The organism is Salinivibrio sp. HTSP (genome assembly GCF_003390965.1).
Classification (GTDB): domain Bacteria; phylum Pseudomonadota; class Gammaproteobacteria; order Enterobacterales; family Vibrionaceae; genus Salinivibrio; species Salinivibrio kushneri.
In genome coordinates, this window is record NZ_PXUD01000049.1 from 1 (window position 1) to 90,977 (window position 90,977).

Sequence of the window (90,977 nt, forward strand, 5' to 3'; positions counted from 1 at the left end):
CTGCAGACACCGCGCCGGCCGCTGACGAGGCTAACGACAAAAAAGCGGCTGTCGCCGCCGCGGTTGCACGCGCCAAAGCGCGTAAAGCGGCCCAGCAAGGCGATGCCAAGGCACAACCCGAGACGGCTGCCAATATGTCATCCGATGACGCTGCAGACACCACGCCGGCAGCTGACGAGACTAACGACAAAAAAGCCGCTGTCGCCGCCGCGGTTGCGCGTGCCAAAGCGCGTAAAGCGGCCCAGCAAAGCGACACCAAGCCACAACCTGAGACGGCTGCCGATACGCCATCCGATGCTGCAGACACCGCGCCGGCCGCTGAGGAGGCTAACGACAAAAAAGCCGCTGTCGCCGCCGCGGTTGCCCGTGCCAAAGCACGTAAAGCGGCACAACAATCACAAGAAGATAAGGAATAACCCTCGTGGCGTTTTTCATCGCAAGTTCACCACACGCCCATAACAAACGTTCCACCAGCCATCTTATGCTGACGGTGCTCCTCTGTGCCCTACCCGGTTTGGCCGCACAGTGGTATTTCTTCGGCTGGGGCGTGCTGGTTCAATTAACCTTGGCAGTTATCACGGCATGGTCAACCGAAGCGCTGGTGATGCGGCTACGACGTCGCCCCGTAATGGCTTACCTGCGTGACAACAGTGCCCTCCTCACCGCGTTTTTGTTGGCGGTCGCGATCCCGCCGATGGCACCTTGGTGGGTGATCGTCATAGGTACCGCGTTTTCGATTATTGTTGCCAAGCATATCTACGGCGGATTAGGACAGAACCTCTTCAATCCTGCCATGGTTGGCTATGTGGTACTGCTCATCGCTTTTCCAGTGCAAATGACCACCTGGTTACCACCGGAGAGTCTCGCCACCCATAGCTTGACCATTACCGATACCCTCGCGGCAATTTTTGGCGGCTATACCTTAGATGGCTTTAGCGTCAACCAATTGCGTATGACCGTGGATGGCGCCACCATGGCAACGCCTCTGGATACCATAAAAACCGCACTGGCCGGCGGCCAAACTGTGAGTGAAGCCTTGCAGCAGCCCATTTTCTCAGCGCTAGGCGGTAAAGGTTGGGCGTGGGTCAACACACTTTATCTCCTCGGTGGTTTGGTGCTGATCCAACGTGGCATTATCAATTGGCATATTCCGGTCGCGGTACTCGCCGCCTTACTTGCATGCTCATTGCTCGGCCACCTAATCGCACCGGATCAACTCGCCTCGCCTCTGATCCATTTGTTATCCGGTGCCACCATGCTCGGGGCGTTTTTTATCGCCACCGATCCGGTTTCTGCTTCCACGACCGACCGGGGCCGCTTATGGTTTGGGGGCCTGATTGGCGTATTGGTCTATTTAATCCGTACGTGGGGCGGCTACCCTGATGGGATCGCATTTGCGGTGATCATTGCCAACTTGTGCGTCCCTTTGATTGATTATTACACCAAGCCAAGAACGTATGGACATGCCACAAACCGTGCAGAGAAGAAGTCAAAGTCATGATTGAGACCATAAAAAAACATGGGGGCATTCTCGCAATCGCTGCCCTCTTGTCGACAGCACTGGTTGCGGTCACTCACGCACTGACCGAAGACACCATTAAAGAGCAGCAGCAAATTCAATTATCAAAGGCGCTCAATCAGGTGATCCCTGAAGACAGGCACGATAATGCACTGCATCAAAGCTGTCGCCTTGTCGAAAATAAGGACGCCTTGGGGACCGATGACGCGCTGCCTTTTTATGTTGCCACCCTCAACGGTGAGGTCAGCGCCGTTGCCATCCAAGCCATCGCCCCTAATGGCTACAATGGTGCTATCAAGGTCTTGATCGGTATGGACGCGACTAGTCACCAGGTGCTGGGCGTAAGGGTTCTCGAGCATAACGAAACCCCGGGGCTGGGTGATAAAGTGAGCTTGCGGGTGTCAGATTGGATCCATAGCTTTAGCGGCAAAACCGTCACCAGTGAGGATGATGCGCGCTGGGCGGTGAAAAAAGACGGCGGGCAGTTTGATCAGTTTACCGGTGCCACCATTACCCCGCGCGCGGTTGTCGGCTCCGTCAAAAAGGCGGCTTGGTTTGTGAGTCAACGCCAAGAAGCGCTGATCAACCAACCAGTTAATTGCGGAGGAGCGTCATGAATAGCGCCCACAAAGAGCTAATGAAAAATGGCTTGTGGAGTAATAACCCAGCGTTTGTGCAGTTATTGGGGCTGTGTCCACTTTTGGCGGTATCCGCTACCGTCACCAATGCACTTGGCCTAGGGGTCGCCACCTTGGCCGTACTCGTTGGCTCTAATTTAATTGTGTCACTGATCCGAGACTGGGTACCTAAAGAGGTACGGATTCCTATTTTCGTGATGGTGATTGCTTCACTGGTGACCTGTGTGCAACTGGTCATGAATGCGTATGCTTACGGCCTTTATCAATCACTGGGGATTTTTATCCCCTTGATTGTCACCAACTGTATTATCATCGGCCGTGCCGAAGCCTTTGCCTCCAAAAATCCTGTTGGTTTGTCAGTGAGCGATGGTTTTTGGATGGGCACCGGCATGACAGCAGCCTTGGTGGTACTCGGCGCTATTCGCGAAATCATCGGCAATGGCACCTTGTTTGATGGCGCCGACCTCTTGCTCGGTGATTGGGCTGCCGCACTGCGGATTGAAATTTTTCAATTCGACACCAAGTTTCTACTAGCGATATTGCCACCAGGCGCGTTTCTCGCGGTCGGCTTTCTGATCGCGTTGAAGAACATCATTGATACACACCTTGCCAGTAAAACAGAAAAAGACGACAAGCCAGTGATTGAGCGCGCGCGTGTGACGGGTAATCAATGATCGACAGGATAGGATAAATGAATAAAGAAAAACGACGGCAAATTCTGGAACGCCTGCGCGATAACAACCCAAACCCGCAAACGGAACTCAATTGGTCAACCCCTTTCGAGTTGCTAATCGCGGTGTTACTGTCTGCGCAAGCAACCGATGTGAGTGTCAATAAAGCCACCGATAAGCTGTATCCAGTGGCCAATACGCCCGAAGGGCTACTGGCATTGGGCGTGGATGGGGTGAAGTCCTATATCAAAAATATTGGCCTGTTTAATTCCAAAGCCGAGAACGTGATTAAAACTTGCCGCGCCTTGATTGAACAACACCATGGCGAGGTACCAGAAAGTAGAGAGGCGCTAGAAGCCCTGCCCGGCGTGGGACGCAAAACCGCCAATGTGGTACTCAACACCGCGTTTGGTTGGCCCACCATCGCTGTCGATACCCACATTTTTCGCGTGTCCAATCGTACCAAGTTCGCGATGGGTAAAAACGTCAATGACGTAGAAGAAAAACTGATCAAGGTGGTGCCGAAAGAATTTAAGGTCGATGTGCACCACTGGCTAATTCTGCATGGACGCTACACCTGCCTCGCACGAAAACCTCGCTGTGGCAGTTGCATCATTGAAGATTTATGTGAGTACAAAGAAAAAGTTTATCCAGATAGCTAACGCCATCGAGGGCGAGCACTGGCAAGCAAAAAAGGAGCAACGTCATGTCAAACGGCAGAATTCTACACACTATGATCCGCGTCGGTGATCTAGACCGTGCTATCAAGTTTTACACCGAAGTAATGGGAATGCGTTTGTTACGCACCAATGAAAATGAGCAGTATAAATATAGCCTCGCGTTTGTCGGCTATAGCGACGAATCAGAAGGTGCCGTGATTGAGCTGACCTATAACTGGGGTGAAAGCGAGTACGATCACGGTAACGCCTTTGGCCATATCGCCATTGGGGTCGATGATGTTTACGCGACCTGTGATCAAATCCGCCAAGCGGGTGGCAACATCACCCGTGAGCCAGGCCCAGTCAAAGGCGGTAGCACTGAAATCGCGTTTGTTACTGACCCTGATGGTTACAAGCTCGAGCTGATCCAGAACAAAAGTGCTTCTGCGGGTCTGAACGGCTAACACAGCAAGACAGGTCAAAATGAAAAGCCCGGCGCACGAGATGCCGGGCTTTTTTGTGCTGTCTTTGTTTTATCGCCGCATGTGCTGTCTGTGATAACGTCTGCAGCTATCGTCTACAACAAAGTTCTTCCCAACGAAATCACCACACGGCGGTTTTTGCTGCGTCCAATCGGGTTATCGTTGTCGGCAATCGGGCGGCGTTCGCCATAGGCCTCAACGGTAATTCTATCTTCAGGCAAGCCCAGCGAGGTGAAGTAGTCGCGCAATTTCTTCGCCCGCCGCTCCGACATTTGCTGGTTGGCTTCACGGGTGCCTCGTGCATCTGAATAGGTCGCCACTAACACCAAATCGATATCGTCGCTGTAACGAACAAACTCGGCTATCTGCGTGAGTCGCTGGCGGCTGGCTTTGGTCAACTCATCGCTATTTTCTTGGTAGCGCAACACCGTAAAAGAAATATCCTCAAACGCATAAGGCAAAAGCTTATTCAGACACCGGCTGAATTCATTATATGGCGAGCCAAATGCCACCGCCGATAGCGCCACATCTACCTGCTGCCGCTGACGCCGCCAATCTTTAAAGCTAAACGTCGGGAAGCGACCTGCCTCTAACTCACTCAGCATCGCCCAAGCCGTTTGACCGCCCACAAAACCATTAAATTGCTTGAAAAATTTGAGCTGGTCCATATAACGTGCGGGTTCACCGGGCATCCAGTCAGCGGGCATGGAAAGCAATGATACCTGCGCGGTCTCACCCATGGGCCGCTGCATATCGAGTGAGAAATCGAGATTCATGTCTTTGCTCGCCCGCGACGTAAACGAGGCCTGCCCGTACCCTGGCACGTCATGCTCTAGCCGGCACTCGATTGGCGTATCAATCGTCACTGTCCAGTTTGACTCCCCCAAGGATGCCACGTACTGCTTGTTGGCAGACGCTTGGTTGGGCAGAAGCAGACCAACACATGACAACACCACCACAAAGCGCCATTTTATTAAATCAACAGGACAAAACGCCATTACAGACTCCGTACGTCGCGTGATTCTGTCTTCACGCACAGTTTACTGCTTGCAAGGTTGCGTACGTCACCGCTAGGACAGTGACCGAAACATGACTAAGACACAAACAAATGATTATAAAGTTATCGACGCGTGACACGCCGACTTTAGCTTAACGCCACTATTTGCGATAATCACGCTTTTCTTATTGTTAGTAAAGTGACATCAGCATGAGCCAAGCAAGTGATCCAAACAGTCTCAAAGCCCGATTCCGTGGTTATTTCCCTGTCGTTGTCGACGTTGAGACAGCCGGCTTCAATGCCCAAACCGATGCACTGCTAGAAATATGTGCCGTGACACTAAAAATGGATGAGCAGGGCTGGCTAATGCCAGACAAAAAGCTGCACTTTCATGTCACCCCTTTTGAAGGCGCTAACCTCGAGCCAGCCGCTCTAGAGTTCACCGGCATCCGTGACCCTTATAGCCCACTACGTGGCGCGGTTGATGAGGGCGAGGCCTTGCGGGAAATCTTTAAGCTGATCCGTAAAGAGCAAAAAGCAGCGGAATGCCAACGCACCATTATGGTCGCCCACAATGCCAATTTCGATCATAGCTTTGTAATGGCCGCCGCCGAGCGGGCAAAGCTCAAGCGTAACCCGTTCCACCCTTTCGCCACCTTTGATACCGCCGCCCTGAGCGGACTGGCGCTCGGGCAAACGGTATTGGCTAAAGCCTGCCAAACGGCGCAGATCCCGTTCGATAATAAAGAGGCGCATAGTGCACTCTATGATACCGAGCGCACCGCTGAGCTATTCTGTGAAATTGTCAATCGTTGGAAACGTTTAGGCGGTTGGCCACTTCCCTCCACCTCGGAGAGCACAGCGTCCCCCTCTACCTAATCACGCTGATAGAGAGATCACATACGCACAGTCAGGTCGGCAACAACGCAACCTTTGCGTTGCTACCGGCTCTGCATGATTGACGCCAAACGTGTTCACCAACCACAAAAAGTTCCGCTTAGACTTGTTAACAATTTGTTTGCGGTCACATTTTCGTGATCTTATTTTGGCCTTTATTTGGCGATCAGACTAACCATTATTAAACAGGCACATGAGGAGTGAGCGACAAAATATAAATGTAAAAATCACGTTAAATAGGGGCTGAACATAGTTATTACTCAAATAGAGTTTTTACTTAAAACAACCGATAGAAACAATGTCAGCCTAACCAGGTGAAATACCGTGTTACCCGTTTTGAAACCAACCTTTAACAAACGTGAAATTGGTGCCACTATTGAACCTGTAGAACATCCGACCACTTCTCTCGCCCACGTAAGATGGGCTTTGAAGAGGCGGCCCCAAAGAACAAGAAGCTAATTAACAAAGGAGTGAGGCGCGTTATGTCATCACTATTTAAGAAATCGCTAGTGGCAACCAGTTTATCTTTGTTAGCCGTACAAGCACACAGTGCTGGCTTTCAAGTATCAGAGACCTCGGTATCCGGTTTGGGGCGTGCTTTTGCCGGTGAAGCCGCTATCGCAGATAATGCCGCAGTAGGCGCACGCAACGCCGCTGCCCTAACTCGTTTTAACACCACCGCGTTCTCGGGCGGCTTAACCATTATTGATCCTGATGTTCACGCGGATATTGAAAGTGGTGGAGATGGCCTTCTCAATAAACAAGCACTACAGGCTGCAAATCTTTCAACCGAAGAAAAAGACCTTGCTCCGACTGAGTATGTGCCCAATTTCCACTTGATTAAGCCAATTGACGAACGGCTCGCCGTTGGTTTCTCTGCCTTCTCCAATTTTGGCCTATCAACTGAATATTCAAAAGATTTTGCCGCCGGCCCAGGGGCGGGTGATACAGCTCTAGTAACGATGAATTTTAATCCCAATATAGCCTACAAACTCAACGATCAATGGAGTATCGGCGCAGGGATAAGCGCTATTTATGCAGACGCGGAGTTGAATCGGTTTGCAGGGGCAGGCGCAATTGATTTCGACGGTCCTGGTCCAGGTTCTGCAACGCTATCATCATTTAATATAACCGATCCTAAAACCAGAATAGCTCACCTCAAAGGTGATGGCTGGGGCTTTGGCTGGAATTTGGGTGTTCTTTGGGAAATGGATGAGGACAACCGTTTTGGCCTTTCCTACCGCTCGCAAACGGATATAACGCTTGAGGGAGATTATGAGGGATTGTCAACTTATGGCACTGGGACTCCTGGTCAATTCGATAAGGTCAGTGGTGAACTAGAGCTTAATTTACCAGAGGTTATCGAGTTTTCTGGCTTCCACCAACTTAACCAACAAATTGCGGTGCACTACAGCGCGATGTATGTCGGCTGGGATAGCTTCCAAGAGCTTAAAGCTACTGGGGAACAATGTAATGATTTAGTAAATAACGTTGATAATCAATGCCTGCAAAAAGACGAAAACTGGAACGATAGCTGGCGCTACGCATTGGGTGCGACTTATACCATGGATGACCACTGGGCCTTCCGCGCGGGTTACGCCTATGATGAAAGCCCTGTTGACGCTGAAGACCGCACACTCAGTATCCCTGATTCTGACCGTCACTGGTGGAGCCTGGGTACGACCTACACTGCGAACGAGAACCTCTCTGTTGACGCGGGTTTCGCTTACCTAGACGGCGACCAAGTCGACGGCACTGAAGACGGGTTTGCGTTCTCAGCCGGTGGCGACGCGTACATCTATGGTTTGCAGCTGAACTACTTGTTCTAAGCCCTGCAACTTAGCCATCACCCAACAAGTCGGCCTACATAGGCCGGCTTTTTTCGATCTATGTTCTGCCCTGAATGACATTAGAAGCGATTGCTGGCCGCTAAGCAGGCCCTCCGCGCCAAGGACGGCGCGGCGGAGCCCCCAGGGATGGGTTAACGGCGTGCCTGCGTGTGGCCTGCGATTGCTTTCCCCCCCACACCACTGCTACTCACACCACCAGCATTTGCAGGCGCGCCTTCTTGCCTACTTTACTGGTCGCGACTTTCAGCAAGGCTGACAAGCATGAAAGAAAGTAACCAAAAAAAACCGATTACCCCTCGACACGGACAAAATTTTGCGCAAACTGGGTAGCTTAATTACAAAACCATAGATAATCCCTGCAGTGAAGCTGCAGTCACCACACCTATAGCAGGAATGTTTAATGAACCCGGTAGTCATTTCAGTCTGCGTCATGCTGGCATTGGCGCTTATGCGTGTAAATGTCGTTGTCGCGCTCACATTCAGCGCCGTCCTTGGTGGCTTGGTCGGTGGTCTTAGTATTTCCGACACCATTAGTGCCTTTGAGGGCGGACTGGGTGGCGGCGCCACCATTGCCCTGAGCTATGCGATGCTCGGCACCTTTGCGGTCGCTATCAGCCGTTCTGGGATCACGGATGTGCTTGCGCACTCGGTGATCCGCAAGTTAAACGCGCGTCCCACCGATGCCAATACCGCCACCTTTAAATACGTTGTTTTAGTCCTATTAGGCCTGTTAGCGATTTCGTCGCAAAACGCAATCCCGGTCCACATTGCCTTTATTCCCATTGTGATCCCCCCTCTATTGCATGTGTTCCAACGCTTAAAGCTCGACCGTCGATTGGTCGCCTGTGTACTCACCTTTGGCTTAATCATGCCGTATATGGTGTTACCGGTCGGTTTTGGCGGCATCTTTTTGAACAACATTTTGCTCAAAAATCTCAATGACAATGGTCTTGATGTGGTTGCGAGCCAGGTTCCTACCGCGATGCTGTTGCCTGCTGCGGGTATGGTCGTTGGCCTGTTGTTCGCCACCTTTATCAGCTACCGTCAGCCTCGCCAATACAGTGAAAAAGACGTACTCAGCGCTGAGCCGGAAAACCAAGGCATTCAATCGCGCAACTTGTGGGTCGCCGCGATTGCGATTGTTGCCGCGCTAAGTGTTCAGCTGATGGCCGGATCAATGATTGTGGGCTCGTTGGCTGGCTTTATGGTGTTTACCTTTGGTGGCGTGATCCGCTGGAAAGACACCCAAGATGTTTTTACCAAAGGCGTGCACATGATGGCGATGATTGGCTTTATCATGATCACCGCCGCGGGCTTTGCCGCCGTCATGAAAGCGACAGGGGGTGTCGAATCCTTGGTCGCGTCCCTGTCTGGCTCCATTGGTGAGAATAAGCCACTGGCGGCTTTTCTAATGTTGGTGGTGGGTCTACTGGTCACCATGGGGATTGGCTCGTCCTTCTCGACCATTCCCATTATCGCGACGATTTACGTGCCCCTCTCACTGGCATTTGGTTTTTCACCGATGGCAACAATTGCGTTGGTAGGCACGGCAGCCGCGTTGGGCGACGCAGGCTCGCCGGCGTCAGACTCCACCTTGGGCCCCACGTCCGGGCTCAATGCCGACGGTCAGCACGAACATATTTGGGATACGGTCGTCCCCACCTTTATTCATTACAATTTGCCATTAATTGCGTTTGGCTGGCTCGCGGCCATGGTGCTCTAAGCGGGGGCGCCAAACAAACGTAACGCGCGATTTCACGCACCGATGAATACAAAAAGCCACGTCCAAGACGTGGCTTTTTCAAGGCCTGTCACATCAGTAACCGCGTTATTCGTTTTCGCTCGCATCACGGCGCTCGGCCGCTTCTTTGACCAGTGGCTGTAGCTCACCTTTTTGGAACATTTCCAGAATGATGTCACAACCACCGACTAATTCACCATCAACCCAAAGTTGTGGAAAGGTTGGCCACTGCGCGTATACAGGCAGCTCTGCGCGAATATCTGGGTTTTGTAATACATCCACGTATGCAAACTTTTCACCACACGACATAAGCGCTTGAGAGGCTTGTGACGAAAAACCACAGCTTGGCAGTTTTGGCGACCCTTTCATGTAAAGCAGAATCGCATTTTCTTCGATTTGCTGCTTGATTTTGTCCGTTGTTTCCATTGCTTCCTCGAACACTGTCTGTGAATCTTGTCTTGATTCTACTGGTTAACAAGCCGGAAAAAAATGCCTAAATCTTTTGTGGGATTAGGCATAAAAATTTTACCGCGATCCTTTTAATAAAGTAAAAACTTGCTAAACTACACTGAGCAAAACGAAAATAGTAGCCACACCCGATGCTTAGGTGATGGGTGGTTCGTGTGATCATTGATGACAAACCACACGCTTGAGCGCCGGTGATGGACTACAGGAAGCACTCTCACGATAAAAACGGAGATATAAGCAATGTCATTCCAACTACCAGAACTCCCGTTCGCAAAAGATGCACTAGAACCACATATCTCAAAAGAAACCTTGGACTATCACTACGACAAGCACCACAACACCTATGTCGTGAAGCTTAATGGTCTGATTGAAGGGACTGATTTTGAAGGTAAGTCACTCGAAGAGATCATCAAAAACTCTTCAGGCGGCGTATTCAACAATGCCGCGCAAGTGTGGAACCACACCTTCTACTGGCACTGCCTAAGCCCTAACGGTGGCGGCGAGCCGACTGGTGACGTTGCAGACGCAATCACGAAAGCCTTTGGCTCTTTTGACGAGTTTAAAACGCAATTCACCAACGCAGCAGTCACCAACTTCGGCTCTGGCTGGACGTGGCTGGTGAAAAAAGCTGATGGTTCAGTGGCGATCGTCAACACATCAAACGCTGAAACCCCACTGACTCACGACGGTGAAACACCACTACTGACTGTGGACGTTTGGGAGCACGCTTACTACATCGATTATCGCAACGTGCGTCCAGACTATCTGGCTGCCTTCTGGAAGCTGGTTAACTGGGACTTCGTGGCGAAAAACTTCGCAGGCTAAGTCAGCTTACGAAAAAGCTTGAAGCTAAGGAGGCGTCTATCGCCTCCTTTTTTATGCGCGCTTGAAACGCTAGGACTAAGCGATACAGAACGCCGGACACAAAAAAACCGCCAACGACGTTGGCGGCTTGCGGTGGTTATCGCTCAGTGATTAGTCTTGCGCTTTTTCCGACAAGATAATACGCAATGTACGACGCAGAGGCTCTGCCGCGCCCCACAGCAGCTGGTCACCCACGGTAAAGGCATTGAGGAAATCATCACCCATTGCCAGTTTACGTAAACGACCCACAGGCACAGACATGGTGCCTGTCACTTTAGCCGGACTCAGATCCGTCATGGTCACATCGCGCTCATTAGGCACCACACTGACCCAGTCGTTATGTGATGCAATCATGTCTTCAATTTCATCCATTGGCACCGCTTTTTTCAGCTTAATGGTCAGTGCCTGACTGTGACAACGCATCGCCCCGACACGAACACACGTACCGTCGATAGGGATCGGATTGTGGTCTAACCCTAAGATCTTATTAGTCTCCACCGAAGCTTTCCACTCTTCTTTGCTTTGACCATTGTCGCGCTTCACATCAATCCAAGGGATCAGTGAGCCGGCAAGCGGCACGCCAAAGTTGTCACTTGGGAAATCACCCGAGCGTAGGGTTTGCGCCACTTTGCGGTCAATGTCCAGAATAGAGGTAGCAGGGCTGGCCAAATCGGTATTAACGGCATCGTTGATCACACCCATTTGGCTGATCAATTCGCGCATATGCTTGGCGCCTGAGCCAGACGCAGCTTGATACGTCTGGGCAGTCATCCACTCGACCAACCCGTTTTGGTACAAGCCGCCCAAGCCCATCAGCATTAAACTGACGGTACAGTTACCCCCCACAAAGGTACGCGTGCCTTGATGAATACCCGCTTGGATTTGTTTGAAGTTAATCGGATCCAAGGTGATGATACTATCATCTGCCATTCGTAGTGATGACGCCGCATCAATCCAATAGCCTTTCCAACCTGATTCACGCAGCTTTGCGTAAACATCGTTGGTGTAGTCTCCGCCTTGGCAGGTGATAATAGCATCGAGGGTTTTTAGCATCTCAATGTCGTAAGCATCTTTTAAGGTGCCCGCATCCTTACCGTAGTTCGGTGCGTCGATACCCACTTGAGAGGTACTAAAAAAGACAGGTTCGATATGGTCGAAATCTTTTTCTTCTACCATACGCTGCATCAGCACCGATCCCACCATGCCGCGCCAGCCAACTAAACCTACTCGCATCATAATTTTCACACTCCATGTTGTGTGACCGTCGTATAAAGTTCGACAGTCAGTGAAAAAACGTTTTTGATACTAACACGTCTTTTCTCAGTCGTCAGGTTAGCCCCTTTTTCTGCTCAATTATCCACCATTTTTTAAACATTCCGTCACTGATCCCTTACTTGGTTTAACGTACATACGTCGAAAAACACTGCCCTCATACACATAAAGATCATTAATAAAAAACACGCAGGTAACCTTTGAAAAACACAAGATAAACAACTCATAATGACAATTAACTCAGCTCGCGTTTGACTCACATAAGCGACAAAAATGTTTCCCATCTCATTGTTCTGTTAGCTAGAGTATGACGCCTCACAAATGGAAAAAAGGATACTGACACACGGACAGTGATGTGAGTTTGGTTGTTGCTAGTTGCATCGCTAAATCGCGCAGGGAGTAGTCGCGCAATCACAGACGATCCACCTTCCGATAATGATATTGATACGTTCGCCCTATCGGTTGTCACCGAGTGCGACGTGAAGAAGGTTCAGTTATGACAACACATCAAATTCGATTACCATCCATCGTTCAGGTCATCCTAGCGCTGGGTGCATTTTTGGCGCTCGCGTTTTCGTTTACCGCAAAACTCGATTTACCTATCCAACTAGCACTGTTTATTGGCTGGTTTGTGATCATGGGTTTGGGACTCAAATTAGGCCATCAATACAAAGATCTTGAGTCGGCAGCGACCAAAGGGATTTCCAACGGCCTTGGCGCGGTGTTAATCCTCCTTTCCGTGGGCGCACTCGTGGGCACCTGGATTGCCGGCGGCATTGTCCCCACTATTATTTACTATGGTCTGAAAGCTATCCATCCTTCTATCTTCCTTTTAGCGACCATGTTGATTTGCTCGTTAACCGCTTTGGCGACGGGGACCTCTTGGGGCGCGGCGGGTACCGCGGGGATTGCGATGATGGGGATTGGCCAAGGCCTTGGGATCCCCGCGCCAATGACCGCGGGTGCGGTGCTCTCTGGCTGTTATTTCGGCGACAAAATGTCCCCGCTGTCTGATTCGGTGATCCTGGCTTCATCCATGTCAGGCGTGGAAATTGTCGAGCATATTAAAGGGATGCTTCCGATTGCGCTTATTAGCTACATCATTACCGGCATTCTATTTACCCTTGTGGGTTGGCACTACGCTGGCAATGTCGATATGAGCCAGGTAGAAATGGTGAAACAGGCGATGCAGGATCAGTTTGTGATCACTCCGATGTCATTTATTCCTGTGCTCATCGTACTCGCGTTGCTCGCCATGCGCCTTCCATCGTTCCCAGTGATTAGCTTTGGCTCATTACTCGGGGTTGTTTGGGCAGTGATGTTACAAGACATGGCCCCTGTTGCGGCGATTAACACCGCCTGGGCCCCCTTCTCTGTCGCATCAGGGGTCGATTTTATTGATGCTATTCTCAATCGCGGCGGTATGTCGTCCATGCTTGGGTCTGTGGCAGTGATTGTATTTGGTCTCGGTTTTGGTGGCTTGCTGGAAAAAGTGGGCGTGCTGCACACCATTGCGAATCTCTTTGAACGTCGCGTTAAAAGCGCGGGTAGCTTGGCCACCTCCACCATTGGCACGGCCTTTATGGGTAACATTTTTGGCTCAGCGATGTACGTGTCACTGATACTGACCCCCAAAATTTGTGCGAAAAACTACGACCGCTTGGGTTATCAGCGTAAGAACTTGTCACGTAACGCCGAGTTCGGTGGTACCTTGACATCCGGGATGGTGCCTTGGAGTGACAACGGCATTTATATGGCAAGCATCTTAGGGGTCGCCACCTTGTCGTATGCGCCGTTTATGTGGCTAAGCTTTGTTTGTATCGCTGTGACTATCGTGACCAGCTATATGGGTTGGTTTGTTGATAAAGTCGATCCAGCACAAACCGTGCAGACTGATGACGCTGCGACCCTAGACGCTCAGCCCGATCGCGCATAAAAACGCCGATAAGGTTTTGTTGCGAACACGGCACGAGGCAAAGTAAAGAAACAAGCGGGACACCATCAGGTGTCCCGCTTTTTATCATCAAGATAAATCTGACCCAACCAAGGTTAGTGATTTAGACGCTAGTCGTCATCTCGGCTCGACAAGCGGCGCTGAAGCTGGTCGCGCAAGTTCGGCGGCGTGCCTTTTATGGTCAGCGTATCTGTCTCTGGATCATAAAACACACGTTCCCCCAACAGCATGGCATCAAAGTTTACCGACAAACCGCCACCGGCCCCGACAAACTTGGTGAGCTTTCGCATCGTGGTTCTGTCAGCCGGGAACTGCTCTTCAAGCTCATACCCTTGCTGGTTAGCATACTGATAAAAGTCAGTGCCTTCAGGCGTCGCTGGCAGTTCACCGGCCAGCTCTTTCACCACCACTTCATCGCCCGCTTTAAGCTGATCATTACAATAATCAAAAACTTGTTTGCGATAGTTATTCTTTTCTTCCTTGTCGAGGCGAGCATCGTCGCAGTAGTCTTCTACCGCTTGCATCAGCACCTGGTTTTGCTGCTTGCTATCCATTCCCACTTCCGCTTGTAGAAAGTCGAGGAAGAAATCAGCGACTTTGCGCCCCACGCGACCTTTGATAAAGGAAAGGTAACGGTTTGACTCGGCGTCCGTCTCCCACGTCGATAAGTCAATGCGCGCAGCGATATCCATCTTGCTCACATCGAGATACTCGGTGGCATTTACCTCCAATTCATCGGTGACGCGTAAACTGTGCTTGGACTCAAGCACGCCGATAAACAGATAATCCGTCGCGAGCGCTCGATAGTGCGCCATCACCAGGGTGCCGTTATCGGCAAAAGGGTATTTGGCTAGTTCAGCACGCAAGCGCTCCACCGCTTTTTCGGACAAGGCTTGAAAGTCGAGTCCACCGGTACGATAAGCCTTTAACCACTGCTGGAAGTCACTCTCGGTGTCAAACAAAGCAAACCCTTTGCCTGCTTTTGCATGATAAACCCGATGAATGTCTCCCATCAGGCTTTCTGTCTGCTCGGTCAGCGGCAACGGGCCGTCTCGAAGGTGAACGTTAAGCGAATCATCATCTTGCTTAACGATTTGATGCAATATTACGTTAGAAAGCGTGAGGGTCATGATTGAAAAGATTTTCAGTAAGACTAAAGTGTGAGTTATTATACGCTGCTTTGGTTTTAAGAAGAAAAGACGAATTTATGCCTGTAACTTCAAAATATGACGACGAGCAAGTGGAACGTATTATCAACGATGTTGTCAACGTGTTAGAGCAACACGATGCATCGACAGATTTATCGCTGATGGTGATCGGGAATGTCGCCACCAACATCCTCAATCACAATATCCCTGCCGCCCAACGCCAGGCATTTGCCGACAAGTTTGCCCAGGCATTAATGGCATCTATCGATAAGCAATAATGCATAAAGCAGCAGTCGCTAATAAGAGAAGAATAAATTTGTATGGTTGATAGCGGAACATCGTATCGTGACAAAGTATCCCAGCTCATCAGTTGGGGGCATTGGTTTAGCTTTTTTAACATCATTGCCGCTATGTTGCTGGGCACGCGCTACATCAGCCAATCGGGATGGCCTGAAACCCTATTAGGGCAAAGCTACTTGGTGTTCAACTGGGTTGGACACTTTGGCTTTCTGGTGTTTGCGCTTTATATTCTGATTATTTTCCCGGCCAGTTTTCTCATTCCCTCTCAGCGGTTAATGCGGCTGTTTGCCGTACTGGTTGCCACTGTTGGGATGATGGTGCTGCTGCTCGATATTTACGCTTACCAAACCCTGCACCTTCACCTTAACCCGCTGGTGTGGGAGCTGCTGTTAAGCGGCGAAAAAACCGATATGAATGCGCATTGGCAATACTTGTTTATTGCTGTGCCTGCTATTTTTATCTTAGAGTTGATTATTGCCGAATGGGTGTGGCGCAAACTGCGTAAACTGACGCGTAAACGGATTGGTATCCCCGTGGCTACCGTCTTTGCGCTTTGCTTTATCTCTAGCCATCTTATCCATATTTGGGCGGACGCTTTCATATATAGCCCGGTCACCGCACAGCGCTCTACCTTCCCGGTCTCCTATCCGATGACCGCGAAAACCTTTATGGAAAAGTACGGCTTGCTCGACAGGCAAGAGTACCAACGTTTGCGTGAACAACGTGGACAAGAAACCAGCGAAGTGATCCGGTACCCCCTTCAGCCGCTTGCCTTTGCACCGGATGCCAACAAATATCAGAAAAACTTACTGATGGTGATGGTAGAGGGACTGCGTGCGGATATGGTAAACCCAGTCACCATGCCTCACCTCCACCAGTTTGCTAATCAAAACCTGTGGTTTAAAAATCACTTTAGCAGCAGCAATGACGACATGGCGGGGTTGTTTGGCTTTTTCTACGGCTTGCCTGGCAGTTATGCGCAAAGCGCCCGTACCGAGGGGCTGCGTCCGGTACTGATAGAAACACTCAAACAGCGTGATTATCAACTGGGGTTGTTTAGTGGCGATCATTTTGCCAATCCCATTTATTATCAAAGTATTTTCAGCCAAGCGCTTGAACGCGATAGTCAATCGGACAAACCCGCTTGGCAAGCCGATGCCGAGGCCGTCAGCACGATGCAAAACTGGCTGGGAAGTCGCGAAACCGACAAGCCATGGTTTGGTTACCTAGAATTAGCAACCGTGAATGAATATGAGCAAGGTGGTGACTACCCACAGCCTTTTCAACCGGCACTGGATAGTGCCATGGCAGGGGTCGATACTCAGACAAGCTTGGTATTAAAAAACAGCTACAACAACGCCGCGCATTATGTCGATGACCAACTTGGCCGCTTGCTTGAGCACCTAGGCCAGTCAGGGCAATTGGACAATACCGTGGTGATGATCACCGCCAATCACGGGATGGAATTTAACGAAACCGGGCTCAACAGTTGGGGCTCAAACTCAAACTACAGCCGATATCAGTTACAAGTGCCCATGATTATGCATTGGCCCAACCAAAATGCGGAGCAAACTGCGCATTATAGTAGCCACCTAGATGTGGCCCCCACATTGATGGAATCCATGTTATCGGTCAGCTCTCCGGCGGAGACGTATAGCAGTGGAACCAACTTGTTCGAGCTTAAAAACCGTCCACGCAAGTGGGTGCTCGCCGGCGATAGCCGAGATATCGTGGTGGTACAACCGCAAAAAACCACCGTGGTGGATAAGTTTGGCAACTATAAGGTGTTTGATAAGCACTATACACCGTTGCCAGAGGGGAAACCGCAGTTGTCACTGCTGATGCAAGTGATGCATGAACTGAAACGCTTTTATTATCCCGAAGAGCCGTCGTCGTGATGAGCAAGAGGCAGAGTAAAATGTCACATCGCTACGGTGGGTTGACGCTTTAATAGCCAAACGGTTGAAAAACCGAAAAACAATGCCCCTTGGCAATTGACACCCACTAGGCCGATTCGTAATATAGCGCTTAGTCGGTCTGTAGCGCAGTCTGGTAGCGCACTGTCATGGGGTGTCAGGGGTCGCTGGTTCAAATCCAGTCAGACCGACCAATATTTAAGCCCGCCGTTCATCGAACGGTGGGTTTTTTCGTGTGTGCGCATTAAAGGCGGTTACTTCGCTTGCCGCCCGACAAATGCCGCAACCACGGTATCTTCGCCGCGTTGACGAGAAAATACATAGGCCCCCGCTTGGGGGATGACTTGGTGCGTACCTGCCCCAATCGCCGGATGATCTTGCCTAAACTGGCCCACTTTACGCCAATGGTTTAGCAAATCTGTTTGCATATCATTGCGCTGCCATATCATGTCTGAACGGGTACCTTGATGGAAATCGTCTCCGTAAGGGCCCAAGTCACGCCCAACTTCATCACCATAGAACACTTGTACCGCACCAGGCGCCAGCAACAGTGCGTTAGCGGCACCACGCTGCATGCTGGCGTCTTTAAAGCGACTGAAAAAAAGCTCAGTATCATGGGACGACATATAGCTTACCGGAATGAAATCGCCCTCTTTTGCCATGGTGTCAGCATACGCTTGATAAGTGTCTTGCATTTCACTGAGGCAATACGCTCCCTTGTCCATCTGCTTTTGCAAATCGAAATTAATCAAGGCATCAAAGCCTTGGTCAAAATAAGGGCTGCGATAAGCACGGTGGCCCCACACTTCTCCCATCATCCAAAACGGCTCTCCCGTTTTGCCATGCTGATGCCGCCACGTCTCTAACGCCGCAGAGGCTTGCGATTTCAATGCTCGCCATACTTCGCCATCAACATGCTTGACCGTATCCACCCGAAAGCCATCAATACCGAAACGCTCTACCCATTGGGTTTGCCATTCCAGTAAGTAATCACTCACGGTATAGTTATCGCGCGCTTCAACGCGGGTACCTGGGTTGTTGAGCAACCATTGCGGTGGCGTCACTGGCTGATCGGATTCCGTTTTAAAGTCGGGTAGCCCAGCCAGTGTCAGGGTTTTATCACTGCTGCCGGGCTGATCATAACCAGGTAACCCAGCTCGCACCCAGTCTTTGCCCCACCATTGGTGCCAGTGGGTGCTCTTGTAGTCAATGGCCTGATGGAAGTCATGCCAACTTTGCCCCTTATCGGGCTGCCAATCTTGCCATTTTTCTGGCAACTCAGCGTCATTGACGACATTAATCCCATCTTGTTGTAAGTCCGCGAGCGTGGCATAACCTGGGTGGTTAACCACAGCGTCAAGAAACACTTTTAGGCCGCGCTGGTGCGCTTCATCCACGAGGGTTTTGAGTACGGTGTCATCACCAAAGTTTTTGTCTACTTGGGTAAAGTCACGTGACCAGTAGCCATGATAGGCATAAAAAGGAAAGCTGCCCTTGCTCCCACCGCCAACAAAGCCATGGACTTGCTCGACGATCGGCGATAACCAGATCACATCTGTGCCGAGCGACTGGATATAATCCAGTTTATCGATCACCCCTTGCAGATCTCCGCCATGAAAGGTGCCAATGTTCTGTGCGTTATCTTGATGGCGTCCATAACTGTGATCATTGCTCGGATCGCCATTATTAAACCTGTCCACCATCACAAAATAGATATTGGCATTCCGGTAGCTAAACGTAGGAGAAGGCGCGTCAACCGGGGCTAAGAGTACCAAGCCACCACTGTTCGGTGCCGGCGTCAGCGTGACACTGTGATCCTTTACACGCACCACCTGGCCACTGAGCGCTTCTTTTAGACGGGTCCCTTCGGCAAAGCTATCGCCCAGTTGCAGAGTAACCGGCCCGCCTTGATACTGCTGGCATTGCACATCTGGCAAAGGCCGCTTAAAGGTCGAGGCCGTCTTTTTTGGCTCACGCTTTACCCGTAATGTGCGCGTATCCGCTTGATAATAAAAGCCATAGTCACCAGCAAAGCGAATGGTGAGATCAAAGGTGCTGGCCGTATCGCACTCAAGCGGTATCGGCGTATTAAACTTGGCTTTGTTTGGCGTATCGGCTTGGCAGTCCCCCTCAACGCCATCCACGGTGATTTGGTAAGTGTTCTTTCCCAATGCGAAGACCGCTGGTGCGTCTACATCAAGTGGTTTATCAGCTTGTGTGGTTGAGGTGGTCACCGTGATATGAGGAGAGGCTGCGGCTGTCATTGAGAGCGACGCGGCTATCGCGATAGCGAGCCGCTGCCAAGTAAATACAGGGGTCATGATCGTGCTCCTTGCGATTTTCTTTTAGGGTAAAAAACCCGCAAGCGATTGACATCATTCCTGCGTCTGCGCCCTAAAAATGTGAGCCATGACCATCCAAGGATGAGTCAAGTCAGTCATTGCTCTGTTTAATCGGCAACAGTTTGATCAGCAACAGCATGGTGAAACATCAATCATTCTCCACACCCAAAAGCTCGCCAATATCGGCAGCAGGGGCTGGACGACGATATAAATAACCTTGTCCAAAGGTGCAGCCAAGCTCATGCAGTATGGCTTGTTGATGTAGCGTTTCAATCCCTTCCGCCACCACGCCGATCCCGAGACTATCCGCCATCGCTATCATTGCTGAAACAATGGCAACCTCTTCTTCGTCTGGCGATTGGCTTTGAATATCTTTGATAAAGTGACGGTCAATTTTTAGCTTCGAGATCGGATAACGTTTTAGGTACGCCATGGACGAATAGCCGGTACCAAAATCATCGATCGCTATCCCAACCCCCTTTTCACGCAACTGTTCGAGAACACGTAACGCATTGGCTTGGTTTTCGATCAAGGTATTTTCTGTGATCTCTAACTCTAAAAAGCGCGGATCCGCGCCGGTTTTATCTAATGCCTCAGCCACTACTTGGACAAAAGTGACGTCAGCAATGTTACGGGGAGAGATGTTTACGGCCATGGAGATCGGCGCACCCGCATCATGCCACGCTTTTAATTGCTGGCAACCGGTTTCCACCACCCACCGGGTAATATCATGAATGATTGAGCGCTCTTCCGCGACTTCGATAAAATGAATAGGAGACAGCAAGCCACGTTCGGGATGATGCCAGCGCAGTAACGCCTCGACACCAATGATTTGCCCCGTCACCAGATCCACTTGTGGCTGATAATAAAGCGCCAGTTCATTGTTTTGTACACATTGGCGTAACTCCACCGCTAAACGTAGCTTATGGTTGGCATTAATGGTTAACGCATCATCATAGAACGCATAGGTATTGCGGCCCGACTTTTTGGCGTGATACATGGCTGAATCGGCGAACGTAAGGAGCTCTTCGGTACTTGACGTATCGTCTGGGTATTGCGCAATACCTATGCTTACCCCAATTTGTGCATCAATGCCGCCATCGAGGACAAACAAACGGTTCATGGCATGGATCACATCTTCTGACAAGCGAATACACGCGGTGTCATCAGTGTGAATCAAACGAAGAATGACAAACTCATCGCCCCCCAAACGTGCCAAGGTGTCGCCTTCCTCAAGCAAGCCATGTAAGCGATCACTCACCAACTTCAACAACTCATCGCCCACCGCGTGGCCATGGCTGTCATTGACGAACTTAAATTGGTCGAGATCCAGAAACATCAAAGCGATCTGATTGCGCTGAACGGACTGCATATTCATCGCTTGACGAACGCGGGACGTTAACAACAGACGATTCGGCAGCTCGGTTAACGAATCATAATGGGCTAAATCAATCAGTTTTTTCTCTGAATCTTTAAGCTTGGTGATATCCGAGAACACCCCAATATAATTAACCACATTATCAGCCTCATCTTTCACCACGCTGATAGAGAGTAGCTGGGGGTACACTACGCCATCTTTGCGTCGATTCCAGATTTCGCCTTTCCACCGTCCGTGGTCAGCGATTTGTTGCCACATTTCATCGAAAAACGATTTGTCATGACGTCCAGAGTTCAAAATGGCCGGCGTGGCACCAAGCACTTCTTCCTCATGATACCCGGTAATCGCACTAAAGCCACCATTTACCGTCACGATCCTTCCCGTCGCATCGGTAATCAGCACCCCTTCACTGGACTGCTCGAAAATTTTTGCATTCAGCATCAGCTTTCTCTCTACTTCAAGACGTTCTGACACATCATGAATCACAGAAAAAAGCAGCTTGGCATGACCAATGGTGATCGGTGAAGAATGAACTTCCACTTGCCGCACCTCACCACTTTTAAGCCGATGTGAGAAGATAAAACAATTTTTCGCGCGCTGTTGTGCCTGCGAGAGGCTTTCTCTGAGGACACTATCGGTTTGGGTATTGATATCACTGATCTGCATCGACGTTAGAGCAGCATGGTCATAGCCATAGAACTGCTGCGCACTATCATTGGCATCAAGAATATCGCCCGTTTTCGCATCGAGGAGCATCATCACCGCATCGTGACGTTTAAAAATGCTTCTAAAGCGGTAGCTATCATCCACCACACGCCCGATCGATTGGGCAAAACTGCGCCCCGCATTGTAACGGCCATACAGGCCACCCAGCCAAAAAAGCAAAATAATTGTACCCACAACCCAGACCGTGGGGTGAGGATGCAACCCTTTCCACCCCGATTGCGGTACGCCCAATAAACGCCAATCCCCCGACGGCAAATTGACCGTAACCGTCTCGGGCGACTGGCTCAGTACTGAGGTGTCACCATAAACCGTCGTGAATACTGATTCTGATTCGCGTTTTTCTTGTAATACCGCGCGGACAGGATAGTTTTCGCCTTGCTTAAAACTGGCGGAGAACAAACCATCAATATCTAACACCGTGGATAACACCCCCCAAGGCAGACCGGTGTTTTGGTTAACGATTGACTGCCTGGCAATCAACGCCGTCCCGCCTTGTATAAGCTCAACAGGGCCAGAGATGACCGGCTGCCTCGAGCCATAGGCGGCACGAACACTCTCTAGTTGCTCGGGAAGATCACGATAATCAGCGCCCAATACCGAGTCCTCGAGTGTATTGGGATAAACGTGACTGATCACCCAGTTTCGCGCCGCGCCAAAATTAAGAATATGGGGCGTTTTATCTCTAAGCTGGCCGGCAAAGCGGGAAAAATCCTTTTGGTCCAAATCCGGATTAAGGCTGATGTAGGTGGCAAGCCCGTGGCTTAAATCCAAATTCTGTGTCACTTTCAGCTCAATACGAGAGCGATAGGCCAGCAGCGCACGTTGCACTTCTTTCACCTCTTGGTCATGCGCTTGCTGGTAAAGCCAAAACTCCACCGAGACCACAGAGAAAGCAAAGACCATGATGGAAATAAGCACATTATAAACAAACCCCACTCGCGCGGAGCGGCGCGCAACTTTATCAAGCGCGGATGGAACAGCTTGCTGCATGACGTGATATAACCTTATTTCGCAGGACTAATAGGGCGAAAATAACCAAACTTCAGGTGTAGGACGTGATTATAAAGGGCGTGAACAGATTCGCCAGTATTACTATTAGGTTTCACAACATTGCGCATAAACAGTATGCTTGATGGGGCTTTTCTATCAAGCGGTTACCCCTTTCACTCAAGGTAACCACACCAACGCAGCGATGCAAAACAAGGAGTGTGCATGGCAATGACCCTCGAGTATGGTCTGCTACTGGTCAGCTTAGGACTGATCGCGGGGATCATTAATACATTGGCGGGCGGTGGCTCGAACTTGACCTTACCTGCGTTAATGGTGATGGGCATGCCGGCTGATGTCGCCAATGCCACCAATCGCGTGGCAGTGTGGTTACAGTGTGTATCTGGCATGTCAGGCTTTCGCCACCACAATAAGTTGGAGACACAAGACATTATCCCCGTTTTACTCCCCAATTTACTCGGTGGCCTTTGCGGCGCATTAGCTGCTGCTTGGCTACCGGCAAGCTGGGTGAAACCCTTGTTGCTTGGCACTTTGCTGACCATGACGCTAGTAATGCTGATCAAACCCGCGACCTTTGACCCTCCAGAGGGAACACCCACGAAGCGCGTTAAAGATACCCCCATGGCTTGGTTGGGTCTCTTGCTGGCAGGCTTCTATGGCGGCTTCGTGCAAGCCGGGGTAGGATTTGTACTACTGGCAGCCCTGTGCGGTACACTGCACTATGATCTAGTGCGTGGCAATGCGCTCAAGCTGGCCTGTACGCTCGCCTTCACCAGCTTATCTTTAGTGGTGTTTATTGCCGATGATCTGGTGCGCTGGGTACCAGGGCTGATTTTAGCCATTGGCACCATGTTGGGCGCACGAGTGGCCGTTCGCTTTGCCATTTCAGCTAACCCCAAGGTGCTTAAAGGCTTCCTGTTTGTGATGACACTGGTTGGCTGTATTGCCGCTTATGCGTTCTAACAGGTCACCTTGTACGTTTGCTCGCCACATGCTTCACATGCAAGCTGTCGCCATACTGGTGGTAATATGGCGTACCGCTCCAACAACATTATTTTGCGGCTTTGCGTCTCGCTTTCGTGGCGCGCGCTGATGTCGCCGTTGACTTTGTATTAGCCGCCGGCTTTGCTTTCGCTGTCCGTTTTCGGTAGCCGGACGTGCGCCGCCCTTTACGCGCGAACGATTTAGTGGGGGCGGCTGGCAAATCGCTTAACGAGGCCGGTGGGGGCGATGTTTTTACGGTTTCAATTAAGCCTGTCACTTGTGCCGTTAATTCTTGCATAAAAGGGTGATACGCACACTGACGATCCGCCATATCTTGCAGTTGCCGCTCCCAATCGGCGGTCATATCCGGATAGGTGGCACTGTCTGGCAGCGCCGCGATAAGCCCTTTACCACTGGCGCTAGCGTGCAAAGTTTTTCCTTGCCGCGTTAATAAGCCACGTTTCACCAATAACTCAATAATACCGGCACGGGTGGCTTCAGTGCCTAAGCCGTCGGTCTCGCGCAATATCTCTTTCAGCGCTTTGTTTTGTACATAGCGACCAATGCCTGTCATCGCCTGCAGCAGCGTGGATTCCGTAAACGCCGCCGGCGGCTCTGTCATGCAATCTTTAATCTCACCGCGTTCACAGCGTCCTTGTTCGCCTTTCTCCATTAGTGGCAAGGGGGCCGCGTCGCTATCTGCGGTGTTATTTGTCGGCAACAAAGCACGCCAGCCGGCATGCGTCAGCACCTTCCCTTTGGCAATAAAACACCCACCTGCGATATCAAAGATGAGCTTCCCTTCTGCGTATTCAGCGGCCGGGTAAAACTGCATCACGTATTGGCGCGCGATGAGCTGATAAACCTTGGCTTCATCGGCTGACAAGCTTGTCGGCGCGACTTTCGCCGTAGGAATAATCGCATGGTGAGCCCCTACTTTACTGTCGTTCCATGCCTTCCCTTTGCGCTTAGCATCAGCCCCCTCACATGCCTGGCTAAGCGTCTCACAGCCTTGCTTGATGGCACCGAGTATCTTATTCGCCTCGGCGAAGTGGCCTTTGGGCAAATAGCGACAGTCTGAGCGCGGATAAGTGATCAGTTTGTGGCGTTCGTAAAGCTGTTGGCACACATCCAGTGCTTTTTGCGCACTAAAACCAAACCGCTTTGAAGCGTCAATTTGTAGTGCCGACAAGTTGTACGGCAACGGCGCGGCCTGTTTACGTTGCTGACGCTCCGCTTCAGTGACGGTCGCGGTTTGTCCTGCGATGCGTTGTGCGACGTTTTCTGCCAAGGGACGAGACAGGACGCGTCCCTGTTCATCTTGCCACTTTGCGCACGCTTCACTAGGCTGCCAACGTGCCCGTATCTCTCCCTCTGGATGAGCAATGATCGCATCCAGTTGAAAAAACGGGTGAGGTACAAAACTGTCTATCGCCTGATCACGGCGCACCACCAGTCCTAACACTGGCGTTTGCACACGTCCAACCGATAACACGCCTTGGTAGCCGGCCTGTTTCCCTAACAAGGTATAGGCACGAGACAGATTCATTCCATACAACCAGTCGGCGCGTGAACGCGCTAAAGCCGATACGGACAGTGGCATGTAGGCTTTGTTATCTTGCAGTTGCGCGAGGGCTTTCTTCACCGCAGAAAGGTTTAAGTCACTGATTAAAAGGCGCTTAATGTTAGCTTTTTTGTTGGCACTGACCTTGGCGTAGTCAATCACTTCATCAACCAACAACTGTCCCTCTCGATCGGGATCACCCGCGTGCACCAGTTGATCAAACTGCTTGATCAGTTTTTTGACGACAGCCAGTTGCGCCGCGGCGGCTTGACGAGGACGGAGCTGCCATTTTTCAGGCACAATCGGCAGATCAGCCAGATCCCACTTTTTATAGCGGCTGTCATACGCATCCGGCTCAACCTGCTCTAACAAATGGCCGATACACCAGGTCACTACATCGCCTTGAGCGGTCTCGATGTACCCTTTGTGATTTTTGTGCGGTTTAGGCAGTCCCGCCGCAATCGCGCGCCCGAGACTGGGTTTTTCCGCTATAAACAATCGTGCCATGACAAAGCCTTTTTAACCGTCGCTGAGCGCATGGTATGCAAAGGCCGATCAGGGCGCAATAAAAAACCTGTACATATGCACAGGTTTTTTTTCGAGGTAAACGCGATTTATCCTAGTTTACAGGTAGGTCACAAACTTACTGGATTCACGCTTCGGAGCATTAGCTGGTGCGCAATCAGGCGTCCCCAAGTATAAAAAGCCGACAATCTGATCGTCACCTTCTACCGACAGCGCTTCGCGCACAGCAGGATGATAAGCAAACGCGCCAGTGCGCCAAAACCCTTGAAAGCCCTGCGCGACAGCGGCCATTTGCATCGCTTGTGTGGCACATCCCGCCGAAATATGTTGCTCAATGGTAGGAACCTTATCGTGCGGACGCGTGCGGGCAATCACTGCCACCACCATAGGCGCTCGAAGCGGGGCGTTACGCGCTTTTTCAACCGCCGCCTCATCCGCGCCATTGGTTTGTGCGGCGTCGGCAAGAATAGTGGAAAGCCGGGTGAGCCCCTCACCTTCGCAGATCACAAATTGCCACGGCGTCAACGCGCCATGATCAGGGGCGCGCAGCCCTGCTTGAATAATGTTTTCAAGCACGTCACCGCTCGGTGCGGGCGCGGCGAGACGCGGTATCGAGCGGCGCTGTAAGAGCAATTCAAGTGCGTCCATGATTCATCCTTTTTACCGTTAAACGGCCATGTATAACTCGGTGATCACAGGTTAACACAGCCTGAAACGGATAAAATCGTGCAAAGTGTATGGATTTAGAGCGCCAACGCCGTTTCAATCCCTTGGCGAATCGCACGCTTCGCATCAAGCTCGCCCGCATGCTCTGCCCCACCAATTAAGTGATAGGACAGATTAGCTTGTTTCAACTGCTCTGCAAGCTGATTAACCGACTCTTGCCCGGCACACAAGATGATCTGAGTGGCAGGAATCAAGTGCGCCTCGTCTTTGATACTCACATGTAGTCCCTCATCATCAATTTTGTGATAGGTCACCCCCCCCACAAGATTCACGCCCCGTTTTTGCAAGGTTTTACGATGGATCCAGCCAGTGGTTTTGCCCGGCCCTTTGCCAACTCGGCCTTCTCGGCGCTGTAATACCCAAACCTGCTTATCGCTATGGGTCTCATGGCCAGGATACAAGCCGCCTTCGTGGCTAATGGTTTTATCGATGCCCCACTCTTTGAGCCAATCATCCAAGCTTTGATCCTTGGGCTCGGTGATCATGGTGGCAACATCCACTCCAATGCCTCCCGCGCCGATAATCGCGACATGGCTACCCAAGGCCGGGTTGTCACGAATAAAGGTTTGGTAGTCAATCACCTTTGGATGCTCGATCCCTTCAATCGCAGGGCGGCGCGGTTTCACCCCTGTCGCCACCACAACGTCATCAAAGGCACTTAATGTATCCACATCCACTGTTTGATTGAGTTTGACTGTCACTCCCGCTTTTTCCAACCTTCGGAGGTAATAGCGAATCGTTTCTTTAAACTCTTCTTTTCCTGGAATGGCCATCGCCAAATTGAATTGCCCGCCTAGACGATCCGACTTTTCGAACAAGGTCACATCGTGGCCGCGTTCGGCCGCCTCGGTGGCACAGCTAATCCCTGCCATGCCACCCCCAATCACCGCCACCTGTTTCACTTGCCGGACCGGTGTGGCGATCAGTTCGGTTTCGTAACAGGCTTTCGGGTTCACCAAGCAACTTGCCCGTTTTCCTTTAAATACGTGATCAAGACAGGCTTGGTTACAAGCAATACAGGTATTAATATCATCCGGCTGCCCCGCCTTGGCCTTGGCGACAAACTCAGCGTCGGCCAAAAAGGGTCGCGCCATCGACACCATATCCGCCTGCCCGCTGGCCAAAATCGATTCAGCGACCTCAGGCGTATTAATGCGGTTACAGGTCACCAAGGGCACCGACACTTCACCTTTTAATTTTTCCGTCACCCAGCTAAACGCACCTCGTGGTACCTGAGTAGCAATGGTGGGTACACGGGCTTCATGCCAACCGATCCCCGTATTGATAATGGTCACGCCCGCTTGTTCAAGGCCCTTCGCTAAGGCAACCACATCCTCGAAGGTATTGCCTTGCTCAACCAAATCCAGCATCGATAGGCGGAATATCACGATAAAGTCATCGCCAGCGGCCTGACGCACCGCGCGCATCACTTCAACGGCAAAGCGCATTCGATTTTCAACCGTTCCGCCCCACTGGTCGTAACGACGGTTGGCGCGGTGACAGAAAAATTGGTTAATGAGGTAGCCTTCCGACCCCATGATCTCAACGCCATCATAGCCCGCTTCGCGGGCAAGCGCAGCACTACGCCCAAACGCTTTAATGGTACGCCAAATCGCCCGCTCACTCATTTCAAACGGAGTAAATTTACTGATGGGGGCGCGAATGGCTGATGCACTTTGCGCGAACGGATGAAAGGCATAACGTCCCGCATGCAAAAGCTGAAGCGCAATTTTCCCGCCATGAGCATGAACCGCTTCCGTAATGGCACGATGTGCACGTGCCGCGCGTCCAGAGCTAAACTGGGCGCTAAATGGCGTCAAGCGACCGCGAAAATTGGGCGAGAAGCCACCCGTCACAATCAACCCTACATCGCCTTTCGCACGCTCGGCGTAGAAGGCCGCTAGCTTTTTAAAACCATCGTTTGCTTCTTCAAGCCCAGTATGCATAGAGCCCATTAGCACGCGATTTTTTAGGGTGGTAAACCCAAGATCGAGGGGGGCTAGCATGTGGGGATAAGGGTGCTGTTCCATTGCTTGCTCACTTATTGTTTTGTGGTCTGACCAGACTATAGCGCTGACAGACACGTGATTTCAAACATTCGTTTACAAGTTAGCAACATGGTATCGCGATTTATGATCTGGGTAGGACTTTCACCCAGTATTGGCGTATATCGATAATCGCTCGCACCTATCGCTCTTGGCTCTGATCAGCTAGGATATCAGCGACATGCACCGATGGACTCAAGTATGAAAAAACTGTTCCGCTTTATTGCATCCCTTTTTAAATGGCTGTGGCGTGCGCTCAGTTTCGCGCGGCAGCTTTTGTTAAACGTCCTTTTCATAGGCGTCATTGTTGCCATCTACTTTGCGCTGACGTCGGAAACCCCCTTGACGCCAAAAGACGCTGAATCGGTCAAGGTCGCTCAATCTGAGCCCGAGCCACGCGCCCTCTTGCTGAACATTGATGGCCCGATTGTTGAGCAGCGTCAACGTATTAGCCCAATTGATACGCTATCGCGCAACGCGCTCGGTCAACCGGTTGAGCGTGAAAATGTGTTGTTTGACATTGTCGACACCGTGCGCCATGCCGCCACTGACGAGCAGGTCAATGGGCTTGTGCTCAGCTTGGGCGACATGCCGTCCACCAGCTTGACCAAGCTGCGGTATATCGCCAAAGCCATCAATACCTTTAAAGAAAGCGGCAAACCCGTGATCGCCATTGGCGGCACCTATAGCCAAAGTCAGTACTATTTAGCTAGCTATGCTGATGAGGTGCTAATGTCGCCTGATGGCATGGTGATGCTGCAAGGCTATGGTAGCTACAATCTGTATTGGAAAGACTTACTCGATAAGTTGGACGTCTCTACCCATGTGTTCCGTGTGGGGACCTATAAATCGTTTGTCGAGCCTTACACGCGCAACAACATGTCTGATGCCGCCCGCGAGGCGAATCAAGCCTGGCTGTCTCAGCTGTGGCAGGCGTATGTGAGTGATGTCGCCAAGAACCGCGGTATCCAAGCCGATATGCTCTCTCCCAGCGCTGAGCAACTGCTCACGCGATTACGCCGTTTCGAGGGTGACTTCGCCGCATTGTCTAAGGACGTTGGAATCGTCGATAAATTAATGACGCGTCAGCAAATCCGTCGCTATCTCGCCGATAAGTTCGGGAGCGATGGCAAAGACAGCTTTGAATACACAGGTTATTACGATTACCTGCCGAAGATACAAAGTGGCTTTAGCTTGCCGGGCAACAATAACATTGCTGTCGTCGTCGCCAGCGGCCCCATCATGGACGGACATCAACGTCCGGGGACGGTGGGTGGCGATACCACCGCGGCAATGCTTCGCGATGCGCGCCTAGACAACAGTGTTAAAGCCGTCGTGCTGCGTGTTGATAGCCCGGGTGGCAGCGCTTTCGCCTCTGAAGTCATTCGCAATGAGGTAGACGCATTACGTGAGGCCGGCAAACCTGTCGTGGTATCGATGTCGAGCGTGGCCGCCTCGGGGGGATATTGGCTATCGGCCAGTGCCGATAAAATCATTGCCCAACCTACCACGATCACAGGTTCGATTGGCATTTTCAGCCTATTCACCACCTTTGAGAACACGCTGGATGATCTCGGCGTGCAGTCTGATGGTGTCGGCACCACGCCGTTTGCCGGTGTGGGACTGACTCGTGCGCTCCCTGACGAGGTGGGAGACATCATGCAACTTGGCATTGAGCACGGTTATCACCGCTTCCTCTCGGTCGTCAGTCACCACCGCAATATGTCGATGGAAGAAGCCGATCAGGTCGCGCAAGGCCGCGTCTGGACGGGACAAGACGCCCTGAACCTCGGCTTAGTGGATAAGCTGGGTGACTTTGACGATGCGGTATCAACAGCCGCCGATCTCGCAGAGATTGAGGACTACCAGCTCGATTGGATGCAACAGCCACTCACTCCCTTTGAGCAATTTATTAACGACGTGCTCGGACAAGGTGCGAGTGTGCTTGGCAAAACCGTCCAGGCGAGCATGCCATCGATCGCTCAACAACTGGCGTCGTCACCACAGTGGCAGTCATTGACCTTGTTGGAAAAATTCAACGACCCCCAAGGGCGTTACTTATTCTGCTTGAACTGTCAATACCAATAAAATCGACTCGCCCTGACCCTACAGTCAGGGCTTTTTCCTGTTTTTCTTCTATTCTGTGTGTCGCTCGGTGTTATCGATGTAATCGTTACATGTATACTGTGCTCACGCTCATTTAATGCAGATTTGACATGATGGAACGTAAACACATTTATATCGCTTACACGGGTGGCACGATCGGCATGCAAAAGTCCGATCATGGGTATGTCCCTGTGTCTGGTTTTCTGCAACAACAGTTGGAGAAGATGCCCGAATTCCATCGTCCAGAAATGCCGCTTTTTACTATTCATGAGTACCAACCACTCATTGATTCATCGGATATGACGCCAACGGATTGGCAACGGATTGCGGACGATATTGGCGACAATTATCACAAGTACGATGGCTTTGTGATCTTACATGGTACCGACACCATGGCTTACACTGCGTCAGCCCTGTCGTTCATGCTGGAAAACCTAGAAAAACCCGTGATCGTGACCGGCTCGCAAATTCCGATTGCAGAGTTGCGCTCAGACGGGCAAGCCAACCTACTCAATGCCCTTCATATTGCCGCTAACTATCCGGTGAATGAGGTCACTTTGTTTTTCAATAATCAGTTATTACGTGGTAATCGCAGCACCAAATCCCATGCCGATGGCTTTAATGCCTTTACTTCGCCTAACCTGCCTGCGCTGCTTGAAGCCGGCATTCATATCGAAGTAAAAGCAGATAAGCTCAACCAGCCTTCCGCCGGCCCTTTTAAGGTGCATACCATCAATGATCAACCGGTTGCAGTGATCATGATGTATCCCGGCATCTCACCGGACGTGGTAAGAAACGCACTCAAGCAGCCAGTGAATGCCATGATTTTGTTAACCTTTGGGGTGGGCAACGCGCCTCAGCACCCCGAACTGCTGGACTTGCTCAAACAGGCCACCGATCGGGGTGTCTTGGTGCTTAACTTGACCCAATGTTTGGCAGGACGCGTGAATATGGGCGGCTACGCAACAGGCTGTGCATTGGCTGATGCCGGTGTGTTGAGCGGCTATGACATGACGCCAGAGGCGGCGTTGGCAAAGCTTCATTTCCTGCTGAGTCAGTCCTTGCCGTTTGAGACCCTGCGTACCTTGGTACAAAAAGATCTCCGCGGAGAACTCAGTTACTACTAGCTTGTTACTGTTTCACGAATCTTTCAGTGTGTGACTTCGGCAAGGTTGCCGGCGTTTTTATTTGCTAACGTATACGAAGGGGTAACCATACTGTTGGTCGTCATTAAAAGGAGCGCATAATGAGGGTATTACATGGTGACTCGCTGTCGCCCCATACGCGAAAAATCGCGCTGGCGCTGAGGTTAAAGCATTTAGACTATCAACTCGCCCCCACTTCCCCTTTCGAGGCACACGAGCGCGTCATCCACCACCCTCCGATGCAAACTGTGGTCGCACTCGCCGAGTCATCACATACCATTTACCAAGACACAGTGATTACGGCCTACCTTGATGATGCCTACCCTGATCCGCTGCTCTATCCAGGCAACCCCACCCATCGCGCCCAGATCCGCTGGGTTGAGTGGTTTTGTCGCTATCAGCTCGATCCCTTAATCACAGATACCTTGTTTTACCAACGGGTGGTACGCGGGCATATTTTAGACAAAACGGTCGATCATCAGGCCGTGAACCAAGCTCTGCAAACATTACCCGCCTGCTGTCAATATTTAGGCGAGCAAGTAAAAGCAATGCCCACCCAGACGGTGACGATGGCAGGTATCAGCGTGTGGAGTCTGTTTCGTTGCGCAAAAATGGCAGGGTTGGTGCTGGACGACCGATTCGCGGCGCTGAGTGATTACCTCTCAGCTCTCGACCAACACCCCTTGTTCGATGCCTATGCGCAGGAGGAAAATCATCAACTAACGCCGTTTTTCGCCAGCCCAATTAGCCTAGCGACCACCTAGGTACCAGCATGCTAATGGCCGATTCAATGATAGACGCGGCCATCGCCGTGATCGCTGAGCTGTGCGCGCTAATGTTTAGTATTGCTGTCTTGAGTCGCCACCTCAATCCGGGCTTCATCTGGACGGGCAAACTCACGTTTTAGTTCCGCTTTCGATTTCCAGGTCACATTGCCCCCTTTTGCGACGGTCATGTGCTGGGGCTGGCTGTTATGACGTGATTGATACAACATCACGGCTTGCAAGGCTTGGTCGCGTTGCGCTTGGTTCAAGCTGGTGCCGTCCGGCCATTTGCCCGTCTCCACGGCATAACACAACCGATCATACACTTCAGGCGTCATTGCTTTTAAGACTTGTTCAATATCCATGATTACCTCTTGGCGATCCTCATTAGGCTATTATGCCTGAACTGGGTGGGTGGACGGCATGCTTGGTTCAGTGCGCTTTATCACGCTTTAGACCATCAACTACACTAAAAGATCACGTATACTCATCGCAACTGACTCAGGATACGATAAACCATGGATTTACGATTACTCATACGTTGTTTTTACCCCTTGGGGTTAATTGCGAGTGTACTGCTTCTCACTGGCTGTGAAGGCGAGCCCACCACTAATCAAGTCTGTGAAACCCACCCAGAGCTATGCGCAGGATTAAACACCGGTGATGGACAATGCCGATTTGAGCGCTCTGATCTGATTTTTGATCGCTTATCTGTCTATCAAAACCCCAGTGATTTGAATAAGCTTACCGAGCTAAAACAAACCAAAGTCTACCTTCGCTGCATGGAGCTGGTTGCCGAAATAGAGCCCACCACCTTAAAACAGCGCAAAACCAAGCGCACCGAAGCGGTGTATCATGCTTACGACGCGATTGAACGGCTAGAGGGCGAACTGAAAGACTCTTACCAGCCACCCGTGATTTACTATCGCTGGTCTCAAGGCGACAACAGCGCGTTACCGCAGTTTTTAAAGCTAGAGGGAACACGACATCTCGAAACGCCACAATTACAGCTGGGGCTTGCCACCTATTATGTGTCGCGCAATAAAGCGAAAACAGTAGAGATCCTGCGCCATGCGTTAGAACTGTATGATGGTGACGATGAGACCGTTCGCAAAGCGGTGATCCCAGAAGCCATAAAGTCACTGGCGACCACTAATCATGCGCTAAAACGCTTTGAACATGCTTATTTATGGGCAAAAGTGGGGGAAAGTTACAACCTGCCGATTGCGCGCGGTGATCGCCTATCGCGACTTTACCCATTGACCGACGCACAACAAAAAAACCTACAAACCCTTGCGTTTGAGATTGCCGCCGCGATTGAAGATGGTGAGTTTGAAGCGACCCTGTTGCAACCACTTGATAAAGGGAACCACGCCTCATAACACAGCCTCTTTTAGTATAACGCCTGCGCATCACCCTCACTGGTGCGCGGTGCGGGAAACCGACTTCCTGCCGTTCCACCGTCTCGCTTGTCATACCAGTTTAACTTTCACGATCGCGGTTCTGCTTCTACGCTAACAATTACCAGCGGTCGCTCCGTGTCTGCAGCCGTCGCATTAATCGCACGCGGTTAAAGCGCATACAGACATGGCGGCAAGGGGTCAAATGTTTAGGCGATGTAAAAAAAATCCGTACTTTTTTTTGACTTTAAACAATTTTGGCTGCGATTACCCTTGCATGGCGGGGTCCTATTCTGTAATTTTACTACCAGTTTCATCTCACTAGAAATTAAGTTGTGGAGCAACATAATGACTATCAAAGTAGGTATTAACGGTTTTGGCCGTATCGGCCGTTTCGTATTCCGTGCATCTGTCGAGCGTAACGACATCGACGTGGTAGCAATCAACGATCTTATCGACGTTGAGTACATGGCTTACATGCTGAAGTACGATTCAACCCACGGTCGCTTCAACGGCACAGTTGAAGTAGAAGGTGGTAACCTTATCGTTAACGGTAAAACCGTACGCGTCACTGCAGAGCGCAACCCAGCAGACCTTAAGTGGGATGAAGTGGGTGTTGACGTTGTTGCTGAAGCAACCGGTATCTTCCTCACTGACGAAACCGCGCGTCAACACATCCAAGCGGGTGCGAAGAAAGTGGTTCTAACCGGCCCATCTAAAGATGCGACGCCAATGTTCGTTATGGGTGTTAACCACAGCGATTACGCGGGTCAAGACATCGTTTCTAACGCGTCTTGCACGACTAACTGCCTAGCGCCAATCGCGAAAGTACTGAACGACAAGTTCGGTATCGTATCTGGCCTAATGACCACCGTTCACGCCACCACTGCAACGCAAAAAACCGTTGATGGTCCGTCTGCGAAAGACTGGCGCGGTGGCCGTGGTGCGTCTCAAAACATCATCCCATCTTCAACCGGTGCTGCAAAAGCGGTTGGTAAAGTATTGCCAGTACTAGACGGCAAACTGACTGGTATGGCGTTCCGCGTACCAACTGCCAACGTTTCTGTTGTTGACCTGACTGTAAACCTTGACAAAGCAGCGTCTTACGACCAAATCTGTGCAGCGATGAAAGAAGCGTCAGAAGGTGAGCTGAAAGGTGTTCTAGGTTACACCGAAGATGCCGTGGTTTCTCAAGACTTCATCGGCGAAGTACAAACGTCTGTATTCGATGCTAAAGCAGGTATCGCACTGACTGACAACTTCGTGAAAGTAGTTTCTTGGTACGACAACGAAATCGGCTACTCAAACAAAGTATTGGATCTGGTTGCACACATCGCTAAATAATGCGCATGTAACCCTATTCAAGTTAAAGGCGGCCATTGGCCGCCTTTTGTTTATCAGGCCCATGACTCGCGACCACGCTGTCTGTGAACGTGTCTTCGATAACTGATTAAGGAACACTTACCCAAGAGGATCAGGCTATGACTTCTCCCACCCTGCATGTTGAACGTCAACTTTCTGCATCTGTCGATCTCTGCTATCGCCAGTCCGTCCCGATTCTTCGTGTTACTCACCCTGCGTGTTCAGCCACTATTAGCCTATTCGGCGGACACCTCATCACCTTTGCCCCTGCAGGTGAAAAGTCACTGACTTGGATGAGTGATAACGCTATCTACGATGCCAACACCCCATTACGAGGCGGCGTCCCCATTTGCTGGCCATGGTTTGGTCACACCGGGCAACCTTCTCATGGCTTTGCTCGCCGTCAAATGTGGCAGTTAGCGAACATTGAAGAAACAGCGAAAGGCGTCACTATTCAACTGCAGTTATCCGACTCAGACGCCTCGCGAGCACTATGGCCACATTGTTTTCATGCAACGGTGACCTTTACGCTAACTCATCACGCCGACATCGCCTTAACGGTGACCAATACAGATCAACACCCTTGGGCCATGGGTGGCGCCTTGCACAGCTATCTTGCGGTAGAAGATAGCGAGCAAGCGAACGTGGAAGGGCTGGGTTGTCAGTATCTTGATAACTTTGCGGCAGGCAAGGCCGTGCCAGCGACGGGGAAAGTGACCTTCGAGGAGCCGGTTGATAGGATTTATACGGGGGCTGACAACACCCTCACTGTCACCGACCCGATGGGAAACCGTCGTCTCAAAGTCAACAATCAAGGTGCAAGCAGCGCTGTTATCTGGAACCCGGGTCAGGCGGCGTCCATTCAGATGGCGGATATGGACGATAACGGGTACCTCAAGTTTGTCTGTGTCGAAGCGGCGATTGAACAACCCACACAAGTCGTCCATCCAGGTCAAAGCTACACGTTAGCAACCCAGTTAATGGATGAGCGCCACTCAAGCTAGACGGGCGTAACAGGCCGCCTTATACCCAAGCGGCCTGTTTTAATGGCTAACAAGGCTACATAAAAATGTAGTTAACCCCTAAGTAGCCCGAGGCGGCAGTCGATTGATCCACCATTGGGCTGTTCGCTATTTCATCATCGAGGTTGGTATAGCGCACGCCACCAAGCAGTTGGATGCGCTCAGTCAGCATGAAATAGCCACTGGCACCAACAAAGTAATGACCCGCAGAGCCTGGCTCATACGCCTCAATGCCTGAAACACGCGATGCTTCAGTGGCGCTGACCCCATAAAGGTGCTTATTTAGCTCATGGCTATTGTAGGCATACCCTACTTCCGGAGAGACGCCCCAACGCGGGTGATTAAATCCATATTTCCAACTCACTTCGCCATATACCCCGTCCCTATCATGGGTCACGCCTTCGCCAACAGCCGCCTGAAAACGTCCGATAGGTGAATGATATTGGTAGGCCAGCGCTGCCACAATCGATGCATCGCGCTTGTCGAGCTGGCTCAATTGCGGATCGTCAGTATCTGCAGGATCAAAGCGACGTGGATCATAAGTGGCAGACAAAACAAGGTTATGGGTCGAGCCTTTCGGCGCCAGTCGCGCGCCCGCCGTCAGGCCGCGAAAATAAAAATGGTCAGTCTCAACATTGACCGTCGGCACGACCAGCGGATCGGTATCCGTGTCTTTATAGACCTGAGGTGAAAATGCGCCTATTACGCCAGCAGAGACACGATTCTCAGCGTAAGCACTGCTGGCGGTTAGCATCAGGGCGCAAGCGATCCAAGCCGTTTCTCTCGCTATGTTCATCATCTATTCCCTTCTTGTTTGACGGCTGGCAACCGTCAGCCTAATCGCCCTAACTGGTAAAACTATCACTGTTAGCATACCTCACTAGCTTGAACGCCAGCTGTCAATATCTTGACAAGAAAAGCGTACGGATCCGGCAACAAAAATTATCGAAAAAACAAACAATTCTTTCACGCAAAATCGGCAAATCAGGTCTAACCTTATCGAAAGGAAAGGGATCATTCAGCCAATTTTGCACCTTTTCTTTTTGAGTTATTAGACGATTTAGGGGGCAGGACCATGACTATTTTCGATCACTATCGTCAGCGTTACGAAGAAGCGAAAGACGAGGAAATGAGCCTTCAAGCATTCTTGGATCTTTGCCGAGAGGATCGCGGCGCGTATGCCAATGCGGCAGAGCGTTTGCTGATGGCGATTGGCGAGCCAGAAAAAATTGATACCTCGCTTGATCCGCGACTCAGCCGTATCTTCTCCAACCGAGTAATTTCCCGCTATAAAACCTTTGAAGACTTTTATGGCATGGAAGACTCGATTGAGCAAATCGTCTCTTACCTCAAGCACGCCGCCCAAGGTTTGGAAGAGCGAAAACAAATTCTCTATTTACTCGGGCCTGTCGGCGGGGGTAAATCATCCTTGGCCGAGAAACTAAAGAGCTTGATGCAGCAAATGCCTATCTACGTGCTGACCGCGAACGGCGAACGTAGTCCCGTGAACGATCACCCATTTTGTCTGTTTGATGCCGAAGAAGACGGCCATTTACTCGAGAAAGAGTATGATATCCCCCACCGTTATATTCGCCATATTATGTCACCTTGGGCGGCGAAACGGTTGAAAGAGTTTGGTGGCGATATTAGCCAGTTTAAAGTGGTGAAACTGCGGCCATCGATTCTTAACCAAGTCGGGGTAGCAAAAACCGAGCCTGGGGATGAGAACAACCAAGATATCTCGTCCTTGGTGGGTAAAGTTGACATCCGTCAGCTCGAACACTATTCACAAGATGACCCCGATGCCTACTCCTACTCCGGTGCGCTGTGTCGCGCTAACCAAGGGATGATGGAGTTTGTGGAGATGTTTAAGGCCCCGATTAAGGTGCTCCACCCACTGTTGACCGCGACCCAAGAAGGTAACTACAACGGCACCGAGGGCCTGTCAGCACTGCCGTTTGATGGCATCATTCTCGCGCACTCAAACGAATCTGAGTGGCAATCGTTCCGCAACAACAAAAACAACGAGGCTTTCCTTGACCGTGTCTATATCGTCAAGGTGCCCTATTGCTTGCGGGTGTCAGACGAAATTCGAATCTACAACAAGCTGCTGTCTTCTAGTGAGCTACGCCATGCGCCTTGCTCCCCCAGCACCTTAGATATCTTAGCGCGCTTCTCTGTGCTTTCACGACTAAAAGATCCTGAAAACTCGAGCATTTATTCAAAAATGCGCGTGTATGATGGTGAAACCTTGAAAGATACGGATCCTAAAGCCAAGTCCTACCAAGAGTACCGTGATTTTGCCGGTGTTGATGAGGGCATGGATGGGCTATCGACCCGTTTCGCGTTCAAGATCTTGTCGCGCGTCTTTAACTTTGACCACGCCGAAGTCGCCGCAAACCCGGTGCATCTGTTCTACGTGTTAGAGCAACAGATTGAACGAGAGCAGTTCCCGCAAGAGATGGCAGAGCGCTACCTTGAGCACTTAAAAGGCTACTTGATCCCTAAATATATCGAGTTTATCGGCAAAGAAATTCAAACCGCGTATCTCGAGTCCTACTCAGAATACGGGCAAAATATTTTTGACCGTTACGTCACCTATGCCGACTTCTGGATTCAAGATCAAGAATTCCGCGACCCAGATACTGGCCAGTTGTTTGACCGCTCAGCACTCAATGCTGAATTGGAAAAAATCGAGAAACCGGCGGGCATCAGTAACCCGAAAGATTTCCGCAACGAAATCGTCAACTTTGTCCTCCGTGCACGCGCCAATAATGAGGGTAAAAATCCGGCATGGACCAGCTATGAGAAACTGAAAACCGTCATTGAGAAGAAGATGTTCTCTAACACCGAAGATTTGCTTCCAGTGATTTCCTTCAATACCAAAACCTCGAGCGAAGAGCAGAAGAAACACGACGACTTTGTCGCTCGTATGATGGAAAAAGGCTATACCCGCAAGCAAGTTCGCTTGCTCGCAGAGTGGTATTTGCGCGTGCGTAAATCATCGTAGCCCACGGGCTGACGCAGATGACGGGAGAGAGATATGGCGCATTTTATTGATCGTCGTCTCAATGGCAAAAATAAAAGCACTGTCAATCGACAACGCTTTTTACGCCGACACAAGCGGCAAATTAAAGAGTCCATTGCTGACGCCGTCAACAACCGCTCGATCACGGATGTCGAGAGTGGAGAGGATATTTCTATTCCTTCTCGTGACATTCGTGAACCGACGTTCCACCAAGGCAAAGGGGGACAGCGTGATGCTGTCCACCCAGGTAACGACCAATTTAGCCCAGGGGATCGTATTGCTCGTCCCCCCGGTGGCGAAGGCGGCGGAGCCGGAGAAGGACAAGCCAGCCCTGATGGCGAAGGCCAAGATGAATTCGTCTTTCAAATATCAAAAGACGAGTATTTGGATCTCTTGTTCGAGGATCTTGAGCTTCCGAACCTGAAGAAAAACCAAATGAATAAAATGGTGGAGTACAAAACGCATCGCGCGGGATATACCTCGAATGGGGTGCCCTCGAACATTGCTATTGTACGTTCACTGCAAAACTCACTGGCACGACGCACAGCAATGTCAGCCGGCAAACGCCGAGAGCTGGCAGAGCTTGAAGAGGCGCTGGAGCGCGTGCGCGAGGCCGAGCCAGCACAACCGCTTGAGGTGAAACGACTCGAAGAAGAAATCTCGGTATTGAAACGCAAAATCGCCGCGGTGCCGTTCATCGATACCTTTGACTTACGGTATAAAAATTACGAAAAGCGGCCACAGCCCAGTAGCCAAGCCGTGATGTTTTGCTTAATGGATGTGTCCGGCTCGATGGATCAAGCGACCAAGGATATCGCCAAGCGGTTTTATATCCTGCTGTATCTTTTCCTGACGCGCACCTACAAAAACGTGGAGGTGGTCTTTATTCGCCACCACACGCAGGCGAAGGAAGTGGATGAACATGAGTTCTTCTACTCACAAGAAACAGGCGGCACCATTGTATCCAGTGCCCTGCGGCTGATGGATGAAATCATCAAAGATAGGTACGACCCGGCAGAATGGAACGTCTATGCGGCCCAAGCCTCGGATGGCGATAACTGGGCCGATGACTCACCCGGCTGCCGAGAACTATTGCAAAATACCCTGTTGCCGGTCAGCCGTTATTACGCCTATATCGAGATTACCCGCCGCGCGCATCAAACACTGTGGCGAGAATATGAGGCGTTGGCGCAAAGCCATGACAACTTTGCAATGCAGAATATTCGCTCAGCGGAGGAAATTTTCCCCGTTTTCCGCGAACTGTTCAAGCGTCAGGTCGAAGCCTGACGCCATACCGGCATAGACGCATTTTATCAGGGAGACATGGTATGGCTGTCACCAAAGGTAAACGTAACACTCCACTTCATGATGGACCCGATTGGACCTTTGACCTGCTCGAGCAGTATCACAAGGAAATCAAACGAGTCGCTGAACACTACAAACTGGATACTTATCCAAACCAAATCGAAATCATTGCCGCCGAGCAAATGATGGATGCTTACTCAAGCGTCGGGATGCCCATCAATTACAATCATTGGTCGTTTGGTAAAAAGTTTATCGAGACCGAACGCAACTATAAACACGGCTACATGGGGCTCGCTTATGAGATAGTGATTAACTCCAATCCGTGTATTTCTTATTTGATGGAAGAAAACACCATCACCATGCAAGCGCTGGTGATGGCACACGCCTGTTATGGCCACAATTCCTTTTTTAAAGGCAATTACCTGTTTCAAACCTGGACAGATGCAGGCTCCATTATTGATTACCTGCTGTTTGCTAAACATTACATCAGTGAATGTGAAGAAAAGTACGGCCTCGCGGAAGTAGAAAACCTTATCGACTCCTGTCATGCGTTGATGAACTATGGGGTCGATCGCTACAAACGGCCGCAAAAAATCTCTCTTGCCGAAGAAAAAGCGCGTCAAAAGGCACGAGAAGATTACTTGCAAACACAGGTCAATGAGCTGTGGCGTACCATTCCGGGCGGTAAAAAAGAGCAAGAAGAAGAAAAGCGCCGCTTCCCGACCGAGCCACAAGAGAACCTATTGTATTTTTTTGAAAAACACTCTCCGCTGCTTGAACCATGGCAGCGAGAAATCGTGCGGATAGTGCGTAAGGTCAGCCAGTATTTTTACCCGCAAAAGCAAACCCAGGTGATGAATGAAGGCTGGGCGACGTTCTGGCACTACACCATCCTCAATCACCTGTATGACGAGGGCTTGGTGACGGATAGCTTCATTATGGAGTTTTTACATAGCCACACCAATGTGGTGGCACAACCACCATACAACAGCCAGTTCTATTCCGGCATTAACCCTTACGCACTCGGGTTTGCCATGTTCCAAGATATTCGTCGCATTTGCGAAAATCCCACGGAGGAGGATGAGTACTGGTTCCCTGATATCGCCGGAAAGGACTGGCTAGAAACCGTGCATTTTGCGATGGCAAACTTTAAAGATGAAAGTTTCATCAGCCAGTTTCTATCGCCCAAAGTGATGCGGGATATGAAGTTTTTCGCCGTCAATGACGACGATCGGCAAAGTTATATTGAAGTGACTAGCATTCACAATGAACAAGGGTACCGCCAGTTACGCGAAGATCTCTCCGCGCAATACAACCTCAGTAATCGTGAACCGAATATTCAAGTGTTCGATGTCGATTTGCGTGGCAACCGTTCACTCACACTTCGCTATGTCCCTCATAACCGGATCCCGCTCGCTAAATCTTATGAAGAGGTGTTAAAGCACGTGCATCGATTGTGGGGATTTGAAGTGATCCTCGAAGAGGAAACCAGTGAAGGGCGAGGAAAGATACTGAGTAGCTGCCCCAAGCGGCCGCAGTTTGACCCTGATATGTTAATGGGCAGCCACTAAAACACATAGCTCCCCTAACCAAAAGCCGCGATGAACCCTGTTCAAAGCGGCTTTTCACGTTTTAAGTATCAGAACGCGTTAGGCTTCTTCTTCTGCCATATGTGCCGCGATCGTTTCACGGTTACTGAACCATAAGCCACCGCACTCACGTCCGTATTGCTTGACCCTATCGCCAATCATGGGGTGCTGGTTATTGGCCACCATCTCCCGTAAATCACTGTAGAAACTCAATGCGTTCTCACAGGCACGGCGATCCATAAAGTAATATCCGCCCACACGCGAATAAATCTGACGCATGCCATTAATGGTTAACACATACACCTTGTTGCCAGAAAAGTGCGCCATGCCTTGGAACAAACGATAGTCAAAGTGATTAAACGCGCGCCCCATACATATGCGCTCACACAAGGCGGGATCTTGCTTACCGTATTTGTCCTGGATCTTTTTAACGTCTTTTAAAACTTCATCTTGTTCATCGATGAGCCCCAAAAACTGCTCAAAGCGTTCGCACTCAAGCACTTGCTCACAGCGTTTAATCACATGGTCAATCAGGTTTAAGCAATCATCAGCACGGTTTTTTGCCGCATAGCGCATGTACACGCCACTGATGTCGGTGCGCGCCGCGAGTAAGTCCTCAAGTACGCCATGCACATCTTGCCCCTCTAGGGTGACCAGGGTATCGAGAATACTCAGCCCCGACGTACGCATATAATCATTCACACGTGTGGGTTTGCCATGTTGAATGGTTAACCAGCCATCACGCGCCAAGCGTTGCAACACTTCACGTAAGGTGGTGCGAGTGACCCCAATCAGTTCAGACAGTTCACGCTCTGCAGGTAAAATGGAGCCTTTAGGAAAGTGATTATTCCAAATACTTTCAATTATATATTTTTCAGCAAATGTTGCTGGGCTATCCGCCTTTATAACCATTGAATCTAAATTCCAATTTGCTTCTTGCTCTGATTAATAACTCATCATACCACCAGACGCCATCAGCAGAAACCGCTGAGTGAGATCACCGGATATCGCGTGACATCTGCTATCTTTTTGTACCAGATCAATGAAAAACTGGGCATAAATCGCAAAACTAACCCATACAAGATGTAACAAAATATGTCTGAGGCAAACTAGCGCACACTTATTCGTGACAAGGCTATCCATCCACGCATTGTGAACCATGCGTCCGATGAGCCTTGGTCACTGATATCTGTCACCCTCATACTGTGCCCATGCAGTCGTTCGCCGATGGCGCGTTTGTGTTGGTGCACGAGACTCGCCCATCCGCGCGCTAGGTAGGCATAGATAACAATGAGACTTTCACTATGGCGAAGACCATGACACTCAGAACTGCGTTTCTTAAGAATTTTCTCGGCAAAGCCCCCGATTGGTACAAATTAACCATTGTTGGCTTTTTAATTCTCAACCCAATTGTTTTCGCGATCGACCCTTTTATCGCTGGTTGGCTCTTGGTGGTCGAGTTTATTTTCACCCTCGCGATGGCCTTGAAATGCTACCCACTGCAACCCGGTGGCTTATTGGCGATTGAAGCGGTCGCCATTGGCATGACCAGCCCCGCGCAAGTCAAACACGAATTAGTGGCCAACGTTGAAGTCCTGTTGCTCCTCGTCTTTATGGTGGCGGGGATCTATTTTATGAAACAGCTATTGCTGTTTATTTTCACCAAAATCCTGTTGGGCATCCGATCCAAGATAGCCTTGTCATTGGCCTTTTGTGGCGCGGCGGCGGCGCTCTCCGCCTTTTTGGATGCCTTAACCGTGATTGCCGTGGTGATCAGTGTTGCCGTCGGTTTTTACGCTATTTACCACCGCGTGGCGTCCGGGAAAGAGTTCGGCGCTAACCATGATCATACCTCAGATGAAAGCTTAAGCGACGAGCTTAGCCGCAACGATTTGGAAAATTATCGAGCGTTTTTACGTAGCCTATTGATGCATGCTGGCGTGGGTACCGCATTGGGCGGGGTGATGACCATGGTCGGCGAGCCGCAAAACCTGATCATTGCCGACCAAGCTGGTTGGCATTTTGGCGAGTTTATTTTACGTATGGCACCGGTCACGCTGCCGGTTTTCTTTGCTGGCTTGCTAACGTGTGCGCTGGTCGAGAAGTTTGCTTGGTTCGGTTATGGCGCACACCTGCCGCAAAATGTATTAAAAATATTGGTGGAGTACGATAACGCACAGCGAGCAAAACGTACGCCTCAAGACATCGCCAAGTTGGTGGTGCAAGCGCTGATTGCGGTGTGGCTAATCACCGCATTGGCTTTACATTTGGCCGCGGTCGGTTTAATTGGCCTAAGTATCATTATCCTTGCCACCGCGTTTACGGGCGTTGTGGATGAACACCATATCGGCAAAGCCTTTGAGGAAGCGCTACCGTTTACAGCGCTATTGGCGGTCTTTTTCTCTGTGGTGGCAGTGATCATCGACCAACACCTGTTTGCACCTGTCATCGACCTGGTGTTGTCGCTGGAAGGTCACCTGCAACTGACCATGTTTTATATCGCCAATGGTCTGCTTTCCATGGTGTCAGACAACGTGTTTGTCGGCACCGTGTATATCAACGAGGTGAAAACCGCCCTGCTCAATGGCGTGATTGGCCGCGAGCAGTTCGATATGTTAGCGGTTGCGATTAACACAGGCACCAACTTACCCTCGGTCGCCACGCCCAATGGCCAAGCGGCTTTCCTATTCTTGCTCACCTCCACACTCGCGCCGCTGCTGCGTCTTTCTTATGGGCGTATGGTATATATGGCGTTGCCTTATACCATTGTCATGGGGGTATTGGGGGTGATTGGCATTGAGTTTTTCTTGGTGCCCGCTACCGAGTGGATGCTACACCAAGGTTGGATTTCCGAAACCATCCATATGACTCAGCAAGCCATACCGAGCGCTCACTAACGCACTTCTATCATTGACCTTCGTCTCAACAAACGATTGAATAGCAGGGCTCTCAATATAGGGCCTTGTTTTTTATCAGGAGTGAGTTATGTGGCGCGCCTTAAACCAGTTTTCTCGCAGCCGAGCGTCCTGGCTGTTGTTGCTTGTATGTGTTGTGGGGCTGGAAGCCACCGCGCTTTACTTTCAACACTATCAAGGGCTGGCACCTTGTGTAATGTGTATTTATGAACGCGTTGCCCTATTGGGGATTGGCGTGGCTGCCTTGTTGGGTTTAATCGCGCCTAACGACCCTTTTTGGCGCACACTTAGCTTGCTTGGCTATGGCGCCACAGCCGGGTGGGCGCTAAAGCTCTCGTTAGAGCACGTGAGTTATCAATTTCCTGATCCAAACCAATTGTTTGGTGCCACCTGCGATGTGGCGGTGAACTTCCCTGCTTGGGCGCCACTCAACCAATGGCTGCCCTCCGTCTTTGAAGCCTACGGTGATTGCAGCAAGGTGGTGTGGCAATGGCTAGGCTGGTCGATGCCTCAATGGCTCGTGGGGATCTTTTCCGCGATGTTGTTTGTCTGGGTGTTAGTGGTAATTGCCCAGTTTATTGGCCGCCCCCCTCGCCGCATTTTTTCATAACGGCGGGTGACGGATCGTGCAAGATAGCGTCGGCTTTATCGGCGCTTTCGCTCCTTGCTATGCGGTTGAACCGCTCACACAGCACCTTGATTAAGGGACGATCTGCGCCACTGAAAACCCCAGCATCGAGGCGACGAGGCTCACTCCAATAGATGGCCTGATGTTGATGTAGTATGGGCGGTCCATCAAGGATGTCACACCAAAAACTGCACAATAAGATCACCTTGTCACCGTAATCGAACTCGGTTTCTACAATCGGCGCCCCAACATGAATATCCACCCCAAATTCTTCACGCCACTCGCGCTTGAGTGCCTGCTGGTCAGTCTCGCCTTGCTCGACTTTGCCACCCGGAAATTCCCACCAGCTAATAAACTGCGTATCCGGTTGGCGTTGTGCCACCAACACTTGGTGATCTTGGGTCGCCACGCCGGCGACAACACGTATCGGAGAGGATTGTTTTGACGGCTTCATCTGATTAACGCCCACAGCATTTTTTGAACTTGGCACCACTGCCACATGGGCAAGGATCGTTGCGGCCTATCGACTTAAATGGATTGACCTGGTGCGCACCATGCGTGCCTTGTTGCGCTTCATCCGCCGCTTTCGCCACCTCCTGGATCATTAAGTCCAGTTGTTCCATATATTGGCCCGGCTCAACATCAATGCCGACCTCTTTCATCTGCGCTAACGTGCCTGCTTCATCGTGCAGCAGCAACATGCTGGTGACTAAGGCGGATAGCATCCGGCGACTGCCATCATTGAGCGTCACCTCGTGCCAGTGCGGCTCAACATAGGGCCACACCGCTAAAAACCCCTCGGCGAACGCTTGGGCGTGCTCACCGCGCATCGACAACATTAAGCTATCCGGCAATACATAATCATTACGCATTAGGGCGTGATATTGCTGCTCAAGGTGTGCCAGCACCACCTGCTTATCGTCTTGATTGAGGCTAACTACCTCTCCATCTTCTTCAACCCCTGCAGTCACTAGCACCGACAGCCAGGTATCAGGATCTAAAGGAGCCGGACATATATTCGCGGCCAGGAGGGCCCCTTCAATAAAACTGGCGGGCATCCCCTCCCAGTGTTCAGAGAGTGTCACTAGTGTTGACATAAACTTTCCTGTGTCATGAATTCTGTTTGTTGACGTGCGTTATCGAGTGCACGGACTATCTCATCCGCGCGCTTAAGAACGCGAATCACCTTAAAGCAGGCATCTGCCTGGGGGTAATATTGGCGCAAATACTTAAACCATTGCTTGATGCGGTTAGGGAAATACTGCGCCTTATCACCTTGGCGTTCTTGCTCGGTATAACGAATCAGCAATGCGAGCACGGCAGGCCAAGGCATGGGCGCGACGTTATCACGGATATGCTGACCGAGATTAGGCATATTTAACGCTCCACGACACACCATTAAGGTGTTGCAGCCGGTGAGGGCTTGGCAGCGCAGCGCATCCTCACGGTGCCAAATATCCCCATTGGCCGTGACGGGGATGGGCAGGTGTTGATTAATGTCAGCAATTAAATCCCAACGAATAGTGCCCGCTTTGTAGCCATCGCGCTTGGTGCGCCCATGTACCACCAGCTCATCCGCCCCTGCGTCGGCCACCGCTTCGGCAATGAGCAAGTAATCATCAAGATCATTAAAGCCAAGACGCATTTTGGCGCTCACCGTATGAGCCGGATCAACCGCCTCTCTCACTGCTTTGACCACATCAAACATATGATCTGGGGTTTTAAGTAGCGCTGCCCCACCACGGTTGCCATTGACGGTTTTCGATGGGCAGCCAAAATTAATATCAATCCCTTGCGAGCCCAGTTCGATCGCACGTACCGCGTTACCCGCCATTGCATGTGGATTTTGGCCCAATAGCTGTACGCGAACCGGGGTTCCCGCGGTGGTGAAGCCCCCTTGCGCTAACTCCGGACAAAAGCGATAAAAGACTTTTTCCGGCAAGCGTTGGTCGACCACGCGCACAAACTCGGTGACACAGAGACTGTAGTGATTAATCTCGGTGAGCAACTTGCGCATCAAGGGGTCGAGTACCCCTTCCATCGGACCCAAGACGATATCTGGTGGTGATTGATGTATTTGACTCATGCCATACCTTCGCGATTAAGGCGCGCTATTTTGCCAGCTTTTACACCAAAGCGCAGCTAAGAAAAAAGCCAGTCAAAAAGTGACTGGCTTTCAAATCGTTAGCGACGCCGGTGGAGTTAGCCGTCTGCTCTCGCCGCGTCAACCATGGCTTCTAGCTGCGGGTACGGCAAATAGCCAGGTGCGACCTGCTCGCCAATGATCATCGCTGGGGTACCTCTTAGCCCCAGCTCAACAAAGGCGCGATAGTTTTCTGCGACCGCTTTTCCGGTCATTGCTTTACCTTCCAGCAATGCTTCGGTACCGGTTTTCTTGGCGATTTTCTCTAACGAGCGGGCATCATGCATGCCACGCTTTTTCATCAATAATTGATGAACCTGCGCAAAGGCCTCAGGTTTTTCCAGCCACACATTCATCGCATACACCGCAGAATTGGTGCCGAGCGATTCGATACTCTGCTGTTTGAGTGGTACGGCAATATTAATCACCTTGACATCATCATGTGCGGCCACCAGTTTCTGTAACTCTTCTTCCAGCTTTTTGCAGTATGGGCAGTTGTAGTCCATAAAGTTCACCACGGTGACTTCAGGGTTCTCTGCGCCAATCCAGCTGTGGGTGTCCGATTCAAACCAGTCACGGCGTGCGGCAAGGTTTTCCTTTAACGTCTTTTGTTGTTCAACAAACTTTTGCAAACTCTGGTTAAGGTTGGCGATCAGTTTGGGGTTCTCTTCCAACAAGCTGACTATGTCATCCAATTGCGCTTGTTCGGTATCGGACAACGCATTCGCGCTGACAGGAAGAGCCAGAAGCAGTAGAGCCCAAAGCGGGGCGATATAGCGAGATAAGGACATCGGGTTTCCTTTTGATAAATGTAAATTCATAACGCTAGCCTTAACCATAGGCCAAGCGGTGTCGTGAAGCCTGTTGTGATTGACGTGATTTCACCTTGCTCGATCACCATCACGGTAGGCGTCACTTTCACTGAAAACGCTTTAGAGAGGTTTCCATGTTGATCGTTCACCACGGGAAAATCATAACCATGATGAGCAAGGTATCCAGCAATGTGTTTATCTGAGCCTGAGCGTAACGCGATCGAGACCACCTGCGCATGACCACTTAACCAATCTACCGAGGGGGTCACAAAACGGCAGACACCGCACCAGCTTGCCCATACATAGACAAGCACGGGTTCGTGTTGCGACATGGCGATCAAATCCTGCTGGCGGCCATCGAGCAAACGCACCGACTCGACGGGCACCTGACTGGTGTCGATATCGCGGCTTCGCCACCAATCCATCGCGGTACTCGATATCAGCACAAACACGATGAGCCAGCAAATGTCACGCGCACCGCGTTTGATCCGTTGACGCCATGACAGCTTTTTTTGCTTGGCCATCATGGTGTTTTCGCCTGTTCAATCGCCGTCATCACCGCTTTATCGGTCAAAATGACGGGTAAGGCGATCCCTTCAGGCGCACCAGGGCCGTAGACAATGTTAAACGGCACTCCATAACGCTGGTGCTCTTGCAAGTATTGGGTCACGGTGTCGCTCGGACGGGTCCAATCACCTTGCATCGCCACCACATTCGGCGCGGTGATGGCGTCATACACGGGGGATTGTAGAATCACTCCCACTTTGTTGGCATGACAGGTAATGCACCAATCCGCCGTCACATCAACAAACACCACTTTGCCCTGATCCACCGCTTGATCGATCGCGGCTTCATCCAGACTCACCCAGTCTGGGTCCGAGTTCAATGGCGTTGCCCACCGCGGCGCTGTCAATGACGCACCAATCAGCCCAAGCACAACCACCACGAGCAGCCCAGCTGTCCCTTTAATCGCTGCCAGTTTTCCAAGGGTGCGATATGTTAGCCACACACTGGCAACCAGTAGCAGCGTTCCCACTGCGATAGCGCCAGCAACGCCAAGATATGGCATCCACAACCAGAAGAGCCACACCGTGGTGCCAGCCAGCAATAATGCGAATACCCGTTTGACATGATTCATCCAGGGGCCAGGTTTGGGCAATGCGCGGGTCAGACCAGGAAAAGCGGCGACCAGCAGCCACGGCAGCGCCATGCCAACGGCGAGTGCGGTAAAGATAAGCCACAACGCCGTCAGCGACCCACCTAGCGCATAGGCGACCGCCGTCCCAAGGAAAGGGGCCGAACATGGTGTGGCCAGTAAGGTCGCAAACACGCCTTGAACAAAGTGGCCGCTGGTCGTGTGGCCGCCGCGTGTCGCCATCCAGGTTTGCCAACTGGGCGGTAAATCAATGCGCAGCACATCAAATAAACTCAAGGCAAACAGCCAAATCACCAGCGTCATCACCCCAATAAACAGCGGGCTTTGAAACTGGATCCCCCACCCCACGGCTTGCCCAGTAAGCTTTAATGCCATCAACAGCGCCGCAATCGCCCAAAAGGAGACGAGTATCCCGGCTGCTGAGGCCAAAAACTGGCCGCGAATAGCGCCACGTGTCGCTTCTGGATTGGCAACGATACTGTTGAGCTTAAGCCCAAGTACGGGGAGCACACAGGGCATCACGTTGAGGATCAAGCCACCCAAAAGTGCAATACCACCAATCATCCATATTGATAGTCCCGCTTGCGAAACCACATTGCCCGCCTGCACGGTGGTGGCGTGCTCAGCCAGCAGTTGCTTATCCATGACCGTCACTTGAATCGGTTTATCGGTCAGGTTGGGCGTTTCAATCCAATTGGTCACGTCAAACGTGGCGGTCAGGGTGTCGCCATCACGGTGGATACTCGGCACGCCAAAGGTATCATCGATCACCGCCTCCCCATCCACCAGCATATCGGGTTGCTGCCAAGTTTGGTTGCCGGTCACGGTGACCGCGAGCTGTTGTTGATTGGTATCCCACACCGCGGATTCAATCTGCACACTGGGTAGCGGCTTAGGCACTTGGCTCATCGCTTGGTTGAACTGATACATCCGCTCACCATCCACCTCAAGCGTACTCGGAGTAAAATCGAGAGAGATGGGATAATCAGTGATCACACACACACTGGTGCATGAAGACAAGCGCAAGGTGGCATCGAGCGACACCGGCTGTTGCCAGGTTTCAACCTTGAAGGTTAGTGGGAAGGTCACTTGCCCTTTGTAGCCCAACATGGTCAGGCCAAGTAGCTCGTGGCGCTTCGGTGCTGGCCAATGCCAGGTAATATCGTCCAGGTTTTGGCTGTCATTGATAATCAGCTCTGGAGCGACCCCGCCCTCGCCTGGCGAGCGCCAATAGGTTTTCCAATCGCCTTGCAAACGGATAGAAAGTAACCCATCGAGGCGTAGAGTGTCTGGACTCCCTTGCCCCGTTAACGCTATACGCGCCGTGACCGGCGGGTGGTCAGGATTAGTGAGCCAGCCGGTATCTGGGGCATTGGCGCGAGCAGTCGGAGTGAGTAACAATAAGCACAATAACAGCAGCGGTAGCAAGGCCCAAGCTTGCCAAGCGCGCCCTTGTTTAACAATGTGCCAATAGTGATTGAGTCGATTCATAAGTCTGTTCCTTGTTAAGAATAAATACGCTATTTAGGAAGCAGGCGCTTTATTCTCGGAACACACAAAAGCAAAGATGCCGTCGTCGATAGGTCGGTGGATCGTGAGTGGGTAAGGTGATCGATACACTAACGGTCGCCATCACCGCCAGTAGCACAATCAGCCACCAAAGTGGTGACGGTAGCCAGTCTAATGCCAACGCAGACGGATGCATCAATTGCTCGGAAAGCGAACATTTTTTACCCAGTGCGCTTTTTGCGTCCTCGGCGTCACCAATACTGACTGCTTGGCAAACCGCTTGCGCCCCTGATTGCCAGCTCAGTTGGTTTTGTAAGGCACACACTGCTAGAACCCATAACGCAATCGCGAGGGCCCAGCCAGCTTTTGAACGATGCGTGTACCTTTGCATTCCACCTCCTGTCGAGTTGGCGATCATTATGCCCAACAACAGAAATTAAACAATAAGTGAGCCTGCACCACAGGGTGACAAGGCGCTGGAGTTATCGCGGTTGTTGAGTTAACTGGATATGATCTTCCCAATCAATCACATCAATTTCGTACACCACGCTGTCTTTGACCGAGATCCCCGCTTTGTGCATCGCCGCTTTTGATCCTGTGATCAAAGGATGCCACTCGGGCAAGGGTTGATTTTCGGCCAGCAAGCGATAGGCGCAGGTTTCCGGCAACCAATAAAACTCATCAATTTTATCGCGGGTGAGCTTCAGGCATGACTCTTCATACGAAAAGCGGTTGGGGTAATCTTTGCACGAGCAGGTTTGATCATCGAGCAAACTACACGCCACATTGGTGTAGTAAAGCTCATCGGTCTCTTCATCAATTAATTTGTGTAGGCAGCAGCGGCCACAGCCGTCACAGAGTGATTCCCACTCCTCATCACTCATTTGTGCCAAGGTTTTTTGTTGCCAAAAAGGCGTGCTCATGATGCTTCATCTCTTTTTTATTGCCGTCTATTCACGGCAACGACATTGCGCGCTTGTTATAACCATCATCGGCCTAAAGTGCAAGCAAGCCTTTGTATGGCTTGGATAGTGCAAAAGTGAGTGATAGAGTGCCCGACTTTGCACCTTGACGGAGGCCATGATTATGCCCACTGCATCGCCATTTTCGTGCCGCCTTGGCTGTGGCGCGTGCTGTATCGCTCCTAGCATTTCGTCACCGATCCCTGGTATGCCAAACGGTAAGCCCGCTCACACTCGTTGTGTGCAGCTAGATGATCGCAACCTCTGCAGGCTGTTTGGCTCTGAGGCCCGCCCCGAGGTGTGTGCCGCATTCGATGCGGATCCCGAGGTATGTGGCAACTCATACCAGCAAGCGCTCGACAACCTGATTTATCTGGAAGCGGCGACATAAAAAAACGCTGGCTTGTCTCAGCCAGCGCTATATCTATCAGCGTATTATCACCGCGAGCTTGTTAGCTTTGAATGCCCACAATTAGCCAAGGCGCATTGGGCTGGCGTAGGTCACGCTCTAGGTGCCAGATATCGGTAATATCTTCTTCGACCCCCTCCACGCGATCACAATAACGGCCGGTGAATTTTAAGCTCAATTGTGCCATGCGGCTGTCATAATCGGCGCGAACAATCTCGGCATCCACATACATGACTTCAGTATGTTGTTCACTCCCCAATCGTGCACGCTCGGCAGCCAGATCGTTATAAAGCTCAGGCGTCACATATTCTTGGATTTTATCCAACTCATTATGGTTCCACGCACCTTGCAAAATCCGATAGTGCTCACGGGCACCGCTCAAGAAACTTTGCATATCGAACTGAGGCGGGAAGTTAAATGGTACATCATTGTTTGTGGCACCAAACCCACTCGAAGATCCACCAGCAGCTGTCGGAGCCTCTTGTCTAAACGCATGAGGCTGCTCATGGTAATAGCCTTTATTTTGCCCCGCGTACGCTGGCCCTTGCGCTTGTGCGCCCGCTTTGGCTTGGGTCAGCCCGCGGAGAAACTTCATCGCAAAGTAAGCAATGACACCCAAAATCAAGATGTCCATAAATTGGATACCTTCAAAGGCACCGCCGAAGAAAGCGGCCAGTAAACCACCGGCGAGCAAACCGCCGAGTAGCCCCCCCGCGAGTCCTTTTTTACTGGTTTTCGAGGTGTTCTGTTTAAGGGTATTAGTATTAGTGGTGTTATTTTTTGGCGCAGGCGCGGTTTTAAAGCTCTTACCAAAAGACTTACCACCGCCGAAGCGTTTCGCTTCTGCGTAGGGCGCTGTCACAACAAAGACAAACATCAAGGCGGCAACAGAGAATAATTTTTTCATTATCGCATCATCTGTGGTTTTAGACCGCTATCATGCTAGAGTCTCTGGTGATGAAGTCAATTGGCAAAGTGGGAATAATTGTTACCAAACGTCATCTAGACACCCCTGTTTTGTCGTCAGTAGGAACCATTTGCCGCACTGGGACTCCAAGCCATTAGTATTCTTTCACTGCAATAGGACCAAGCCATGAATGATACCCACAGTAAATTTGTTGGTTACTTACTCTGGATCTTTGGTTTTCTCGGATCCCATCGATTTTACTATGGTAAACCGGTAACTGGCACCCTCTGGTTTTTCACCCTAGGCCTGTTCTTTGTCGGCTGGATTGTGGATTTATTCTTGATTCCCGCCATGGACAATGAAGCCGATCTCCGTTTTCGCAGTGGCCCTACGGATTTTACCATTACCTGGCTATTACTGACCTTTCTGGGTGTGTTTGGCATTCACCGTATGTACATGGGTAAATGGATCACTGGCTTTATTTACCTATTTACCGGTGGCTTTTTCTTAATTGGTGTGCTGTATGATTTTTGGACACTCAATGAGCAAGTGTCGATTAAAAACATGCAAAAATTCTCTTAGTCTGCCTTTTTTTCAACTCACTAAATGATGCGCAACGTATTCAAGGTTGCGCACACCTCGCTCGCTGCTAGTATAAGTCGCTTACTGCAACGCGAAATGGATCTGCCTAAATGAGCCAACAGTTTCAGCTTTTACGCGAGCGACGTTTTTTGCCTTATTTTATTACCCAGGCATTAGGCGCGTTTAACGATAACGTCTATAAGAATGTGTTGGTGATCATGGTCGCGTTCGCCTCGGCCGATCAACTGCCGATGGATGCTACGCTGTTTATCAACGCCGCTGCTGGCCTGTTTATTCTGCCTTTTTTCCTATTTTCTGCCTTTGCGGGCGAGCTTGCGGACAAATACGACAAAGCGCTGATCATGCGGCGGGTGAAATGGTTGGAAGTGGTGATCATGTCGAGTGCCGCTGTCGCGCTGTATTTCCACGCTTGGAATGTGTTACTCGGATTACTGTTTTTGATGGGCACCCAATCGGCTTTTTTTGGCCCGGTGAAATACGCATTACTGCCACAAACGCTCAATGACAAAGAGCTTGTTTCAGGCAATGCCTTGGTGGAAACCGGCACCTTCTTATCGATTCTGCTCGGTACCTTGCTGGCGGGCTTTATTGCCCATCACCCTGACTCTAACCTGATCTCAGGGATAGCCGTATTAAGTTTTGCATTGCTTGGCGTCATGTCTGCCCATGCCATCCCACCTGCGCCTGCCGGAAATCCTGGGCTCAATTTACGTTACCGGCCGGTTGCTTTAATGCGACAAACGCTGCGTTTCGCGCGTAAAGACAAGGTCACCTTGCAAGCGATTCTCGGGATCAGCTGGTTTTGGTTTCTAGGTGCCAGCTATTTAACCCAGTTTCCCAAATTCACCGCCTCGATCGGTGGCGGTGAAATCGGCGTGTCGTTTCTGCTCACCTTGTTTTCTGTTGGCATCGCTGTGGGCGCATTGCTGTGCGATAAGCTTTCTGGTCATCGTATCGAGCCCGGCATTGTCCCCTTGGGCAGTTTAGGATTAACCGGCTTTGGCTTACATTTGTTTTTTGCCACGCCAGCCGATCCAACGCTCCACACCAGCCTGCTTGCTTTTATCACTGATCCCGCTCTGACCTGGGTATTTATCGACCTATTGATGATTGGCGTGTGTGGCGGGGTTTTTATTGTGCCGCTGTATAGTCTGATGCAACAACGCGCCGATAAAGCCGCACGTGCGCGTGTGATTGCCGCCAACAATATTTTCAATGCCTTATTTATGGTGGGCAGTGCGATACTCGGTATCACCCTCTTGGTGGTGGTGGAGTTATCTATCGCGGAATTCTTCTTGGTCTTGGCGGTGCTCAACTTCTTGGTGGCTATCTATGTCAGCAAGCTGGTCCCCATTTTCGCCTTGCGCTTTTTTACCTGGATGGTCACCCATACCTTGTATCGGGTAAAACACCAAGACTTGCACCATATTCCTGAAAAAGGCGGTGCCTTACTGATTTGTAACCATGTCAGCTATATGGATGCGCTCTTGTTAGCCGGCGCGTGTCACCGTCCTATCCGTTTTGTGATGTTTGAAGATTTGTATCAATTACCGGTGCTGCATTGGTTTTTCCGAACGTCAAAAGTGATCCCCATTAGCCACCGCAGCCGCACGATCCGAGCCGCCATGAACGAGATTCAAAAGGCGCTTGATAATGGCGAAGTGGTACTGATTTTCCCGGAAGGGCATCTCAGCTATGACGGCGAAATCGACCAATTCCGCCGCGGGATGGATATGATTTTGCAACGCTCGCCGGTGCCTGTGGTGCCGATGGCGTTACAAGGCCTGTGGGGCAGCTACTTTAGCCGTCATGGCGGAAAAGCCATGTTAAAACTGCCCAAGCGTTTTTGGTCTAAAGTCACGGTCGTCGCCGGTCCAGCGGTTGAGCCTGAGCAGGCGACTTCAGAGCATATGCGCAATGAAGTCATTCGTCTACGCGCCGATCGGCCTTAGTCAATCGCTTGGCGTTGCGCCCATTGGGTTAATAGCGCTCGAGACGGCTTAATCCCCGCCTCGGGCGACAAAGATGGCCAAGGTAGAAACGCGACTGGGCGTTGATAAGCGGGCAAGCGCCGACAATAGTCAGCCAGCTGCTGGGCGTTGAGGTGGCCCCGACTCTGGATAATCGCCAACGGGCGCGCCCCGAATTCGCGATCGTCAATCGGAACGACCATGGCCTGACGGATCTCGGCACACTGTTGCAAATGTGCCTCAATCACCTCGGGCTGAACGTTCTCCCCACCGCAGATAAATTGATTATCCTTCCGCCCGATGATGCGCAGTGTCGGCGGCTGAACATCCGTACACCAGCTGGCTACATCACGCGAAGCCAGTCCTGTAGAAGCATCAATTTGATGCAGGGCACCCGCTTGCCAAACCCCTAAAGCTAACGTCTCCCCGCGATGGATGACCTCACCGTCATCCGCCACCATCAGATCGCGATAAGGCAATATAGTGCCCACGTCATCCTGTCCATCGGCTCGCTTTAAGGTGACCGTCGATGCCGTTTCCGTCATCCCATACCCACACCAACAGCTTACCCCTTGTTGTTCTGCCTGCTCCGTCAGTGCACTGGAAATCGCAGCGCCACCGAGCAACACGTGAGATAAGGTGGAAGTATCTGGGCATTGTCTCAGTGAGGGCAACACGCGATAGAGCTGCGTGGGCACTAACGAGGCGTGGCTAACATGTGTGAGCGCCGATGCCATGCTTTCCCCACGACATGGATAGATAGCCAGCTGTGCGCCTTTATATAACCAACGCCATACAATGGCTAAGCCGGAGATATGAAATAGTGGCAACGATAAGAGCCAACAATCGACGCGGTTTTCTAGAGAGGTCGTCTTATCCGCCAAGCCCAAAAAAGGCAGCATTTGGGTTAAACCGGCAGCACTGGCGAGGTGCTGATGAGCCGCGTGAGCAATCACCTTAGGCGTACCGGTTGACCCCGAGGTTAAAGTTAACGTCAAAGGCTGATCGGGTTGCCAATGGCTCATCGTTGGCAGCACATTGACATCCGGTTCACGCGAGCGGTCAGGCAAAAATTGATAGACACCAAGTTGACTCAGCACTGTGGCTTGCACCTCGTCACTTAAAGCTTGATTCAATACTAGCGTTTTTTTTCCTGCCTGCCATGCCGCGAGCATCCCCACGATCAGCGCCCTTTGCGACAATGCGCTGTCGAGTACCACAATGGGCGCCTCACCCAGTCGCGCTTGCTGGCCATCCACGAGAGCGGCGAGTTCACCCCATGTGAGTGGCGTATCGCCATCAATCGCTTTCGCGTTCGGTGCCATGGCCGCCCACTGCCGCCATGGCCACGTATCAAACCCAAACATGCCCTCACTCACAAGGTGTTTATCCACACGAGTGGTTGATCGTGGAGTGGGATCAAGGGCTGCGATGCCCCTGGCCAGGTGCGATCGAGTTGATGCTGATAAATCCCCAATGTATCGAGTCCTGGCACAGTACCCGGGGTTAACCAATTTGCCAACCGAGATAATTGGGTTAAGCCCAAACTGGTCTCCAATGCCGAGCTAATCACCGCTGTTTTCCCTTGCGCGTGCGCTCGGCTCACCCATTGTTCAATGGTGGCCAGATCGCCGAGCAAGCTGGGCTTAATCACCCAGGCAGATGCCAAATCGTGTTCAAGCAACGCACTGTCGCGACTCTCTGTTAAGCTTTCGTCCCACGCCAAAGGAAAGCCTAAGGCCTGCGCTTGGACGAGCGACTGGTGAGGATCGGGGCAAGGCTCTTCAATCCAGTTAATTCGCGCTTGGTGTGCTTCACTCAGGCCATTCCAAAAACTGGCAAGTTGCTCGGGCTGCCAGCGACGATTCGCATCAAGACGCAACCTCAAGTCCGGTAATGCCTCTAACAAGGTCGCGATCATTAACCGATCGCGGGCGACCTCATAGTCCCCCACTTTGATTTTTGCCTCATAAGGCTGACCCGCCGGTTGTTGTCCCAGCGTCATTAACAGCGCATCCGGATCCCCTGTGCACACAGGCACATGACGAAACCCTGACTGAGTGGGCAAATATTTATCTAACTCGGCTTGCGCAATGCTTAATCCCCATGCCACCGAAGGCGGCAGTTGTGGCATGGCAATATTACGATGATCACACCAAACCGCGGTGGCAGCAATTAACGCATGACGTGCCTCGGCGAAGGTTTCTTGGCTAAAGCCGGGTAATGGCGCAATTTCTCCCCAGCCACGTTGTGCCCCCTCGCTTAATTCAACCACCAAGCCCTCTCGCTCCGTTAACGGCTGATCACGGACAAATAAACCGGCATTGACTGGCAAGGTGTAGTGATAGATCCGTGCCTGTCTCATAGTGACCTCTATGGATTACGTGGGAAACGATCAAATTCAGGGCGGCGTTTTTCATTAAAGGCATTGCGCCCTTCTTGCCCTTCATCGGTCATGTAAAACATCATGGTGGCGTTACCGGCGAGTTCTTGCAGCCCCGCCTGCCCATCGCAGTCTGCATTCAACGCCGCTTTTAAGCAGCGCAGCGCCATGGGACTGTGTTGGAGCACTTCCCGGCACCAACGCACTGTCTCTCGCTCAAGCTCATCCAGTGGCACGACTGTGTTCACTAATCCCATGTCTACGGCTTCTTGCGCATTGTAGAAACGGCACAAGAACCAGATTTCACGGGCTTTTTTCTGGCCCACAATCCGCGCCATATAAGAGGCTCCCCAGCCGCCGTCAAAGCTGCCGACCTTGGGACCTGTTTGGCCAAATTGGGCGTTATCAGCGGCGATGGTTAGATCGCACATCATATGCAGCACATGGCCACCGCCGACGGCATAGCCTGCAACAGCGGCGATGACGGGTTTAGGACAGGTGCGGATCTGACGCTGAAAGTCCAACACATTCAAATGATGCGTGCCTTCATCATCTTGATAACCGCCGTAGTCACCCCGCACGGACTGATCGCCGCCAGAGCAAAACGCCTTCTCTCCCAACCCGGTGAGAATAATCACGCCCACTCGGCTGTCATAGCGCGCATCAGCCAAGGCTTGCATCATTTCTTTTACCGTTTGCGGCCGGAATGCATTGCGCACCTGCGGGCGGTTAATCGTGATCCGAGCGATGCCGTCGGCAGATTTATGGTACAGGATATCGCTAAACGTATGCTCGGTGGGTACCCACTCAATCGGCGCGTAAAGCTCTTGTTCGGTGATCCCTGGCGTGACAGCCATAGTGTCTCCCTTTTCTCGGTTGCTTGGGACAAGGCCCGTCATAAAGATAAAAAGTCAAGCGAGTGCGTGACTTTGCGTCAGTACCTGCACAAACCTATCTGGGTTTTCAACATGGCTGTTGTGCCCCGCACCTTCTATCGGCGTGGCGGGGATCCCTGTGTGTTGCCATAGTGAGTGTGCAAGTGAGGTAAATTTGTTGTCGTGCTCTCCACAAAGGTAGTCAATGACGACGCCTTGTCGAAAGGCTTCACCCAACCCCGCGCGTAAATTCGCCTGGCGACCCAAGGAGGTCGCCATCAGCATTTTCGCCACAGCAGGGCCATGATTATCACGACGCGCCGCGATAAGGTCGGCCCGCTGCCCATCGGTCAGTGAATGAAAAACCGGTTGTCGATACCATTCAGCCAATACCCCATCGATGGCTTGATGCGCGAAGCGTTCCGCCCACTGGCTATCCTGTACCAGCCGCTTGCGCCGTTGGTGGCTGTCCGTCAACCCAGGATGACCCGCTTCCAAGAAGACTGCGTGCCAGAGACTAGGTTGAGTGCAGACAAGATGCATAGCAAGACGCGCGCCGAGCGAGTATCCCACCAAGCATGCTCTTTGGTGCCCCCATACCTGATGGCACGTTTGCCGTATTGCTGAAACAGTCGTGGTAAAGTCAACGGCTTGACAGCTCAAGCTGCCACCATGACCGGGCAGATCGATACACAGCCAATGACAATGGTGCATTTTATCGGTCACCGTGCGCCAGTCTGCTCCGCTACCTAAAAACCCATGGAGAAACACCACTTTCTTTCCATGCCGATCGCCGCCTTGCTGGTAACTAAGCATATGTCCCCCTTGCGGCCATGGCAGCTAAGCACTCGCTAAGCACCTGCCCGGCTTCTCCGGCTGGCGTCACCACCTCAATCACATCAGCACCAGGGGTAGTGAGCGCCTGATTCATGCTTACCACGAGATCAGCTGGGGTCGCGGGTTGATGGAAACCCAAAGAGAATTGCGCCGCGATATGTTCAAACCCGAGGTCATGTGGCATCCGGTAGTAGGTATCACACAGGGTTTGATCAACCGGCAGCGCATCAAAAATACCACCGCCATTGTTATTCAAGATAAGGATGGCGGCTGGCGCGGATGTCTCTCGCCATAATGCAAAACTATTAAGATCGTAAAGGGCACTAGTATCACCCAACACCACTAACATAGGTTGAGCGCGGTATCGCTGCACCCCAGCGGCACAGGCCAGTAAACCATCAATGCCAGACGCGCCGCGATTAGCAAACACCCGATGGCCGGAAAGATCAGACCATATATCGGCTAAGCGGATCGCTAGGCTATTACCGATAAAAATATCTGCCCACTTGGGAAGTAAAGCGGGGAGCTGTTGAAACACGCTATGTTCCGATAATACCGTGTGGGACAAGGTTGTGGCAGCCTGCTGCATCTGATGCTTGGCTTCTCGTATCAACGTCTGCTGCCATGTCTTGACGCTATCAATACCCTCTCCAGGTGCCGAGTCAGTGTTAGTCACTGACTCTGCCAACGCCTGGAGCCAAAACGACCAATGAGGGGGCGGCACAACAAATTGCTCTAAAGACTGATGGTTAGGATCAAGCGCTTGCGTGTGTTCGCTGATCAGCCAGTAGTGAGCTTGCGTTTGCGCCAGCCATTGGCCCAGGCGTTTAGACACCAACCGCCCACCGAGCTGAATCACCCATTGGGCTTGGTTCAATTGCTGGAAAAGATCGGGGTGGTTAAGCCAGAGATCGTAGCCTGGCGCGCTGCTCGCCACCCCTGACTGCGGATCGGCCAAGATAATGGCATGAAGCGCACTCGCTAACCGCTCCACGGCCTCGGACAGCCCCTCTGGCACGGCACCAAGTACAATTACCGTTCGTGGTCCTCCATCAGCTGGCGTCCACCAAGGCGGCCATTCAGGCATCGCAGAACAGCGAGCTTGATGGTGGCGGGTATAACGCTGGCCGCTTTGCCACCAGTGGGCAACAGACTCGCGAAGCTTTTTCTCCTCTGTTTCATCGCGTTCGCCATAAAAAGGCTCACGAAACGGACAGTTAATATGGACGCTCCCCCCTTGCTCAGCCTGACGTGCAAGTAGCTGATCCACTCTGGTGAGTAGTGCCGGCAAAGGGATCTCAGCGGTCGGTGCCGGAAGCGCCAATTCCGCGGTCACATGGGACGAAAACAGGCCTGATTGGGTAATCGCTTGGTTGGCGCCACAATCGATTAATTCAAATGGGCGGTCAGCAGAAAGAATCACTAACGGTTCACCGGTTAAGCCACTTTCCACCACGGCAGGCAACAAGTTTGCCACCGCGGTGCCTGAGGTCACAATCACCGCGACAGGCTCACGGGCACTCTTTGCCAAGCCAAGGGCAAGGTAACCCAGCCCGCGCTCATCAAAATGACGGTGGATCGTCACCGGACGTTGGGGGTGTTGACTTTGTTTCACCGCGGCCAACGTCAAGGGTGTGGAACGTGAACCGGGCGCGATGCAAATATGCCTAACGCCTAGGCGCGATAGCTCTTCTATCATCACCTCTGCCCAAGTGTGTGTGAGAGAAAGCGACATTAGCAGGCTCCGAGTCTGATGGCGTCTTTTTCCGGCATCGTGCAAGCAGGCAAACACTGACGGAGAGTCGTGAGCTTATTGTCCAACTCCTCCCACTCAGCGTCCGGATCCGACCCAGGGACAATCCCGGCGCCGGCATATAAGTCCACGGTATTCTCGGTCACTTGGGCACTGCGTATCGCCACACAAAACTGGCTTTCACGCTGAGACAGATAACCGACTGCACCGCTATAACGGCCACGTGCGATGCCTTGCTCGGCTAAAAAGGTGCGCGCGTTTTCACGCGGCAACCCGGCCACCGCGGCGGTGGGCTGTAAGGCACTGAGCAACACAGCATCATCAACACCAGGCCCGATGATGGCGCTGATACGACGACGTAAATGCTGAAGATGGCGAAGCACAATCAGATGCGGCTCAGGGTCAACCGTGATGGTTAAGGCATGACGGCGTAGTCCGGCGAAAATATCGTCCACCACCAGCTGATTCTCGTGCACGTTTTTCGTATCACTTAATAGCCACTCGCCAAGATGGTGATCTTCACTAAAGCTTGCGCCACGACGAACTGTCCCTGCCACCGCTTCTGTGGTCACACGACAATCGCGGCGGCGGTATAGCCGCTCTGGGGTTGAGCCAACAAAAGCGTCATCAGGGCCGGTTGCAAAAAGGAAGTGAAAACTCTCGACATTGTGCTGTTGGCTATGCTGTAACAGCTGGCCGGCACTGATCGGTGCATTGAGCGAGAGACGCGTTTGACGCGCCAGCACCACTTTTTGTAGTGCGGTCTGCTCCATGTGTGTCAACGCACAACGGACAGATTGACACCATTGAGCGCGGCTGGGCGTATGTGTTTCCTCACGGACGACGGCATGCTGTGCCGCCAAAGGACGGCCTTGCCAAATGATCTGATTCAATAAAGCTTGACTGTCGCACGCTTCAGTGAGGTTAACGCTCAGATGCCACTGTTGATCGCGCCTAATTAGCTCCACCACCGGTAAGAAAAAATCCCCATAACCGGGCGCATCATCAAAGGCCACACAGCCCCAAATGCGCTGGTCAGGCAACAGACTGGCTTGAGCCGCTGACAACTGAGAAAACTGGCGGCCAGCGCCCAGTACCAATACCTCTTCACGACCATCGCGTGATTGCCAGTAGGTTTTCGGGTAAACAGGCTGTGCATCCAACCAAGCAACGGGCGATAAATCACCTGGCCAAGTAAACGCCATGGTCAGTTGAACAGGCGCTTGACTGATCGCTACTTGGCTTTGTAAATGATTAGCCGCTTGAATCAAGGTAGTCACGACATCCTCCAACCGCCTAAGCGGCAGTGCTCTTTGCAAGTCAATCCGTACTCTTTTTATGTAGCACGTTATTCTTGCTTGTCAGTCTACCTGTGAGCGTCTTTTACAAATATGCGCTAGATCAGTTATCTGTCAAACTTGGTCGATTTTTTTGTTCCATTGGTGGCAGTAAAACTTTATCCGCCTAAGTCTTTCGAATTGGCAAACAAATAGTGTAAGTTATCAAAAAAGCCTAATAACAATTTTCACCTCTTTATTTACAGGAACGTTAATGCAAACCATTGGAATGTCCGCCAAGCTGGATGATGTCTGCTACGACATTCGCGGTCCAGTCATGAAAGAAGCGAAACGCCTCGAAGAAGAGGGACACCGCATTCTTAAGCTGAATATCGGTAACCCCGCTCCGTTTGGCTTTGATGCCCCTGATGAAATCTTGGTGGATGTGATCCGCAATCTTCCGACCTCGCAAGGATATTGCGATTCAAAAGGGCTCTATTCCGCCCGTAAAGCGGTGGTACAGCACTACCAAAAACGCGGCTTGATGGACTTAGACGTGGAAGACGTCTATTTGGGCAACGGCGCCTCCGAGCTTATCGTGATGGCCATGCAAGCGCTGCTTAACAATGGCGACGAGTTACTGGTGCCCTCACCCGACTATCCACTATGGACGGCAGCAGCGTCTTTATCAGGGGGCAAGCCTGTCCATTACCTTTGCGATGAGGAGTCGGACTGGTATCCAGACTTAGAGGATATCAAACGTAAAATCACGCCCAACACCCGGGGGATTGTCCTGATTAATCCCAATAATCCGACAGGGGCGGTCTATAGCCGCGACTTTTTATTGCAAGTGGTGGAGATCGCGCGCCAGCATAACCTGATCATTTTTGCCGACGAAATCTACGATAAAATTCTCTATGATGGCGCGCAACATTACTCCATCGCCACCTTGGCGCCGGATGTACTGTGCCTGACCTTCAACGGTTTATCCAAAGCGTACCGGGTTTGCGGCTTTCGCGCTGGTTGGATGCTGGTAACCGGCCCCAAACAACACGCACGCGGTTACATAGAAGGCCTTGAAATGCTGGCATCAATGCGGCTTTGTGCCAATGTGCCCATGCAACATGCGATTCAAACCGCGTTGGGGGGATACCAGAGCATTAATGAGCTTATCTTACCCGGCGGTCGATTGCTGGAGCAGCGCGACAAAGCCTACGAGCTTATCAACCAAATTCCTGGGGTGAGCTGTAAAAAGCCGAAAGGTGCGCTCTATCTCTTCCCGAAAATCGACACCAAGCGGTATAACATCCATAACGATGAAAAGTTGATGCTCGACTTTTTACTCCAAGAGAAAGTGCTTATGGTGCATGGTACGGGGTTTAATTGGCATCAACCCGATCATTTCCGGCTTGTAACTCTCCCCCGTGTGGATGACTTGGAGATGGCGATCAGTCGCTTTGAACGCTTTCTGAGCGGGTACAGCCAAAAAGCCTGATCACGCGAAGCCATTGATAACGCAAGTACGTGCGACACGGCTTGCGTTATGTTATTGATCGCCATATTCCATTTATAGCGCCCTGATTCGTATGTCTCGATACTGCTCTCGCTGCCATAAAGCCCACGCCATTTGCATTTGCGATGCCATTACCAAGATTGATAACCCCAATCCCGTGATCCTGCTTCAGCACCCTGATGAAGTCTCGCACCCAAAGAATAGTGCCTGCCTACTGAGCCTTTCGCTACAACATTGCGTTACCTTAGTCGGAGAAGATTTTAGCCAGCATCCCCAACTGAATGGGTTGTTGGCGGATCCAGACATCAATTATGTCGTGCTCTACCCCGGTGAAAACGCACTGCCACTCAGTGAGATGATGGCCGAAGGGGCGAGTGCCAAACAAGGGATTATTCTACTGGATGGGACCTGGAAGAAAGCCTATAAAATGTATCAGTTGTCGACCAATTTACAGGCACTTCCGAGTGTCAGTATTGCCGCAAAGATGCCCAGCCACTATCAGATTCGTAAAAGTCGAAAGCCAGGGGCGCTTTCCACGCTCGAGGCCAGCTACATAGCGCTGAGTCAGTTGGAGGATAATGCCAAACGCTACCAGCCTTTGCTCGATAGCTTCGACACCATGATTGCACGCCAACTCGCTTTTCTACCCAATGCGAATAAACGCCGCGACTGAGCACGCAAGGTGCTTGTTGTCTTGCACGTGGGGCTAAACCATCAACCTTTTCGCTCTGCCCATGGCTAACGAATCGCGTATAGCGGGCCATTGCTGGCGGCAGTGAACATGGTGCTGTGAAGCTTTTGCGCAAAGCTATCAGTCATCGACGACAGGTAATCAGCAATCACCCGCATCCCTGACTCTCCCCGCTCTCTGGCGGCCAGCCAATCGCGTCGATAGTCGGTTGGCAACAAACGCTCGGGATCAGACGCAAAGGCATCAAACAGCTCCATCACCAACTGCTGGCCTTTGTACTCCACCACCTGAAGCTCTGGCTGTTTAACCACAAACTCACTGACAAAGCGCTTTAGCACCTCCAAAACACCGGCCATGACCTCAGTCAAATAGGCATTCCACGCCAATAGCGGCGAGGTGAAACTGTGGGTGCCATCTTGATTGCTCGGCGCCACTTCCACCGAGGTCAATAAGGTATTCACCAAGGCACCAATGGCATCTTTACGCTCGTACGGTGGGCCAAACATTTGCTCGCTCAACTCGCCAATGTTGGCCTCTAGCCAAGGGTCACCGCATTCTGCCAAATGACTGGCGACCGCCTCTTGCCATTGCTCTCGGGTCACCAAGCCCATCACGATGGCATCTTCCAAGTCATGGACGCCATAAGCGATGTCATCGGCCAGCTCCATAATAGAGCAATCGAGAGATTTATAGCGTGTTTTGCGGTGTTGGTCGGCGGCCGTGTGATCACGAAACGTTAAAAATAACGCGCGATCCGCTTCATTAAGCGGCGCAAGCACCCAATCTCGCCGCGCTTTATCATCATCATAAATGCCCTTAGCAGGTTGCCACTCCCGCGCTTTAAGATGGCGAAAGTCATTAACCGGAGCAGGCTGATTGCCATTGTGAGCGGCACTGATCAACGCTGGGTACTTCATCACTCCCAGTAAGGTGCGACGCGCCAAGTTCATCCCGTGAGCTTGTGTATAGGGCTCAAGCAGCGTAACAATGCGAAAAGTTTGCGCATTGCCCTCAAAACCACCGTCATCGCGCATCATGTAATTCAGTGCGATTTCACCGCCATGACCATAAGGCGGATGGCCGATATCGTGCGCCAAACAGAGGCTTTCCATCAAACCCGTCGATGGCAGCAGAGGGCGAAATGCGGGTTGTTTCTCTTTGAGCTGCGCGACAATACCGGTACCAATTTGCGAGACCTCAAGTGAATGGGTTAACCGAGTCCGATAAAAGTCGCTGTGCTCGGCACCGAGCACCTGGGTTTTAGCTTGCAAGCGTCGAAAGGCCGCTGAGTGCAGAATCCGCGCACGATCGCGTTGGTACGCCGTGCGCTTATCATGACGGCGCTTTTTTTTCTCATTCGCCATCTGGCGAGTTTGCCAGGCGTCAGACAGGTCAAAATCCATCATCACTGATCTCATCCAACGAGAGTGTAAAACTATCCACAAAGGTAGCCATAAAGTAATCGCTCGCCGGGGAGCGCCTTTTTTCTAACGAGGCTTCCAGCCGCTTCTTCGCTTGCTCAAACTCATGGTTCCCCGCAGCAATTTCTTCTAGGCACTTTAAATACGCACATAAGGTGTCGGCTTGTTTAACCAGCTGGTAATCATCCGGCGCAATGTGATCTGAGTCTATCAGCCCGCTATATTCCTCTTGCAACTCAGGCGGCAACATCGCGATAAGCTTTTTCTCAGCCATTTTCTCTATTTTTTTATACTCCCCCGCAATCGAAGGGTTGAAGTACTTGACTGGGGTAGGCAAGTCACCGGTGATCACTTCGCTGCAATCATGGAACATCGCCAATACCGCAACACGCTCGGGTTGATAGTGGCCATTAAAGCGTTTGTTATTGATTAACGCTAGCGCATGCGCCACAAAGGCAACTTGTAAGCTATGTTCAGAGATATTTTCGGCGGAAACATTGCGCATCAGAGGCCAACGATAAATCAGCTTCATTCGCGCAAGGTGGGCAAAAAAGTGGCTTTGTTTTTGAGTCATCGCATCCTGCTACCATGCTACACATCGCTGTCATTGTGTGCATTCAAGCCAGCAGACACAAGTATTATTCGCGCAAAGCGGCAAACACCACTTTGCGCGAGTATGGTTACACCTTTATGAGGTCTCGGTTTTTATCCAATGTTGAGGGACCAATGCCTTTGACCTCCATCAGTGCGTCTGGCGAGCTAAATTCACCGTGGGCTTGGCGATACTCAATAATGGCCTTAGCCTTCGCCGGACCAATCCCCTTGAGTTGATCTGATAACTGCTGCTCACTCGCCGTATTGATGTTAACGGAAAGACGCTCAACTTGCTCAGTCGCTTGAGCGGCGTTTTCATCAGCACTCCAACTCACCGGCGCCGTCACCAACGCAAGGGCAAAGAACAGACAGGATAAAAGGTGTTTCATGGTTGACTCCTTGTAAAAATGTCAACCTTACCCTAAGTCCGCGCACGCCTATTTGCATGTCAGTGATAAAAGAAAAACGACGCAGGACAAAATCCTAGCGCCGTTTCTATTGCTTAAGCGAATGGGATGCGAGAGATCTCACTCTCTCGTCGCCGTCTCACTTATTGTGCATCTGACTCCGCGTAAGTCACATCGACGTCTTCACGCAATGCTTGTAAGGTCGCAGACAATGACGTATTACTCATCGCGCGTTGAACACGCGCCGCCATTTGACTTTGCGGGCTGATAGCCGGCACCTCAGGGGTCACCACCTTGTCCAGTGCGACAACCACGACGTCACCTTGGCGGTTTTGTGTGACGCCATAACTCGCCGTCTCTGATTCAGGCTGTGGCAGAGAAAACGCCAGTTCCGCGACGGCTTGTTGTTGCGACACACGGTTAAGTGTCATCGGTGCGCTAAAGGTGTAATCGCTTTCCGTTAACTCACCGCTTTCTTCGAGCTGGGCAATCAAGTCTCCAGCCGTTTCTTTCGCCTGCTCTTGCCCTTTCTCGGCAGCAAGCGTTTCGCGAACTTGCTCTTTCACGTCAGCAAAGCTGAGCTGCTTTTCCGGCTTCACATCATCAAGACGCACGACAATGGCATGCTCACCAGACAATTCAATCAACTCTGAGTTGAGCCCGTTTTCACGAACATCATAGCTGTCAAGCGCTTGCTGGATTTGAGGGCGAGCCATCAAGCCAGTCGCCGCGTCTAACGCAAAGTAATCAGTATACTGCACCTTGCCATTCACCGCGTCAGCCGCAGGCTCCAAACCGTTCGCTTCTTCAAACGCGACTTCCGCCAGTGTGGTAGACTGCGCGTAGAAACGATCCGCCGCACGCGCTTGTTGCAATTCGCTACGAATATCGTCTTTTACCTCTGCAAGCGGAGTGACATCCGCCGGATCAATATCATCTAAACGGATAATATGATAACCAAAGTCAGATTGAACCAGCCCAGAGATATCGCCTTTCTCTGACAACGCATACGCCGCTTTCTCGAACGCCGGATCCATCACACCAGGTTCAATCCAATCCAGTGACCCACCCTGCTCAGCACTGAAGGTGTCATCAGACACTTCCTTTGCCAGCGCGGCAAATGCGTCGCCTTGATTCAGACGCTCTAACGCTTGCTGGGCTTTGGCTTTGGCCTCATCACCTGTTCCTTCAATTAGGATGTGGCTGACTTTACGACGTTCTTGTGAGCCATACTGAGACTGGTTCTCTTGGTAATAGGTCGCGATTGCGTCATCCGAGATCTGAACCTCATTAGCCAGCCCCTCTCCCGTTAGCTCTACATAAGCGACTTTGACCATGCGAGGCTGGATATAATCGTCTCGGTGAGATTGATAGTATGCTTCTAGCTCATCGTCCGTGAGCGTTACCTGCTCCGCAAAATCATCCACCGGGAGCGTGATGGTGCGCACTTGCCGACTCTGTGCTTCTAGGCGATACAGGCTTTCCAGCTCACTCGGTAACACAAACCCCGAACTTTGTAAGCCATTTACCAGTTGCTGACGCATTAAATCCGTACGCATGTAATTGGCAAACTCATCGGCACTCATGCCCGTTTGCCGCAGAGCGGCCTGGTAGCGGTCGTTATTAAACTGCCCGCCTTGACGGAACTGTGGCATCGCACGGATCGCGGCTTTGACTTGTGCATCACTCACACGCAGGCCAAGGTCGCTGGCTGCCTGCTCTAACAGCAAGTCATTGATCATTCGATCTAAGATGTTTTGACGAAAACGCTTCACATACTCTGGGTTACCCAGCAGTTGATTAAACTGCTCTCCCGCCTGTTGCTGCATACGAGCACGTTCGTTTTGATAAGCTCGATCGAGCTCTGCACGGCTGATTTCTTTATCGCCGACGGTTGCAGCGGGCGGGTTGGAACCGCCTGCCAGATAGCTGCCGACACCGGCAAAAGCAAAGGAAAAGATAATAAGGCTTAAAATGATCTTCACCGCAAGACTATTGGTGCCTTCGCGTATACGTTCCATCATAACTGGCCGGTACTCCAACTGGTTTGGGCTGGTTGGTTTTCAACTAAAAAGGCGCATCATGTGATGCGCCTTTACGCTCTTGTGTGCAGAATTATACGCGGTTGTTAGTGGCTTTGCAGCTCCAACGCCCCGTCAAACGCGAATAATTCGGCAGCGAGTCACGTGATTATTACTCGTTAACGGCGTCTTTTAACGCTTTACCCGCTTTAAAGCCAGGTACTTTGGCCGCTGCGATATCAATTTCAGCGCCAGTCTGCGGGTTACGGCCCTTGCGTGCGGCACGTTCGCGTACAGAGAAGGTGCCAAAGCCCACTAGCGCGACTTGGTCGCCTGACTTCAATGTGTCAGACACCGCCTCGACGAAGGCATCCAATGCACGGTTTGCTGAGGCCTTAGAAATATCCGCACCTTCTGCAATATGATCAATCAGTTCCGACTTATTCACTTTTTCATCCCCTTAGATTACATCTCCGCAAACCTATCAATGTTGCGGTGTTCAATAACAGACGCTTTGTCGACGAAAGACGTTGAAAGCGCGCTTGCCCGCCCCATGCAGGCAATGCGTCAGAGCAACGTTAGCGAGCAAAAAAAACGCTGACAAGCCTTTTACTGCCTGTCAGCGTTTTACGTTGCTTAATTTTGCTGCATGTCACTCTTTTCGGCGTTAACCAACTCAATACCGAGTGGGTTATTCTCTAACGCAATGGTTAAAACCTCATCAATCCAGCGCACTGGATGGATAGATAAATCCTCTTTGACGTTAGCAGGAATGTCCTCCAGATCGCGCTCGTTCTCTTTTGGAATGACAACGGTTTTGATACCCCCACGACGCGCAGCCAATAGTTTTTCTTTCAAGCCACCAATCGGGAGCACTTCACCACGTAAGGTGATCTCGCCGGTCATTGCCACATCGGAACGCACGGAGTTGCCGGTTAAGCTTGAAACTAACGCGGTACACATCGCGATACCTGCGCTCGGTCCGTCTTTCGGGGTAGCGCCTTCAGGGACGTGGACATGAATATCACGCTTCTCGTAAAAGTCGCTATTGATACCCAGTTTGTCAGCACGGCTACGCACCACGGTCATCGCCGCTTGCACCGACTCTTGCATCACATCGCCCAGCGAGCCTGTGTGCGTCAGTTTGCCTTTACCTGGCATCGCTTCCGTCTCGATAGTGAGCAAGTCGCCACCCACTTCAGTCCAAGCAAGCCCAGTTACTTGACCCACGCGATTTTGCTCATCCGCTTTACCGTAATCAAAGCGGCGGACGCCTAAGTAATCTGGCAAGTTCTCATCCGTCACCGTCACTTGCTTAAGTTCGCTATTAAGCAGGATTTCTTTTACCGTCTTGCGGCATAGCTTAGAAATCTCTCGCTCAAGGCTACGTACGCCCGCTTCGCGTGTGTAGTAACGAATAATGCCGATGATTGCCGAGTCTTCAATGGTGATCTCATGCGCTTTCAAGCCATTGCGCGCCACTTGCTTGTCAATCAAATGCTGTTTAGCAATGTTGAGCTTCTCATCCTCGGTGTAACCTGAAAGCCGGATCACTTCCATCCGATCCAGCAGCGGGCCGGGGATATTCATCGAGTTAGACGTCGCCACGAACATCACATCCGAGAGATCATAGTCGACCTCTAGATAATGGTCGTTAAACGCGTTGTTTTGCTCAGGATCGAGCACTTCAAGTAACGCTGATGATGGATCGCCGCGCATGTCAGACGATACTTTATCGATTTCATCGAGTAGGAACAGCGGGTTACGGACGCCCACTTTGGACATCTTCTGGATAAGCTTGCCGGGTAATGAGCCGATGTAGGTCCGGCGATGACCACGGATTTCCGCTTCATCACGCACGCCACCCAAGGCCATACGGGTATATTTACGCCCGGTGGCACGCGCAATAGACTGCCCTAGCGAGGTTTTACCCACCCCTGGCGGTCCCACTAAGCAAAGAATCGGGCCTTTCAGCTTCTTCATCCGGTTCTGTACCGCGAGGTATTCCAAGATGCGGTCTTTGACACGCTCAAGCCCGTAGTGATCAGCGTTCAATACTTCTTCCGCCCGGGCTAAGTTTTTCTTCACTTTTGAGCGCTTCGCCCATGGCACACTAATCATCCAATCGATATAGCTACGTACCACAGTCGCTTCCGCTGACATCGGAGACATCATTTTCAGCTTTTGCAGTTCTTGCTCGGTTTTTTCCCGTGCCTCCTGCGGCATTTTTGACTCTTCGATTTTTTGCTTCAGCGCTTCAAACTCATCCGGCGCATCATCCAGCTCACCCAGCTCTTTCTGAATGGCTTTCATTTGCTCATTGAGATAGTACTCGCGCTGGCTCTTTTCCATTTGCTTTTTAACGCGGCCACGAATGCGCTTCTCAACCTGAAGCAAGTCAATCTCAGACTCCATCATGGTCATCAGGTATTCAAGACGCTCGGAAATATCAACGATTTCCAACACATTTTGCTTGTCTTCAAGCTTAAGCGGCATATGGGCAGCAATGGTATCAGCGAGACGCGCCGCCTCTTCAATACCATTTAAGGATGTCAGTACTTCTGGCGGGATCTTCTTGTTGAGCTTGATAAAGCCTTCAAACTGGCTGATCGCCGTGCGAACCAACACTTCTTGCTCACGCTCATCCAAGCTTGGCGTGGTCAAATACTCGGCCTGCGCAGTGAAGAAATCATCTTCACTAAACTGCTCGATGCGCGCACGCTGCATCCCTTCAACCAGCACTTTCACCGTGCCATCTGGAAGTTTAAGAAGCTGGAGAATGGTTGCCACCGTACCAACGGTGTATAAATCTGAGATACTTGGATCATCAGTGGCGGCATCTTTTTGCGCAACCAGTAGAATCTGTTTGTCGTTGTCCATCGCCGCTTCAAGGCAGCGTATCGACTTTTCCCTTCCCACAAAAAGCGGGATCACCATGTGAGGATAAACCACCACATCCCGAAGTGGCAGCACCGGAATGTCAATGCGCTCGGAACGCTCCAAGTTCATATGCTTCTCTCTTCCGTTCAATCTGATTATGAGTATATGGGGTCTGTTGGACAGGTTTCAACGGCTCAACCGTCAGAAAATAAAAAAGGGAGTTGTCACTCCCTTTTTCTATATCACTGATAACCTTATGTAACGATATTATTCGCCACCCGCCGCTTGGTTATCCGTGTGTTCATACATCAGTAGAGGTGCAGATTCACCTCGGATCACTGAATCGTCAATCACCACTTTGCTCACGTCTTTCATTGACGGTAAGTCGTACATGGTATCCAACAACACAGCTTCGACAATCGAGCGCAGGCCACGTGCACCTGTTTTACGCTCCATCGCTTTTTTAGCGATAGCACGCAGTGCGTCGTCCCGGAACTCAAGCTCGACACCGTCTAGCTCAAGCAAGGCACCATACTGCTTCGTGAGTGCGTTCTTAGGTTCACGTAGAATTTGCACCAAGGCGTCTTCATCGAGCTCTCTCAACACCGCGGTGACGGGCAGACGCCCGATAAATTCAGGGATCAGACCGTATTTCACCATGTCTTCAGGTTCAACTTTGCCAAAGAACTCGTCGGCTGAACGATCCGTGGCACCTTTGACCTGTGCACCAAAGCCAATGCCAGAGCCTGTGTCGACACGTTGCTCCACCACTTTATCGAGGCCCGCAAACGCACCGCCACAGATAAACAGGATTTTCGACGTGTCTACTTGCAAAAATTCCTGCTGTGGATGCTTACGTCCTCCCTGAGGAGGAATCGAGGCGACTGTTCCTTCTACCAATTTAAGCAGTGCCTGTTGCACCCCTTCCCCAGAAACGTCTCGGGTAATAGATGGGTTGTCGGATTTCCGAGAGACCTTGTCAATCTCATCGATATAGACGATTCCACGCTCCGCTTTGGCGACATCGTAATCGCACTTTTGCAACAGCTTCTGGATAATGTTTTCTACGTCTTCACCCACATAACCGGCCTCGGTCAATGTGGTGGCGTCTGCCATGGTAAATGGCACATCCAAAAAGCGCGCAAGCGTTTCGGCCAGCAGTGTTTTACCACTACCGGTAGGGCCGATCAGCAAGATGTTACTCTTGCCCAGCTCCACGCCATCTGCGCTTTTGTCACCGTTTCGCAAGCGTTTGTAGTGGTTGTATACTGCAACCGAGAGCACTTTTTTCGCTTGCTCTTGACCAATGACATAATCGTCAAGGTGTGCACGAATTTCACTCGGCGCGGGCAAGGTATCTCCCTCGCGCTTCGGCATCACTTCTTTGATTTCTTCGCGGATAATGTCATTACACAGGTCAACACACTCATCACATATGTAGACCGATGGCCCGGCAATTAACTTACGAACTTCGTGTTGGCTCTTACCACAGAATGAGCAGTAAAGCAGCTTTCCGCTTCCACCGTCTTTTCGCTTGTCTGTCATTCGCTAACCTCTTTGGGGCATTTGCCCGTCGTTGCCTTATGTTGAGTTTACAACAAATCGGCCACTTTTTCCGACCCAACCACTGACAAGCTTTGCACTTGTTCACGCAGCTTGCTTGATTTCAACGCCCTAAGGCATGTTGGGTTTAGTCTCGTTGACTTAATACGGCGTCAACCAAGCCATAGTCCACCGCTTCTTGCGCCGCCATGAAGTTATCACGGTCGGTGTCACGCTCAATCACTTCCATCGGCTGGCCTGTATGCTCAGCTAACAAGGTGTTGAGGCGGTGCTTAGTTTTGATCATTTCTTGGGCATGAATTTCAATGTCAGACGCCTGGCCTTGGAAGCCTCCTAGCGGCTGGTGAATCATCACCCGTGAATTCGGTAGGCAATACCGTTTGCCTTTCGCTCCCCCTGCCAACAGGAACGACCCCATTGAGCAGGCTTGGCCAGTACACAGAGTGCTCACATCTGGTTTAATAAACTGCATGGTGTCATAAATCGCCATCCCCGCCGTGACCACGCCACCTGGTGAGTTGATGTACAAATAAATGTCTTTTTCTGGATTCTCTGACTCTAAGAACAGCATCTGCGCCACAATCAAATTTGCCATTTGATCTTCCACTTGCCCAGTGAGGAAGATGATGCGTTCTTTAAGCAGGCGAGAGTATATATCGTAAGAGCGCTCGCCGCGCGAGGTTTGTTCCACCACCATAGGGACAAGGGCGTCCATAATTGGCGGCATGGCATTATTGTGTTGTTGGCTCATAGCGTAATATCCCTAATCGAATTCGTTATAACTCTTGCCTTAACCAAGGTTTAGCACAAAACGCTGTAACAGGTCACTAAAATCTTAAATCGATGAACGCAGCTTAATGATCCAACAAGATTTTTTGTGGCTAAAACGTCTCGCACTCTCAACGGCTAAGCGGCCCGTATAGCGACTCAGTAGATGGAAAAAATGGCCCAAATGACAAGTCATTAGGGCCATTGTAAGCAAATCCATTTACGCAGTGTCAATGCGACACAAACGTTTTTTAACCTTGATTAAGCTTGCTGCGAAGCGTTCATCAAGTCACTAAAGCCGACTTCAGCTTCGGTGACAGTGGCTTTTGCCAGCAGTGCATCAATCGCTTGCTCTTCTAGCGCGACGTTACGCATGTTTTCCATCAGCTTTTCGTCTTTCTCATAGTAAGCGACAACTTCTGATGGATCTTCATACGCCGATGCCATTTCTTCGATCAGTGCTTTAACGCGCTCATCATCCGCTTCAAGCTCTTCCGACTTGATCACTTCACCAAGCAGCAGGCCAACGCTCACACGGCGTTTGGCTTGCTCTTCAAATAGCTCACGGGGTAGCTGAGACGCGCTGTCCATGTTGCCACCAAAGCGCTGTGCCGCTTGCTGGCGCAAGGTGCCAATTTCTTGCTCAATCAGCGCAGACGGTACATCGATTTGGTTTTGTTCAACCAAGCCGTCTAGTACCTGCTCTTTTACCTTGTTTTTGATCGCTTGCTTTAGCTCGCGATCCATGTTTTTACGCACTTCTGCTTTCAGGCCTTCTACGCTGCCGTCAGCAATGCCAAAGCGCTGTACGAACTCTTCAGTCAGCTCAGGCAGCTCTTGTTCTTCCACTGTATGCAGTTTAATCGCGAACTGTGCTGCTTTACCTTTTAGGTTCTCAGCGTGGTAGTCGTCTGGGAAGTTCACATCGATAGTGAATTCTTCACCGGCTTTTTTACCCACTAGGCCGTCTTCAAAGCCTGGGATCATACGACCTTGGCCCATTTCTAGTTGGAAGCCTTCAGCTTTACCGCCTTCAAACTCTTCACCGTCGATGGTACCCACAAAGTCTAAGGTGACACGGCTGTTCTCTTTCGCTTCACCGTCTGCTTCTACCCAGCTTGCCTGTTGCTTGCGTAGCGTATCAAGCATTTCATCCACATCGCTTTCCTGCACTTCGGCTTTTGGCTTTTCAACGCTAATCGCGTCTAGACCTTGCAGCTCCACTTCTGGGTACACTTCAAAGTCAGCTTTAAAGACCAAATCTTGACCCGCTTCGTTTTCAACGGGTGTAAAGCTTGGCGCCCCTGCTGGGTTCACTTTTTCTTGGATCATCGCTTCAATAAAGTGACGCTGCATCACTTCGCCCAGCACGTCTTGGCGTACTGTGTCACCGTACATGCGTGACACCATCTTCAATGGAACTTTACCTTTACGGAAACCATCAAAACGACGATTCTTAGCGATATTGCGTAGCTCTTTAGTGACTGCATCATCGATGTTGGCAGCAGGCACTGTGATGGTCATTTGGCGCTTAAGGCCTTCGGTGGTTTCAACGGTAACTTGCATTATAAATTTAACCTCAAATTTACTCAGGGGTACTGAGTGATGTTTACCAGTTTTACTGGTGGCATCATCTGAGCTATGAATCCGTCATAGCCCCTGCGAATCCGGATACACGCGATTGGCGTATCGAGCTATCTCATCCGAGACTGAAAATTAAGACGCGCTATTATAGCGGCACCCGTCAACTGAGTCGAGACAAGGGGCGACCGATGGCGTTTCAATATCGAAATTGGGGTGATATCTCACAATTCAACCGCGTAAGATCACAGTTTTTACGGTTTTATGCGCGTTTGGTTATTTTCAGAGCAATTGGGAGAGGAAACGGGGGAGAAAGTAAAATGGCGCGCCCTACAGGATTCGAACCTGTGACCCACGGCTTAGAAGGCCGTTGCTCTATCCAACTGAGCTAAGGGCGCACTGTCTTTACGCAGCGTGGATTATAAAGCGACGTTAGGCGTCGTCAACGCTTTTCCCTAAAATCTTGACGCGGTTGCTCAAAACCACATCGTTTACTGGTTATCCATTGATGCGACGCAGGGAGGCAAGAGCGCTAAGCCTGTTCTTTTCGTGTTTCCGTCTAACAAAGCATCGTGCCGCCATGGACGGCTTATTATTTTTTCCTTCATCCTCATTAAAGTGCATTGGCAAACGTTTGCGCAATAGCTTTTAGGCGCGTTTTTTGTCAAACTATTGCCAACATTGCTTTAGCCGAAGGATAGTTATGGCCGCACAACTGATTGATGGAAAGCTGATCGCGCAAACCGTGCGCCGAGAGGTTGCCGCTCGTGTCTCTGCTCGCACGCAAGCGGGACGTAGGGCCCCCGGATTGGCGGTAATTCTGGTTGGAGACGATCCTGCGTCACAGGTTTACGTTGGCAGTAAACGGCGTGTTTGCGATGAAGTGGGGTTTGTATCACGGTCCTATGACCTCCCCACGTCTTGCTCTCAACAAGAGTTACTCTCACTCATCGACACCTTGAATGCAGATGACAGCATTGATGGCATTCTCGTCCAACTGCCCTTACCTGCAGGGATTGATGCCACGTCCGTGTTGGAGCGCATCCGCCCAGACAAAGATGTCGACGGCTTTCATCCCTATAATGTCGGCCGCCTGTGCCAACGCATGCCAACGCTGCGTTCTTGCACACCAAAAGGGATCATTACCCTCCTAGACCGCTACAATGTGCCTCTTCGTGGTAAACATGCTGTGGTCGTCGGCGCCTCCAATATTGTTGGTCGCCCGATGACATTGGAGCTGCTGTTGGCTGGCTGCACAACTACAACGTGCCACCGTTTTACTCAAGACTTAGAGGGGCATGTTCGCCAGGCCGACGTCCTGGTGGTGGCGGTCGGTAAGCCTAAGTTTATTCCTGGCGAATGGATTAAACCCGGCGCAATTGTGATTGATGTGGGCATTAACCGCATGGAAAACGGCAAACTGATTGGCGACATCGAATACGATCTCGCTTATGAAAAAGCCAGTCATATTACCCCTGTCCCCGGTGGTGTGGGCCCCATGACTGTCGCAACCTTGATTGAAAACACGCTCATGGCCTGTGAGCAATACCACGATGGTCACTAGCAGGCAAGAGGGTCAAAATGGCCCTCTTTTTTTTCAGGATACTAAATCTGTTTTGAGCTGGTTTCGTCCCCCTGCCTTGGCTTGGTACAAACACCAATCGGCACGCTGAACAAGTTCATCAATATGCGCATCGGCATGGACCATCCCAATACTAATGGTGATTGAAAACGTCTTGTCGTAGGGTGACCAAACGGTCTTTTCCAATTCTTCTCGCATCGCCTCAAGTCGGCGCACAAAGCCCAGCTCGTCATTGCCGTAGAGGATACAAAACTCTTCCCCACCAAAGCGAGCGACCATGCCTTCTGGAAAATAACGTTTCATCATTTTTGCCAGCTCAATCAGCGTAATATCACCAATATGATGGCCAAATTGATCATTGATCTTTTTAAAATGGTCGATGTCAATCAGCGCCAAACTCCGCGGCCCTTTGTGTGAGCGAGTGTGGGGGTGTTCGAAAAAATAACGTCGATTCCACACCTGGGTTAAATAATCCGTGTTGGCCATATTAAATAAACGACGTTCAGTATCGAGCGCATTCAATGTGCTATGCAAACGACAATAAAACTCCTCTTGGTTAAACGGTTTGGCCAAAAAATCATTCGCCCCTGCCTTCAAAAACCGTGCCGTTAAGCTGGAATCCTCCTCACCCGATAAGCCAATAATCGCCAACTGGCCGTCTGTCTTCAGCTTGCGTAGTGCCTTGACCACGCTCACGCCATCCATTTCTGGCATGGTGTAATCAGTAATCACCAAAGAAATTCGCTTATCACGCCGCACCATAGCTAAGGCCTCTTGGCCATTTTGTGCTTCGAGGACATTAAGGTATTGCCGTTCCAATAAGCTACGCACGTAACGGCGTGCCGTCAGTGAATCATCCACGACTAACACATGGTGCTGATGGTTCTTTTCCAAGCGGTTAAGTAAAGGCGCTATGGACGACACGCACGAAGGACTATCTTTGGGGATGTAATCAATAACGGTTTTGGCTAGCACACGCTCCCGAGTCCGGGCGTCCATCATCGCAGTGAGCACAATCACTTTTATATTCAGCGACAAACAAACATCGATGATTTCACCGTCCTGCCCGTCGGGCAGGCAGTAATCGAGGATAGCGCAAAGAAAGTCGGTCTCTTGGTTGAGGATCTTCTCTGCTTGCTCGATTGAGTCTGCTATACATGGGATGTAACCGGCCTTTCGTATCTCGGCTTCAAGTAACCGCCTGAAAGGTCGACTATCCTCCACAACCAACACTTTATATTCCATCTGCAACGCACCACGTCTTCACGTTAATTTTGCGCGACAATACACGCAATGGGGCAAGAAGCGATACAGGGTAAGGGCAATTCAGTGCGTGTAGACAGAAATTGCGCAAATTTCTCAACAATGACACATATCTCGCAGAAATTTGACGCAACACCTACAACTGAGCGTACACTTTATGCGTTATTTCGTATCATTTTTTAGGCAATGCAGCCATTTACCCTTGATATACCACCATTTGATTTCTACCAGACGCTTTTGCCTGATACAAGGCTTTATCAGCCATGTGTAAAAGGCGTAAAAGAGAAGCAGCTTGCGAGTCCACGCCAATACTCACCGTAACTTTCAGCGTCTGATCTAACACCTGTATGGGGCGATCAGCCACCGATTGGCGGTACGTGTCTAACGATTGCTGAAACACCGCCAAATCACCAAGTGATAACACACAAAACTCTTCTCCCCCCAAGCGGGCGACCGTGTCCTCCGGGAAAGCGTCTGCCAGCATTTGCGCGATCTCAACCAACACATCGTCACCGATATGATGACCAAACTCATCATTAATGCGTTTAAAATAATCAATATCAATAATCGCTAGATGCTTACGCGCCTCAGTCGCCAGCCGGTCACCTCGCTCAAAGAAATAGCGTCGATTACAAAGCCGCGTGAGAAAATCTGTATTGGCTAAAAGAAATAACCGCCATTCGATATCAATCGCATTCAAGCAGCTATGAACGCGACAGAAAAACTCTTCCTGATTAAACGGTTTGGGCAGGTAATCGTTGGCCCCTGCTTTGAGAAAGCGTGCCGTTAGCGCACTATCATGATGTCCAGACAAGCCAATGATCGCCTGGGAACACTCGGTATCTCTCTTGCGAAGTGCAGATACAAGCTGAAGACCATTCATTTTAGGCATATCGTAATCAGTGATAACCAGCGATATATCTGGCGTTTTTTCCACCACGTCAAGTGCCTGTTCACCATTTTCTGCTTCCAATACGGTTAAATACTGGCGCGCCAACAACGCAGAGATACGTTGACGTATCGAGGCTGAGTCATCCACCACCAGCACACGATGGCCTTGATTGTCAGCTAAACGCTTAATGAGTCGGCAAACCGCATCAATACAATGACTACTGTCTTTGGGGATATAATCAATAATGGGCTTTGATAGGATCTCATCACGCGTTTTCTCGCTTTGCGAGGCGGTGAGGACAACCACTTTAAGCCCTGCGGATAAACATAAATCGATGACTTCGCCGTGGTGAGCGTCTGGCAGATTATAATCGAGGATCGCACAGAGAAAGGGGGTGTTGTGAGCTAGCACATCCCGTGTTTCGGCTAGGCAGGTACAGGTCACGGGGGCAAACCCCGCTTTTTTCACCTGCTGTTCAGCCAGCATGCGAAACGACCGGCTGTCTTCAACGATAAGTACCGACTCCAACGACTGCCTCCCCGACTTTAAACTGTCCCCTTGAAGAGTGTAGCAGCCAAACCAGGAGAGCGGGTTATCTGGAAGCACTGATATCGGCGTTATCGATATGTAGTTCAGTTTGCTTGCTAAGCATATTTATCAGCAAAATACAGCGCTTCTCGCCGTCTTTTTCTTTGAAGATCGCTTCCGTGCCTGCAAACTGCCCCTTTTCAATCATCACCGACTGTCCGGGCTTGAAGCCTTGGTAGAGCGCGTCGCGTTGTTCGTCACAGTCTTCTATCGTCATCAGTTGTTGAATCAATGCCAAGTCGACCTTGATGGGATACGCACCTTGGCGAACGAAATCAACTACACCACGCGTGGAGCGAACACTCGTATACTGCACAAGGTCGGGATCAAAACCGACAAAAATATAGTTGGGAAAGAGCGGCTCCTCAACGTGCTGACACTTACCACGACGCAGCTTTTCCACCGTCACTATCGGGTAGTAACAATCAACGCCTTGGCGCTTCAAATTTTGCTCTGCGCGTTGCTGTTCCGCGCGCTTACAATAAAGTAGATACCAATGTTTCATGTCGTTCTGTCCCTGATGTCTATCGCCAGTAGCAGCCTGTCCAGAGCGACGAAAGTATACGGATGTTAAGCCCACACAGCAACAAAGGCGAGCACCCACCACGGCCACTCACCTTTACATAGGGTTGACTATTCGACATTGCATCGCTGGGTCGTTAAGCGATTTTTTGAATATCGACACTGAAACTGTTCAAGCCCACTTCACTCAATGACACACGTGCATCACCTGATTGAAGATCAACGCTTTGAAACTGGCTCGAGAACGCGTCGCGCCCCAACCAGTGATCATTGTGAACCAGGCTTGTCGACCCGCAGCTATCCACCGTGGCTTTTATCCCCGCCGGTAAAATATCAAGCTGATTATCGGCGGTGTTTAGCACACCGAACATCGCACGAACCGGCGACGTATAGGCTGAGGCGCGAATCGCATCCTCGATCCGTTTTACCAGGGTGAGAAACCCTCTTTCATTAACATCACCTGAGCGGACAAAATCATTAAAAAACGCACGGATCATCAAGGTGGTCGCGGTACCGTCTTCCTCTGCCGAGGCAGAGTCGACCACATAAAATGCCATTTTCCCGCCCATCAACCATGCATAATCCAGCACAATGGGGTTGGTATCTGCCGATTGCAGTGAGTGATAGGAAAGACGCCAAGCACCTTGTTGCGAGTCGGGTTCTGGCATCAACCCCATTAATAGTTCACGTGCGCTACCTGGGTTGTGGCGTAAGGCATCAAGGTGCCATTTCAGTTCCGTCTCTGATGCGCCGCGATCCGCGTCCTCGCTCACCTTAAACCATTGTTGACTAAAATCATCGCTGGCGTGTACATCGTCGTTGGCATCATCAACCACCGCTTCGATGGCTTTTTTGACCACATTGATATCTTCGATCGGTTTGATCAAAAAGTCCTTCACCCCAAAGCGAAGCGCTTGAGCTACATCTGCCATCCCCCCGGTGCCAGAGATCACGATTATAGGTAGCATTGGGTATTCAAGGCTCACCTCCTCAACGAATTCTAAGCCTGTCATTACCGGCATCGATAGATCACTGATCAATAAGTCAGGAATCGATTGCCTCAGCGCTTGCAACCCTTCTAAACCATTTTCGACCTCACGTACTACCGCTCCCTCTCTTTCGAGAAAAGACGCAATCATCCGACTGAAGACGGGATCATCTTCGACGATTAAGATCTCTTTATTATGCAACACGACGCTCTCCTCCAGGACTGCAAAGCAGCGGCTGTTTTCTTTCTCACTGCACTAATCGTAGTTGAATTCAGGCACACCTGTGATCGCTAATGAGATTTAATTCAGAAGCGCTCTATAAACAGCTGTTTAAAATAATAATTTTCTTAGCATTCAAGCAGGTGAGCCGTCAAAGCCATTTATCGGCAGCATAAAAAAGGCTTGAAAATCAATGACACTATAAGAGTACGCTACTCTGTATTAAAAGTAAGACTTGTAACAATTAATACATGATGTCTATCACAAGAATGTATATCGGCATTATCTCAATATCGCGCCAGTGAGCCATGCGCAGAAAGGCGATTTTTGTCGAGAAGAAAACTTGCCAATTCAGGTACCAACAACTATTCGTTACTAAAGAAGAGTGTACACGGCATCTATCCTCCGCATACGAGCAGAGAAGAAGCAGTTACTTGAGGCGTCGTGCGCCAACCGTTGCACCTGACTTCACTGAGGGAATAACGAGCGGGGTTACTATGATTTTGAGTCATTTATTAGGGTTATATACCCATCCCAAAAAGGAATGGAAAGCGATTGGCGAGCGCCACGAGGCCGCTTCAAACAGCATTGGTCACGCGTTGTTACTCGCGTTAATCCCGCCTGTTTGTGCCTACTACGCGAGCGTCCACATTGGTTGGCAAATCGGCGCGGGGGATCCCATCTTTATGACCCCGCAAAGCGCCCTGTTCATCGCCAGTGCCATGTATCTTGCTTTGTTGGGCGGTGTCGCGGCGTTGGCCTATCTCACATTATGGATGAGTCGTACGTTCGGTTCCGCTCCGACTTACACCCAGTGTCTTGAACTGGCAGCCTATACCGCAACGCCCATCTTTATGGTGGGACTCGCCACGCTTTATCCAGTGGTGTGGTTTGTGATGATCGTCGGCTTGATTGGCATTGCCTACTCTGTCTACCTCCTCTACACGGGGGTTCCCATATTGATGGAGATCCCTGAAGAGCGAGGATTCATCTATGCCAGCTCTGTCGTCACTTGCGGGTTAGTATTGCTGGTCGCGATTCTGGCTGCCTCGGTCATCCTATGGAATGTCGGCATGGGGCCTGTCTTTACCCATTAGTCAACATGGGCGTAGCAGGATACCAGTGAAAAGCGCCGCGATAACTGTCGCGGCGTTTTCAGTTAGTCCTCGTTATGTATCTCTAAGTTCGCTAGCTCTTGCTGCTGCTCGCGTACCGTTTTCGCATCGTCGTTACGCAAGCTTTGTATATACTCGAGATAAGCTTGATCGACATCTTGAGTGACATATTCACCACTGAATACGGATGTCTCAAAGCGCTCAATAGCTGGGTTCGCTTCGCCAACCGCCGCCACCAAGTCAGACAGATCTTGGTAGACCAAACCATCTGCACCAATCAGTTGACCAATTTCATCAACTTCACGGCCATGGGCGATCAGCTCGTTGACACTGGGCATGTCGATGCCATAGACGTTAGGAAAACGCACTTCGGGAGCGGCTGATGCCATATACACTTCTTTTGCTCCCGCCTCGCGCGCCATTTCGATAATTTGCTCCGAGGTGGTGCCGCGGACTATCGAGTCATCGACCAACAAAACGCGCTTGTCTTTAAATTCAGAACCAATGGCATTGAGTTTACGGCGCACCGATTTCCGACGCATTTGTTGCCCAGGCATAATAAAGGTCCGCCCGACGTAACGGTTTTTGACAAAGCCTTGGCGGTAAGGCTTACCCAGCACTTGGGCAATCTCCAAAGCGATGTCACAGGAGGTCTCTGGAATTGGGATCACCACATCAATGTCAGCGTCATCCCACTCACGTTGAATTTTAGCCCCCAGTTTTTGGCCCATACGAATACGCGCGCCGTATACGGAAACCTTATCGATAAAGGAGTCAGGGCGAGAGAAGTAGACAAATTCAAAGATACAGGGGTTTAAACTCGGCGTATCCGCACATTGACTGGTATGCAGTTGACCATCCAGCGTGATATAGATAGCTTCACCGGGTGCCACATCACGGACAAAATCAAACCCGACCGCATCCAACGCCACTGTCTCCGACGCCACCATGTATTCAGTGCCCGCCTCCGTATCGCGCTTACCTAAACAGAGTGGCCGAATGCCTTTAGGGTCACGGAACGCGATCACACCATGACCAATGACCATGGCCACGACCGCATAAGCCCCCGACACTTGGCGATGCACCGACGCCACCGCGGCAAACATATCGTCAACCGTTAATGGATGCGATGTCGCGGTTGATAACTGGTGGGCAAGGACGTTAAGCAGGATTTCAGAATCAGAGGTGGTATTAAGGTGACGACGATCTTTCTCGAATAGCGACTGACGCAAGTCTTGGGCATTGGTGAGGTTACCATTGTGCGCCAGGGTAATACCGTAAGGCGAGTTGACATAAAACGGCTGCGCTTCTGACGCACTCGAACTCCCCGCGGTTGGATAACGCACATGCCCAATACCCACTTGGCCTTGTAAGCGCTGCATATGCTTAAGTTGAAACACATCCTTTACCAGACCATTGGCTTTTCTAAGCCGGAAACGATTGTCGTCAATAGTGACAATCCCGGCCGCATCCTGTCCCCGGTGTTGTAGCACCGTCAGTGCATCATAAATGGACTGATTGACCGGGGTGTTACCAACGATTCCAACTATACCACACATGTCAGCGATTCCTTGTTACGCGAATATCATCCTAAGATCCGGCGATCTCAGGTAAGAAACTGGAACTGTTCTCGAGATAGTGGAAAAACCATTCAATCACTACCGCAAAGTTAGGAATAAGTTGCGACTGCCCCCATGCTTGGGTGTGAGCGACCGACGTGAAGGCATCCAGGAAGAAGAGCATCGCGGCAATAATGAGTACACCACGCACACTTCCAAACACCATACCCAGCACCCTATCGGTACCAGACAACCCGGTTTTCTCTACCAACTGAGCAATCACATAATTGACCACCGCCCCCACTATTAAGGTGGCAATGAACAATAAGGCTATTGCGCTACCATTACGAATAACGGCATCTTCAATATTGGTCAGGTAAACCGCCAGTTGCGTATAAAACTGACTGGCGATAAAAAACGCACCAAACCATATCACCAATGACAATGCTTCTTTAACAAAGCCTCGAATCACACTAACTAGCGCCGAAAAACCAATGACGCCAATAATGAGGTAATCAATCCAATTCATCGTATTCACTTGCTCGAGACGTGCGCATTCTAACAGAAAAAATGCTCACGCAAACGTTTTCTTATTGGGTGAGTGGGTCAAATTTACGCAATTGACCCTTCAATCCTGTCAAAGATTGCAAATCAGTCAGTTGCGATTCTAACGCCGATTTGGAGACGTGAGGCCCCACGACCACCTTGGCTAAATCACCCGGTTGGATGGCTTTGGGTAAGATATGAGCTTGGTAGCCTTTTTCGCGTAATTGCTTGACCAAACGTCGGGCGTTGTCTTGGTTGCGAAAAGTGCCAAGCCGAATCATCCACGCCCCTTCTTGAGCACTGGCTGACGAAGAGGCGGTGTCACTAGACGCCGGTTTAGGCGCAGGCTCGTTGTCCAATTCGTTTGTCTGACGCTCTTTTACCTTGGTGTCTGGCGCGTCCACCTCAACCACTTGTGGGGCTTTAATCGGTGCTTGGCTCACCTCACTATCAAAATCATCCCGTAGTGGGATACTTTCATAGCTCTCTTGATAATGCTCTTTTTTGCCATCAAGCACATCTGGCAGCACTATCACCCCGATAGACACCAACACCAAGGTACCCACGATTCTTTTTTGTAACTTACTGGCCACAATGACTCCGTTTTAGTTAAGCGCGCTTATTACCTGCCCAACGGTATGAAACGACCCAAATACGACCACACAGTCTCGCGCAGGTTCAGCATGTTTTAATGCCTGCTGATAAGCCTCACTGGGTGATGCAAACTGTTGTGGTGCCGGCACAGGCAAGCTGTCGGCGGGTGCACCTCGAGGCACAGATAACGATGCCGGATACCAGTGATCCACGATTCCGTCCAAGCAGGCTAAGGTACCCGCCATGTCTTTATCGGATAGCATGGCCACCACCGCATGCACGTGTCCGCCGCGTTCCGCTTTGCACTCAGCCAACTTCTCTGCCAAATAAGCGGCCGCGTGCGGATTATGAGCAACGTCAAACACAGTGTAAGGCGCATTGGCAACAACCTGCATTCGCCCGGGTACCGACACCGAGGCTAACCCGTCAGAGATGTGTGTGTCTGCGATCTCCAGCTCGGCAACCCCCAAAGCCATCAAGGCAGTGGCGGCATTTTGTAACGGTATTGCCGGGATAGGCAACGCCGTCAGCTCAAACGCCCCTGCCGCCCAACACCAGGTATTATCCGTGAGCGTATATTGATATTGATAGCCCAGCTGGTGTAGCTCGGCGCCAATGCTGTCAGCATGTGCAGCCACGCTCGCCGGTGGGGAGGGCTGACCGCAAACAGCGGGTTTACCTGCTCGGAAAATCCCTGCTTTTTCGTAGCCGATTTGGTTAATGTCATCCCCTAACCAATCACAGTGATCGAGCGCGAGGCTGGTGATCACCGATACGTCATGCTCCACTACGTTGGTGGCATCGAGGCGTCCACCTAGCCCCACTTCTAAAATAACCACGTCCAGCGAATGCTGCTTGAACAAGTGCAATGCGGCCAAGGTGCCGAACTCGAAAAAGCTCAGGCTCGTGTCACCACGCGCTTGTTCAATCGTCGCGAACGCTTCGCTGTGCGCGGCATCGTCTAGCCGTTCGCCATTAATGCGCACGCGCTCACTATAGTGAGTTAGATGCGGGGAGCTATAGACACCGGTGCGATAACCCGCATGCTGCAAAATCGATTCTAGCAGCGCACAGGTTGTGCCTTTACCATTGGTTCCCGCGACGGTAATCACTGTCGGCGCTGGCTTAGTCAGTTGCGCTTTTTCGGCCACTGCCGCGACGCGTTCAAGGCCAAGATCGATGGCACGGGTATGGATGCTTTCGAGATAAGACAGCCACGTCGTTAAAGAGGACGTGGCTGTTGGGTGTTGTTGTTCAGACATTGGCTTGGTCAGTTACTCCATGATGGGTAAATGATACCAAGGATAGCGCCGTGGGACACGGTCAATTATTGCTCTTGAGAAGGCTGTGCCGCTTCAGGCTCAAGATCAGGCTTGCCTTGTTCTACATCGACCACCAGTGGTGAGTGACGATTATTCAATTTGGCAAGCAGACCCGCTAAGCGTTGACGCATTTCTCGGCGATCGACAATCATGTCAATCGCACCATGCTCAAGCAAAAACTCACTGGTTTGGAAATCTTCAGGAAGATTCTCACGCACGGTCTGTTCAATCACTCGGCGCCCCGCGAAACCGATAATCGCTCTAGGCTCGGCCACATTGATATCACCTAACATGGCAAAACTGGCCGTCACGCCACCGTAAGTCGGGTCGGTTAATACTGAGATAAACGGCAGGTTATGGCGGGAAAGGCGTTCCAATGCGGCACTTGTTTTGGCCATTTGCATCAGTGACATGAGCGCTTCTTGCATACGCGCACCGCCACTGGCAGAAAAACACACCAAACCGCAGTTATTGTCAATCGCCGCATCCACGGCTTTAACAAAGCGAGCGCCCACAACGGCTCCCATCGAGCCACCCATAAATTTAAACTCAAAGGCGCAGGCCACCACGGGCACATCAAACACGCGGCCTTTCATAACCACCAGGGCGTCTTTTTCGCCACTTGCTTTTTGCGCCGACGCTAAACGGTCTTTGTACTTTTTCGAATCGCGAAACTTCAACACATCTTTGGGTTCAAGCTCACTGGCAATCTCTTCACGCCCGTCTTTATCCAAAAACACGTCGAGCCGGCGGCGTGCTGGCATGCGCATATGGTGTTCACACTTTGGACAGACTTCCAAGTTACGCTCGACATCCGCGTGATAGAGAACTTGATCACACGACGTGCACTTGGTCCACACGCCCTCTGGAATCGACGCCTTGCGTGATGAACCAATATTACTTTTGGTTAATATTTTTTCTAGCCAGCTCATGGACAACCTTTACTTAGTGATAGCTCTCGCGGACGGACAACTATCTTGGATTCGTAACAAATTAGACCGAATTAAATCACAAGTCTGTCAGACTTGGGATAAAAAACTGGTACTACCTATTCTTTCTCCGTGCTTTATGAGTACAGCGTACTTGCCGCCACAATCACCTAATCCGGCAAAAACAGGGGGCCAATGGGTGAACGAGGCAACCCAAATGTTTCGGGGTAGTCTACGTCAACCAGATACAAGCCTTCAGCTTTCGCGGTCGCAGCCGCCTGGGTACGATCTTTTTGTGCCAGCAACCAAGCCATCCACTCAGGCGGCTGCTCTTGACGACCGACCGTCATTAAGCTCCCCACAATATTGCGAACCATATGATGCACAAACGCATTGGCTTTAATATCAATCACGATAAAGCGTCCTTGACGGTTGACCGATAAATGCATCACATTCCGCCAAGGGGATTTCGATTGACACTGAGCGGCACGGAATGAGGAAAAATCATTCTCCCCAAGGAGATACTGACCCGCTCGATGCATTAAGGTTTCATCAAGTTCAGCGTGATAGTGACTGACTCCCTTGGCTAAGATCGCCGGGCGCAAGGGATGATTATAAATCACATAACGATAGCGTCGCGCGGTCGCACTAAAACGGGCATGAAACTCGTCTGTCACAGGCTTCGCCCATCGCACCGCAATCGGATCCGGCAAGTTCGCATTGACACCCATGGTCCAAGCTTTTAATGGACGCTGATTATCAGTGTCAAAGTGCACTACCTGTCCTGTTCCATGCACGCCAGAGTCGGTACGTCCCGCACACTGTACGGCGACAGGATGATTGGCAACCGTCGATAAAGCACGCTCGAGGTGTTCCTGTACACTGGTGACTTCTCGTTGCCTCTGCCAACCGTAAAACTGAGCGCCATCATACTCAATGCCTAACGCGAATCTCATGCCCTGCCTTCTCGTTACTCGTCAATAAGGCGCCGCATTATACCCATAAAGCCCTCGAGTTGCAGGTGAAAAGCGCGTGCTTGGCCATCACTGCCGCCATAAAGAAACAGGCAGCATTCGCTACCTGTTTTTTCACTACCTCAGCTGTTCTAGCAACTGACGTGCTTCTTGCTGCAAGGCCTTGTTGCCCGACTGCATCACTTTTTCGAGCAAAGAAATCGCCCCATCGATATCGTTCATTTCCAAGTACGCTTTGGCAAGGTCAAGATTCGTCGATGCTTCAGTACTCGCGGTATCACCATCCACATCAATGGCACTGATATCTTCTAACACATCAGGAAACTCATCTAAACCCACATTCAGATTCATTTCCGCTTTATCAGGATCAATATCTGGCGTAGAACCATCATCTCGCATGAGCTCCTCAATGCTGATGTAGTCATCTTCTTCTTGCTCTTCACCAATCAGCTCACTCTCTGCTTCTCCCTCACTCAGAAGATCCTCATCTAAGGCTTCCTCGAGTTCAAAGGTTTCCAATGACGCCGGATCGATGGCGGGCTGTTGACTCCAGTCTTCACTCTCTGCTTCAGGCTCAGGTTCATTATCAGCCTGCCAAACCGCCGCTTCTTCATCGGACAGTGAGGAAAGATCCAGTGGCGTGTCATCGTCTGACTCGGAGAGCAATGCCTCCATGTTTAAGCCACCCACTTGGTGATCGTCATCGTCGAGATCGCTGATATCTCGCTCATCACGCTCAGGCGTTTCCTTGGCGACGTCACCCTCTTGCTGCTCATCTAAATAAGATTCTAGCTCTCGCTGCTCTTCGAGCGCAGCGCTTAGTGCGTCGTCTTCGCCAAACTCGCCCAGCTCATCAAGCGAGAAGGAGTCAAACTCATAGTCACGCTCATTGCTTGGCTCTGGCTCTGGC

The 90,977-nt window shown here is 51.0% G+C and carries 78 protein-coding genes, 2 tRNA genes and 1 pseudogene; 33 read left to right on the forward strand and 48 right to left on the reverse strand.

Features of this window, described 5'->3' with window-relative positions:
• From C7A19_RS15595 to gloA, 6 genes and pseudogenes are all read left to right on the forward strand, one after another.
• Positions 1-416: pseudogene (locus C7A19_RS15595) on the forward strand (electron transport complex subunit RsxC); the annotation flags it as partial.
• Between the two features lie 5 nt (positions 417-421).
• A complete protein-coding gene (gene rsxD / locus C7A19_RS09860) occupies positions 422-1,501 on the forward strand; it encodes an electron transport complex subunit RsxD (RefSeq protein WP_116644809.1) in 1,080 nt (359 codons plus the stop codon).
• Positions 1,498-2,136: an electron transport complex subunit RsxG gene (gene rsxG / locus C7A19_RS09865; protein WP_116644810.1), complete on the forward strand. Its 639-nt coding sequence runs from the start codon at positions 1,498-1,500 to the stop codon at positions 2,134-2,136. The genes rsxD and rsxG overlap by 4 nt, the downstream gene beginning before the upstream one ends.
• Positions 2,133-2,831, forward strand: a complete 699-nt coding sequence (locus C7A19_RS09870) for an electron transport complex subunit E (protein ID WP_077607675.1) — start codon at positions 2,133-2,135, stop codon at positions 2,829-2,831. Before rsxG ends, C7A19_RS09870 begins: the two co-directional genes overlap by 4 nt.
• Before the next feature lie 17 nt (positions 2,832-2,848).
• Positions 2,849-3,490 carry an endonuclease III gene (gene nth, locus C7A19_RS09875; RefSeq protein ID WP_046075309.1) on the forward strand — a complete coding sequence of 214 codons (642 nt, stop codon included), beginning with the start codon at positions 2,849-2,851 and terminating at the stop codon, positions 3,488-3,490.
• A gap of 44 nt (positions 3,491-3,534) precedes the next feature.
• On the forward strand, positions 3,535-3,951 hold the full coding sequence (gene gloA / locus C7A19_RS09880) for a lactoylglutathione lyase (RefSeq protein WP_046075308.1): 417 nt from the start codon (positions 3,535-3,537) through the stop codon (positions 3,949-3,951).
• 113 nt (positions 3,952-4,064) lie between these two features.
• Here the strand turns inward: gloA and C7A19_RS09885 are convergent, their stop codons facing one another.
• Entirely contained in the window at positions 4,065-4,967 is a 903-nt protein-coding gene (locus C7A19_RS09885; protein ID WP_116644811.1) for an OmpA family protein, read from the reverse strand.
• 209 nt (positions 4,968-5,176) lie between these two features.
• Between C7A19_RS09885 and rnt the strand changes: the two genes are divergently transcribed.
• The 3 genes from rnt (at position 5,177) to C7A19_RS09900 (ending at position 9,436) form a co-directional block, all read left to right on the forward strand.
• Positions 5,177-5,845 carry a ribonuclease T gene (rnt, locus tag C7A19_RS09890; protein WP_069362007.1) on the forward strand — a complete coding sequence of 223 codons (669 nt, stop codon included), beginning with the start codon at positions 5,177-5,179 and terminating at the stop codon, positions 5,843-5,845.
• A gap of 500 nt (positions 5,846-6,345) precedes the next feature.
• On the forward strand, positions 6,346-7,692 hold the full coding sequence (locus C7A19_RS09895; protein WP_116644812.1) for a porin: 1,347 nt from the start codon (positions 6,346-6,348) through the stop codon (positions 7,690-7,692).
• Positions 7,693-8,113: 421 nt separating this feature from the next.
• The gene (locus C7A19_RS09900; protein WP_116644813.1) at positions 8,114-9,436 is read left to right on the forward strand and encodes a Na+/H+ antiporter family protein; all 1,323 of its coding nucleotides are present in this window, start codon (positions 8,114-8,116) and stop codon (positions 9,434-9,436) included.
• 105 nt (positions 9,437-9,541) lie between these two features.
• Here C7A19_RS09900 and grxD read toward each other — a convergent pair whose 3' ends face one another.
• Positions 9,542-9,880, reverse strand: a complete 339-nt coding sequence (grxD, locus tag C7A19_RS09905) for a Grx4 family monothiol glutaredoxin (RefSeq protein ID WP_069362009.1) — start codon at positions 9,878-9,880, stop codon at positions 9,542-9,544.
• Positions 9,881-10,162: 282 nt separating this feature from the next.
• On the opposite strand from grxD, the gene sodB reads away from it, so the two are divergent.
• Positions 10,163-10,747, forward strand: coding sequence for a superoxide dismutase [Fe] (sodB, locus tag C7A19_RS09910; RefSeq protein WP_069362010.1), 585 nt, complete (start codon positions 10,163-10,165; stop codon positions 10,745-10,747).
• A 150-nt stretch (positions 10,748-10,897) separates the two neighbouring features.
• On the opposite strand, the gene asd is transcribed toward sodB, so the two are convergent.
• Positions 10,898-12,019, reverse strand: coding sequence for an aspartate-semialdehyde dehydrogenase (asd, locus tag C7A19_RS09915; protein ID WP_069362069.1), 1,122 nt, complete (start codon positions 12,017-12,019; stop codon positions 10,898-10,900).
• Between the two features lie 535 nt (positions 12,020-12,554).
• Here asd and nhaC point away from each other — a divergent pair.
• Positions 12,555-13,994, forward strand: a complete 1,440-nt coding sequence (nhaC, locus tag C7A19_RS09920; protein ID WP_116644814.1) for a Na+/H+ antiporter NhaC — start codon at positions 12,555-12,557, stop codon at positions 13,992-13,994.
• A gap of 128 nt (positions 13,995-14,122) precedes the next feature.
• On the opposite strand, the gene yejK is transcribed toward nhaC, so the two are convergent.
• Positions 14,123-15,142 (reverse strand): nucleoid-associated protein YejK, encoded by a 1,020-nt coding sequence (gene yejK, locus C7A19_RS09925; protein ID WP_116644815.1) that lies wholly within the window; start codon positions 15,140-15,142, stop codon positions 14,123-14,125.
• A 77-nt stretch (positions 15,143-15,219) separates the two neighbouring features.
• Between yejK and C7A19_RS09930 the strand changes: the two genes are divergently transcribed.
• From C7A19_RS09930 to C7A19_RS09940, 3 genes are all read left to right on the forward strand, one after another.
• Positions 15,220-15,438 carry a YejL family protein gene (locus tag C7A19_RS09930; protein WP_069362013.1) on the forward strand — a complete coding sequence of 73 codons (219 nt, stop codon included), beginning with the start codon at positions 15,220-15,222 and terminating at the stop codon, positions 15,436-15,438.
• A 42-nt stretch (positions 15,439-15,480) separates the two neighbouring features.
• The gene (locus tag C7A19_RS09935) at positions 15,481-17,358 is read left to right on the forward strand and encodes a DUF3413 domain-containing protein (RefSeq protein ID WP_069362014.1); all 1,878 of its coding nucleotides are present in this window, start codon (positions 15,481-15,483) and stop codon (positions 17,356-17,358) included.
• A 135-nt stretch (positions 17,359-17,493) separates the two neighbouring features.
• Positions 17,494-17,570 (forward strand) — tRNA-Pro (locus C7A19_RS09940).
• Between the two features lie 60 nt (positions 17,571-17,630).
• On the opposite strand, the gene C7A19_RS09945 is transcribed toward C7A19_RS09940, so the two are convergent.
• Both C7A19_RS09945 and C7A19_RS09950 read right to left on the reverse strand, forming a co-directional pair.
• A complete protein-coding gene (locus tag C7A19_RS09945; RefSeq protein ID WP_077521122.1) occupies positions 17,631-19,697 on the reverse strand; it encodes an alpha-amylase in 2,067 nt (688 codons plus the stop codon).
• A gap of 169 nt (positions 19,698-19,866) precedes the next feature.
• On the reverse strand, positions 19,867-22,812 hold the full coding sequence (locus C7A19_RS09950; protein ID WP_116644816.1) for an EAL domain-containing protein: 2,946 nt from the start codon (positions 22,810-22,812) through the stop codon (positions 19,867-19,869).
• A gap of 222 nt (positions 22,813-23,034) precedes the next feature.
• Between C7A19_RS09950 and C7A19_RS09955 the strand changes: the two genes are divergently transcribed.
• Positions 23,035-23,793, forward strand: coding sequence for a sulfite exporter TauE/SafE family protein (locus tag C7A19_RS09955; RefSeq protein ID WP_116644817.1), 759 nt, complete (start codon positions 23,035-23,037; stop codon positions 23,791-23,793).
• Positions 23,794-23,881: 88 nt separating this feature from the next.
• Here the strand turns inward: C7A19_RS09955 and C7A19_RS09960 are convergent, their stop codons facing one another.
• The 3 genes from C7A19_RS09960 to C7A19_RS09970 form a co-directional block, all read right to left on the reverse strand.
• Positions 23,882-25,885 carry a DNA topoisomerase III gene (locus tag C7A19_RS09960; protein ID WP_116644818.1) on the reverse strand — a complete coding sequence of 668 codons (2,004 nt, stop codon included), beginning with the start codon at positions 25,883-25,885 and terminating at the stop codon, positions 23,882-23,884.
• A 117-nt stretch (positions 25,886-26,002) separates the two neighbouring features.
• Positions 26,003-26,551, reverse strand: a complete 549-nt coding sequence (locus tag C7A19_RS09965; RefSeq protein WP_116644819.1) for an NAD(P)H nitroreductase — start codon at positions 26,549-26,551, stop codon at positions 26,003-26,005.
• Between the two features lie 95 nt (positions 26,552-26,646).
• Positions 26,647-28,659: an NADPH-dependent 2,4-dienoyl-CoA reductase gene (locus tag C7A19_RS09970; RefSeq protein ID WP_116644820.1), complete on the reverse strand. Its 2,013-nt coding sequence runs from the start codon at positions 28,657-28,659 to the stop codon at positions 26,647-26,649.
• Between the two features lie 216 nt (positions 28,660-28,875).
• On the opposite strand from C7A19_RS09970, the gene sppA reads away from it, so the two are divergent.
• The 3 genes from sppA (at position 28,876) to C7A19_RS09985 (ending at position 32,689) form a co-directional block, all read left to right on the forward strand.
• Positions 28,876-30,762, forward strand: a complete 1,887-nt coding sequence (gene sppA, locus C7A19_RS09975; protein ID WP_077673762.1) for a signal peptide peptidase SppA — start codon at positions 28,876-28,878, stop codon at positions 30,760-30,762.
• A 131-nt stretch (positions 30,763-30,893) separates the two neighbouring features.
• The gene (gene ansA / locus C7A19_RS09980; protein WP_069362070.1) at positions 30,894-31,907 is read left to right on the forward strand and encodes an asparaginase; all 1,014 of its coding nucleotides are present in this window, start codon (positions 30,894-30,896) and stop codon (positions 31,905-31,907) included.
• A gap of 119 nt (positions 31,908-32,026) precedes the next feature.
• Positions 32,027-32,689: a glutathione S-transferase family protein gene (locus C7A19_RS09985; RefSeq protein WP_116644821.1), complete on the forward strand. Its 663-nt coding sequence runs from the start codon at positions 32,027-32,029 to the stop codon at positions 32,687-32,689.
• A 68-nt stretch (positions 32,690-32,757) separates the two neighbouring features.
• On the opposite strand, the gene C7A19_RS09990 is transcribed toward C7A19_RS09985, so the two are convergent.
• Positions 32,758-33,054 (reverse strand): DUF1315 family protein, encoded by a 297-nt coding sequence (locus C7A19_RS09990; RefSeq protein WP_077484771.1) that lies wholly within the window; start codon positions 33,052-33,054, stop codon positions 32,758-32,760.
• A gap of 153 nt (positions 33,055-33,207) precedes the next feature.
• On the opposite strand from C7A19_RS09990, the gene C7A19_RS09995 reads away from it, so the two are divergent.
• From C7A19_RS09995 to C7A19_RS10010, 3 genes are all read left to right on the forward strand, one after another.
• Positions 33,208-34,071 (forward strand): DUF2989 domain-containing protein, encoded by an 864-nt coding sequence (locus C7A19_RS09995; protein ID WP_116644822.1) that lies wholly within the window; start codon positions 33,208-33,210, stop codon positions 34,069-34,071.
• Between the two features lie 366 nt (positions 34,072-34,437).
• Positions 34,438-35,433 (forward strand): type I glyceraldehyde-3-phosphate dehydrogenase, encoded by a 996-nt coding sequence (gene gap / locus C7A19_RS10005; RefSeq protein ID WP_069362025.1) that lies wholly within the window; start codon positions 34,438-34,440, stop codon positions 35,431-35,433.
• Positions 35,434-35,570: 137 nt separating this feature from the next.
• Positions 35,571-36,455, forward strand: a complete 885-nt coding sequence (locus C7A19_RS10010; protein WP_116644823.1) for a D-hexose-6-phosphate mutarotase — start codon at positions 35,571-35,573, stop codon at positions 36,453-36,455.
• 55 nt (positions 36,456-36,510) lie between these two features.
• Here the strand turns inward: C7A19_RS10010 and C7A19_RS10015 are convergent, their stop codons facing one another.
• Positions 36,511-37,272, reverse strand: a complete 762-nt coding sequence (locus tag C7A19_RS10015) for a MipA/OmpV family protein (protein ID WP_116644824.1) — start codon at positions 37,270-37,272, stop codon at positions 36,511-36,513.
• Positions 37,273-37,548: 276 nt separating this feature from the next.
• Between C7A19_RS10015 and C7A19_RS10020 the strand changes: the two genes are divergently transcribed.
• Genes C7A19_RS10020 through C7A19_RS10030 form a run of 3 tightly spaced genes read left to right on the forward strand, consistent with a single transcriptional unit; the run spans position 37,549 to position 42,377 of the window.
• Positions 37,549-39,483: a PrkA family serine protein kinase gene (locus tag C7A19_RS10020; RefSeq protein WP_069362028.1), complete on the forward strand. Its 1,935-nt coding sequence runs from the start codon at positions 37,549-37,551 to the stop codon at positions 39,481-39,483.
• A 33-nt stretch (positions 39,484-39,516) separates the two neighbouring features.
• Positions 39,517-40,788, forward strand: coding sequence for a YeaH/YhbH family protein (locus C7A19_RS10025; protein ID WP_069362029.1), 1,272 nt, complete (start codon positions 39,517-39,519; stop codon positions 40,786-40,788).
• A gap of 41 nt (positions 40,789-40,829) precedes the next feature.
• Positions 40,830-42,377 carry a SpoVR family protein gene (locus C7A19_RS10030; protein ID WP_069362030.1) on the forward strand — a complete coding sequence of 516 codons (1,548 nt, stop codon included), beginning with the start codon at positions 40,830-40,832 and terminating at the stop codon, positions 42,375-42,377.
• Positions 42,378-42,455: 78 nt separating this feature from the next.
• Here C7A19_RS10030 and fadR read toward each other — a convergent pair whose 3' ends face one another.
• Positions 42,456-43,307, reverse strand: a complete 852-nt coding sequence (fadR, locus tag C7A19_RS10035; protein ID WP_077456284.1) for a fatty acid metabolism transcriptional regulator FadR — start codon at positions 43,305-43,307, stop codon at positions 42,456-42,458.
• A gap of 404 nt (positions 43,308-43,711) precedes the next feature.
• Here fadR and nhaB point away from each other — a divergent pair, with 404 nt between their 5' ends.
• Entirely contained in the window at positions 43,712-45,292 is a 1,581-nt protein-coding gene (nhaB, locus tag C7A19_RS10045; RefSeq protein WP_116644832.1) for a Na(+)/H(+) antiporter NhaB, read from the forward strand.
• A gap of 88 nt (positions 45,293-45,380) precedes the next feature.
• Positions 45,381-45,920, forward strand: a complete 540-nt coding sequence (gene dsbB / locus C7A19_RS10050; protein WP_116644825.1) for a disulfide bond formation protein DsbB — start codon at positions 45,381-45,383, stop codon at positions 45,918-45,920.
• Here the strand turns inward: dsbB and C7A19_RS10055 are convergent.
• The 8 genes from C7A19_RS10055 to C7A19_RS10090 all read right to left on the reverse strand — a co-directional run bounded on the left by C7A19_RS10055 (position 45,886) and on the right by C7A19_RS10090 (position 52,481).
• Positions 45,886-46,392: a (deoxy)nucleoside triphosphate pyrophosphohydrolase gene (locus C7A19_RS10055; RefSeq protein WP_116644826.1), complete on the reverse strand. Its 507-nt coding sequence runs from the start codon at positions 46,390-46,392 to the stop codon at positions 45,886-45,888. The genes dsbB and C7A19_RS10055 overlap by 35 nt on opposite strands.
• Before the next feature lie 4 nt (positions 46,393-46,396).
• The gene (locus tag C7A19_RS10060; RefSeq protein WP_069362034.1) at positions 46,397-47,035 is read right to left on the reverse strand and encodes an SEC-C metal-binding domain-containing protein; all 639 of its coding nucleotides are present in this window, start codon (positions 47,033-47,035) and stop codon (positions 46,397-46,399) included.
• Complete coding sequence (dusC, locus tag C7A19_RS10065) at positions 47,023-48,024, reverse strand: tRNA dihydrouridine(16) synthase DusC (protein WP_235614288.1); 1,002 nt, start codon at positions 48,022-48,024, stop codon at positions 47,023-47,025. Before dusC ends, C7A19_RS10060 begins: the two co-directional genes overlap by 13 nt.
• Before the next feature lie 116 nt (positions 48,025-48,140).
• The gene (locus C7A19_RS10070; RefSeq protein WP_077521091.1) at positions 48,141-48,872 is read right to left on the reverse strand and encodes a DsbA family protein; all 732 of its coding nucleotides are present in this window, start codon (positions 48,870-48,872) and stop codon (positions 48,141-48,143) included.
• Between the two features lie 26 nt (positions 48,873-48,898).
• Positions 48,899-49,420, reverse strand: coding sequence for a protein disulfide oxidoreductase (locus C7A19_RS10075; protein WP_077521088.1), 522 nt, complete (start codon positions 49,418-49,420; stop codon positions 48,899-48,901).
• Positions 49,417-51,540 (reverse strand): protein-disulfide reductase DsbD domain-containing protein, encoded by a 2,124-nt coding sequence (locus tag C7A19_RS10080; protein ID WP_116644827.1) that lies wholly within the window; start codon positions 51,538-51,540, stop codon positions 49,417-49,419. Before C7A19_RS10080 ends, C7A19_RS10075 begins: the two co-directional genes overlap by 4 nt.
• 49 nt (positions 51,541-51,589) lie before the next feature.
• Positions 51,590-51,949: a hypothetical protein gene (locus C7A19_RS10085; protein ID WP_069362037.1), complete on the reverse strand. Its 360-nt coding sequence runs from the start codon at positions 51,947-51,949 to the stop codon at positions 51,590-51,592.
• A 91-nt stretch (positions 51,950-52,040) separates the two neighbouring features.
• Positions 52,041-52,481 (reverse strand): YcgN family cysteine cluster protein, encoded by a 441-nt coding sequence (locus C7A19_RS10090; RefSeq protein WP_077521079.1) that lies wholly within the window; start codon positions 52,479-52,481, stop codon positions 52,041-52,043.
• Between the two features lie 163 nt (positions 52,482-52,644).
• On the opposite strand from C7A19_RS10090, the gene C7A19_RS10095 reads away from it, so the two are divergent.
• Entirely contained in the window at positions 52,645-52,911 is a 267-nt protein-coding gene (locus tag C7A19_RS10095; RefSeq protein WP_077521372.1) for a YkgJ family cysteine cluster protein, read from the forward strand.
• Positions 52,912-52,972: 61 nt separating this feature from the next.
• Here the strand turns inward: C7A19_RS10095 and C7A19_RS10100 are convergent, their stop codons facing one another.
• Entirely contained in the window at positions 52,973-53,836 is an 864-nt protein-coding gene (locus C7A19_RS10100) for a TIM44-like domain-containing protein (RefSeq protein WP_077484751.1), read from the reverse strand.
• A gap of 186 nt (positions 53,837-54,022) precedes the next feature.
• Here C7A19_RS10100 and C7A19_RS10105 point away from each other — a divergent pair, with 186 nt between their 5' ends.
• Together C7A19_RS10105 and C7A19_RS10110 are read left to right on the forward strand one after the other, a co-directional pair.
• Positions 54,023-54,418 (forward strand): TM2 domain-containing protein, encoded by a 396-nt coding sequence (locus tag C7A19_RS10105; protein ID WP_116644828.1) that lies wholly within the window; start codon positions 54,023-54,025, stop codon positions 54,416-54,418.
• Between the two features lie 110 nt (positions 54,419-54,528).
• Positions 54,529-56,391: an MFS transporter gene (locus C7A19_RS10110; RefSeq protein ID WP_077484747.1), complete on the forward strand. Its 1,863-nt coding sequence runs from the start codon at positions 54,529-54,531 to the stop codon at positions 56,389-56,391.
• On the opposite strand, the gene C7A19_RS10115 is transcribed toward C7A19_RS10110, so the two are convergent.
• Genes C7A19_RS10115 through C7A19_RS10140 form a run of 6 tightly spaced genes read right to left on the reverse strand, consistent with a single transcriptional unit; the run spans position 56,388 to position 63,537 of the window.
• Entirely contained in the window at positions 56,388-57,803 is a 1,416-nt protein-coding gene (locus tag C7A19_RS10115; protein WP_155522563.1) for an AMP-binding protein, read from the reverse strand. The two genes, C7A19_RS10110 and C7A19_RS10115, sit on opposite strands and share 4 nt — an antisense overlap.
• Positions 57,785-58,774: an o-succinylbenzoate synthase gene (gene menC / locus C7A19_RS10120; RefSeq protein WP_116644830.1), complete on the reverse strand. Its 990-nt coding sequence runs from the start codon at positions 58,772-58,774 to the stop codon at positions 57,785-57,787. Before menC ends, C7A19_RS10115 begins: the two co-directional genes overlap by 19 nt.
• A gap of 8 nt (positions 58,775-58,782) precedes the next feature.
• Complete coding sequence (menB, locus tag C7A19_RS10125; protein WP_069362044.1) at positions 58,783-59,649, reverse strand: 1,4-dihydroxy-2-naphthoyl-CoA synthase; 867 nt, start codon at positions 59,647-59,649, stop codon at positions 58,783-58,785.
• Between the two features lie 54 nt (positions 59,650-59,703).
• A complete protein-coding gene (gene menH, locus C7A19_RS10130; protein ID WP_069362045.1) occupies positions 59,704-60,483 on the reverse strand; it encodes a 2-succinyl-6-hydroxy-2,4-cyclohexadiene-1-carboxylate synthase in 780 nt (259 codons plus the stop codon).
• Positions 60,476-62,239 carry a 2-succinyl-5-enolpyruvyl-6-hydroxy-3-cyclohexene-1-carboxylic-acid synthase gene (menD, locus tag C7A19_RS10135; RefSeq protein ID WP_077521068.1) on the reverse strand — a complete coding sequence of 588 codons (1,764 nt, stop codon included), beginning with the start codon at positions 62,237-62,239 and terminating at the stop codon, positions 60,476-60,478. Before menD ends, menH begins: the two co-directional genes overlap by 8 nt.
• Positions 62,239-63,537, reverse strand: coding sequence for an isochorismate synthase (locus tag C7A19_RS10140; protein WP_077521065.1), 1,299 nt, complete (start codon positions 63,535-63,537; stop codon positions 62,239-62,241). The genes menD and C7A19_RS10140 overlap by 1 nt, the downstream gene beginning before the upstream one ends.
• Positions 63,538-63,808: 271 nt before the next feature.
• On the opposite strand from C7A19_RS10140, the gene C7A19_RS10145 reads away from it, so the two are divergent.
• Positions 63,809-65,029 (forward strand): pyridoxal phosphate-dependent aminotransferase, encoded by a 1,221-nt coding sequence (locus C7A19_RS10145; RefSeq protein ID WP_069362048.1) that lies wholly within the window; start codon positions 63,809-63,811, stop codon positions 65,027-65,029.
• Positions 65,030-65,120: 91 nt separating this feature from the next.
• Positions 65,121-65,720 (forward strand): tRNA-uridine aminocarboxypropyltransferase, encoded by a 600-nt coding sequence (locus C7A19_RS10150; RefSeq protein WP_077521062.1) that lies wholly within the window; start codon positions 65,121-65,123, stop codon positions 65,718-65,720.
• Positions 65,721-65,785: 65 nt separating this feature from the next.
• Here C7A19_RS10150 and C7A19_RS10155 read toward each other — a convergent pair whose 3' ends face one another.
• The 10 genes from C7A19_RS10155 to C7A19_RS10200 form a co-directional block, all read right to left on the reverse strand.
• Positions 65,786-67,144: an anti-phage deoxyguanosine triphosphatase gene (locus C7A19_RS10155; RefSeq protein WP_077521059.1), complete on the reverse strand. Its 1,359-nt coding sequence runs from the start codon at positions 67,142-67,144 to the stop codon at positions 65,786-65,788.
• Positions 67,131-67,733 carry a 5'-deoxynucleotidase gene (gene yfbR / locus C7A19_RS10160; protein ID WP_069362051.1) on the reverse strand — a complete coding sequence of 201 codons (603 nt, stop codon included), beginning with the start codon at positions 67,731-67,733 and terminating at the stop codon, positions 67,131-67,133. The genes C7A19_RS10155 and yfbR overlap by 14 nt, the downstream gene beginning before the upstream one ends.
• Before the next feature lie 106 nt (positions 67,734-67,839).
• Entirely contained in the window at positions 67,840-68,142 is a 303-nt protein-coding gene (locus tag C7A19_RS10165; protein ID WP_102505046.1) for a helix-hairpin-helix domain-containing protein, read from the reverse strand.
• A gap of 161 nt (positions 68,143-68,303) precedes the next feature.
• A complete protein-coding gene (gene ppiD, locus C7A19_RS10170; protein ID WP_077521056.1) occupies positions 68,304-70,184 on the reverse strand; it encodes a peptidylprolyl isomerase in 1,881 nt (626 codons plus the stop codon).
• Positions 70,185-70,353: 169 nt separating this feature from the next.
• Positions 70,354-70,629 (reverse strand): HU family DNA-binding protein, encoded by a 276-nt coding sequence (locus tag C7A19_RS10175; RefSeq protein ID WP_046075257.1) that lies wholly within the window; start codon positions 70,627-70,629, stop codon positions 70,354-70,356.
• A gap of 188 nt (positions 70,630-70,817) precedes the next feature.
• Entirely contained in the window at positions 70,818-73,190 is a 2,373-nt protein-coding gene (gene lon, locus C7A19_RS10180) for an endopeptidase La (protein ID WP_069362054.1), read from the reverse strand.
• A 138-nt stretch (positions 73,191-73,328) separates the two neighbouring features.
• Positions 73,329-74,606: an ATP-dependent protease ATP-binding subunit ClpX gene (gene clpX / locus C7A19_RS10185; protein WP_069362055.1), complete on the reverse strand. Its 1,278-nt coding sequence runs from the start codon at positions 74,604-74,606 to the stop codon at positions 73,329-73,331.
• A 145-nt stretch (positions 74,607-74,751) separates the two neighbouring features.
• Positions 74,752-75,375 (reverse strand): ATP-dependent Clp endopeptidase proteolytic subunit ClpP, encoded by a 624-nt coding sequence (gene clpP, locus C7A19_RS10190; protein ID WP_046075254.1) that lies wholly within the window; start codon positions 75,373-75,375, stop codon positions 74,752-74,754.
• 278 nt (positions 75,376-75,653) lie between these two features.
• On the reverse strand, positions 75,654-76,958 hold the full coding sequence (gene tig, locus C7A19_RS10195; protein WP_069362057.1) for a trigger factor: 1,305 nt from the start codon (positions 76,956-76,958) through the stop codon (positions 75,654-75,656).
• A gap of 336 nt (positions 76,959-77,294) precedes the next feature.
• A tRNA-Arg gene (locus C7A19_RS10200) sits at positions 77,295-77,371 on the reverse strand.
• Between the two features lie 305 nt (positions 77,372-77,676).
• Between C7A19_RS10200 and folD the strand changes: the two genes are divergently transcribed.
• The gene (folD, locus tag C7A19_RS10205) at positions 77,677-78,537 is read left to right on the forward strand and encodes a bifunctional methylenetetrahydrofolate dehydrogenase/methenyltetrahydrofolate cyclohydrolase FolD (RefSeq protein WP_069362058.1); all 861 of its coding nucleotides are present in this window, start codon (positions 77,677-77,679) and stop codon (positions 78,535-78,537) included.
• A gap of 33 nt (positions 78,538-78,570) precedes the next feature.
• On the opposite strand, the gene C7A19_RS10210 is transcribed toward folD, so the two are convergent.
• The 4 genes from C7A19_RS10210 to C7A19_RS10225 all read right to left on the reverse strand — a co-directional run bounded on the left by C7A19_RS10210 (position 78,571) and on the right by C7A19_RS10225 (position 83,013).
• The gene (locus tag C7A19_RS10210; RefSeq protein ID WP_077484720.1) at positions 78,571-79,800 is read right to left on the reverse strand and encodes a response regulator; all 1,230 of its coding nucleotides are present in this window, start codon (positions 79,798-79,800) and stop codon (positions 78,571-78,573) included.
• A 214-nt stretch (positions 79,801-80,014) separates the two neighbouring features.
• Positions 80,015-81,238 (reverse strand): response regulator, encoded by a 1,224-nt coding sequence (locus C7A19_RS10215; RefSeq protein WP_235614289.1) that lies wholly within the window; start codon positions 81,236-81,238, stop codon positions 80,015-80,017.
• A 64-nt stretch (positions 81,239-81,302) separates the two neighbouring features.
• Complete coding sequence (gene rfaH / locus C7A19_RS10220) at positions 81,303-81,803, reverse strand: transcription/translation regulatory transformer protein RfaH (RefSeq protein ID WP_077484717.1); 501 nt, start codon at positions 81,801-81,803, stop codon at positions 81,303-81,305.
• A gap of 154 nt (positions 81,804-81,957) precedes the next feature.
• Positions 81,958-83,013, reverse strand: coding sequence for a response regulator (locus C7A19_RS10225; protein WP_077484715.1), 1,056 nt, complete (start codon positions 83,011-83,013; stop codon positions 81,958-81,960).
• A gap of 512 nt (positions 83,014-83,525) precedes the next feature.
• Between C7A19_RS10225 and C7A19_RS10230 the strand changes: the two genes are divergently transcribed.
• Positions 83,526-84,125, forward strand: a complete 600-nt coding sequence (locus tag C7A19_RS10230) for a Yip1 family protein (RefSeq protein WP_046075248.1) — start codon at positions 83,526-83,528, stop codon at positions 84,123-84,125.
• Positions 84,126-84,187: 62 nt separating this feature from the next.
• Here the strand turns inward: C7A19_RS10230 and purF are convergent, their stop codons facing one another.
• The 7 genes from purF to C7A19_RS10265 form a co-directional block, all read right to left on the reverse strand.
• Positions 84,188-85,702, reverse strand: coding sequence for an amidophosphoribosyltransferase (gene purF / locus C7A19_RS10235; RefSeq protein ID WP_077484712.1), 1,515 nt, complete (start codon positions 85,700-85,702; stop codon positions 84,188-84,190).
• A 31-nt stretch (positions 85,703-85,733) separates the two neighbouring features.
• Positions 85,734-86,231: a CvpA family protein gene (locus C7A19_RS10240; RefSeq protein ID WP_069362063.1), complete on the reverse strand. Its 498-nt coding sequence runs from the start codon at positions 86,229-86,231 to the stop codon at positions 85,734-85,736.
• Between the two features lie 61 nt (positions 86,232-86,292).
• A complete protein-coding gene (locus tag C7A19_RS10245; protein WP_069362064.1) occupies positions 86,293-86,841 on the reverse strand; it encodes an SPOR domain-containing protein in 549 nt (182 codons plus the stop codon).
• Positions 86,842-86,853: 12 nt separating this feature from the next.
• Positions 86,854-88,104, reverse strand: coding sequence for a bifunctional tetrahydrofolate synthase/dihydrofolate synthase (gene folC / locus C7A19_RS10250; RefSeq protein WP_116644831.1), 1,251 nt, complete (start codon positions 88,102-88,104; stop codon positions 86,854-86,856).
• 65 nt (positions 88,105-88,169) lie between these two features.
• A complete protein-coding gene (gene accD / locus C7A19_RS10255) occupies positions 88,170-89,096 on the reverse strand; it encodes an acetyl-CoA carboxylase, carboxyltransferase subunit beta (protein ID WP_077607637.1) in 927 nt (308 codons plus the stop codon).
• Positions 89,097-89,263: 167 nt separating this feature from the next.
• The gene (truA, locus tag C7A19_RS10260) at positions 89,264-90,049 is read right to left on the reverse strand and encodes a tRNA pseudouridine(38-40) synthase TruA (protein WP_077484702.1); all 786 of its coding nucleotides are present in this window, start codon (positions 90,047-90,049) and stop codon (positions 89,264-89,266) included.
• 135 nt (positions 90,050-90,184) lie between these two features.
• Positions 90,185-90,977, reverse strand: a 793-nt coding sequence (locus tag C7A19_RS10265; RefSeq protein WP_275937828.1) for a FimV/HubP family polar landmark protein, incomplete at its 5' end; no start/stop codon positions are given.

Bases quoted from the DNA above. Each gene is read 5' to 3' on its own strand.
- rsxG (WP_116644810.1), top strand. From the start codon at position 1,498: ATGATTGAGACCATAAAAAAACATGGGGGCATTCTCGCAATCGCTGCC.
- C7A19_RS09870 (WP_077607675.1), top strand. From the start codon at position 2,133: ATGAATAGCGCCCACAAAGAGCTAATGAAAAATGGCTTGTGGAGTAAT.
- nth (WP_046075309.1), top strand. From the start codon at position 2,849: ATGAATAAAGAAAAACGACGGCAAATTCTGGAACGCCTGCGCGATAAC.
- gloA (WP_046075308.1), top strand. From the start codon at position 3,535: ATGTCAAACGGCAGAATTCTACACACTATGATCCGCGTCGGTGATCTA.
- C7A19_RS09885 (WP_116644811.1), bottom strand. From the start codon at position 4,967: ATGGCGTTTTGTCCTGTTGATTTAATAAAATGGCGCTTTGTGGTGGTG.
- rnt (WP_069362007.1), top strand. From the start codon at position 5,177: ATGAGCCAAGCAAGTGATCCAAACAGTCTCAAAGCCCGATTCCGTGGT.
- C7A19_RS09895 (WP_116644812.1), top strand. From the start codon at position 6,346: ATGTCATCACTATTTAAGAAATCGCTAGTGGCAACCAGTTTATCTTTG.
- C7A19_RS09900 (WP_116644813.1), top strand. From the start codon at position 8,114: ATGAACCCGGTAGTCATTTCAGTCTGCGTCATGCTGGCATTGGCGCTT.
- grxD (WP_069362009.1), bottom strand. From the start codon at position 9,880: ATGGAAACAACGGACAAAATCAAGCAGCAAATCGAAGAAAATGCGATT.
- sodB (WP_069362010.1), top strand. From the start codon at position 10,163: ATGTCATTCCAACTACCAGAACTCCCGTTCGCAAAAGATGCACTAGAA.
- asd (WP_069362069.1), bottom strand. From the start codon at position 12,019: ATGCGAGTAGGTTTAGTTGGCTGGCGCGGCATGGTGGGATCGGTGCTG.
- nhaC (WP_116644814.1), top strand. From the start codon at position 12,555: ATGACAACACATCAAATTCGATTACCATCCATCGTTCAGGTCATCCTA.
- yejK (WP_116644815.1), bottom strand. From the start codon at position 15,142: ATGACCCTCACGCTTTCTAACGTAATATTGCATCAAATCGTTAAGCAA.
- C7A19_RS09930 (WP_069362013.1), top strand. From the start codon at position 15,220: ATGCCTGTAACTTCAAAATATGACGACGAGCAAGTGGAACGTATTATC.
- C7A19_RS09935 (WP_069362014.1), top strand. From the start codon at position 15,481: ATGGTTGATAGCGGAACATCGTATCGTGACAAAGTATCCCAGCTCATC.
- C7A19_RS09945 (WP_077521122.1), bottom strand. From the start codon at position 19,697: ATGACCCCTGTATTTACTTGGCAGCGGCTCGCTATCGCGATAGCCGCG.
- C7A19_RS09950 (WP_116644816.1), bottom strand. From the start codon at position 22,812: ATGCAGCAAGCTGTTCCATCCGCGCTTGATAAAGTTGCGCGCCGCTCC.
- C7A19_RS09955 (WP_116644817.1), top strand. From the start codon at position 23,035: ATGGCAATGACCCTCGAGTATGGTCTGCTACTGGTCAGCTTAGGACTG.
- C7A19_RS09960 (WP_116644818.1), bottom strand. From the start codon at position 25,885: ATGGCACGATTGTTTATAGCGGAAAAACCCAGTCTCGGGCGCGCGATT.
- C7A19_RS09965 (WP_116644819.1), bottom strand. From the start codon at position 26,551: ATGGACGCACTTGAATTGCTCTTACAGCGCCGCTCGATACCGCGTCTC.
- C7A19_RS09970 (WP_116644820.1), bottom strand. From the start codon at position 28,659: ATGGAACAGCACCCTTATCCCCACATGCTAGCCCCCCTCGATCTTGGG.
- sppA (WP_077673762.1), top strand. From the start codon at position 28,876: ATGAAAAAACTGTTCCGCTTTATTGCATCCCTTTTTAAATGGCTGTGG.
- ansA (WP_069362070.1), top strand. From the start codon at position 30,894: ATGGAACGTAAACACATTTATATCGCTTACACGGGTGGCACGATCGGC.
- C7A19_RS09985 (WP_116644821.1), top strand. From the start codon at position 32,027: ATGAGGGTATTACATGGTGACTCGCTGTCGCCCCATACGCGAAAAATC.
- C7A19_RS09990 (WP_077484771.1), bottom strand. From the start codon at position 33,054: ATGGATATTGAACAAGTCTTAAAAGCAATGACGCCTGAAGTGTATGAT.
- C7A19_RS09995 (WP_116644822.1), top strand. From the start codon at position 33,208: ATGGATTTACGATTACTCATACGTTGTTTTTACCCCTTGGGGTTAATT.
- gap (WP_069362025.1), top strand. From the start codon at position 34,438: ATGACTATCAAAGTAGGTATTAACGGTTTTGGCCGTATCGGCCGTTTC.
- C7A19_RS10010 (WP_116644823.1), top strand. From the start codon at position 35,571: ATGACTTCTCCCACCCTGCATGTTGAACGTCAACTTTCTGCATCTGTC.
- C7A19_RS10015 (WP_116644824.1), bottom strand. From the start codon at position 37,272: ATGATGAACATAGCGAGAGAAACGGCTTGGATCGCTTGCGCCCTGATG.
- C7A19_RS10020 (WP_069362028.1), top strand. From the start codon at position 37,549: ATGACTATTTTCGATCACTATCGTCAGCGTTACGAAGAAGCGAAAGAC.
- C7A19_RS10025 (WP_069362029.1), top strand. From the start codon at position 39,517: ATGGCGCATTTTATTGATCGTCGTCTCAATGGCAAAAATAAAAGCACT.
- C7A19_RS10030 (WP_069362030.1), top strand. From the start codon at position 40,830: ATGGCTGTCACCAAAGGTAAACGTAACACTCCACTTCATGATGGACCC.
- fadR (WP_077456284.1), bottom strand. From the start codon at position 43,307: ATGGTTATAAAGGCGGATAGCCCAGCAACATTTGCTGAAAAATATATA.
- nhaB (WP_116644832.1), top strand. From the start codon at position 43,712: ATGACACTCAGAACTGCGTTTCTTAAGAATTTTCTCGGCAAAGCCCCC.
- dsbB (WP_116644825.1), top strand. From the start codon at position 45,381: ATGTGGCGCGCCTTAAACCAGTTTTCTCGCAGCCGAGCGTCCTGGCTG.
- C7A19_RS10055 (WP_116644826.1), bottom strand. From the start codon at position 46,392: ATGAAGCCGTCAAAACAATCCTCTCCGATACGTGTTGTCGCCGGCGTG.
- C7A19_RS10060 (WP_069362034.1), bottom strand. From the start codon at position 47,035: ATGTCAACACTAGTGACACTCTCTGAACACTGGGAGGGGATGCCCGCC.
- dusC (WP_235614288.1), bottom strand. From the start codon at position 48,024: ATGAGTCAAATACATCAATCACCACCAGATATCGTCTTGGGTCCGATG.
- C7A19_RS10070 (WP_077521091.1), bottom strand. From the start codon at position 48,872: ATGTCCTTATCTCGCTATATCGCCCCGCTTTGGGCTCTACTGCTTCTG.
- C7A19_RS10075 (WP_077521088.1), bottom strand. From the start codon at position 49,420: ATGATGGCCAAGCAAAAAAAGCTGTCATGGCGTCAACGGATCAAACGC.
- C7A19_RS10080 (WP_116644827.1), bottom strand. From the start codon at position 51,540: ATGAATCGACTCAATCACTATTGGCACATTGTTAAACAAGGGCGCGCT.
- C7A19_RS10085 (WP_069362037.1), bottom strand. From the start codon at position 51,949: ATGCAAAGGTACACGCATCGTTCAAAAGCTGGCTGGGCCCTCGCGATT.
- C7A19_RS10090 (WP_077521079.1), bottom strand. From the start codon at position 52,481: ATGAGCACGCCTTTTTGGCAACAAAAAACCTTGGCACAAATGAGTGAT.
- C7A19_RS10095 (WP_077521372.1), top strand. From the start codon at position 52,645: ATGCCCACTGCATCGCCATTTTCGTGCCGCCTTGGCTGTGGCGCGTGC.
- C7A19_RS10100 (WP_077484751.1), bottom strand. From the start codon at position 53,836: ATGAAAAAATTATTCTCTGTTGCCGCCTTGATGTTTGTCTTTGTTGTG.
- C7A19_RS10105 (WP_116644828.1), top strand. From the start codon at position 54,023: ATGAATGATACCCACAGTAAATTTGTTGGTTACTTACTCTGGATCTTT.
- C7A19_RS10110 (WP_077484747.1), top strand. From the start codon at position 54,529: ATGAGCCAACAGTTTCAGCTTTTACGCGAGCGACGTTTTTTGCCTTAT.
- menC (WP_116644830.1), bottom strand. From the start codon at position 58,774: ATGAGACAGGCACGGATCTATCACTACACCTTGCCAGTCAATGCCGGT.
- menB (WP_069362044.1), bottom strand. From the start codon at position 59,649: ATGGCTGTCACGCCAGGGATCACCGAACAAGAGCTTTACGCGCCGATT.
- menH (WP_069362045.1), bottom strand. From the start codon at position 60,483: ATGCTTAGTTACCAGCAAGGCGGCGATCGGCATGGAAAGAAAGTGGTG.
- menD (WP_077521068.1), bottom strand. From the start codon at position 62,239: ATGTCGCTTTCTCTCACACACACTTGGGCAGAGGTGATGATAGAAGAG.
- C7A19_RS10145 (WP_069362048.1), top strand. From the start codon at position 63,809: ATGCAAACCATTGGAATGTCCGCCAAGCTGGATGATGTCTGCTACGAC.
- C7A19_RS10150 (WP_077521062.1), top strand. From the start codon at position 65,121: ATGTCTCGATACTGCTCTCGCTGCCATAAAGCCCACGCCATTTGCATT.
- C7A19_RS10155 (WP_077521059.1), bottom strand. From the start codon at position 67,144: ATGATGGATTTTGACCTGTCTGACGCCTGGCAAACTCGCCAGATGGCG.
- yfbR (WP_069362051.1), bottom strand. From the start codon at position 67,733: ATGACTCAAAAACAAAGCCACTTTTTTGCCCACCTTGCGCGAATGAAG.
- C7A19_RS10165 (WP_102505046.1), bottom strand. From the start codon at position 68,142: ATGAAACACCTTTTATCCTGTCTGTTCTTTGCCCTTGCGTTGGTGACG.
- ppiD (WP_077521056.1), bottom strand. From the start codon at position 70,184: ATGATGGAACGTATACGCGAAGGCACCAATAGTCTTGCGGTGAAGATC.
- lon (WP_069362054.1), bottom strand. From the start codon at position 73,190: ATGAACTTGGAGCGTTCCGAGCGCATTGACATTCCGGTGCTGCCACTT.
- clpX (WP_069362055.1), bottom strand. From the start codon at position 74,606: ATGACAGACAAGCGAAAAGACGGTGGAAGCGGAAAGCTGCTTTACTGC.
- clpP (WP_046075254.1), bottom strand. From the start codon at position 75,375: ATGAGCCAACAACACAATAATGCCATGCCGCCAATTATGGACGCCCTT.
- tig (WP_069362057.1), bottom strand. From the start codon at position 76,958: ATGCAAGTTACCGTTGAAACCACCGAAGGCCTTAAGCGCCAAATGACC.
- folD (WP_069362058.1), top strand. From the start codon at position 77,677: ATGGCCGCACAACTGATTGATGGAAAGCTGATCGCGCAAACCGTGCGC.
- C7A19_RS10210 (WP_077484720.1), bottom strand. From the start codon at position 79,800: ATGGAATATAAAGTGTTGGTTGTGGAGGATAGTCGACCTTTCAGGCGG.
- rfaH (WP_077484717.1), bottom strand. From the start codon at position 81,803: ATGAAACATTGGTATCTACTTTATTGTAAGCGCGCGGAACAGCAACGC.
- C7A19_RS10230 (WP_046075248.1), top strand. From the start codon at position 83,526: ATGATTTTGAGTCATTTATTAGGGTTATATACCCATCCCAAAAAGGAA.
- purF (WP_077484712.1), bottom strand. From the start codon at position 85,702: ATGTGTGGTATAGTTGGAATCGTTGGTAACACCCCGGTCAATCAGTCC.
- C7A19_RS10240 (WP_069362063.1), bottom strand. From the start codon at position 86,231: ATGAATTGGATTGATTACCTCATTATTGGCGTCATTGGTTTTTCGGCG.
- folC (WP_116644831.1), bottom strand. From the start codon at position 88,104: ATGTCTGAACAACAACACCCAACAGCCACGTCCTCTTTAACGACGTGG.
- accD (WP_077607637.1), bottom strand. From the start codon at position 89,096: ATGAGCTGGCTAGAAAAAATATTAACCAAAAGTAATATTGGTTCATCA.
- truA (WP_077484702.1), bottom strand. From the start codon at position 90,049: ATGAGATTCGCGTTAGGCATTGAGTATGATGGCGCTCAGTTTTACGGT.